Annotated in this window: 78 protein-coding genes; 41 read left to right on the top strand and 37 right to left on the bottom strand. The window is 66.6% G+C overall.

From position 1 onward, the window contains the following. The 6 genes from G5A07_RS09045 to ccmA all read right to left on the bottom strand — a co-directional run. The coding region (locus G5A07_RS09045; protein WP_191863184.1) for a heme lyase CcmF/NrfE family subunit at positions 1–1,885 on the bottom strand (1,885 nt) is incomplete at its 3' end. Then, on the bottom strand, positions 1,886–2,347 hold the full coding sequence (ccmE, locus tag G5A07_RS09040; RefSeq protein ID WP_019336396.1) for a cytochrome c maturation protein CcmE: 462 nt from the start codon (positions 2,345–2,347) through the stop codon (positions 1,886–1,888). Then, positions 2,344–2,532 (bottom strand): heme exporter protein CcmD, encoded by a 189-nt coding sequence (locus G5A07_RS09035; RefSeq protein ID WP_019336397.1) that lies wholly within the window; start codon positions 2,530–2,532, stop codon positions 2,344–2,346. Before G5A07_RS09035 ends, ccmE begins: the two co-directional genes overlap by 4 nt. Further along, positions 2,529–3,299, bottom strand: coding sequence for a heme ABC transporter permease CcmC (ccmC, locus tag G5A07_RS09030; protein ID WP_191863183.1), 771 nt, complete (start codon positions 3,297–3,299; stop codon positions 2,529–2,531). The genes G5A07_RS09035 and ccmC overlap by 4 nt, the downstream gene beginning before the upstream one ends. Positions 3,300–3,342: 43 nt before the next feature. Then, a complete protein-coding gene (gene ccmB / locus G5A07_RS09025) occupies positions 3,343–4,038 on the bottom strand; it encodes a heme exporter protein CcmB (protein WP_006456616.1) in 696 nt (231 codons plus the stop codon). Next, positions 4,035–4,664: a heme ABC exporter ATP-binding protein CcmA gene (ccmA, locus tag G5A07_RS09020; protein ID WP_019336398.1), complete on the bottom strand. Its 630-nt coding sequence runs from the start codon at positions 4,662–4,664 to the stop codon at positions 4,035–4,037. The genes ccmB and ccmA overlap by 4 nt, the downstream gene beginning before the upstream one ends. Before the next feature lie 196 nt (positions 4,665–4,860). Here ccmA and G5A07_RS09015 point away from each other — a divergent pair, with 196 nt between their 5' ends. The 3 genes from G5A07_RS09015 (at position 4,861) to G5A07_RS09005 (ending at position 7,368) form a co-directional block, all read left to right on the top strand. Continuing rightward, on the top strand, positions 4,861–6,009 hold the full coding sequence (locus G5A07_RS09015; protein ID WP_043401496.1) for a pyridoxal phosphate-dependent aminotransferase: 1,149 nt from the start codon (positions 4,861–4,863) through the stop codon (positions 6,007–6,009). A 14-nt stretch (positions 6,010–6,023) separates the two neighbouring features. After that, positions 6,024–6,830, top strand: a complete 807-nt coding sequence (locus tag G5A07_RS09010; protein ID WP_100446243.1) for an amidohydrolase — start codon at positions 6,024–6,026, stop codon at positions 6,828–6,830. A 103-nt stretch (positions 6,831–6,933) separates the two neighbouring features. Beyond that, positions 6,934–7,368: a hypothetical protein gene (locus tag G5A07_RS09005; RefSeq protein ID WP_010486698.1), complete on the top strand. Its 435-nt coding sequence runs from the start codon at positions 6,934–6,936 to the stop codon at positions 7,366–7,368. Here the strand turns inward: G5A07_RS09005 and G5A07_RS09000 are convergent. Continuing rightward, complete coding sequence (locus G5A07_RS09000) at positions 7,355–7,648, bottom strand: hypothetical protein (protein WP_125438027.1); 294 nt, start codon at positions 7,646–7,648, stop codon at positions 7,355–7,357. The two genes, G5A07_RS09005 and G5A07_RS09000, sit on opposite strands and share 14 nt — an antisense overlap. Before the next feature lie 95 nt (positions 7,649–7,743). After that, positions 7,744–8,871: an MFS transporter gene (locus tag G5A07_RS08995; protein WP_049453063.1), complete on the bottom strand. Its 1,128-nt coding sequence runs from the start codon at positions 8,869–8,871 to the stop codon at positions 7,744–7,746. Between the two features lie 90 nt (positions 8,872–8,961). Here G5A07_RS08995 and G5A07_RS08990 point away from each other — a divergent pair, with 90 nt between their 5' ends. Beyond that, complete coding sequence (locus tag G5A07_RS08990; RefSeq protein ID WP_049453065.1) at positions 8,962–9,750, top strand: helix-turn-helix transcriptional regulator; 789 nt, start codon at positions 8,962–8,964, stop codon at positions 9,748–9,750. Positions 9,751–9,866: 116 nt separating this feature from the next. Here the strand turns inward: G5A07_RS08990 and G5A07_RS08985 are convergent, their stop codons facing one another. From G5A07_RS08985 to G5A07_RS08975, 3 genes are read right to left on the bottom strand one after another with little or no spacing between them, the layout of a single operon-like run. Next, on the bottom strand, positions 9,867–11,501 hold the full coding sequence (locus G5A07_RS08985; RefSeq protein ID WP_071306023.1) for a pseudouridine synthase: 1,635 nt from the start codon (positions 11,499–11,501) through the stop codon (positions 9,867–9,869). Then, complete coding sequence (scpB, locus tag G5A07_RS08980) at positions 11,494–12,369, bottom strand: SMC-Scp complex subunit ScpB (protein WP_049453069.1); 876 nt, start codon at positions 12,367–12,369, stop codon at positions 11,494–11,496. Before scpB ends, G5A07_RS08985 begins: the two co-directional genes overlap by 8 nt. A 13-nt stretch (positions 12,370–12,382) precedes the next feature. Then, a complete protein-coding gene (locus G5A07_RS08975) occupies positions 12,383–13,288 on the bottom strand; it encodes a ScpA family protein (protein WP_010486714.1) in 906 nt (301 codons plus the stop codon). 375 nt (positions 13,289–13,663) lie between these two features. Here G5A07_RS08975 and G5A07_RS08970 point away from each other — a divergent pair, with 375 nt between their 5' ends. The 10 genes from G5A07_RS08970 to G5A07_RS08925 all read left to right on the top strand — a co-directional run bounded on the left by G5A07_RS08970 (position 13,664) and on the right by G5A07_RS08925 (position 27,518). After that, a complete protein-coding gene (locus tag G5A07_RS08970; protein WP_032129789.1) occupies positions 13,664–13,963 on the top strand; it encodes a YciI family protein in 300 nt (99 codons plus the stop codon). Positions 13,964–13,983: 20 nt separating this feature from the next. Next, a complete protein-coding gene (locus G5A07_RS08965) occupies positions 13,984–14,235 on the top strand; it encodes a BolA family protein (protein ID WP_010486717.1) in 252 nt (83 codons plus the stop codon). A gap of 149 nt (positions 14,236–14,384) precedes the next feature. Next, positions 14,385–15,422: a LacI family DNA-binding transcriptional regulator gene (locus G5A07_RS08960; RefSeq protein WP_019336632.1), complete on the top strand. Its 1,038-nt coding sequence runs from the start codon at positions 14,385–14,387 to the stop codon at positions 15,420–15,422. A gap of 76 nt (positions 15,423–15,498) precedes the next feature. Further along, the gene (locus G5A07_RS08955; protein ID WP_049408975.1) at positions 15,499–18,555 is read left to right on the top strand and encodes a TonB-dependent receptor; all 3,057 of its coding nucleotides are present in this window, start codon (positions 15,499–15,501) and stop codon (positions 18,553–18,555) included. Between the two features lie 248 nt (positions 18,556–18,803). Continuing rightward, positions 18,804–20,408, top strand: a complete 1,605-nt coding sequence (locus tag G5A07_RS08950; protein WP_010486724.1) for a glucoamylase family protein — start codon at positions 18,804–18,806, stop codon at positions 20,406–20,408. A gap of 4 nt (positions 20,409–20,412) precedes the next feature. Next, positions 20,413–21,753, top strand: coding sequence for a sugar ABC transporter substrate-binding protein (locus G5A07_RS08945; protein ID WP_019336630.1), 1,341 nt, complete (start codon positions 20,413–20,415; stop codon positions 21,751–21,753). Beyond that, positions 21,750–22,631, top strand: a complete 882-nt coding sequence (locus tag G5A07_RS08940) for a sugar ABC transporter permease (protein WP_005410323.1) — start codon at positions 21,750–21,752, stop codon at positions 22,629–22,631. Before G5A07_RS08945 ends, G5A07_RS08940 begins: the two co-directional genes overlap by 4 nt. Then, positions 22,628–23,464 carry a carbohydrate ABC transporter permease gene (locus G5A07_RS08935; RefSeq protein ID WP_006378064.1) on the top strand — a complete coding sequence of 279 codons (837 nt, stop codon included), beginning with the start codon at positions 22,628–22,630 and terminating at the stop codon, positions 23,462–23,464. The genes G5A07_RS08940 and G5A07_RS08935 overlap by 4 nt, the downstream gene beginning before the upstream one ends. Then, positions 23,461–26,628: a discoidin domain-containing protein gene (locus tag G5A07_RS08930; RefSeq protein ID WP_191863182.1), complete on the top strand. Its 3,168-nt coding sequence runs from the start codon at positions 23,461–23,463 to the stop codon at positions 26,626–26,628. Before G5A07_RS08935 ends, G5A07_RS08930 begins: the two co-directional genes overlap by 4 nt. A 2-nt stretch (positions 26,629–26,630) precedes the next feature. Next, positions 26,631–27,518, top strand: coding sequence for an endonuclease/exonuclease/phosphatase family protein (locus G5A07_RS08925; RefSeq protein ID WP_191863181.1), 888 nt, complete (start codon positions 26,631–26,633; stop codon positions 27,516–27,518). A 177-nt stretch (positions 27,519–27,695) separates the two neighbouring features. Here G5A07_RS08925 and rne read toward each other — a convergent pair whose 3' ends face one another. Continuing rightward, on the bottom strand, positions 27,696–30,950 hold the full coding sequence (gene rne / locus G5A07_RS08920) for a ribonuclease E (RefSeq protein ID WP_191863180.1): 3,255 nt from the start codon (positions 30,948–30,950) through the stop codon (positions 27,696–27,698). A gap of 407 nt (positions 30,951–31,357) precedes the next feature. Here rne and G5A07_RS08915 point away from each other — a divergent pair, with 407 nt between their 5' ends. Further along, positions 31,358–32,332 carry an RluA family pseudouridine synthase gene (locus tag G5A07_RS08915; RefSeq protein WP_191863179.1) on the top strand — a complete coding sequence of 325 codons (975 nt, stop codon included), beginning with the start codon at positions 31,358–31,360 and terminating at the stop codon, positions 32,330–32,332. Positions 32,333–32,434: 102 nt separating this feature from the next. On the opposite strand, the gene zupT is transcribed toward G5A07_RS08915, so the two are convergent. The 3 genes from zupT to G5A07_RS08900 form a co-directional block, all read right to left on the bottom strand. Next, positions 32,435–33,244: a zinc transporter ZupT gene (zupT, locus tag G5A07_RS08910; protein WP_010486740.1), complete on the bottom strand. Its 810-nt coding sequence runs from the start codon at positions 33,242–33,244 to the stop codon at positions 32,435–32,437. A 98-nt stretch (positions 33,245–33,342) separates the two neighbouring features. Beyond that, on the bottom strand, positions 33,343–33,759 hold the full coding sequence (locus G5A07_RS08905) for an energy transducer TonB (RefSeq protein WP_049453082.1): 417 nt from the start codon (positions 33,757–33,759) through the stop codon (positions 33,343–33,345). After that, on the bottom strand, positions 33,756–34,106 hold the full coding sequence (locus G5A07_RS08900) for a 4a-hydroxytetrahydrobiopterin dehydratase (RefSeq protein WP_005417612.1): 351 nt from the start codon (positions 34,104–34,106) through the stop codon (positions 33,756–33,758). The genes G5A07_RS08905 and G5A07_RS08900 overlap by 4 nt, the downstream gene beginning before the upstream one ends. A 90-nt stretch (positions 34,107–34,196) precedes the next feature. On the opposite strand from G5A07_RS08900, the gene G5A07_RS08895 reads away from it, so the two are divergent. Both G5A07_RS08895 and G5A07_RS08890 read left to right on the top strand, forming a co-directional pair. After that, positions 34,197–34,796, top strand: a complete 600-nt coding sequence (locus G5A07_RS08895) for an NfuA family Fe-S biogenesis protein (RefSeq protein WP_010486746.1) — start codon at positions 34,197–34,199, stop codon at positions 34,794–34,796. Positions 34,797–34,806: 10 nt separating this feature from the next. Then, positions 34,807–36,573, top strand: a complete 1,767-nt coding sequence (locus G5A07_RS08890; RefSeq protein WP_191863178.1) for a hypothetical protein — start codon at positions 34,807–34,809, stop codon at positions 36,571–36,573. Between the two features lie 142 nt (positions 36,574–36,715). Here the strand turns inward: G5A07_RS08890 and G5A07_RS08885 are convergent, their stop codons facing one another. Both G5A07_RS08885 and G5A07_RS08880 read right to left on the bottom strand, forming a co-directional pair. After that, positions 36,716–37,129: a barstar family protein gene (locus tag G5A07_RS08885; protein ID WP_049482374.1), complete on the bottom strand. Its 414-nt coding sequence runs from the start codon at positions 37,127–37,129 to the stop codon at positions 36,716–36,718. Beyond that, on the bottom strand, positions 37,129–37,581 hold the full coding sequence (locus G5A07_RS08880) for a ribonuclease domain-containing protein (RefSeq protein ID WP_191863177.1): 453 nt from the start codon (positions 37,579–37,581) through the stop codon (positions 37,129–37,131). The genes G5A07_RS08885 and G5A07_RS08880 overlap by 1 nt, the downstream gene beginning before the upstream one ends. Before the next feature lie 220 nt (positions 37,582–37,801). Between G5A07_RS08880 and G5A07_RS08875 the strand changes: the two genes are divergently transcribed. Beyond that, on the top strand, positions 37,802–38,413 hold the full coding sequence (locus tag G5A07_RS08875) for a superoxide dismutase (RefSeq protein ID WP_005410310.1): 612 nt from the start codon (positions 37,802–37,804) through the stop codon (positions 38,411–38,413). A gap of 60 nt (positions 38,414–38,473) precedes the next feature. On the opposite strand, the gene G5A07_RS08870 is transcribed toward G5A07_RS08875, so the two are convergent. Further along, positions 38,474–39,322: an endonuclease/exonuclease/phosphatase family protein gene (locus tag G5A07_RS08870; RefSeq protein ID WP_191863176.1), complete on the bottom strand. Its 849-nt coding sequence runs from the start codon at positions 39,320–39,322 to the stop codon at positions 38,474–38,476. Between the two features lie 162 nt (positions 39,323–39,484). On the opposite strand from G5A07_RS08870, the gene G5A07_RS08865 reads away from it, so the two are divergent. Then, the gene (locus tag G5A07_RS08865; protein WP_049409328.1) at positions 39,485–41,050 is read left to right on the top strand and encodes an oligopeptide:H+ symporter; all 1,566 of its coding nucleotides are present in this window, start codon (positions 39,485–39,487) and stop codon (positions 41,048–41,050) included. Positions 41,051–41,057: 7 nt separating this feature from the next. Further along, positions 41,058–41,684: a rhomboid family intramembrane serine protease gene (locus G5A07_RS08860; protein ID WP_010486760.1), complete on the top strand. Its 627-nt coding sequence runs from the start codon at positions 41,058–41,060 to the stop codon at positions 41,682–41,684. Positions 41,685–41,727: 43 nt separating this feature from the next. Here G5A07_RS08860 and G5A07_RS08855 read toward each other — a convergent pair whose 3' ends face one another. Then, complete coding sequence (locus G5A07_RS08855; protein ID WP_049453088.1) at positions 41,728–41,913, bottom strand: hypothetical protein; 186 nt, start codon at positions 41,911–41,913, stop codon at positions 41,728–41,730. 185 nt (positions 41,914–42,098) lie between these two features. Between G5A07_RS08855 and G5A07_RS08850 the strand changes: the two genes are divergently transcribed. From G5A07_RS08850 to cfa, 3 genes are read left to right on the top strand one after another with little or no spacing between them, the layout of a single operon-like run. Next, positions 42,099–42,401 carry a GNAT family N-acetyltransferase gene (locus tag G5A07_RS08850; RefSeq protein ID WP_006455911.1) on the top strand — a complete coding sequence of 101 codons (303 nt, stop codon included), beginning with the start codon at positions 42,099–42,101 and terminating at the stop codon, positions 42,399–42,401. Positions 42,402–42,438: 37 nt separating this feature from the next. Then, positions 42,439–43,320, top strand: a complete 882-nt coding sequence (locus tag G5A07_RS08845) for a DUF3298 and DUF4163 domain-containing protein (RefSeq protein WP_191863175.1) — start codon at positions 42,439–42,441, stop codon at positions 43,318–43,320. Positions 43,321–43,339: 19 nt separating this feature from the next. Continuing rightward, positions 43,340–44,455, top strand: a complete 1,116-nt coding sequence (gene cfa, locus G5A07_RS08840; protein WP_057503449.1) for a cyclopropane fatty acyl phospholipid synthase — start codon at positions 43,340–43,342, stop codon at positions 44,453–44,455. A gap of 92 nt (positions 44,456–44,547) precedes the next feature. Here cfa and G5A07_RS08835 read toward each other — a convergent pair whose 3' ends face one another. Beyond that, on the bottom strand, positions 44,548–46,716 hold the full coding sequence (locus G5A07_RS08835) for a M3 family metallopeptidase (RefSeq protein ID WP_126559431.1): 2,169 nt from the start codon (positions 46,714–46,716) through the stop codon (positions 44,548–44,550). Between the two features lie 130 nt (positions 46,717–46,846). Between G5A07_RS08835 and G5A07_RS08830 the strand changes: the two genes are divergently transcribed. Beyond that, positions 46,847–47,326 (top strand): glutathione peroxidase, encoded by a 480-nt coding sequence (locus G5A07_RS08830; protein WP_171954537.1) that lies wholly within the window; start codon positions 46,847–46,849, stop codon positions 47,324–47,326. Between the two features lie 35 nt (positions 47,327–47,361). On the opposite strand, the gene G5A07_RS08825 is transcribed toward G5A07_RS08830, so the two are convergent. The 5 genes from G5A07_RS08825 to G5A07_RS08805 form a co-directional block, all read right to left on the bottom strand. Next, entirely contained in the window at positions 47,362–47,919 is a 558-nt protein-coding gene (locus tag G5A07_RS08825; protein ID WP_248853721.1) for a TlpA disulfide reductase family protein, read from the bottom strand. 110 nt (positions 47,920–48,029) lie between these two features. Further along, positions 48,030–48,809, bottom strand: coding sequence for a ferredoxin--NADP reductase (locus G5A07_RS08820; RefSeq protein ID WP_010486777.1), 780 nt, complete (start codon positions 48,807–48,809; stop codon positions 48,030–48,032). A gap of 80 nt (positions 48,810–48,889) precedes the next feature. Further along, positions 48,890–50,761, bottom strand: a complete 1,872-nt coding sequence (locus tag G5A07_RS08815; protein WP_191863174.1) for an ABC transporter ATP-binding protein — start codon at positions 50,759–50,761, stop codon at positions 48,890–48,892. A 364-nt stretch (positions 50,762–51,125) separates the two neighbouring features. Then, the gene (locus G5A07_RS08810; protein ID WP_108765615.1) at positions 51,126–51,575 is read right to left on the bottom strand and encodes a carboxymuconolactone decarboxylase family protein; all 450 of its coding nucleotides are present in this window, start codon (positions 51,573–51,575) and stop codon (positions 51,126–51,128) included. Between the two features lie 36 nt (positions 51,576–51,611). After that, complete coding sequence (locus G5A07_RS08805) at positions 51,612–52,508, bottom strand: RNA polymerase sigma-70 factor (protein ID WP_191863173.1); 897 nt, start codon at positions 52,506–52,508, stop codon at positions 51,612–51,614. Between the two features lie 147 nt (positions 52,509–52,655). On the opposite strand from G5A07_RS08805, the gene G5A07_RS08800 reads away from it, so the two are divergent. The 4 genes from G5A07_RS08800 (at position 52,656) to G5A07_RS08785 (ending at position 55,791) form a co-directional block, all read left to right on the top strand. Beyond that, entirely contained in the window at positions 52,656–54,173 is a 1,518-nt protein-coding gene (locus G5A07_RS08800) for a fumarate hydratase (RefSeq protein ID WP_049409314.1), read from the top strand. A gap of 117 nt (positions 54,174–54,290) precedes the next feature. Further along, positions 54,291–54,686, top strand: a complete 396-nt coding sequence (locus G5A07_RS08795) for a hypothetical protein (RefSeq protein ID WP_191863172.1) — start codon at positions 54,291–54,293, stop codon at positions 54,684–54,686. 75 nt (positions 54,687–54,761) lie between these two features. Next, a complete protein-coding gene (locus tag G5A07_RS08790) occupies positions 54,762–55,097 on the top strand; it encodes a hypothetical protein (RefSeq protein ID WP_043401568.1) in 336 nt (111 codons plus the stop codon). A 58-nt stretch (positions 55,098–55,155) separates the two neighbouring features. Continuing rightward, on the top strand, positions 55,156–55,791 hold the full coding sequence (locus tag G5A07_RS08785) for a glutathione S-transferase family protein (RefSeq protein ID WP_191863171.1): 636 nt from the start codon (positions 55,156–55,158) through the stop codon (positions 55,789–55,791). 73 nt (positions 55,792–55,864) lie between these two features. Here the strand turns inward: G5A07_RS08785 and arsC are convergent, their stop codons facing one another. From arsC to G5A07_RS08770, 3 genes are all read right to left on the bottom strand, one after another. Next, positions 55,865–56,206 carry an arsenate reductase (glutaredoxin) gene (arsC, locus tag G5A07_RS08780; protein ID WP_191863170.1) on the bottom strand — a complete coding sequence of 114 codons (342 nt, stop codon included), beginning with the start codon at positions 56,204–56,206 and terminating at the stop codon, positions 55,865–55,867. Continuing rightward, positions 56,206–57,360 (bottom strand): phospholipase A, encoded by a 1,155-nt coding sequence (locus G5A07_RS08775; RefSeq protein WP_019337376.1) that lies wholly within the window; start codon positions 57,358–57,360, stop codon positions 56,206–56,208. Before G5A07_RS08775 ends, arsC begins: the two co-directional genes overlap by 1 nt. A 119-nt stretch (positions 57,361–57,479) precedes the next feature. After that, on the bottom strand, positions 57,480–57,965 hold the full coding sequence (locus G5A07_RS08770; protein WP_159360370.1) for a DUF456 domain-containing protein: 486 nt from the start codon (positions 57,963–57,965) through the stop codon (positions 57,480–57,482). 235 nt (positions 57,966–58,200) lie between these two features. Between G5A07_RS08770 and G5A07_RS08765 the strand changes: the two genes are divergently transcribed. Next, positions 58,201–58,410 (top strand): cold-shock protein, encoded by a 210-nt coding sequence (locus G5A07_RS08765; RefSeq protein ID WP_010486802.1) that lies wholly within the window; start codon positions 58,201–58,203, stop codon positions 58,408–58,410. A 72-nt stretch (positions 58,411–58,482) separates the two neighbouring features. On the opposite strand, the gene G5A07_RS08760 is transcribed toward G5A07_RS08765, so the two are convergent. Together G5A07_RS08760 and G5A07_RS08755 are read right to left on the bottom strand one after the other, a co-directional pair. Beyond that, positions 58,483–58,977 (bottom strand): glycine zipper 2TM domain-containing protein, encoded by a 495-nt coding sequence (locus G5A07_RS08760; protein WP_010486804.1) that lies wholly within the window; start codon positions 58,975–58,977, stop codon positions 58,483–58,485. A 136-nt stretch (positions 58,978–59,113) separates the two neighbouring features. Beyond that, positions 59,114–59,548 (bottom strand): cytochrome c, encoded by a 435-nt coding sequence (locus G5A07_RS08755; RefSeq protein WP_043401586.1) that lies wholly within the window; start codon positions 59,546–59,548, stop codon positions 59,114–59,116. 80 nt (positions 59,549–59,628) lie between these two features. On the opposite strand from G5A07_RS08755, the gene G5A07_RS08750 reads away from it, so the two are divergent. Further along, positions 59,629–60,453: a tRNA threonylcarbamoyladenosine dehydratase gene (locus tag G5A07_RS08750; RefSeq protein WP_010486808.1), complete on the top strand. Its 825-nt coding sequence runs from the start codon at positions 59,629–59,631 to the stop codon at positions 60,451–60,453. 33 nt (positions 60,454–60,486) lie between these two features. Here G5A07_RS08750 and G5A07_RS08745 read toward each other — a convergent pair whose 3' ends face one another. Then, complete coding sequence (locus G5A07_RS08745; protein WP_043401589.1) at positions 60,487–61,260, bottom strand: TatD family hydrolase; 774 nt, start codon at positions 61,258–61,260, stop codon at positions 60,487–60,489. Continuing rightward, entirely contained in the window at positions 61,257–61,475 is a 219-nt protein-coding gene (locus tag G5A07_RS08740) for a DUF6116 family protein (protein WP_010486812.1), read from the bottom strand. Before G5A07_RS08740 ends, G5A07_RS08745 begins: the two co-directional genes overlap by 4 nt. 163 nt (positions 61,476–61,638) lie before the next feature. On the opposite strand from G5A07_RS08740, the gene G5A07_RS08735 reads away from it, so the two are divergent. The 11 genes from G5A07_RS08735 (at position 61,639) to G5A07_RS08685 (ending at position 75,195) form a co-directional block, all read left to right on the top strand. Next, positions 61,639–62,484, top strand: coding sequence for a glycine zipper 2TM domain-containing protein (locus tag G5A07_RS08735; RefSeq protein WP_010486814.1), 846 nt, complete (start codon positions 61,639–61,641; stop codon positions 62,482–62,484). A gap of 126 nt (positions 62,485–62,610) precedes the next feature. Next, positions 62,611–63,150: a GNAT family N-acetyltransferase gene (locus tag G5A07_RS08730; protein WP_010486816.1), complete on the top strand. Its 540-nt coding sequence runs from the start codon at positions 62,611–62,613 to the stop codon at positions 63,148–63,150. A 164-nt stretch (positions 63,151–63,314) separates the two neighbouring features. Further along, complete coding sequence (locus G5A07_RS08725) at positions 63,315–63,971, top strand: glutathione S-transferase family protein (protein ID WP_043401620.1); 657 nt, start codon at positions 63,315–63,317, stop codon at positions 63,969–63,971. Positions 63,972–64,048: 77 nt separating this feature from the next. Continuing rightward, positions 64,049–66,328, top strand: a complete 2,280-nt coding sequence (locus G5A07_RS08720) for a transketolase C-terminal domain-containing protein (protein WP_191863169.1) — start codon at positions 64,049–64,051, stop codon at positions 66,326–66,328. A 3-nt stretch (positions 66,329–66,331) separates the two neighbouring features. After that, on the top strand, positions 66,332–68,275 hold the full coding sequence (gene asnB, locus G5A07_RS08715) for an asparagine synthase (glutamine-hydrolyzing) (protein ID WP_191863168.1): 1,944 nt from the start codon (positions 66,332–66,334) through the stop codon (positions 68,273–68,275). A gap of 66 nt (positions 68,276–68,341) precedes the next feature. Then, positions 68,342–68,902, top strand: coding sequence for an NAD(P)H-dependent oxidoreductase (locus tag G5A07_RS08710; RefSeq protein WP_043401598.1), 561 nt, complete (start codon positions 68,342–68,344; stop codon positions 68,900–68,902). A gap of 212 nt (positions 68,903–69,114) precedes the next feature. Then, positions 69,115–70,545: a replicative DNA helicase gene (locus G5A07_RS08705; protein ID WP_010486827.1), complete on the top strand. Its 1,431-nt coding sequence runs from the start codon at positions 69,115–69,117 to the stop codon at positions 70,543–70,545. A 173-nt stretch (positions 70,546–70,718) separates the two neighbouring features. Next, positions 70,719–72,962: a TonB-dependent receptor gene (locus G5A07_RS08700; protein WP_191863167.1), complete on the top strand. Its 2,244-nt coding sequence runs from the start codon at positions 70,719–70,721 to the stop codon at positions 72,960–72,962. Further along, positions 72,962–74,554, top strand: coding sequence for an alkaline phosphatase D family protein (locus tag G5A07_RS08695; protein ID WP_191863166.1), 1,593 nt, complete (start codon positions 72,962–72,964; stop codon positions 74,552–74,554). The genes G5A07_RS08700 and G5A07_RS08695 overlap by 1 nt, the downstream gene beginning before the upstream one ends. 174 nt (positions 74,555–74,728) lie before the next feature. Beyond that, positions 74,729–74,941 carry a hypothetical protein gene (locus G5A07_RS08690; protein ID WP_010486834.1) on the top strand — a complete coding sequence of 71 codons (213 nt, stop codon included), beginning with the start codon at positions 74,729–74,731 and terminating at the stop codon, positions 74,939–74,941. Continuing rightward, a complete protein-coding gene (locus G5A07_RS08685; RefSeq protein WP_032952780.1) occupies positions 74,938–75,195 on the top strand; it encodes a hypothetical protein in 258 nt (85 codons plus the stop codon). Before G5A07_RS08690 ends, G5A07_RS08685 begins: the two co-directional genes overlap by 4 nt. A 161-nt stretch (positions 75,196–75,356) precedes the next feature. Here the strand turns inward: G5A07_RS08685 and lpdA are convergent, their stop codons facing one another. The 5 genes from lpdA to G5A07_RS08660 all read right to left on the bottom strand — a co-directional run bounded on the left by lpdA (position 75,357) and on the right by G5A07_RS08660 (position 83,439). Continuing rightward, complete coding sequence (gene lpdA / locus G5A07_RS08680) at positions 75,357–76,793, bottom strand: dihydrolipoyl dehydrogenase (RefSeq protein WP_010486837.1); 1,437 nt, start codon at positions 76,791–76,793, stop codon at positions 75,357–75,359. Between the two features lie 63 nt (positions 76,794–76,856). Further along, positions 76,857–78,059, bottom strand: coding sequence for a dihydrolipoyllysine-residue succinyltransferase (gene sucB, locus G5A07_RS08675; RefSeq protein ID WP_049409293.1), 1,203 nt, complete (start codon positions 78,057–78,059; stop codon positions 76,857–76,859). Positions 78,060–78,099: 40 nt separating this feature from the next. Continuing rightward, positions 78,100–80,931 carry a 2-oxoglutarate dehydrogenase E1 component gene (locus tag G5A07_RS08670; RefSeq protein ID WP_010486842.1) on the bottom strand — a complete coding sequence of 944 codons (2,832 nt, stop codon included), beginning with the start codon at positions 80,929–80,931 and terminating at the stop codon, positions 78,100–78,102. Positions 80,932–81,117: 186 nt separating this feature from the next. Beyond that, complete coding sequence (locus G5A07_RS08665; RefSeq protein WP_191863165.1) at positions 81,118–82,014, bottom strand: GNAT family N-acetyltransferase; 897 nt, start codon at positions 82,012–82,014, stop codon at positions 81,118–81,120. A gap of 9 nt (positions 82,015–82,023) precedes the next feature. Then, positions 82,024–83,439: a cupin domain-containing protein gene (locus tag G5A07_RS08660; RefSeq protein WP_191863164.1), complete on the bottom strand. Its 1,416-nt coding sequence runs from the start codon at positions 83,437–83,439 to the stop codon at positions 82,024–82,026. Positions 83,440–83,677 lie beyond the last annotated feature (238 nt).

Genomic DNA, 83,677 nt, shown 5'->3' with positions numbered 1-83,677 from the left:
TCTGCGGCGCCTGCCACCAGGCCAGCGCGCCCAGCCAGATCCAGCGCACGAACGGCTTGATGTGGACCCGGACCGCCCATGCATTGTTGCCCAGCGGCTCGCCCAATGCCACGTAGACGTCGCCGTCGAAGCGTGCATCGATGCCGGCCTCGGTCATCACCTGACCACCACTGGCGTACTGGCGCTTCTCCGGATGCAGCAGGGCCAGTTCGCGGCCGTTGCGGAACACCCGCAGGTGACCGCGGTCGGCGATGAAATTGGGACCTTCGCGATGGTCCACGCCCTTGAAGCGCACTTCGTGGCGGCCGACCACCAGTTGCTGGCCAGGTGCCAGCGCCACTTCGCGCTGCACGTTCAGGGCTTCCACCAGCAACGCACCGGCCAGGAACACGGCGATGCCGGCGTGGGCGACGATCATGCCGAGCATCTCGGCGGTGAAGCGACCATTGCCACGCAGGCGCTGCCAGACGAAGCGTGCGGTACCGAATCCGACCCAGGCCGCGGCGGCGACACCGAGACCGGCCTTCCAGCCGTTCTGCGGCGCCTGCCACCAGGCCAGCGCGCCCAGCAGCACCGCCAGCCCCAGCCAGGGCGCCAGCAGGGCGAATGCACGCGAAGGTTGGTCGCGCTGCCACTTCACCAGCGGGCCGAACGGCAGCAGCAGGATCATCGGCGCCATCAGCAGCAGGAACAGGCTGCCGAAGTAGGGCGGGCCGACCGAGATCTTGCCCAGCGACAGTGCATCTGCCAGCAGCGGGTACAGCGTGCCGAGCAGGACCATCGCGCAGGCCGTGGCCAGCAGCAGGTTGTTGGCCAGCAGCAGGGTCTCGCGCGAGGTGGCGGTAAAGCCACGGCGTGGGTCGTCGGCGTCTACGCTGAGCTGGCTGGCGCGCAGCGCGTACAGCAGCAGGCTGCCGCCGATCAGCACCGACAGGAATACCAGGATGAACAGGCCGCGCGACGGATCGGCGGCAAACGAATGCACGCTGGTCAGCACGCCGGAGCGCACCAGGAACGTGCCCAGCAGCGACAGCGCAAAGGCGGCGATCGCCAGCAGCAGGGTCCAGCTGCCGAACGTGCCGCGCTTTTCAGTGACGGCCTGCGAATGGATCAATGCCGCACCGACCAGCCAGGGCATGAAGCTGGCATTCTCCACCGGGTCCCAGAACCACCAGCCGCCCCAGCCCAGCTCGTAGTAGGCCCACCAGCTGCCCAGTGCGATGCCCAGGGTCAGGAAGCCCCAGGCGACGTTGGTCCACGGCCGCGTCCAGCGCAGCCAGCGCGCATCGATGCGCCCCTCCAGCAGGGCCGCCACCGCGAATGCGAACGGAACGGCAAAGCCCACGTATCCGATGTACAGCATCGGCGGATGGATGATCAGCCCCGGGTCCTGCAGCAGCGGGTTGAGGTCGCGGCCTTCCAGCGGCGCCGGGTTCAGGCGCAGGAACGGATTGGAGGTGAAGATCAGGAAGGCGAGGAAGCCGACGCTGACCACGCCCATCACCGCCAGCACGCGCGCCTGTACCGGTGCAGGCAGGTGCCGCGAGAACAGCGCCACCGCGCCGGTCCACAGTGCCAGCACCAGCGCCCACATCAGCAGCGAGCCCTCGTGCGCACCCCAGACCGCGGAGTAGCGGTAGATCATCGGCAGCAACGAATTGGAGTTCTCGGCCACGTAGCGCACCGAGAAGTCCTGCTGCACGAACGCGGCGGTGAGCACCGCGAAGGCGCCGGCGAGCAGCAGCAGCTGTGCGAAGGCGGCCGGCCGTGCCACCGCCATCCATGCCGTGTTGCTGCGATGCGCGCCGACCAGCGGCAGGCCGGCCTGCAGCAGCGAGGCCAGCAACGCGCACAACAACAGGATCTGACCCAGTTCGGGCAGCACTCAGCGCACCTCGGGTGCCGTCACCGGCACGTCGTGCTTGCGATGGGCGTCGCCCATCTTGTCGGCCACTTCCTTCGGCACGTACTTCTCATCGTGCTTGGCCAGCACTTCGTCGGCGACGAAGACACCCTCCTGCAGGCGGCCACTGGCGACCACTGCGGTGCCTTCGGCGAACATGTCCGGCAGGATCCGCGACGTGGTCACCGCCAGCTGGGCATCGCCGTCGGTCACTTCGAAACGCGCTTCCAGCGAACCGACCGGGCGGTTGAAGGAGCCCTTCACCACCATGCCGCCCAGGCGGAACCGCGACTGTGCGTCGACATCCCCGCGCAGCACTTCCGAGGGCGTGTAGAGGTAGGCGATGTTGCGTTCCAGCGCCATCGCCACCAGTGCGGTGGCCAGCCCGGAGGCGAGCAGGGCCAGCAGTACCCAGGCCAGGCGGCGGCGTTGTACTGGCGTCATCGTTCCAGCTCCGTCGACAGCGGCGCCGCAGCATCCTGTTTGACGGCACGGGTCTGCTGCCGCTGCTGGCGTGCCAGCGCCAACCGGCGTGCCATGCGCAGGCGCAGCCACGAACCGATGGCATCGGCGCCGAGCACCAGCACGAACACGGCGTAGGCGCCGATCACATAGGGCAGGTGGGTCATGGCTGGGCCTCCCCGGCCGCGCGTGCGGCATCGACCCGGCCACCGACCCAGGCCTTGCCGGCCTCGCGGTCGAGGTTGTCGGCGCGGGCCTTGGCCAGCACCGAACCGGCGAACCAGAACTTGGTGCCGATGACCATCCACCACAGTGGCGCGATCATCGCGCTGCTGATTGCCGATTCACCGAACACGTTGATCGACTGGCGCTGATGCAGGCCGCCCCACCAGTCCACCGAATAGCGGATCACCGGCAGCAGGCTGACACCGACGATGGCCAGCAGGCCGGCCGCGCGCGCGGCGCTGCGGCGGTCCTCGATGGCGTGGTACAGGCCGATCACGCCCAGGTACAGGAACAGCAGCACCAGTTCACTGGTCATGCGCGGGTCCCAGTCCCACCAGGTACCCCAGGTACCCTTGCCCCAGATGCTGCCGGTCAGCAGGGTGATCAGGGTGAAGCCGGCGCCCATCGGCGCACAGGCCATGGCCAGGATCTCGCAGACCTTGATCCGCCAAATCAGGGCGATGGCGGCATACAGCGCCATCAGCGCGAACACGAACAGGCTCATCCAGGCACTGGGCACGTGGATGTAGAGGATGCGGAAGCTGTCCAGCTGCTTGGCTTCCGGCGGCATCACCAGCAGCGCCTGCCACATGCCGACCAGCAGCACCGGCACCGCCGCGAGGTAGAACACCCGCGACCAGCGGGCAGCGAATCGGTCGAACGTGGGGGGCGAACCGAGTTGGTGGAACCAGCGGACAATCGGATTCATGCGTGGCGGCTATCCAGCAGGGGTGGATTGGCTCTCAGCTCGGTCAACTCAGAGAAATACGTATTGCAGCGGCGGTGGCCAACGGCGCCAGCACCAGCGCGACCAGCAGGCCGGCGCCCAGCATCAGCAGCGCACCGACCGGATCCTGTCCGCGTCCGGCTGCCGCCAGACTGCCTGCGCCGAACACCAGCACCGGCACGTACAGCGGCAGCGACAGCAACGCCACGAGAATACCAGAGCGTCGGATGCCTACGGTCAGCGCGGCGACCACGCCACCAATCAGGCTCAGCAACGGCGTTCCCAGCAGCAACGATGCCAGCAACATCGGCAGCTGGTCATGCGGCAGATGCAGCATTTCGGCCAGCAGCGGACTGACCACGATCAACGGCAGGGCGGTGGTGGCCCAGTGCAGCAGCACGCGCACCAGCACCAGCCAGGCCAGCGGCACCGGCGCCAGCAGCCATTGTTCCAGCGAGCCGTCTTCGGCATCGGAGCGGAACAGTGAATCCAGCGACAGCTGCCCGGCCAGCAGCACCGCAAGCCACAGCACTGCGCCTGCGGTGGCGGCCAGCAGTTGCGGCTCGCGACCCTGCGCCAGCGCGAACAGCACCACCACCAGCACCGCGAACAGCAGCGGCTGCAGCGCATCGCCGCGGCGGCGCCAGAGCAGGCGCAGGTCGCGCTTGAGCAGGGCGCCCGCGGTCTGCCACAGGCCCGGTTCGGTGCCTGGCGCGATCATGCGGCACCGCCGAGGTCGAGCTGGCGGGTACGCACCGGCGGTGCGGCATAGGCGCCATGGGTGGTGACCAGTGCCGCGCCACCGGCGCGCAGGTGTGCGGAAATCATCCGGTTGACCAGGGTGATGCCCTCCAGGTCGAGGTTGGCATAGGGTTCGTCGAGCAGCCACAGCGGCGCCGGTGACAGCCAGATGCGTGCCAGTGCCAGCCGCCGCTTCTGCCCGGCGGACAGATGCCGAACAAGGGTGTCCTCATAACCGGCCAGGCCGACGATGGCCAGCGCGTTGCCGGGCATCTGCCGCGCACGGCGGCCGTGCAGGCCACACAGGAAGTGCAGGTTCTCCAGCGTGTCCAGATCGGGCTTCAATGCGGGCAGGTGGCTGAGGTAGGCGACATAGCGCGCGCGCTCGGCATTGCCGGCCGGTCGGCCATCGATCTGCACCTGCCCGGCACCGGGCCGGGCCAGGCCGGCCAGCACGCGCAACAGGGTGGTCTTGCCGGCGCCGTTGCCGCCCTGCACCAGCAGGGCTTCGCCGGCGTCCACATGGAAGTCCAGCGGGCCGAACACCGGCTCGTCATTGCGGGAGAAGCTCAGGCCGCTGGCGGCCAGCAATGCAGGGGTGTTCAAGGGGCAGGGGTCTTCATGCCGGAGTGCGGCGGCAATTGTAGCGGTGAATGCTGTCCCGGTAGCGCCGGGCGATGCCCGGCGGCCGCAAGGCATATGCAAAGAGCCGCCGGGCATGGCCCGGCGCTACCGGCTGAACCCACAGTCGCAGCGTGGATTTCGTACACTTCTGGGCCTCGTTCCCCCAGATTCCAGGCCGATGCAACCCAACACCAAGCTGCCCAAGGTCGGTACCACGATCTTCACCGTGATGTCCCAGCTCGCCGCCGAACACGGCGCGGTCAACCTGGGCCAGGGTTTCCCGGACTTTTCCGCGCCGCAGCGCCTGATCGATGAGACGGCCAAGGCGATGGCCGCCGGGCTGAACCAGTACCCGCCGATGACCGGCGTGGCGCCGCTGCGCCAGGCCATCGCGCAGAAGGCGCTGGACTGCTACGGCGCGCAGGTCGATGCGGACAGCGAGATCACCGTCACCAGTGGCGGTACCGAGGCCATCTTCAACGCCATCCACGCCGTGGTGCGTGCCGGCGAGGAAGTGATCGTGCTCGACCCGGCGTATGACTGCTATGAGCCGGCGATCGACCTGGCCGGCGCCAAGGCCGTGCATGTGTCGCTGGATCCGCAGACCTTTGCCGTCGACTGGGACCGCGTGCGTGCGGCGATCACCCCGCGCACCCGCATGCTGATCGTCAACACCCCGCACAACCCGTCCGGCGCGATGCTGTCGGCGCAGGACATGCAGGCGCTGGCCGAGCTGCTGCGCGGCACGCAGATCTACCTGATCTCCGATGAGGTGTATGAGCACATCATCTATGACGGCCGTCGCCATGAATCGGCGCTGCGCTACCCGGAGCTGCGCGAGCGCGCGTTCGTCATCTCCAGCTTCGGCAAGACTTACCACTGCACCGGCTGGAAGATCGGATACGCAATCGCGCCGCCGGCGCTGACCGCCGAGTTCCGCAAGGTGCACCAGTACAACACTTTCACCAGCTTCGGCCCGGCACAGTACGGCTTCGCTGCGATGATCCGCGATGAGCCCGAACACCACCTCGAGCTGGGCGCGTTCTACCAGGCCAAGCGCGACCGTTTCCGCGAGCAGCTGGCCAGCACCCGCCTGAAGGCGCTGCCGGTCCCCGGCGGCTACTTCCAGCTGGTCGATTACTCGGCCATCAGCGACCTGCCGGACCACGAGTTCGTGAAGTGGCTGACCATCGAGAAGGGCGTGACCGCCATCCCGCTGTCGCCGTTCTACGAGAATCCGCCGGCCGGCCAGCGACTGGTGCGCCTGTGCTTCGCCAAGAATGAAGCGACCATGGACGCGGCGATCGAACGCCTGCGCCTTCTTTGAGCGGAGCAGTGACCATGCAGGACCTGCGCATTTCCCTCGTCCAGGGCGACACCCGCTGGCATGATCCGGCGGGCAACCGTGAGTACTACGGCGCACTGCTGGCACCGCTGGCCGGCACCACCGACTTGGTGATCCTGCCGGAGACCTTCACCAGTGGCTTCTCCAACGACGCCATCGCCCAGGCCGAAGGCATGGACGGCCCGACCGTGGCCTGGGTGCGCGAGCAGGCCAGGGCCTTGAACGCGGCGGTGATCGGCAGCGTGCAGTTGCGTGATGGCGAAGGCGTCTACAACCGCCTGCTGTTCGCCACGCCCGATGGCAACCTGGAGTACTACGACAAGCGCCACCTGTTCCGTTACGGCGGCGAGCACGAGCGCTATGCTGCCGGTCGCGACCGCCTGAGCGTGGAATGGAAGGGCTGGCGGATCAATCCGCAGGTCTGCTACGACCTGCGTTTCCCGGTGTTCTGCCGCAACCGCTACAACGTGGAGCGTCCGCAGCAGCTGGATTTCGACCTGCAGATCTTCGTTGCCAACTGGCCGTCGGCACGCGCCTATGCGTGGAAGACACTGCTGCGTGCACGTGCGATCGAGAACCTGTGCTTCGTTGCTGCGGTGAACCGTGTCGGCGTCGATGGCAACCAGCTGCATTACACCGGCGACAGCGCGGTGCTGGATTTCCTCGGCCAACCGCAGGTGGAGATCCGTGAACGCGAACAGGTGGTCACCACCACCGTCTCGGCCGAGGCGCTGGCAGCACACCGCGCGCGCTTCCCGGCCATGCTTGATGCCGATGCCTTCCATCTGGACGAGCAGGCCTGAGCGACGGCCTGAACGCCGCCGCACCAGCGCGCGCGCCTGCATTCAACGTGCACGTGCGCGCTGTTAGATTCGCCGCCAGTCCGACCGAACTGGAAGTCCCGCCATGAACAAGCCCTTCGCCCTGCTGCTGGCGCTGTCCGCCGCAGCGTTGGCCCCCGCCGCGCACGCTGCCGGCAACCTCGATTGCGAGCTGCGCTACAACCTGTCCGGCTGGTCGTTGATCTACAAGACCGCATCCGGTAATGGCACGGTCACCTGCAGCAACGGCGCCAGCCTGCCGGTGCGCATCCAGATGAAGGGGGGCGGCCTGACCGTCGGCAAGTCGAAGATCACCAACGGGCGTGGCAGCTTCACCGGCGCGGTCAGCGTCAACGAGCTGCTGGGCACTTACGCCTCGGTCGGCGCGCATGCCGGTGCGGTGAAGTCCAGCAACGCGCAGGTGATGACCAAGGGCGACATCTCGCTGGCCCTGTCCGGTACCGGCAAGGGCTGGGACCTGGGCGTGGACGGCACCGCGTTCACCCTCAGTCGGCGCTGAGGCGCGACGGCGCGGCAGTTCCCCAGTTGATGCGGATGTAGTGCTGTTCGGAATCGCTCAACAACCGTTCAACACCGAAACCATTCTTCAGCAGCTGTGCGACCACGTCTTCGACGAGCTGCTCGCTGGCCATCACCTGGCTGAAGCCGAACACGACGTAGCGGCGGCCATTTTCCGAGCCGATCTGGATGGCGTTGTCGAGATCGCGGTAGAACAGTTCGATCGGGCGCTTGGCGGCATCGACGTTGGCGCGGGCCTGTTCGGCGGTGATGGTGATCATGAGCATCTGCCTTTTGTGGGAGAGCGCGCACGATAGCCAGGGAATCAAAGCCGTTCCCGGAAGGCGCGCACAGTGCGCTGCTTTTGCAGCAATTCCTAGGCTGCAGCGGGACGCTGCCGCTGCAGCCACAAGGCCAGCAGGCCGCACACGATGAGGGTCGGTGCCAGAAGCTGCACTGCACCGACCAGCGCCATTGCCGCACCGATCAGCAGGTAGTAGAGCAGGCCGAACAGCGCGCCTGCGCTGCCGAGACAGTGTGGATAGCCGCGCAAGGCCTGGCCGAGCACATTGGGAATGGCAAGGCCGAAGCCCGTCACCACCGGCACCATCGCCGCGACCAGGGCAGGGTGATCATGCAGCAGCGCGGCCAGCAGGCCTCCCGTCAGAACCAGTCCTGCGGCGATGCGGATGCGCGTGGTTGTGGCAACGCCTGCACGCAGCAGGCGGCCATTGCCCCACGCGCCCAGTGCCGAGCCCAGTGCCAGCACCGCGCCGCTGGCGCCGAACCAGGTGGCTGGCCAGTGCAGGCGCGCAAACACGAAGGGGCCGAGCACATACCAGCTGTACATCGCCACGTTGAAGGCCATCACCAGCAACGCGTGTGACCAGATCCAGCGATCGCGCAGCAGTTCCCGCAGCAGCGGCAGCATGGGCGTGTGCGGGATATGTGCAGGACGGCTTTCGCGCAGGCCAGCCAGGCATGCGACTGCCAGCAAGGCAGCAACCAGCAGCAGGCCGGACTGTACGCCGGCATAGCCATGGGCGGCGACCAGCAGCGTGCCCAGTGCAAGGCCGATGGCCGGGCTCAGGGCCAGGGCCATGCCGATCCAGGAGAATGCCTGCGCCAACGCTGGACCCTGCAGATGGTCGCGCAGCACGGTCTGGGTCACCACCGAAGCGGCGGCGGCGCCGACTGCGGCCAACGCCTGGGCCAGCAGCACCTGGCCGAAGCTGCCAGCCATCAGCCCGCCCAGTGCAGCTGCTCCGAAGACGCCGAGGCCACAGAGAAGGGCGGGGCGACGACCGATACGATCGGCCAGGCGCCCCCACAGCAGCACGCCTGCAGCGAAGCCGAACAGGTACAGGCTCATGGCCTGGCTGGCGGCACTCGGCGGCAGGGCGAAGCGTTCGGCCAGATCCGCCAGGGCCGGGCTGTACAGGGTCTGTGCCAGCTGCGGAAACATCAGCAGTGCAATGGCGAGCAACAACAGGCGGCGCGACATGCGGGCGCTCCAGGAACAGGGCCGCGCATTGTGGTCGCGCCCGCAATGGCGCACCCTGTCTGTCCTGTCATCAAATGTATAAAATAGGACATGGCCTGGTTGCAGCCGGACGCGCACTTCGATGCCGATGCCTGGAGCGCTCCGGTGCTGGGGATCGCGGCCTCACTGGCGGATCACGACTCGGGTTGGCACCAGCATGCACGCGCGCAGCTGCTGTACACCCGGCAGGGCTGTACGCGCCTGACCTACGGTGACCGCGTCAGCCTGTTGCCGCCCGCGCGCGCGGCGTGGATTCCGGGTGGGCTGCGCCATCGTGCGCAGATGCGCCAGGCAGTCGACTACCGTTCGTTGTACTTCGACGCCACCCTGTCGGCCCAGCTGCCCCGGCAGCCGGCGATCATCGGCGTCGGTCCGCTGCTGCAGGCCTTGCTGGAGCCGATCGCGCAGGCGCCGTTCGACCATGACTGGCAGTCGCCGCGCGCGCACCATCAACTGGCGTTGTGCGTGCTGGAAATCGCCGCTGCACCGGTGGCGCCGATGGACCTGCCTTTACCGCGTGATCCGCGGATCGCACGTTGCCTGCCGCTGGCCGAGCAGCTGCCGCCCGAACTGGGGGAGCTGGCCGCGCGCACGGGCCTGAGCGCGCGTACCGTCGGCCGGTTGATGCAGCGTGATACCGGCATGAGCTACCAGGCCTGGCGCCAGCAATGGCGACTGATGCGGGCCATGGAGTTGCTGCTGCTGGGTCATCGCGTCGCGCATGTGGCGCAGGACACCGGCTTCTCCGCCGAGAGCCCGTTCATCGCCTTCTTCCGCAGCATGACCGGCACCACGCCCGCCGCGTTCCAGCGCCACGCAAAAGGGAACGGAAGGGATTAAGTCGCTTTCGCCTCTTCGACACAGGCCGTGGCAAAAACGACTTAATCCCTTCCGTCCCCTTTTCAACGAAAAACCCCGGCCTGCGCCGGGGTTTTTCATTTCAGGCGTGCCGGTGATCAGCCGCCGCGCGGGCCGCTGCGGCGCGGGCCGCCCGGACCGCGGTTGCCGCCGGGGCCACCCGGGCCACGGTTGCTACCCGGACCACCCGGGCCGCGATTACCGCCCGGACCGCGGTTGCCGCCGCCCGGACCGCGGCCGCCCGGACGGGCGCCCTGTGCCGGCTTCGGGCTGCCATACGGGTTGAAGCCCGGCGTGGCGTGGTCGGACGGGAAGCTCGGGGCATTGCCCGGATGGCCGTACGGGTGCTTGTTGCCCTGGCCCTGCGAGCGGTTGCCCGCACCGGCCGGACGACCCTGGCCGCCTGCGCCGCCACGGCCTTCACCGCCGAAACCGCCACGGCCCTGGCCGCCACCGGCGCCTGCGCCCGGACCCTTCGGCTTGCCATACGGACGGCCCTGGCCGCCTGCACCCGGACCACGGGCACCGGGGCCACGTGCGCCCGGGCCGGCATTGCGATGGCCGCTCGGGCCGGTGCTCACGCCATCCGGCACGTACCAGGTGCGGAACGCGGCCGGGTTGCCTTCCGGCAGCGAACGGTCGTTCTTCTGGGCGCGCTGCTTGAACGGCTTCTGCGACTGCTTGGCTGCCGCTTCACCGCTGACCGTCAGGCCACCCTTGAAGCCGCCGCCCTTGCCGCCGCGACCACGGCCGCGGTCTTCGCGGACGTTATCGAAACGACGCAGCTCGCGGCCCTCGTCGGCGGTGTTGTGGCCGTTGACGTAGGCGTTGCCGCGGCCACCTTCGCGCACGCGCACGGTGGTCTTGGCGGCGCGGCGCTGGCCGATCACCGGCTGCAGCGTCAGTGCCGACGGCGCGCCTTCTTCCAGCTTCAGCTGCGCGCGCAGGGCTTCAACCTGCGTGGTGCCCAGTTCCACCGAATGGCCGCGGGCCAGTTCGCGCGGCAGGCTCACCTTGCCGTAGCGGGTGCGCTTCAGGCGGCTGACCTGGCAGCCCTGCGATTCCCACAGGCGGCGCACTTCGCGGTTGCGGCCTTCCTTCACCACGACGCGGAACCAGTCGTGCGAGTCGGTGCCGCCGATGCGTTCGATCTCGTCGAACTTGGCCGGGCCGTCTTCCAGTGCCACGCCACGGGTGAGGCGGTCGACGATGGCGTCGGAGACCTTTTCCTCGCCTTCCGGCGCACGCACGCGGACCACGTATTCGCGCTCGACCTCGAACGACGGGTGCATCATGGCGTTGGCCAGTTCACCGTCGGTGGTGGCCAGCAGCAGGCCGGTGGTGTTGATGTCCAAGCGGCCGATCGCGATCCAGCGCGCGCCCTTCAGCGGTGGCAGCGATTCGAATACGGTGGGGCGGCCTTCCGGATCATCGCGGGTGGTCACTTCGCCTTCCGGCTTGTTGTAGACCAGCACGCGCGACGGCTCGGCCAGGGCGGTGGCGACGAAGCCACGGCCATCCAGCTCGATCTTGTCGCCACTCTTGACCGACATGCCGGTCTGCGCGACTTCACCGTTGACCTTGACCAGGCCTTCGGCGATGCGCTGTTCCAGCGCGCGGCGCGAGCCGAGGCCGGCCTGGGCCAGCACCTTGTGCAGGCGCTCTTCCAGCTTGAACTGTTCGGAGGTGGCTTCGCGCTTCAGCGAGAGCTTGTTACGGGGGGTGTCACTCATCAGTTTTGCTCCGGCCGACGGTTTCGAGGTCGGCCTCTGGTTCGGAATCGGCTTGGTCAACAGCCACGGTCGTCATCGCGACGGCGTTGTCTTCGCGTTCGTTCACTGGCACCGCGCGCTCGCCCGGCGCGGAATCGGGGTGCCCATCATCGAGGGGCGAAGGTGCTTGCTCATCCATAGCCGCCGCAGGAGCTGCGTCGGCGGAATCGGGGGTGTCACTGCCGGCCAGGCCGGCATCATCGTTCGCGGCAGCGCCTTCGTCGCCGGCCGAGATGTCAGGACCGTCGGCGCTTGCTGCTGCTGGCGCATCGCGGTCCAGGGACAGCTGGGGTTCCAGCTCGCCCAGGTCCTTCAGTTCCGACAGAGGTGGCAGCTCATCCAATCGCTTCAGGCCGAAATAATCCAGAAAGCCCTTGGTGGTGCCGAACAGCGCAGGCTTGCCGGGCACATCGCGGTGGCCGACCACGCGGATCCACTCGCGTTCTTCCAGCGCCTGGATGATGTTGCTGCTGACCGCCACGCCGCGTACCTGCTCGATCTCGCCGCGGGTGATCGGTTGCCGGTAGGCGATCAGCGCCAGGGTTTCCAGGGTGGCGCGGGTGTAACGGGTCTTGCGTTCGGTCCACAGCCGGCTGATCCAGCCATGCACTTCGCCGGTCACCTGGTAGCGGAAGCCGGAGGCGACCTCGACCAGTTCCACGCCGCGGCCTTCGCAGGCTTCGCGCAGGCGTTCCAGCGCGCGTTCGATGCTGCCCGGCGGTGCCGGTTCCTCTTCCGGGAACAGGTCCTTCAGCTGGGCCAGGGTGAGCGGCTGACTGGAGGCCAGCAAGGCACCCTCGACAATGCGGTTGATCAGCAGTTGATCCATCGGCAGTCAGCGCTCACTCGTCTGCATTGGCGGCGTCGTTGTCGTCGAACTCGCTGCTGAACTGCAGCGGGGCATTGGTGTTGCCGGCGGCCAGCGATTTCACGTAGATCGGCGCCAGCGGTTCTTCCTGGACGATGTCCAGCAGCTGTTCCTTGGCCAGTTCCAGCACCGCCAGGAACGTGACCAGCACGCCCAGCTTGCCTTCTTCGGCCGTGAACAGCCCTTCAAAACGATAGAACTTGCCATCTTCCAGGCGTCCCAGCACTTCGCCCATGCGTTGCCGCACGCTCAGTGCCTCACGCTTGATGGCGTGACCGCTGAACAGCTCGGCGCGCTTGAGCACGTCGTGCAGGGCCAGCAGCATCTCCTTCAGGTCCACCGGCGGCGGCAGCTTCACCGTAGCGCGTTCGGGCATGAAGGCATGCGCCACCGTCGTGTCGCGATCCTGGCGGGGCAGGGCGTCGATGTCCTCGGCGGCCTGCTTGAAGCGTTCGTACTCCTGCAGCCGGCGCACCAGCTCGGCGCGCGGGTCGGCCTCATCGCCTTCCTCGCTGACCGGGCGTGGCAGCAGCATGCGCGACTTCACTTCGGCCAGGATCGCCGCCATCACCAGGTACTCGGCGGCCAGCTCGAAGCGCAGCTCGCGCATCACGGTGATGTATTCCACGTACTGCCGGGTGATCTCGGCAACGGGAATGTCCAGGACATCCAGGTTCTGGCGGCGGATCAGGTACAGCAGCAGGTCCAGCGGGCCTTCGAAGGCATCCAGGATGACTTCCAGCGCGTCCGGCGGAATGTACAGGTCCTGCGGAATCTGCAGGACCGGTTGCCCATGCACCACGGCCAGCGGCATTTCCTGCTGCTGTGGGGCGGGCGGCCGGGTTGGCGGGTTCGCGTCGAGCGCGAGTTCGGAAGTCATCTAATGGACATCAGGATTGCAACGGACCAGTCGCGGCACCGGGTTCGCCGGGCCAACGCCACGGAGCCCCAGGGCACCAGACACGCCGGGATCGGCGCGATTCCACACATATCAAACAGCAGGACGCGCCGCAGGAAACGGCGGCGACGGAACTACGGGGAGGTCGTCTACGTGGCCCGGCCAGGTGGACCGGTTTGAAGCAGCGGGACGGTCGTCGGGGGCTGCGTTGGCCGCAAAAACCGACGGGCTGCTGCATCCAGCCACGTGCAATGGAGTCTAGGGTAAGCCTTTGTCGCGCCAGTGTCCAGCCGGGCCGGGGCAGGGGCCGCATTGGCTAGAATCTGCGGACCCGACAACGCAAGCGAGGAAATGCCGGTGTGGTATGTGATCGAAGGGTATGACGGCCAGGATGTGCTGGCGCAGCGGCTGCAGGCGCGGCCGGAACACCTGGCGCGGTTGCACGCGCTGCGCGACGAGGGACGCCTGCTGCTGGCCGGCCCGTGCCCGGCGGTGGACAGTGAAGACCCGGGCCCGGCCGGTTTCAGCGGCTCGGTGGTGATCGCGCAGTTCGAGTCGCTGCTGCAGGCCCAGGCCTGGGCCGACGCCGACCCGTACGTGGCCGCCGGCGTCTACACCCGCGTGCAGGTGCGACCGTTTCGCAAGGTGTTGCCGTGAGCGCGGAACGGATCTCGCGAATGCGTGATGCGCTGCAGCATGCCCTGGCGCCGAGCGTGCTCGAGATCGAAGACGACAGCCATCGCCACGCAGGCCATGCCGGTGCGCGCGATGGCCGCGGCCATTTCAACGTGCATGTGGTGAGTGAACGCTTTGCCGGACTGGGCCCGCTGGCCCGGCATCGCGCGGTGTACGCCGCGCTGGGGGCGATGATGGAGACCGACATCCACGCGTTGTCCATCCGCGCGCAGACCCCGTCAGAACAGGGCTGAGCCTTTGTCCCACGCTGTCCTGGCGGGTCCCCGCGGGGGCTCGCTGCAGACAGATTTCCATGTCCATTTCGGGACATTCGCCTAACGGACTGTTTACAAGCCCAGATGGAAACGCTTACATTCCGCGCCAATGCTGGTAGGTCCAAGCCGTGGAGGGCGGCTTCGTGAACAAGGCAGCTATCACAATCAAAGACGTCGCACGCGAAGCCCGGGTCTCCGTGGCCACGGTTTCCCGCGCGCTCAACGGGCATGAAAATGTCGCCGAACCGGTCCGCCAGCTTGTGCTGGAGGTCGCCGCACGGCTGCGTTACACCCCGCACGCCGCCGCCCGCAGCCTGAGCAGCCGCCGCACCAATACGGTGGGCGTGGTGTTGCCGGACCTGTACGGCGAATTCTTCTCCGAGCTGATGCGTGGCATCGACAATGTCGCCCGTAGCCGCCGCCAGCACCTGCTGGTGTCCAGCTACCACGGTGACCAGGAGCAGCAGGGTGCGGCCCTGCGCGCCATGCGCGGCCGCGTCGACGGCCTGCTGGTGCTCTCGCCCTATGCCGAGAGCCCGGGCTTCCTGACCGACAACCTGCCGCAGTCGTTGCCGACGGTGTTGATCAACACCTATCTTCCCGGGCAGGACCACCCGGTGCTGAGCATCGACGACCACGCCGGTGCGATGGCGATGACCCGTCATCTGCTTGACGCTGGCCACCGTCGCATCGCTTTCATTTCTGGCCCGGATCTCAACTTCGACGCGCGCGAGCGCCTGCGCGGCTTCCGTGACGCGCTGGCGGCTTTTGGCGGTGGCGCCGAAGGCATCGAGCTGCCCGGTGATTTCGACGAAGCTTCCGGCCATCGCGCCGGTCAGGAGTTGCTGGCAGCCGGAGCGCTGCCTGATGCCGTGTTCGCCGCCAACGACATGATGGCGCTGGGCTGCCTGTATGCGTTCACGCAGGCAGGGGTCCGTGTCCCGGCCGATGTGGCCCTGGCGGGTTTCGATGATATTCCACTGGCGCGTTTCGTCCACCCGTCGCTGACCACCATGCAGGTCAGCATCGCCGAGCTCGGCGACCGGGCCATGACGCGCCTGCTGCAGTTGATGGACGGCACCTCCACGGACGGGACAGGGGACAAGCAGACCCTGGTTCCCCGCTTGATAGTTCGCGATTCCACCACTCCGCCATCGGGCCGTTGAAGCCAGAGGCGTTCCTTCTTTTTTGATTGATCGCAGGGACCGCGCGAGCGGTTACCGCCACCCGGAGATTGAGTTGATGATGCACACCACCTTCCGCACGCCGGCACGCCGGCTGCTGAGCACCGCACTGGTCAGCTGCCTGATGCTGGCCGCCGCTCCGAACGTCATGGCGCAGTCGGCCAATGCCAGCCTGCGCGGCCAGGTATCCGGCGCCCAGGCCGGCGCCGAAGTGACCGCCACCAACGTCGCCACCGGCACCGTCCGTCGCGGCACCGTCCGCGCCGACGGCAGCTACTCGCTGATGGGCCTGGACCCAGGCACCTACGACGTGGTCGCCAACGGCCAGTCGCAGAAGGTCACCGTCACCGTGGCCTCGACCGCGACGCTGAACTTTGCCGGCGCTGCCAGCAGCACCCCGGGTTCGACCGCGGCCACCAACCTGGACACCGTCAACGTCGTCGCGCCGACCCTGCTGCAGGAAGTGCGCACGTCCGAAGTCGGCAAGACCGTCAGCCTGCAGCAGATCCAGACCACCCCGCAGGTCTCGCGCAACTTCCTGGAGTTCGCCGACGCGGTGCCGGGCATGATCTTCACCCGCGATGCCAAGGGCAACACCTCGCTGCGCGGCGGTGCCACCAACTCCGACGGCACCAACGTCTACATCGACGGTGTGGGCCAGAAGAGCTACGTCAAGGGCGGCGGCGTGGCCGGTCAGTCCGGCAGTGCCGGTAACCCGTTCCCGCAGCTGGCCATCGGCGAGTACAAGGTCATCACCGGCAACTACAAGGCCGAGTACGGCCAGGTGTCCAGTGCAGCGGTCACGGCCGCGACCAAGTCGGGTACCAACGAGTTCAAGGGTGAAACCTTCTACCGTTATACCAACGACAGCATGCGCGCGATGACCCCGGCCGAGCGTCAGCCGGGCAAGGGCAAGGAGGATTCGGCCGAGAAGGAATACGGCTTCGCCCTGGGCGGCCCGATCGTCAAGGACAAGGCCCACTTCTTCGTGACCTATGAAGCAAAGCGCTTCGATCTGCCGGTGACCATCGCACCGCATGGTGCGGTGACCAACAAGGCCAACCGCGTCCCGGCTGATGCCCAGGCCGGCCTGGGCCCGGCCAGCCAGCCGTTCCAGCAGGACCTGATCTTCGCCAAGGTCGACTTCGAGCCGACCGACAACGATCGCCTGGAACTGACCTTCCAGGACCGTGATGAAACCCAGCAGCAGTTCTCGGACCAGACCGCGCCGATGCACGGCAAGGAAACCAAGAACACTGACCGTCGTTACGCGCTGCGCTGGAACCACAGCGGTGAGCGTTACTACAACGAGCTGATGGTTACCCACGAGGACTCGTTCAACAATCCCAAGCCGCTGAGCATGGGCAACGGTTTCAACTACACCGCGCCGGACGGCAAGAGCGAGGAGCGCGCCATCGTCTCGATCGGTGGTTCCTCGGCAATGTCGTCGCAGGTGAAGGGCCAGAAGGGCTGGTCGATCGAAGACAACCTGACCCTGGATGGCATCGAGTGGGCGGGCGACCACACCATCAAGATGGGTGCCAAGTACAAGCAGATCGACCTGTACGCCTCCGATGCGGCGCAGATCAATCCGCAGTTCTACTACACCATCGACAACCCGACCTTCCCGGACAGCATCCCGTACAAGGCACAGTTCGTGAAGCCGGTCACCGGCGTGTCCGGCGTGTCTGGCGAAGTGCGCTCGAAGGTGAAGCAGATCGGTCTGTTCATCCAGGATGACTGGCAGGTCAACGACCATCTGCAGCTGAACCTCGGCCTGCGCTGGGACTACGAGAAGAACCCGTCCTATCTGGACTTCGTGACCCCGCCGGAAGTGGTCAATGCGCTGTTCGCGCAGGATCCGCGTGCCGCCGCTGGCCAGAGCTACGCCGACACGCTGGCGCTGAGCGGCCTGAACATCAACGATTACATCAGCAACGGCCACAACCGCAAGGCATTCAAGAATGCCTGGCAGCCGCGTCTGGGTTTCTCGTATGACATCAATGCCGACGAGCAGCACGTGATCCACGGCGGTGCCGGTCGTTCCTACGACCGCGACCTGTTCGACTACCTGCAGCTGGAAACCACCAAGCTGGCCCTGCCGCAGCCGACGATCTACTTCCGCAATCCGGCAACCGGTCAGTGCTTCCAGGGCAACGCCGCGTGCTATGACTGGAACCCGAATCTGCTCAACGGTATCGGCAACCTCCAGAGCCTGGTCGGTTCGACCAGCAATGCCGGCCTGGAAGTCGACCTGCTGAACAACAATCTGAAGGTCCCCTACGCTGACCAGTTCAGCCTGGGCATGAGCAATCAGATCGGCGACTGGCTGACCGACGCCACCATCTCGCGCACGCTCACCTATGACGGCTTCGCCTTCACCCTGGGTAATCGCTACCCGACCGGCAACTTCTTCGACGATCCGCGTCTGTGCGGTGGCACCGAAGCCGGTCTGGGCCAGGCGTGGAGCTGCAACGTGCCGGGCTTCGGCAGCCTGATCATCGGCCAGCAGGGCATCAAGACCCGTGCTACCCAGATCCTGTTGTCGGCGCAGAAGCCGTTCACCCAAGAAAGCGGCTGGGGCACCTCCATCGCCTATACCTGGACCACCGCCCGCCACAACCGTGACATCAACGAGCACTACGCGTTCGACCGTGGCGTGATCGGTGATTATCCGACCATCCGCTCCAACGGCGCGCCGCGTCACCGCCTGGTGGTGACCGGTTCGTATGCGGGCTTCTGGGGCATCACCTTCGGTGGCAAGATCACCCTGGCCACCCCGACCGCGATCAACGACTGGTACGGCGTGCCGCAGGCCAATGGCTTCGACCTGCCGACCCCGATGGCGGCGGTTCCGGGTGGCAACGGCAAGTTCCTGCTGGGTGGCAAGATCTTCGGTTATCGCTCGGTCGACCTGCAGGCGACGAAGACGTTCAAGATGCCGGGCGATACCGAGCTGTATGCGCGTATCGACATCATCAACGTGTTCAACTTCGACAATTTCTCGAACTACAACTACTACAAGAATGGCAAGTTGACCGCGAGCTACAACGAGACCGGCGACATCGTCGGTACGCCGCGCCAGATCAAGGCCGAAGTGGGCTTCCGCTTCTAAGCCCGGATGTAGATGCACGACCCGATGCCGCCGTTCCGCCGGCGGCATCGGCTGCTTGAAAACGGCAATGGCCGGCCCCGCGCCGGTCCATTGCCCATGCCGCTGCCGGCCAGGGGGCAGCGGCATGGGCAATGATCGCGGTGTCAAACCACGTTTTTCGTGGTTTTTTCAGAACGCATCTTGTAAACGATTTCAGATCATTGGACGGTATGCTTTCCCATCGATCAGACCACCGGAGAAATCGCGCCATGCAGGCACGCCATCTGTTGTCCGCCGCAGCGTTGAGCCTGGCCGTGGCCGCCTGCCAGCCGGCCCAGCAGGAACCTGCCAAGCCGCGGCCGCCGGTGATCCTGATCGAGGCCGACGCACCGCCGCGGCCGATGAAGCCGGTGCTGCCGCCGTTGTTCGATGACATCGAGCGTCGTACCTTCCAGTTCTTCTGGGATACCACCAACGAGATCAATGGCCTGACCCCGGATCGCTATCCGTCGCGGCCGTTCGCCAGCATCGCCTCGGTCGGCTTCGCACTGACCGCGTACCCGATCGGCATCGAGAACGGCTGGGTCAGCCGCAACCAGGCGATCGACCGCACCCTGACCACGCTGAAGTTCTTCCGCGACGTGCCGATGGGCCCGCAGCGCACCGGCAAGGCCGGCTACAAGGGCTTCTACTACCACTTCCTGGACATGCAGGAAGGGCGTCGCTACGACAGCTGGGTTGAGCTGTCCTCGGTGGATACCGCGCTGCTGATGATGGGCGTGCTGTTCGCGCAGTCGTACTACGACGGCGACGATCCGCGTGAGAAGGAGATCCGCCAGATCGCCGACACGTTGTACAAGAAGGTCGACTGGCCGTGGCTGCAGCAGCGTGCACCGCTGATCTCGATGGGCTGGTTCCCCGAGAGCGGCTTCATCGACCACGACTGGATGGGCTACAACGAGGCGATGATGGTCTACATCCTTGCCCTGGGCTCGCCGACGCACCCGGTCAGCCCGGATGCGTGGACGGTGTGGACGCGTACCTATGACAACGACTGGGGCGTCTACCAGGGCCAGGAATACCTGTCCTTCGGCCCGCTGTTCGGCCACCAGTACAGCCACGTCTGGATCGACTTCCGCGATATCCAGGATGCGTACATGCGCGAGCGCGGCAGCACCTACTTCCTCAACAGCCGCTCGGCCGCACTGGCCCAGCGCGAGTACGCCATCGCCAACCCGATGCAGTGGAAGGAGTATGGCGAGAATGTGTGGGGCCTGACCGCCAGTGATGGACCACAGAACACCACCCAGGACTATCGCGGCGAGCAGCGCCAGTTCCGCCATTACTCCTCGCGCGGCGCCGGCCTGCGCGAGAACTTCGATGACGGCACCATCGCTCCCACCGCTGCGATCGCGTCGGTGGTGTTCGCGCCGGAGCAGGTGATTCCGGCCACGCTGGAGATGCACAAGCGCTTTGGCGATTACATCTACTCCAGCTACGGCTTCCTGGATTCATTCAACCCCAGCTTCAACTACGACATCCCGATCAAGACCGGCCGCCTGGTGCCGGATCGCGGCTGGGTCGCCAGCGATTACATCGCCATCGATCAGGGCCCGATCCTGACCATGATCGCCAACTACCGCGATGACTTCGTCTGGGAAGTCATGAAGAAGAACCCGTACATCCGCAAGGGCCTGGAACGGGCCGGGTTCAGTGGTGGCTGGCTGGCACCGGAAGGTTCGTTCCAGCCGCTGGAACTGCAGAAAGACGAAAAGGCCGCGGCGGCACGCGCGGTGGGTATCGCCGAATCACGCGCGGCTGCCGCGCAGGAACAGAAGAACAATGCCAACCGCACCACAGGCCAGGGCAAGTAACCCGATGCCGAACTGGATCGACCGCCTGCGCCGCTGGGCGCTGCCTGCCTTGGCCGCATTGGCCGTGGCCGGCTGTGCCCGTACCGATCCGGGCACCACCACCGTACGTTTCTGGGCGATGGGCCGCGAGGCGGAGGTGGTCAGCGAGCTGATCCATGAGTTCGAGGCCGAGAATCCGGGCATCAAGGTGGATGTGCAGAACATCCCGTGGACGGCCGCGCACGAGAAGCTGCTGACCGCGTTCGCCGCCGACGGCCTGCCGGACGTGTGCCAGCTGGGCAACACCTGGGTACCGGAGTTCGCCGAGCTTGATGCGCTGACGCCGCTGCAGCCGTTCGTGCAGCGCTCGGCCGTGGTCGACCCGAAGGACTACTTCCAAGGCATCTGGGATACCAATGTGATCCACGGCGAGCTGGTGGGCGTGCCGTGGTATGTCGATACGCGCCTGATCTTCTACCGCAAGGATCTGCTGGCCAAGGCCGGTTACGACCACCCGCCGCGCACGTGGCAGGAGTGGGACGAACAGATGGCGGCGATCAAGCGCATGCAGGGCCCGAACCGCTATGCGGTGCTGATGCCGATCAACGAGTTCGAGCAGCAGCTGTCGCTGGCGCTGCAGCAGCCCGATCCGCTGCTGCGCGACGATGACACGCGCGGCAATTTCGCCAGCCCGGGGTTCCGCCGCACGCTGGCCTTCTACGCCAACATGTTCGAGCAGGGCTGGGCGCCGAAGATGTCCGAGACGCAGATCTCCAACGTCTGGGACGAGTTTTTCCGTGGCTTCAATGTGTTCTACATCTCCGGCCCCTGGAACATCCGCGAGTTCAAGAAGCTGCAGCCCAAGGAGCTGGAAGGGCAGTGGGGCACGGCCGCGTTGCCGGGTCCGGACGGTCCGGGCGCCGGTATTGCCGGTGGCACCAGCCTGGTGATCTTCCGCAAGTCGCAGCAGAAGGAAGCCTCCTGGAGGCTGATCGAGTTCCTGTCGCGCCCGGAAATCCAGGCCCGCTTCCATTCCATCATCGGCGACCTGCCGCCGCGTCGCAGTACCTGGAACGCACCGTCGCTGGCCAATGATCCTCTGGCCGCTGCGTTCCGTGACCAGCTGGAGCGGGTCAAGCCGACGCCGAAGGTGCTTGAGTGGGAGCGCATCGTGCAGGAAATGCGCATCGTCACCGAGAAGGTGGTGCGTGGTGGCCTGGCGCAGGACAAGGCCGTGGAAGAGCTGGACCAGCGCGTGGACAAGGTGCTGACCAAGCGCCGCTGGATGCATGAACAACAACGCCTGCAGCAGCGCGTGCCGTCGCCGCAATCGAGCAGTGCCGTGGCCGCCGGGAGCGCGCAATGAAACGTACTTCGCTTGCCGGCTGGATTTTCGCCGGTCCCTCGCTGATCGTGCTGGGCGTGTTCTTCGGCCTGCCGGTGGCTTCGGCGCTGGCGCTGAGCGTGACCGACTTCGACCTGTATGCCCTGGCTGACAGCAGCAACCTGCGGTTTGTCGGCCTCGGCAACTACATCGACCTGCTGCAGACGCCGATGTTCTGGAAGTCGCTGTGGAACACCACCTACTTCGTGTTGATCGGCGTGCCGTTGTCGATTGGCGTGTCGCTGGGTGCGGCGATGCTGCTGAATGCACCGGCCGCACGCTTCAAGGCGCTGTTCCGCACCGCCCTGTTCGCGCCGGTGGTGACCACGCTGGTGGCGGTGGCGGTGATCTGGCGCTACCTGTTCCATACCAGCTACGGCCTGGTGAACTACGGCCTGGGCCATCTGGGCATCAGTCCGATCGACTGGCTGGGCGATCCCAACTGGGCGATGCCGACCATCATGCTGTTCGCGGTGTGGAAGAACTTCGGCTACAACATGGTGATCTTCCTGGCCGGCCTGCAGGCCATCCCGCATGACCTGTACGAGGCGGCCCGTATCGACGGTGCTTCGCGCTGGAAGCAGTTCCTGCACATCACCCTGCCGATGCTCGGCCCGGTGCTGCTGGTGGTCGGCGTGATCACCGTGTCGGGCTACTTCCAGCTGTTCGCCGAACCGTACGTGATGACCCGCGGCGACCCACTGCAGAGCACCGTCAGCGTGCTGTATTTCATGTTCGAGGAAGGCTTCAAGTGGTGGAACCTGGGGCGCGCCTCCGCAGTGGCGTTCCTGCTGTTCCTGATCATCCTGGCGGTGACCACCGTGATGCTGCGTTTCGGCCGCAAGAGGCAGTTGGTATGAGTCGTGAAATCGGCCAGTCGCGCTGGTACCCGTGGTTGATCAATGGTGCGTTGCTGGTGCTGGCCCTGGTCAGCCTGGCGCCGCTGCTGTGGATGCTCTCGGTCTCGTTCATGCCGCAGGGCGAGGCGACCCACTTCCCGCCGCCGCTGCTGCCATCGAGCATCACCACGCGCAACTACCATGAGTTGTTCGCGCGCACCGGCATGGGCGGCAACTTCGCCAACAGCCTGCTGGTGTCGGTCGGTATCACGCTGGGTTCGCTGCTGCTCAACACGATGGCCGGCTATGCCTTCGCCAAGCTGAACTTCGTCGGCCGCGAGCGCCTGTTCCAGGTGCTGATGGCGGCGCTGGTGATTCCGGCGCAGGTGGCGATGCTGCCGCTGTTCCTGCTGATGAAGCAGCTGGGCCTGGTCAACAGCTTCGGCGGCGTGATCGTGCCGGCGCTGGCCAGCGTGTTCGGCATCTTCCTGGTGCGGCAGTACGCGCGTTCGATTCCGGACGAGCTGCTGGAAGCGGCCCGCATCGACGGGGCAGGGGAGCTGCGCATCTTCTTCCAGATCGTGCTGCCGATGCTCAAGCCCGTGCTGGTGACCCTGGCGATCTTCACCTTCATGGGGGCATGGAACGATTTCATGTGGCCGTTGATCGTGTTGACCGATCAGGAGCACTACACTTTGCCGGTGGCGCTGGCCACCCTCTCGCGCGAGCACATCATGGACGTGGAAATGATGATGGCCGGCGCGGTGGTCACCGTGGTCCCGGTGCTGGCGCTGTTCCTGGTGCTGCAGCGGTACTACATCCAAGGTCTGTTGCTGGGGAGCGTCAAGGGATGAAGCGAGCGATCGCCGTTGGACTGGGCCTGTTGTGGACCTCCCTGGCGATCGCCGCACCCCCGGCGCTGCCGGCACCGAAGGTGCTGGACGACTTCGACGACATCGCGGCCTGGAAGCTGGTGCTGTCCGACCAGGTCAGCGGTTCGCTGCGGCCGGTCAGCGGCGCCGGTGGTGGCCGCGCGCTGTGCCTGGACTATGACTTCCACGATGTCTCCGGCTACGTCGGCATCCGTCGCGCGCTGAACATCGAATACCCGGTCAATTACCGCTTCGGTTTCCAGCTGCGCGGTGATTCGCCGGGCAACGACCTGCAGTTCAAGCTGATCGATACCAGTGGCGACAACGTCTGGTGGGTCAACCGGCCCGGCTACAGCTTCCCCAGGGCGTGGACGCCGGTCGAGTACCGCCGCCGCCAGATCGACAAGGCGTGGGGTCCCTCGCCCGAGAAGGAGATGGCACGCAGTGCTGCGGTCGAGTTCACGATCTACAGCAAGGTCGGCGGCCGCGGCACGGTGTGCTTCGACAAGCTGACCCTGCAGGGCCTGCCAGCTCAGGATGATTCGGCGCTGGTGCCATCGGTGATTGCCGATACCGCCACCGCGCTGCAGGACCGCATGATCGACGGCAAGAGCGATACGTTCTGGATCAGTGGTGGCGTCAAGCAGCAGACCATCAGCCTGGACCTGCACAAGAGCCGCGAGATCGGCGGTGCGGTGATCGACTGGCTGCCGAATCTGGAAGCCCGCCGCTATACCGTGCGCACTTCCGAGGATGGCCGTGACTGGCGTACCGTGCGTGAAGTGACCAGTGGTGCCGGTGGCCGCGACTGGCTGGCGCTGCCGGACACCGATGCGCGCTACGTGCGCTTCGATCTGCAGGACGGGCCGAACTGGCGCTATGGCATCCGTGACATCACGCTCAAGCCGCTGGCCTTTGCCGCCACCCCGAACGCTTTCCTCTCCTCGGTCGCCGCCGACCTGCCACGCGGCTCGCTGCCACGTGCCTATGTGGGTGAGCAGCCGTACTGGACCCTGCTCGGCCTCGATGGCGGCCAGGAACAGGCGCTGATCAGCGAGGACGGCGCACTGGAGCCGGCCAAGGGCAGCTTCAGCATCGAACCGTTCATCCGCCTCGATGGCAAGCTGCTGGACTGGTCGAAGGTGGCGATCACCCAGTCGCTGCAGGATCATTACCTGCCGATCGCCAACGTCGATTGGGTGCATGAAAAGGTTGGCCTGGCGGTGACCGGCTTCGTGCAGGGCACGCCGGAGCGCGCGCAGCTGATCGGCCGCTACCGGCTGAGCAATCCGGACAAGGTCGCACACGAATACACCCTGGCACTGGCGATCCGTCCGTGGCAGGTCAATCCGCCCACGCAGTTCCTCAACACCGTCGGTGGCTTCAGCCGCATCGATGCACTGGATGTGGGCGAGCAGCTGGTGCGGGTCAACGGTGAGCCGCGCATCTACCCGCTGCAGGTGCCGGACGCGCGCTTTGCCAGTACGTTCGATGGCAAGCTCGATGCGATGCATCTGGCGGACGGCAAGTACCCGGCTGAGACCGCGGTGAAGGACAGCACCGGCATGGCGTCGGGCGCGTTGATCTATACGATCAAGCTCGAGCCTGGCCAGAGCCGCGAGGTGGCGGTGGTGCTGCCACAGACCGGTGGCTGGGCGCCGCAGGCGCTGGACGTGGCCAAGGCGCAGGCGCAGGTGGCCGAACAATGGCGCAAGAAGCTGGGCGTGGTCTCGCTGCAGGTGCCCGCTGCAGGCCAACCGCTGGTCGACACCCTGCGCACGGCGGTCGCGCACATGCTGATCTCGCGGGTCGGGCCGCGGCTGCAGCCGGGCACGCGTTCGTATGCGCGCAGCTGGATCCGCGATGGCGCGATGATTTCCGAGGGCCTGCTGCGCATGGGCCGCAGCGATGCGGTGCGTGACTACATCAACTGGTATGCGCCGTACCAGTTCGAGAACGGCAAGGTGCCGTGCTGCGTCGATGCGCGCGGCAGTGATCCGGTGCCGGAGAACGACAGCCATGGCGAGCTGATCTACAGCATCGCCGAGTACGGGCGTTACACCGGCGACAGCACCTTCACCGAGCTGATGTGGCCGCACGTGCAGGGCGCTTTCACCTACATGGAGCAGCTGCGCGCCAGCGAGCGCACTGAAGAGAACCGCGCGCGCAACCCGGCGTTCTACGGGATGATGCCGGCCTCGATCAGCCACGAAGGCTATTCGGCCAAGCCGATGCACTCGTACTGGGACAACTTCTGGGCGTTGCGCGGCTACAAGGACGCGGCGCTGCTGGCGACCCAGCTGGGCAAGGTCGAGGCGATGCAGATTGCCGAATCGCGCGACCAGTTCAGGGATGACCTGCAGGCCTCGCTGTTGTCGGCGATGCAGCAGCACAGCATCGACTACCTGCCGGGCTCGGCCGAGCTGGGCGATTTCGATGCGACCTCGACCACGATCGCACTGGCGCCTGGCGGCGAGCAGGGCCGACTGCCGCAGCAGGCCCTGGAGGCGACCTTCGAACGCTACTGGAACGAGTTCGTCGCGCGGCGCGATGGCAAGCGCGAGTGGAAGGACTACACCCCGTACGAATGGCGCAACGTGGCCGCGTTCGTGCGCCTGGGCTGGCGCGACCGCGCCTGGCAGGCCACCGAGTTCTTCTTCAAGGACCGCGCACCGCAGGCCTGGAACCAGTGGGCCGAAGTGGTCTCGCGCACGCCGCGCAAGCCGTTCTTCGTCGGTGACCTGCCGCATGCCTGGGTGGCCTCGGACTTCGTGCGCTCGGCCTTGGACATGTTCGCCTACAACCGTGACATGGACGATGCGCTGGTGCTGGCCGCCGGCGTACCGAGCGCGTGGCTGCAGGGTGAGGGTGTCGCGGTGCAGGGCCTGCGTACGCCACAGGGCCAGCTCAATTACCGCCTGCAGCGCAGCGACAAGCAGCTGGTGCTGGAGGTGCAGCCGGGCCTGGTGCCGCCGGTGGGGGGCGTGGTGCTGCCATGGCCGTACGCGGGTGATCCGGGCGAGGTGACGGTCAACGGCGAAGCCGCCGAGTGGATCAACAAGGAACTGCACGTGCACCAGCTGCCGGCGCGGATCGAGATCGAAGTGCCGAGCGCGGTGCGCCGCGCCGAGCGCAAGGGACAGTAACGATGAAGCAGCAGGGGGCGAGGGTGCGCACATCGGTGCGTGCCCTGGGGCTGGCCATTGCATTGGCATTGCCGGGCGTGTTGATGGCGGCCGAACCGGCTGCCACGACCGCGGCGCCCGACGTTGCCAGCGCGCCGGGCATGAGCATGGTCACCTTCAACCTGCATCATGACCGCGAAGACTGGCCGGGCCGGCGCCGCACCATTCTGGCCGAACTCAAGCGCCTGCAGCCGGATGCGGTTGCCCTGCAGGAGGTGATCCAGCGCCGCAACGTGCGCAACCAGGCGCAATGGCTGGCCAGCCAACTCGGCTACAGGCACGTGTTCGTGTCCACCGATCCGGTTGGGGCGCCCAAGCGCTACGGCAATGCGCTGCTGACGCGGCGGCCGATCCTCGCCCAGGGGGATCATCTGCTGCAGCCGTTGGACGACTACCGCACGGTTGCTCACCTGCGCATCGACGTCGATGGCACGCCGGTGAACGTCTATGCCACGCACCTCAACGAGCGCAGTGACGAGAGCGGGCAGCGCATCCGCCGCAGCCAGGTCGAGGACCTGCTGCGCTTCATCACTGCAACGTCGGCCGGTGCTCCGGTGGTGATCGCCGGCGACTTCAATGCGCTGGTGGATGCTGGTGACCTGAGCGAGCTGCGCAGCCACTACGGCGACAGCTACGGCAGCGTGCACGTCAACACTGACCTGGCCGGGGTCAGTACATTGAACCGGCACTACTACCAGGCACCCTCGCGGATCGACCACATCTTCTTCCAGCAGGACGAGATGGTCGCGCGTGAGGCCAAGCTCCTGTTCGACCAGCCCGATGACAGCGGTCGCTGGGCCTCGGACCACTACGGCGTGTGGACCCGTCTGCAGTTCGCGCCGAAACCCTGACGGAGCACGCTTCGGTAGGTGCCAACCTTGGTTGGCACGGACGTGTCCGCGTCCGCTCCAACAACGGCGCCGACCAAGGTCGGCCTCTTCCAGAGCGCTGCACGCGCCCGAGGCACAAACAAAAACGGCGGGGATCATTGATCCCCGCCGTTTCGTTTTCATGCGATCAAAGAGCGATCAGTTCGCCGGCGGCGTGCGCTTGGCAGTCTCTTCGTCTTCTTCGTCGGCCTTGGCTTCTGCAGCCTGGGCTGCAGCGTCGGCATGGCCATCGGCGACCGGGTCGATCAACGGCGTCACCACCGCTTCGGCGACCGGGGCAGCGGCTTCGATCGGCGCGGCTTCCACCGCCACCGGAGCGACCGGCTGTTCGGCGGCTACGACGGGTTCGACGACCGGCTTGGCTTCAACCACCGGCGCAGCCTCAACGGCCTCCGGATTGGCTTCAACCATCGGAGTGGCTTCAACGATCTCCGGCTTGGCTTCAACCACCGGCGCAGCTTCGACCGCCGCCGGCTTCGCTTCGATCACCGGAGCGGCTTCAGCCACCGGGGCTGCTTCAACCGCGACCGGCTGTGCTTCGGTCACCGGCGCAATGACTTCGATCACCGGCGCGGCAGCGGCTACCGGCTGGGCCGGGGTCGCGGCGTCGATGGCATCGAGCATGCTGGTCTGCACCGGCGAGGACACCGCTTCGGTCTTCGCAGCAGCTTCGACCGGGGCCTGCACTTCAGCCACGACCGGGGCGGCGGCTTCGACCACGGCGCTGCTCACCACGGCAACCGGTGCGGCGGCGACGGCGGCGGCAGCACGGACCGGCTTCGCGGCGTCGGCAACGACCGGCTCGACTTCGTCATCGAAGTCGAACTCCGGCTGCGAACGGGCCGGCTGCGCAACAGCGACCGGCGCAGTGCCGGCAGTACTGTCGACGTTCGGCTCGGCGCCGTCGGCGTCATCACTGTCATCACCCTCGTCCTGGTCATCACCCAGAGCGTCGCTGCCAGCGGCGTTCTCGGCGCCACCGCGACGACGACGACGGCCACCACGACGGCCACGGCGACGGCGGGTCGCGCCTTCGCCTGCCTGCTCGCCATTGGCGTCGGTTGCGGCCTCGTCACCGGCAACCGCAACCACCTCGGCCTCGTTGGCACCGGTCTCGACCGCTACTGCGGCGTCCGCCGGAGCGGCGGACACCGGGGCGACCGGTGCAGTGGCTTCCTGTGCGGCCACCCCATTGGCGGCGGCGGCCGTGGCGGCCACAGCTGCTGCCGCGGTCACGGCGTCGACCGGTGCATCGGCGGCACCGCGCTGCGGCTTCTCGGCCGGCTTGTCACCGTCCTGCTGCTGCGGACGCGGCTGCTTGGGCTGCTTCAGCTTCGGCTGCTGCTGGTTCTGGTTCTGGCCCTGCTGCTCGTTGCGCGGCTTGTTCTGCTGCTGCGGCTGCTGCTGGCCATCCTTCTGCTGCGGCTCCTTCTGCTTGCCCTGCTGCGGCTGCGACTGGGCATTGCCGTTGTTGCCGTTGCGGCCATCCTTGCGCTGCTCACCGCGGTCCTTGCGGTTGCCGCCGTCCTTCTGCTGCTGCGCGTTGCCGTTGCCACGATTGTCATCGCGACGGTCCTTGCGGTCCTTGTTGCGATCCTTGTTGCGGTCCTTGCGGCCGCCGTCCTGCTGCTGGCGTGCAGCCGGGGCTGCCGGCGCCGGCGCCGGGGCCGGTTCGCCACCGAACACGCGCTTGAGCCAACCGATCACGCCGCCGCTCGGGACCGGCGCCACCGGCGCTGCCACGACCGGGGCCGGGGCAGTTGCGGCCGGCTCCACTTCCTCGCGCACCGGGGCGGGGGAGGTGTGCTTGACCTGGGTCACCGCCGGCGGCGGGATGTTCAGCTGGCCCTTGGTCAGCGCGTGCACCGGCAACTTGCGCGGGGTGCCGCGCTGGTAGCTGGGCTTGTTGCTCTCTTCACCCAGCTCGTTCTCGCGCAGGCGGGTGACGGTGTAGTGCGGGGTGTGCAGCTGCTCGTCGGCGACGATCACGATCGGCGCCTCGTGGCGCTGCTCGATCTCGCGCAGGGCGCTGCGCTTTTCGTTCAACAGGTAGTTGGCGATCTCCACCGGGGCCTGGACCAGCACCTGCCCGGTGTTTTCCTTCATCGCATGTTCTTCGGCGACGCGGATGATCGACAGCGACAGCGACTCGACGCTGCGCATGCGGCCGTGGCCGTCGCAACGCGGGCAGACGATCTGGCTGGACTCGCCCAGGCTCGGGCGCAGGCGCTGGCGGCTCATTTCCAGCAGGCCGAAGCGCGAGATGCGGCCGACCTGGACGCGCGCGCGGTCGTACTTCAGCGCGTTGGCGAGGCGGTTCTCGACTTCGCGCTGGTGCTTGTTGGAGGCCATGTCGATGAAGTCGATCACCACCAGGCCGCCCAGGTCACGCAGGCGCAGCTGGCGGGCCACTTCTTCGGCCGCTTCCAGGTTGGTCTGGAACGCGGTGTCCTCGATGTCGCTGCCCTTGGTGGCGCGCGAGGAGTTCACGTCGACGGCGGTCAACGCTTCGGTCTGGTCGACCACGATCGAGCCGCCCGACGGCAGGCGCACGTTGCGCTCGTAGGCGCCTTCGATCTGCGATTCGATCTGGAAGCGGTTGAACAGCGGGATGTCGTCCTTGTAATGCTTGAGCTTGCGCAGGGTCTGCGGCATCACCTGCTGCATGAACTCGCGGGCGTGCTCGTACATCTCCTCGGTGTCCACCAGGATCTCGCCGATGTCGGCGCGCAGGTAGTCACGCAGGGCGCGCACGATCAGGCGCGATTCCTGGTAGATCAGGAACGGGGCCGGCTTGCTCAGCGCGGCTTCGGCGATGGCACGCCAGACGTTGAGCAGGTAGTCCAGATCCCACTGCAGCTCTTCCGCATCGCGGCCGACGCCGGCGGTACGGATGATCACGCCCATGTCGTCGGGGATGTTCAGCTTGTCCAGGGCGTCCTTCAGGGCGGCACGGTCTTCGCCTTCGATGCGACGGGACACGCCGCCGGCGCTGGGCGAGTTCGGCATCAGCACCATGTAGCGGCCGGCCAGCGAGATGAACGTGGTCAGGGCAGCGCCCTTGTTGCCACGCTCTTCCTTGTCGACCTGGACGACGATCTCCTGGCCTTCCTTCAGCAGTTCGCGGATGCCGGCCTTGTTGTGGTCGACACCGGCCTGGAAGTAGTCGCGGGAGATTTCCTTCAGCGGCAGGAAGCCATGGCGGCCACCACCGTACTCGACGAAGGCCGCTTCCAGCGAGGGCTCGATGCGGAAGATCCGGCCCTTGTAGATGTTGGACTTCTTCTGTTCCTTCGACGGCTGTTCGATGTCGATGTCATACAACGACTGGCCATCCACGATGGCAACACGCAGCTCTTCAGCCTGCGTGGCGTTGATCAGCATTCGCTTCATTGTTGCGTTCCTCGCAAGCGGCTACCGCGCGGAACGCCATGGGGTTTCGCCTCTGGACACGGTTCGCCGCCCATTCGCGCAAGCGCGGGGAGGGCGGCTTGGGTTTCCAGCGCTACGACACCACGGCAGGCCGCGGGAGCGCTTCACTCTTATGGGTTTTGGGGTGTTACAGGCCGCAGGCAGCTGTCAGCCAGGCTGGAGCGCCACGCGGGACATGTTCAGCACGGTTGCGTGTCAGGCATCCGGCGATGGCCGGGAAGGCCGGTGAGCCGCTAACATGGCCGCCCCGCGGGCGGTGGTCGCGCACTGTGCCGGATTCGTCGGAAGCTGGGCTTCTGGCCCTGAGTAACTTCCAACGAAATCAATCCCTTATCTCGCCCCCCGAGTGTAACAGAATAAACAGCCTGATGACCGCCCAAGACCCGACCAAACCCGCTGGCGACAAGCCTTCCGTGCGCATGATCACCGTTCCCGCCGACCGCGCCGGCCAGCGCCTGGACAACTTCCTGCTTGGCCAGCTGAAGGGCGCCCCGCGCAGCCTGGTCTACAAGCTGGTGCGCAGCGGCCAGGTACGGGTGAATGGCGGCCGTGCCAAGGCCGAACGCAAGCTGGAGGCGGGTGACGAGGTGCGTGTGCCGCCGGTCCGTCTCAGTGAAGAGGGAGACAAGACCGGTCCTCCGGAGGCGTTCATGCGCCGCCTGGAGCAGGCCATCGTCTTCGAGGACGCCCGCCTGCTGGCCCTGAACAAGCCCACCGGCGTGGCCAGCCACGGCGGCAGCGGCATCAGCTTCGGCGCTATCGAGACCCTGCGCGCGCTGCGCCCGGGGCAGACCCTGGAACTGGTCCACCGGCTGGATCGCGACACCTCGGGCCTGCTGATCGTGGCCAAGAAGCGCTCGGCGCTGAGCGAACTGCAGGCCCTGTTGCGTGAAGACCACGGCGCTGGCATCCGCAAACGCTACCTGACGCTGCTGACCGGGCGCATGCCCGATGGCGTGATGACGGTCGACGCGCCGCTGCACGTGGGCCTGCGCCAGGGCGGCGAGCGCCATGTGCAGGTCAATGCGATCGGCAAGGAATCGATCAGCCACTTCCGGGTAGTGGAACGTCGTGGCGGCCATTCATACTGCGAGGTGCGTATCGAGACCGGCCGCACCCACCAGATCCGCGTGCATGCCCAGCATCTGGGGCATCCAGTGGCCGGTGACGACAAATACGGCGATCCGGCGGTCAACAAGCGGCTTCGTGAGCAGATCGGCCTGAAACGCCTGTTCCTGCACGCGGCTTCGCTGGAGTTCGCGCTGGACGACGGCAAGACCCCGTATGTGCTCAATGCGCCGCTGGCCGATGAGCTGGCCGAGGCGCTGGACCGCCTGAAGTAAGGAACCCTTGTAGAGTCGGGCCATGCTCGACTGGCGTTCCGCGCGAGCCGACCGGAGAGCAGTCGAGCGTGGCTCGACTCTACAGGGCGAGCCGGGAGTCCCTCACCACTTGAACAGCACCAGGCTGATCGCCAGGGTGCCCATGCCGGCCACCAGGCCATACACGGTTTCGTGGCCCTTGGCATAACGCTTGGCTGCCGGCAGCAACTCATCCAGCGCAAGGAACACCATCACGCCGGCGATCAGTCCGAACACCCAGCCAAACGTGGCGTGCGACAACGATCCTGACAGCAGCCAGTAGCCCAGCGCCGCGCCCACCGGTTCGGCCAGGCCGGACAGCAGGCTGGCACTGAACGCATAGAACTTGTTCTGGGTGGCGAAGTACACCGGCACCGCGATCGCGATGCCCTCGGGAATGTTGTGGATGGCGATGGCGAAGGCCAGTGGCATGCCCACCGATGGGCTTTCCAGCGTGGCAAAGAAGGTTGCCAGCCCTTCCGGGAAATTGTGCGCGGTGATCGCGACCGAGGTCAGCAGCGCGACCCGTTTCAGGTATTCGCGGCTGTTCTCGCGGAACGCGGGGTCCTGCTTGTCCAGGCTGTCGTGCGGGTTGGGAATGAAGTGGTCGATCAGCACGATCACGATCACGCCCAGCAGGAAGGCCAGGGTGCCGTAGGTGAAGCCGGTGCGCTCGCCATAGGCCAGTGCGAACGAAGCAATGGACTTGTTGAGGATCTCCGACAGCGACACATAGACCATCGCGCCGCCAGCGAAGGCCAGGCCGAACGCCAGCAGGCGCGGGTTGGGGCGCCGTGAGAACAGCACCAGCAGGCTGCCGATGGCGGTGGCGAGGCCGGCCGCAAGAGTGACCGCCAGTGCGATCCAGATGTTTTCGGGAGGAATCTGCAGCATGTACCGACGCGGTCCTGGTCAATAGACAACCGCCCCGGGCAAGGCCGGGGCGGCGAGGGCGAGGCGGGCGTCGGCTGGCCTCGTCGGGGCGCGGGCGATCAGCCGCCGCGGCGCAGGCGTTCTTCGATGGCGAAGCACTGGTCCGGCTTCGGCTGCGGCGGGTTGAAGCTGACCGGTACCTGGATGGTGGCCGGCACTGCAGCACCGTTGCGGGTGGCGGCCTTGAACTGCCAGCCCTGCACGGCGGTCCTGGCCAGTTCGTCCAGTTGCGGGTTGCCGGCCCCGGTCAACAGCGCGACCTCGCTCGGCTTGCCGTCGGCCCCGATGGTCACCTTGAAGGTGCTGGTGCCGCCCACGCCCATGCAGGCCAGCTCAAGCGGGTACTGCGGCGGCGGCGTCTTCACCGCGGCCACTTCGGTCGGCGGCGGCGGTGGTGGTGCCGGTGGTTCGGACGGGCCACAGCCGGCCAGGCCGGTCGCAGCGATCAGGAACAGGCTCAGCAAACGTACGTTCATGGCAGTTGCTCCGTCAGGGCCGAAGTCTTTGCCGCGCAGATGAAGTCGTTCTCGCTCAGGCCGCCCACATCGTGGGTGGAGAAGCGCACGACCGCGCGGTCGTAGTGCACGCCCAGGTCCGGATGGTGGTCCTCGTGATGGGCGATCCAGGCCAGCGCGTTCACGAAGGCCATGGTGGCGTAGTAATCCTTGAAGCGGAAGGTGCGCGTCAGGGCCTGCCCGCCCTCGCTCAGCTCCCAGCCGGGAACCTGCGGCAGCAGTTCGGCCAGGCGGGCCTCGCCAAGCTTGTGGTCGCTGCCTTTGCGCGGCACGCAACGGGCCTGGGCCAGTGGAATCAGGTCGGCCATGGGAATCTCCACCTCGTGTTGACTGAACAATGCGCCGGACGGTGTATAAACCGAATGAGCGGCTGACGCTTACTTGGCTAGAATAGCCTGATGATCCAGATCTCCGACACTGCCCAGACCCATTTCCGCAAGCTGATCGAACGCGAGGGCGTGCCCGGCATGGGCGTGCGCCTGAGCGCGGTCGACCCCGGTACCCCGCGCGCCGATGCCCGGCTGGAATTCGCCGAACCGACCGACCTGCTCGGTGACGAGTGGGCGGTGGACTGCGATGGCTTCACCCTCTACGTCGATGCGAGCAGCGTCGGCTGGCTCGACGGCGCCGAGATCGACATCGTCGCCGGCACCGCCGGTACCCAGCAGCTGACCATCAAGGCACCGCGCATCAAGGGCGAGGCCCCCGGCGATGCCGCGTCGCTGGTCGAGCGCGTGCACTGGGTGGTGGAGAACGAAGTCAATCCGCAGCTGGCCTCGCACGGCGGCAAGGTGGCCGTGCAGGAAGTTTCGGCCGACGGCGTGGTGCTGCTGCGCTTCGGTGGTGGCTGCCAGGGCTGTGGCATGGCCGACGTGACGCTCAAGCAGGGTATCGAGAAGACTCTGATGGGCCGCGTGCCGGGCGTGACCGCCGTGCGCGACGCGACCGACCACGACAGCGGCCACGCGCCGTACATCCCGCGCGGCAACGTCGCCTGACCGCTGACGCGTGCCTCTGACCCGGGCCGAGCAACTCATCGAACTGCTGCTGGCCCGCCAGCAGCCACGCGCCGTCCTCGAGAAGTCTACGCGCCTGCCCTATGGCTGGGCGCTGTGGCTGCGCTCGCTGGGCCCGCTGCCGCGGCCGTTCCACGCCCGCGAAGTGATTGCGGTATTGCTGCCGCGCCCGCTGCCTGGGCCGCCGGGTCAATCGCCCCGGCTGTCACCGTGGCAGTCGCTGCGACGGCTGTTCTGGCAGGACTGGGACGCTGCGCCGCGCGATCAGCGCTGGATGCGCTGGACCTCGGCGTTTGCCAGCGCGCTGCTGCACCTGCTGTTTTTCATGCTGCTGCTGTGGGTTGCGGTGATCCGCACCACGGCACCGGAAGCAGAGGGCGCCGAAGGCGAGCGTGTGCAGGTGGAATTCGTCGGTCGCGCCAGCCAGGAAGGTGGTGGCGATCAGCCGGGTGCCGAAGCGGCTGCGGCTGCACCGGCGGGTCAGGTTGCCGCCGGCCAGGAGGCAGGGGCAGCGACGGCACCTGAGCCACGTCCTGCGGCCGCGTCGGCGCCTGCACCCGCGCCGGCTCCAGCACCGACAGCCAGCGTGCCGTCGCCGCCGGCCGAAGCCGAGCCGGCCCCGCTTGCGGCCCCGCCACCCTCGCCGGTGCAGGCCACCGAAGTAGCGCAGGCCAGTACGGATTTCGTGGTACCGCCGGTCAGCGTGCCGCGCACCGAGGTCAGCATCGTGCCGCGTGACACCACGCCCACAGTGCGCGAGCGCAGCGTGCAGCCGGTGCAGGCGCCGCCAACCCCAACCGCACTGCGTGCGCCGGAGATCGCGGTGCGGACGCCGCAGCTGCGTGACATCCAGGTGCAGGAGCGCGAGGTCAGTACGGTCGATGCACCGGCGGTGTCGCAGCCGCTGCGCACGGCCGATGTGCAGGTGCGCGTGCCGCAGCGCGACGTGCAGGTGCGCGAGCGTGAAGTGCAGGCGGTGGTCGATCCGCAGGTGCGGATGGCAACCGTTGCCGGTCGTGATCCGGCGGTGCGTGCGCCGGCGGGTCGTGACGTACAGGTGCGCGAGCGCGAAGTAGCCTCGGCACCGGCCGCAGCCCCTTCGTCTTCCAGTGGCAATGCACCCGCGGCAACACCCGCGCCGGCAGCCAATGGCAGCGCGACGCAGGCGAGCAGCAGCACTACGCGGCCTGCTGCATCCAGCACGACCCCGGCTCAGGCAGGAGCGCGCCCGGCCCCCAATCCGGGCAACTGGGCCACGCCCGCCAAGGGTGATGACTGGGGTGCATCGAGCCGCAACCATGACGGCGCTGACAAGGGTGCCCGCCAGGCCAGCACCACCGGCGAGGGCAGTGGCCTGTTCAATGCCGATGGCAGCGTGCGTGTGCCGGGCCAGGAAGGCGAGGGTCGTGCCGAGCGCGGTGCGCCCGGTGGTGCCAACGATGGCTGGAGCAAGGAACGCATCGCGCAATCGGGCACCTGGTTGAAGCGACCGCCTTACGACTACACGCCCACTTCGTTCGACAAGTACTGGGTCCCGCAGGAATCGCTGCTGGCCGAGTGGGTGCGCAAGGGAGTCAAGGCAATGGAGATTCCATTGCCGGGTACCAGTACGAGGATCTCCTGCGTGATCTCGATCCTGCAGGCCGGTGGTGGCTGCGGCCTGACCAATCCGAACATGCAGGACCAGCCGGCCGTGGCGCGACCGCCGCCGGACATCCCGTTCAAGAAGGAACTGCAGGAAGACAACGGGAGCCGCTAGGCAAGGCGGGGCGCCACACAGTGGCCGGCTCGCGCTTGGGTAGGTGCCAACCTTGGTTGGCACAGAAGCGCCGACCAAGGTCGGCCTCTACCGAGGCATCAGCGCATGCCGACCAAGGTCGGCATCCACCAGGGCACTGACCTTACGCGCGCTGCGAGAGGAACACCCAGAACGGCACGTCGCGGCCGACCCAGTCGCGGCTGGCTTCGTCCATCACGTCCAGCAGGGTGTCAAAGTCCTTCTGCGTGGAGGCGCGCAACGTGTCCACATCGGCCAGGAACAGCGCGTAACCGTTGGCCGGCAGCCACTGCAGGTCGCGCAGGTTGTCCGACAGCGCATCCCAGTTGCCGCCGAAGCCGGTCGGGAAATCCAGTTGTGCGGCCAGCCGGGCGAGCAGGGTGCGCTTGTCGCCCACGCCTTCCAGATCGATGCGGATCACCTTCAGCCCGGCATCGCGCATCGCTGCGGCCAGTGCGCCGATGTCGTCGCTGTCGATGGCGTAGACGCCAGCATTGTTGATGTCGTGCAGGCCGAGGCCGAAATCATCGTGGCTCATCACTGCGCTCCCTGGGCCGGTACGGTGAAGCTGCGGAACGATTCGTAGTGGTCGTCGGTGTAGTACCACGCCTCCGGCGGATCGCCGCCGGTGACGATGCGGCGCGTGCCACGGGTGCGGGCGCCGGGGGTATCGACGGTGTATTCGCGGTAGTAGCCGCGCGGGCGCTGCGGCAGCTGCTGCTCGCGGTTGCCGAACGTGCTGCCGTCCTGGCGGTGCGGGAACGGGCCGCCATGCTGGATCAGGGCGATGGTCTGCCGGGCTTCAGCGGGCAGGAACGCGGGCAGGCTGTTGTCCTTGCTGGGCGTGATCATGGCCGGCGCGCGCGCGGCAGGCCCACCCTGCAGGTCCGGCGCGAACTGCGGCGCCGGCGGGCGCTGCATGAAGTGGTTGACGACCAGGCCGAGCAGCAGCAGGGCGATGGCGGTGATCAGCAGCCGGGGGTTGCGCATGGGCAAGGAGCGGGCGAGGGCGATGCAGGCACTGTAGCGCCTGCGCGCTGCACGGTGCATGAGGATGGCATCGCGTCACTGCTGCGTAACAATTGCCGTCGTGCTCACTGGCAGGACGCAATTTCCTTTACATCCCCCTTGGTAATCTGGCGGTCTGTCCCCATCATTCACCGCGCAACGCCCGACACCGTCGGGTGCCCTCGCAATCAGGAGATGCATCATGGCCTATACCCTGCCCAAGCTGTCCTACGCCTACGACGCGCTGGAACCGCACATCGATGCGGCGACGATGGAAATCCATCACACCAAGCATCACCAGACCTACATCAACAACGTCAACGCGGCGCTGGAAGGCACCGAGTACGCTGACCTGCCGGTCGAGGAACTGGTGAAGAAGCTCAAGTCGCTGCCGGAGAACCTGCAGGGTCCGGTGCGCAACAACGGTGGCGGCCATGCCAACCACTCGCTGTTCTGGACCGTGATGGCTCCGAATGCTGGCGGCAACCCGGTGGGCGACGTGGCCAAGGCCATCGACAAGGACCTGGGCGGCTTCGACAAGTTCAAGGACGCCTTCACCAAGGCTGCGCTGACCCGTTTCGGCAGCGGCTGGGCCTGGCTGAGCGTGACCCCGGACAAGAAGGTCGTGGTCGAGAGCACCGGTAACCAGGACAGCCCGCTGATGGAAGGCAACACCCCCATCCTCGGCCTGGACGTGTGGGAACACGCGTACTACCTGAAGTACCAGAACCGCCGTCCGGAATATATCGGCGCGTTCTTCAACGTCATCGACTGGAACGAGGTCGAGCGCCGTTACCAGGAAGCGATCGCCTGATCGCGGTGATGGGATGAACGGAGAAGGCCGGGGAAAACCCGGCCTTTTCTGTTGCAGGAGTCATTCGGTAGTGGCGGTATCACCCTGCAGGCGCAGGGTGGCCATCACGCCCAGGCGCAGGCCGGGCAGGTCGCCGTCGGCCGGCAGCAGGATCGGCTGCTGGCGGATGCCGCCGAAGTGCTTGACCTGGAACAGCACATCCAGGCCATGACCGCTGCTGCCGCCACCACTGGCCGCAGGCGCCTCGACGCGACCGCCGGGATTGCGCCGGGCGGGCTGGAACCCCGGGGTGCTGCGCACGAGCTCGACGGTGGTTGCCGAGAAATCGCCGGCGATCAGGCTGGGCATGCCCTCGGCGGTGGCGCCGATCCAGGTCATCAGGTCGCTGGTCTGATGCTGGCGGGCGGTGGCCTCGTCCGGGTCCGGGCGCAGCCGTGCCACATAGATGTTGACCAGTGCCTCGCCCAGCTTCAGCCGCATCATGCCGGCGGCGCTGAAGATGCCGGGTGGGTGCAGCAGGGTCACGCCATCCTCGCTGACCGGCAGCCGGGTCAGCATCGCGTTGCCATGCCGCAACGGCTGGCTGGGCGGATCGGCGGTAACGAAGTCGCAGCTGTAGCGCAGCCGGGTGGCGAGCCAGCAGGCCGGGTTGCGGCCCTGCTGCTGCAGCACCTGCTGCACCGAGATCACGTCCGGTTGCAGGTCGGTCAGCAACTGTGCGACCTGTTCGCGGCGCAACTTCCATTGCGCATCATCGCGGCTGGGCAGCTCCAGCGCGGCCACGGTCAGCTGGCGGGGCTCGCTTTCGCTGGCCGTTGTGGCCGGTGCCTGCGGCCGCGCCTGCGCCTGCAACGCCATCAGCAGCACCAGGCAACTGAGCAGGAGACGGGCGGGGGAGAGGGGGCGCATAACGATAAGTTTACGCTTTTGTCGTGCAGGTGCCGTGACTTCCGGCATGGCATGCGGTGTCTGCCATGGATTGGCACCGTTGTCATGCAGCCCTGCAGCGTGCTTCGCAAGCCCTGCTTCCGGTAATCTTGCGCCTTTCGCTTTGCAGGATTGCCTTACAGGATGAGCCACGACGCAGTTGCCCCCATCGCCGGCCAGGGAAAGATGCCGCGCCAGATCCCGTACATCATCGGCAATGAGGCCTGCGAGCGGTTCAGTTTCTACGGGATGCGCAACATCCTGGTGCAGTTCCTGATCACCTCGCTGCTGCTGCAGGAAATCACTGCGGAAGGCCGTGCCGGTGAAGCCAAGGACATCATGCACAGCTTCATGATCGGCGTGTATTTCTTCCCGCTGCTCGGAGGCTGGCTGGCCGACAGGTTCTTCGGCAAGTACCACACCATTCTCTGGTTCAGCCTGGTCTACTGCGCCGGCCACTTGTGCCTGGCGTTGTTCGAGAACAGCCGCGAGGGCTTCTTCCTCGGCCTGGGCCTGATCGCGCTCGGTGCCGGCGGCATCAAGCCACTGGTGGCCTCGTTCATGGGTGATCAGTTCGACCAGAGCAACAAGCACCTGGCCAAGATCGTCTTCGACGCCTTCTACTGGATCATCAACTTCGGCTCGCTGTTCGCCTCGCTGCTGATCCCGCTGGTGCTGAAGAACTGGGGCCCGCAGTGGGCGTTCGGTATCCCGGGCATCCTGATGTTCATCGCCACCTTCGTGTTCTGGCTGGGCCGCAAGCGCTACGTGCTGGTGCCGCTGCCGCCGAAGGATCCGCATTCGTTCGCCAACGTGGTGCGTACCGCACTGACCACGCGCGTGACCGGCCAGGGCCGTCCGGGCCTGGTGATCGCCGTGCTCGGCCTGGTGCTGGCAGCAGCCTCGTTCAGCCTGGTCGGCTCGCTGGGCATCGTCATCTGCCTGTGCCTGGCGCTGGTGTCGATCCTGGCGGGCATCGGCGGCGGCACCTGGCTGCAGCTGGAGCGTGCCCGTGGCCAGCATCCGGCCGAAGCCGTGGAAGGCGTGCGCTCGGTGCTGCGCGTGCTGGTGATCTTCGCGCTGACCACGCCGTTCTTCTCGCTGTTCGACCAGAAGGCCTCGACCTGGGTCCTGCAGGGCCAGCAGATGCAGATGCCGAGCTGGTTCACCGCCTCGCAGATGCAGGCGCTGAACCCGCTGCTGGTGATGATCCTGATCCCGTTCAACAACCTGGTGCTGTACCCGGCCCTGCGCCGCTTCGGCTTCGAGCCGACCGCGCTGCGCCGCATGACCGCCGGTATCGCCTTCAGCGGCCTGGCCTGGATCGTGGTCGGCGGCATCCAGGTGGTGATGGACGGGGGCAACGCCATGTCGATCTTCTGGCAGATGCTGCCGTACGCGCTGCTGACCTTCGGTGAGGTGCTGGTCTCGGCCACCGGCCTGGAGTTCGCCTACAGCCAGGCGCCGCAGGCCATGAAGGGTGTGGTCATGAGCTTCTGGAACCTGACCACCACCATCGGCAACCTGTGGGTGCTGCTGTCCAATGCAGCCGTGCGCAATGACGTGGTGACCCACAAGATCGCCAGTACCGGCCTGAGCGAGGCGGCATTCCTGATGTTCTTCTTCGCCGGTTTCGCCTTCGTCGCGGCGTTGGCCTTCGGTTGGTACGCAAAACGCTATCGTATGGTCGACAACTACCGTAGCGCCTGAGCCTGACATGACCCCCGTCAATCTGCTGTTGATCGCCATCACCGCCATCCTGTCGTGGATGGCGTTCAACAACCGCAAGCTGGCCGACCGCCTGATCCTGTGGCCGCCGGCCATCGACCGTCACCGCCAGTACGACCGGCTGGTGACCTATGGCTTCATCCATGCCGACTGGTCGCACCTGATCTTCAACATGATCACCCTGTTCTTCTTCGGGGGATTCATCGAGAGCGTGATGGTGCAGCTGACCGGCAGCTACCTGACCTACCCGGCGTTCTACATCGGTGCGCTGCTGGTCTCGATCCTGCCCAGCTACCTGAAGAACCAGAAGAACCCGAACTACCTCAGCCTGGGTGCGTCCGGGGCGGTGTCGGCGGTGCTGTTCGCCTTCATCCTGATCAAGCCGTGGTCGATCATCCTGGTGTTCTTCATCCCGGCGCCGGCCATCGTCTACGCCGCGTTCTACGTCGGCTACAGCATCTGGATGGACAAGCGCGGCGGTGACCGCATCAACCACAGCGCCCACCTGGCGGGCGCGGCGTTCGGCGTGATCTTCATGCTGGCCATGCAGCCGAGCATCTTCACCCACTTCCTGCGCGAGCTTTCCAACCCGACCTTCCGCCTCGGCGGCGGTTGATGGCGGGAGCGGGGCGGATCGGCAGCGATCCGCCCCGGCAGGCTCAGATCGCGGTCTGCTGGCCGTAGGTGTCCAGCAGGCGGGCGAACACTTCCTCGCCGATGCGCTGGAAATCCTGGTCTTCGGTCTGCCCTTCCACCGCCAGTTGCAGCAGGCCCTCCAGCAGGGCGCGGTCGGTATCGGAATGGGGATCGCTGGGGTGCATCGGTGCCTCCGCGGTGGTGCGCATGATCAACGGTCGCAAGGGCCGTGCCAGCCTGGCCGTACCCCTCCACAGGCGATAGCGGCCGCCGGCCCTCCAGCTTGAGGGTCGAAAACTGACGTGAACGGACTGGACTTGCCCCTGTTCAGGCTTCACGCGATCATGGCGCCCGGCTGCGCACCATCCACGCAGTCGCCGCAGGAGACAGTTCCATGGCTTCGGTCACGCCCCCCGGTCTGGCCTACGAGGTCGAACACGACCTGGCCAACCATCGCTTCACCGCCCGTGTGCGCGGACAGCTGGCGGTGCTCGATTACCAGATCAAGCGCAGACGCATGGTCATCACCCACACCGAGGTGCCCGAGCCGATTGCAGGCCGTGGTATCGCCGGCGAGCTGACCCGCGTGGCGCTGCGCTTTGCCCGCGAGCAGAAGTACAAGGTGGTGCCGGCGTGTTCCTACGCCGAGGCCTTCCTGCAGCGGCATGAGGAGTACCACGACCTGCTCGTTGGCTGAATGCCAGCGGGCCACGCTTCAGCCATGGCAGGCGATGATGTACAAACATGAACAGGGGATCCCGATGAAGATTGGAAACAACCGGCCATTGCACGGCAGCGTGCTGGCCGGCGTGGTGGGCGTGCTGTTGCTGGCCGGTTGCCAGCGTGAAAGCGAACCGGCACCGGTGGCCGACGGGGCACCTGCCGCCGAGACCACCGCCACAGGCGAAACGCCGGCCACGGAAGCGCCGCTGGACCTGCGCGACGTGATCGAGAACAACGAACGCGAAGTGGTGGGCATCAGCTACCCTGCCGGCATCGACCGCTACCCGGGCCTGGCACGCGCGCTGCAGGACTATGCCACCAGCGCTCGCAGCGACCTGCAGCAGGCACTGGACGGGCTGGGCAATGACAAGCCGACCATGCCCTACGAGCTGTCGCTGAGTTTCGAGAAGCTGCTGGAAACGCCACAGCTGGTGGTGGTCAGTGCCGATGGCAGCCGCTATACCGGTGGCGCCCACGGCGAGCCGCTGGTGGCGCGTTTCGTGTGGCTGCCGGCGCAGCAGCAGATGCTCAGCGCCGACAAGCTGGTGGCCGATGCCAAGGGCTGGAAGGCGATCAGTGATTTCGTTGCCGACCAGCTGCGCGAACGCGTGGCCACGCGGCTCAGCGGCGAGGACATGGACCCGGCCCAGCTGCAGGAATCGCTGCGCAACGCATCGCGCATGATCGCCGACGGTACCGGCCCGCAGGCCGACAATTTCAGCCAGTTCCAGCCGCTGACCGACGACAAGGGGCAGATCACGGCACTGCGCTTTGTTTTCCCGCCCTACCAGGTGGGTCCATACTCGGACGGCACCCAGACCGCCGATGTTCCGGCGGCGGTGCTGTTGCCGCACGTGGCCAAGGACTACGTGGAGCTGTTCGCACGCGGTTGACCGCAGTCGAGGAGGTGGTGTGGATACAGGGTTGCAGGAGCGGGTCGCCGGCCTGCTGCAGGAAGCCGGGGTCCGCATCGGCGGTACCCAGCCACAGGATATCCAGGTGCATGACCCGCGCTTCTTCGCGCGGGTCATGGGCCAAGGCTCGCTCGGCCTCGGCGAGAGCTACATGGAGGGTTGGTGGGATGCCAACGTCCTGGATGATTTCCTCGTCCACCTGATGCAGGCGCACCTGGACGAACGGGTGCACGGTTGGCGCGAAGTGGCCGATGCGCTGAAGGCGCGCCTGTTCAACCTGCAGGTGGGGCAGGGCAGCTACGAAGTCGGCCGCCGCCACTACGACCTCGGCAACGATCTCTACCAGGCCATGCTCGGCCAGCGCCTGGTCTACAGCTGTGGCTACTGGCGCAATGCCGACGATCTCGACACCGCGCAGGAAGCCAAGCTCGACCTGGTGTGCCGCAAGCTGGGGCTGCGCCCGGGTCAGCGTGTGCTGGACATCGGCTGTGGCTGGGGCGAAGCCCTGAAGTTCGCAGCCGAGCGCTACGGCGTCAGCGGCGTCGGCGTGACCATTTCGCAGGAACAGGCCGAGTTTGCCCGCGAGCTGTGCGCGGGGCTGCCGATTGAAATCCGCCTGCAGGACTACCGGGAACTGGACGAACCGTTCGATGCGATTTTCTCGATCGGCATGTTCGAGCACGTCGGTGACAAGAACTACGCCAGCTTCTTCGAGGTGGCCAAACGCTGCCTGTCGCCGCGTGGCCTGCTGCTGCTGCACAGCATCGGCACCAACATCTCCCGGCATCGCACCGATCCGTGGATCGCGCGCTACATCTTCCCCAACTCGATGCTGCCGTCGGCAGTGCAGATCACCCGGGCGTTCGAAGGCCGTTTCGTGCTGGAGGACTGGCACAACTTCGGTACCGATTACGACCTGACCCTGCAGGCCTGGCGACGCAACGTGGAAGCGGCGTGGCCGCAGCTGGACACGCGTTACGACGAGCATTTCCGCCGCATGTGGCGGTTCTACCTGGCCGGATCGATGGCCACCTTCCGCTGCCGGCATGCGCAGTTGTGGCAGCTGGTGCTGTCGCCGGAAGGCGTGCCGGGCGGGTACGTGGCGCCACGCTGATCTGCAAGAGCATCCACGCCATGCGTGGATGACCCAACAAAAAACCGCCCGGTTTCCCGGGCGGTTTTCGTTTCAGGCTGCCGCAGCGGCGATCAGTTGCCGGCGCCGGTCAGGCCACGCTTTTCCAGCAGCGGTTCGATCTGCGGCTCGTGGCCGGCGAAATCGCGGAACAGCTGCATGGCATCCACGCTGCCACCCTTGGACAGCAGCGTGGCGCGGAAGTGGTCGCCGTTCTTGCGGCTCAGGCCGCCGTTGTCCTTGAACCACTTCTGGGTGTTGGCGTCGAGCACTTCCGACCAGATGTAGGCGTAGTAGCCGGCCGAGTAGCCACCCATGATGTGGCTGAAGTACGGGGTCTTGTAGCGCGGCGGAACCGGCGCGTAGTAGATGCCGTCCTTCTCCAGCGCGGCGCGCTCGAAGGCCATCACGTCCTTGGCGGCCGGCACCTGGTCGGCGCCGATCTGGTGCCAGCGCTGATCAAGCATGGCTGCACCCAGGTACTCGGTGGTGGCAAAGCCCTGGTTGAACTTGGCCGCCGCCAGCACCTTGTCCAGCAGCGCCTGCGGCATCGCCGAACCGTTCTGGTAGTGCTTGGCGTAGTTCTTCAGGATGACCGGGTTGTCGGCCCACATCTCGTTGACCTGCGAGGGGAACTCGACGAAGTCACGCGGCACCGAGGTGCCCGAGAAGTACGGGTACTTCACGTTGGAGAACATGCCGTGCAGGGCATGGCCGAACTCGTGGAAGGTGGTGTTCACCTCATCCCAGGTCAGCAGGGTCGGCTGGCCGGCCGGCGGCTTCGGGATGTTCAGGTGGTTGGCGACCACCGGCTTGAAGCCGGTCAGCTTGGACTGCGAAACGTAGGAATTCATCCACGCACCACCGCGCTTTGAGGCGCGTGCATACGGGTCGAAGATGAAGATCGCCAGCTGGCTGCCGTCGGCGTCGAACACGTCGTAGACGGTGACGTCATCGTGGTAGACCGGCAGGTCGGTGCGCTGCTTGAAGGTCAGGCCGAATTCCAGGTTGGCGGCATGGAACACGCCGTTCTCCAGCACGTTCTTCATTTCGAAGTACGGCTTCAGCTGCGACTCGTCGAAGTTGTACTTGGCCTGGCGCACCTTCTCGCTGTAGAAGGCCCAGTCCCACGGTTCCAGCTTGAACGTCGGCTTGCCCGCGGCCTTCTGTTCCTGGTCGATCATCGCCTGCAGGTCGGCGGCTTCGCGCTTGGCGTTGGCCACGGCGGCCGGGGCCAGCTTGCCCAGCATCGCATTGACCGCTTCCGGGGTCTTGGCGGTCTGGTTGGTCAGGTTGTAGGCGGCGAAGTTCGGGAAGCCCATCAGCTTGGCCTTGTCGGCACGCAGCTGCATGATGCGCGAGACCAGCGCGGTGTTGTCGAACTCACCGCCACGGCTGCCACGGCTGACCGACGCTTCGTAGATCTTCTGGCGCAGGGCGCGGTTGGCCAGGTTGGTCAGCGGCGGCTGGCCGGTGGTGTTGAGCAGGGTGATCACGTACTTGCCGTCCTGGCCGCGGGCCTTGGCGGCTTCGGCAGCGGCGGCGATCTGCTCCTTGGACAGGCCGTCCAGCTCCTTGACGTCGTCGACGGTGATTGCCGAAGCGTTCACTTCCGACTGCACGTTCTGGCTGAACTTGGTGCCCAGGTTGGCCAGCTCGGCGTTCATTTCCTTCAGCTTGGCCTTGTCGGCGTCGGACAGCTTGGCGCCGGCGCGCACGTAGTTGTCGTAGTACTTCTCGACCAGGCGCACGCCTTCGGCGTCCAGGCCCAGCTGGCTGCGGGTGTCGTACAGTGCCTGGATGCGCGCGAACAGCTTGCCGTTCAGCGCGATCGCATCGCTGTGCGCGGCGAACTTCGCCGAGTAGTCGGCCTGCAGCTTCTTGCGGGTGTCGTTGGTATCGGCGCCCACCAGGCTGAAGAACACGGTGGTCGCGCGGTCGAGGATGTCACCGCTCTTTTCCAGCGCGATGATGGTGTTGTCGAAGGTCGGCTTGGCCTTGTTGTTGGCGATGGCCTCCACTTCCTTCAGCTGCTGCGCCATGCCGGCGTCGAAGGCCGGGGCGAAGTCGCTGTCCTTGATCTTGTCGAACTGCGGGAAGTGCAGCGGCAGCGGGCTTTCGGCGAAGAACGGATTGGCCTGCTGGGCATGGGTGCTGGCAGCCGGGGTGGCGGCGCCGGCGGAGAAGGCGGGCAGGGCAAGGCCGAGGGACATGGCCACGGCAAGGGCAAGGCGAGTGGTCAAGGTAGGAACTCCGGTAAGGCAGACAAGGGCCCGAGGTTAACCCGGCCGGCCGCGCCCGCACTTGTGTCAAAAGGCATGCTGGTGGGGCCGGGCGCGGGTACCATGCATTCACCGCCCACGGCCCGCCATCATGACCAGCGCCTACGATTTCAGCTTCCGTGACCTCGACGGCCAGCCGCAGGTGCTGGATCAGTACCGGGGCCGTCCCTTGTTGCTGGTGAACGTGGCCAGCCGCTGTGGTTTCACCCCGCAGTACACCGGGCTGGAGCAGCTGTGGCAGGACTACCGCGAGCGTGGCCTGGTGGTGATCGGCTTCCCCTGCAACCAGTTCGGCGCACAGGAGCCGGGGGACGCGGCGCAGATCCGCCAGTTCTGTTCGCTGGATTACCCGGTCAGCTTCCCGTTGTCGGAGAAGATCGAGGTCAACGGCGAGGGCGCGGATCCCTTGTGGGCCTGGCTGTCACGCGAGAAGCGCGGCCTGCTGGGCAGCACCCGCATCAAGTGGAATTTCAGCAAGTTCCTGGTCGATCGCCAGGGGCGGGTGGTGTCGCGGCATGCGCCCACCACCAAGCCGGAGCAGCTGCGCGACGAGATCGAAGCGCTGTTGTAACACGCCCTTGTTCGCGCTGGAGGCGATGTACGGCGTCAGTGCCCCAGCGGCGCCGCCCCTGCCTCGCGGTTGCGCACCTCTTCGGGCAGTGCATCGATCACCTGTTGCATGATCTGCGGCAGGCTGGCCTCGCTGTAGCCGCGGTGGGCATGGGCGATGGTGCCGTCGCGGCCGACGATGAACATGTGGGGTACTGCGACGATGCCGAATTGCTCGGCCAGCGCGCCGCCGGGATCATGCAGGTACTCCAGCTTCGGCCAGTCGCGCTGACGGATCAGACGGCTGACTTCCAGTCGGGGTTCGCCCCAGTTGACCGCGTAGACCTTCAACGCGTCCTCGCCGACCACCTGTTGCAGATGGGCCAGGATCGGAAGTTCCTTGCGGCAGGGGCCGCACCAGGAGGCCCAGAAGGTCACGATCACGACCTTGCCGCGCTGCTCGGCCAGATTGACCGGATTGCCCTTGCGGTCGTTGCCCAGTGCCTGCGGCGGCACGTCGCCACGGGCGGGCGGCGCAGCCCACGCCGGAGCCGCCGCCAGCAGAAGACCGGCAATCGCCCACGCCCGCATCCGGTGCGGGATCCATGTGTCCATCATCCGTGTATTCCCCAGGAGGGCCATCGGCCCGTGTGTGGCGGACCATGCCGGCAATGCGCAGGGCATGCAACAGGTCGGGTGCAGAGGCGGGGGCGGTGCCCCGCGCTTTACTTCTCGACGAACGCGCGCTCGAACACGTAGTGGCCCGGCTGGCCGATGCGCGGCGAGACCTGGAAGCCACGCGCGTCGAGCACGGTGCGCAGGTCGGCCAGCATCTGCGGGCTGCCGCAGATCATCGCGCGGTCGTTTTCCGGGCTCAGCTCCGGCAGGCCGAGGGTGCGCTGCATCTCGCCGCTCTCCATCAGCTGGGTCAGGCGGCCCTGGTTGGCGAACGGTTCACGGGTGACGGCCGGGTAGTACAGCAGCTTGTCGCCGATCATCTCGCCCAGGAACTCATGCTCACGCAGTTCCTTCTCGAAGTAATCGCGGTAGGCCAGGTCCTTTTCGTAGCGCACGCCGTGGCACAGGATCACCTTCTCGAAGCGCTCGTAGGTTTCCGGGTCCTTGATGACCGACAGCCACGGTGCCATGCCGGTGCCGGTGCCCAGCAGATACAGGTTCTTGCCCGGGTGCAGGTCGCTGATCAGCAGGGTGCCGGTGGGTTTCTTGCCAACCAGCACCTTGTCGCCCGGCTTGATGTGCTGCAGGCGCGAGGTCAGCGGTCCGTCCTGCACCTTGATGCTGAAGAACTCCAGATGCTCTTCCCAGTTGGCGCTGGCGATGGAATAGGCGCGCAGCAACGGCCGCGCCTCGGTTTCCAGGCCGATCATCACAAACTGGCCGTTCTCGAAGCGGAAGCCGCTGTCGCGGGTGGTGGTGAAGCTGAAGTAGGCGTCGGTCCAGTGACGGACCTCAAGCACCGTTTCGGCGCCGAAAGCGGAGGACATGGGCGTATCTATCGAAAGTCGTCGGGGGTGATTCTATCTCAAATGAGACGGGTTCTCATTAGGCGGAACGAGAGGCGTTCTCAGCGGTAACCCGCCGCCTGCAGCTCGAACAGCTCGGCGTACCGTCCTCCCTGGGCCATCAGCTGCTCATGGGTGCCGCTGGCCTCGATGCGGCCATCGGCCAGCACCAGGATGCGATCGGCCATGCGTACCGAGGAAAAACGGTGGGAAATCAATACTGCGGTGCGATTATCCGCCAGTTCCCTGAACCGCTGGAACACTTCAAACTCACTTCGGGCATCCAGCGCTGCGGTTGGCTCATCCAGGATCATCACCTGCGCATTGCGCATCCACGCGCGGGCAATGGCGATCTTCTGCCATTGGCCACCGGACAGGTCCACGCCCTGCTTGAAGCGGCGGCCGATCAGCTGGTCGTAACCGCCGGGCAGGTCGTCGATCACGTCCTCGGCCATGCCGCGCCGCGCGGCGTCGGCGATGCGTGCCTGGTCGTCCATCGCCTCGACCTGGCCGACGCCGATATTCTCGCCGGCGCTGAGGTTGTAGCGCACGAAGTCCTGGAAGATCACCCCGAGGTTGGCGCGCAGGTCGTCCAGGTCGTAGTCGCGCAGGTCACGGCCATCGAGCAGGATGCGGCCCTCGTCCGGCTCGTACAGCCGCGCCAGCAGCTTCACCAGCGTGGTCTTGCCCGCTCCGTTCTCGCCGACCAGGGCCAGCACTTCGCCGGCGTGCAGCTGGAAATCCAGATGGCGCACCGCCCACTGCTCGGCATCGGGATAGCGGAAGCCGACGTTCTCGAACACGAAGCCCTGGCGGATCGGCTGCGGCACGCGCACGGCGCCTTCACACGAGTGGATTTCCGGCTGGATCTGGAAGAACGAGAACAGGTCATCTAGATACAGCGCCTGGCTGGCCACCTGCGAGAACCCGATCAGCAGGCCTTCCAGCAGCTGGCGCAGGCGCAGGAAGCTGCCGGCGAGGAAGGTCAGGTCGCCGATCGAAAAGTCGCCGCGCACCGTGCGCCAGGCGATGTAGGCATAGGCGGTGTAGTAGCCCAGCGTGCCCAGCGCGGCCAGCAGCGTGCCCCAGAACGCGCGGCGCCGGGCCAGTGCACGGTTGGCCTGGAACAGCGCCACTGACAGCCGCCGGTAGCGCTCCACCAGGAAGCGGTGCAGGTTGTAGATCTTCACTTCCTTGGCCGTTTCCACGCTGGCGCCGAGCTGGCGCAGGTAGTCGAGCTGGCGGCGCTCGGGCGTCCACTGGAAGTTGAGGCTGTACCCGGCCGCGTTGAAGTGCGATTCGCCGATGAAGGCCGGCACCAGCGCCAGCGCCAGCAGCAGGATCAGCCACGGCGCGTAGACCAGCAGGCCGACGGCAAGGCTGGCCACGGTGATCGCGTCCTGCACCTGGCCGAACAGTTGGCTCATCAGGTTCATCCGGCCCATGGTCTGGCGCCGCGCACGGTCCAGCTTGTCCTGCAGGTCCGGATCCTCGAAGTCCTCCAGATCCAGCGTTGCCGCGTGTTCCATCAGCCGGATGCTGGTGACGTTGGCGAACAGTTCCGAGAGCAGGGCATCGGCGTAGCTGACCAGCCGGCCGAGCAGGTCCGAGGCGATGGCCAGGCCGAATTCCAGCGCCAGCAGGCCCAGCAACGGATTCAGCACGCCGCTGGACAGCGCTTCGCCCAGCGGCGGGAAGCCAGCGTCGTGCTGGCTCAGGTGCAGGGCGCTGTCGATGATCAGCTTGCCGACGTAGAGCATCGCCACCGGCAGCAGTGCACGGATCAGGCGCAGCCCGAGGCTGGCCAGGGTGAGCGCAGGGCTGGTCTGCCAGACCATGCGCAGGAAAGGCGGCAGGTTGCGCATCGCCCTGAAGCGCTGGCGCAGGCTGGGTTTCTTCGCGGCGGCAGCGCCAGCGGTGGGGGTAGCAGGCATGCGCGTATTGTGCGCGTCGGACGCGTGCAGATGGGGTCAGTGCAGCCGTGTGGCCGGCACCGGGATCAGATCCCTTTGCAAAGCGAAGGGATCCAGCCCCCCGTATCCACGCATGGCGTGGATCTACCGTGTCGACCAAGGTCGGCACCTACCAGCAGCAGGGAACTGTCGAAGGCGGGGTGGGCCCGGTTGCGGGGGTGTCCGCGGCATGGATGCCGCGGCCAAGCCCCCAGGGATGGGTCCACGGCGTCCCCCGCAATCGGGTTCACCTCGCCTACCCACAGGAAACCAGCTTTTGACGTTGCTGTTGTTTCGGCTGTTGCTTCTGCGGGTGCCGGGCGGCAGCCCGGCCAACAAAACCCTCTTACGGCAGCGGTGGCAGCAGGCCCGCGCCCAATCGGTTCCAGGCGTTGATCACGGCAATGCCCATGCTCAGGTCACTGATGCCCTTCTCATCGAAATGCGGCGCCAACGCATCGAACGCCGCCTGCGACGGCGCACCGTCGGTCAAACGGGTCAGCGCCTCGGCCCAGCCCAGTGCTGCGCGTTCGCGTGCATCGAAGAAGCGGCTTTCGTGCCACGCGGGCAGGGTGTCCAGCTTGCGCGGCTCGATGCCGCCCTTGCGCAGCGCGGTGCCGTGCATGTCCATGCAGTAGCCGCAGCCGTTGAGCTGCGACACGCGCAGGAACAGCAGTTCCATCAGGGTCGGATCGATCGAACTGTCATGCACCGCCTTGCTGGTGGCCAGCAGGCCCTTGAAAGCGTCGGCAGCCAGGCGGGTGTAGGGGACGCGGGGAGAGGCGTGGTCGGACATGTTCGGCTCCACGGCGGCCACGATGGCCACCTTTCACTACCAGGACGCCGCAGCACCCTCGCGCGTGACAACTGTCGGCAGCTTTTCCGGATTCAGCACGCTGTAGACGTTGGCGATGCGGCCATCGATCACCTCGATGGTGGTGACCGAGTGCAGCCGATCGCCGTGGAAGCGCAGGATCGCCGGTTCGCCGTTGACGTAGCCCAGCTGCGCCGGATGCACCGCGCCGCGACGTGCGATGGCCCAGAACAGGCGGCCGATGCGCTCGGCGCCCAGCAGCGGCCGCACCGCTGCGGTGACCACGCCGCCGCCGTCGGAGACCAGCAACGCATTGGTGTGCAGCAGGGCCTGGATCGCCTCGCTGTCGCCAACCTGGGAGGCTTCCATGAAACGCGCCAGCAGCTGCCGGTGCTGGCTGGCATCGGCGTTGAAGCGTGGCCGTCCGGACTGCAGGCGTTGCCGGGCGCGATGCACCAGCTGCCGGCAGTTGGCCTCGCTGTGGCCGATCAGGTCGGCGATCTCGCGATAGTCGTGGTCGAAGGCCTCCTTCAGCAGGAAAGCGGCGCGTTCTTCGGGGCCGAGTTGTTCGAGCAGGGTCAGGAAGGCGACCGAGACATCGTCGGCCAGCGCATGCAGCTGCGCCGGGCCCGGCGCCGGGTCGGGCTCCAGCGTGACCGCCAGTGGCTCGGCCAGCCACGGGCCGACGTAGTGCGCGCGCTCGCGCCTGGCCGCGCGTAGCCGGTCCAGGCCGAGCCGGGTGGTGGTGGTGACCAGCCAGGCTTCGGCATCGCGGACGCTGGCCGGATCGGCGCCGGACCAGCGCAGCCAGGCATCCTGGACGACGTCTTCGGCGTCGGCGCGGCTGCCGAGCAGGCGGTAGGCCAGGGCCATCAGGCGCGGGCGGTGGGTCTGGAAAGCGGTTTCAGCGTTCATGTGGGCAAGGACGCCGCAGTGGCGCATGGCGTGACAGAGGGCTTGCGCGGATAGTGCCGGCCGGCGGCCGGCACTACCACCCCGCGGCCGGGGGAGGGGGTAAAATGGGCGGATTACCCCCGCCAGCCTCGAGCAAGCGAGCAAGACGTGACATCGATCAAGCAGGAAGACCTCATCCAGTCCATCGCCGACGCGCTGCAGTACATCTCGTACTACCACCCGGTCGACTACATCAAGAATCTTGCCGCCGCCTACGAGCGCGAGGAGTCGCCGGCCGCGAAGGAGGCGATGGCGCAGATCCTGATCAATTCGCGCATGTGCGCCGAAGGCCACCGTCCGATCTGCCAGGACACCGGCATCGTCACCGTGTTCCTGGAAATCGGCATGGACGTGCGTTGGGATGACGCCACCATGGGCGTGGAAGACATGGCCAATGAAGGCGTGCGCCGCGCCTACATGCACCCGGACAACAAGCTGCGCGCCTCGGTGCTGGCTGATCCGGCCGGCAAGCGCATCAACACCAGGGACAACACCCCGGGCGTGGTCAACGTCAAGGTGGTGCCGGGCAACACGGTCGACGTGATCGTCGCCGCCAAGGGCGGTGGCTCGGAAGCCAAGACCAAGTTCGCCATGCTCAATCCGTCCGACTCGATCGTCGACTGGGTGCTGAAGACCGTGCCGACCATGGGCGCCGGCTGGTGTCCGCCGGGCATGCTCGGCATCGGCATCGGTGGCACCGCCGAAAAGGCGATGCTGCTGGCCAAGGAAGCGCTGATGGAGCCGATCGACATCACCGAGCTGCAGGCCCGTGGTGCGTCCAACCGCATCGAAGAGCTGCGCCTGGAGCTGTACGAGAAGGTCAATGCACTGGGTATCGGTGCGCAGGGCCTGGGTGGCCTGACCACCGTGCTCGACATCAAGATCAACGATTACCCGACCCACGCGGCCAACCTGCCGGTGGCGATGATCCCGAACTGCGCGGCCACCCGCCACGCGCACTTCACCCTGGACGGCAGCGGCCCGGTGATGCTGGACCCGCCGTCGCTGGAGGACTGGCCGAAGCTGACCTACGATTCGTCCAAGGGCACCCGCGTGGACCTGGACACGATCACGCCGGAGGACGTGGCCAGCTGGAAGCCGGGCCAGACCCTGCTGCTCAACGGCAAGCTGCTGACCGGCCGTGACGCCGCGCACAAGCGCATGGTCGACATGCTCAACAAGGGCGAGGAACTGCCGGTCGACCTGAAGGGGCGTTTCATCTACTACGTGGGCCCGGTTGATCCGGTGCGCGACGAAGTGGTGGGCCCGGCCGGCCCGACCACGGCGACCCGTATGGACAAGTTCACCGAGCAGGTGCTGGCGCAGACCGGCCTGCTGGGTATGGTCGGCAAGGCCGAGCGCGGCCCGGCCGCCATCGAGGCGATCAAGAAGCACAAGTCGGCCTACCTGATGGCGGTCGGCGGTTCGGCCTACCTCGTGTCCAAGGCGATCAAGGCGGCCAAGGTGGTCGGTTTCGCCGACCTGGGCATGGAAGCGATCTACGAGTTCACCGTGCAGGACATGCCGGTGACCGTGGCAGTGGATTCCACTGGCGAATCGGTACACAAGACCGGCCCGCGCGAATGGCAGGCCCGCATCGGCAAGATTCCGGTGGTGGTGGAGTAAGTCTTCCGCTTCCGTTTCAGGCAACGGCGCCCGCGTGGCGCCGTTGTTGTGTGCAGCCTGCCCGCGCGCGGCCTGCTCTGCCAACGTACTGGCCGGCGTACTGGAAGGGAGTCCATCGTGCTGCAGTGGTCGCGTGTTTTCGTGTTGCTGGTCGCTACGCTGGCGTGCAGCGCCTGCGGGCCACGTTATTTCGTCGAGCCACCCACCCACGAAGCGGGGAAGATCTGCGCGTCGGCCTGCGAGAGCCAGAAGGCGACGTGCGACTTCCACAACCGCGCCCGTGCCGAATCGGATCAGCGGAGCTGCGAAAGCGAGAAGAGCCGGATCATCAGCCGTTGCAGTGGTATCGCCGACGACAAGCAGCGGCACAACTGCGAAGGGGGCAACGGTGCCGGCAACTACTGCGGTCCCCCGGCGCTTCCTTCATGCAGTGCCCCGTACGCCCAGTGCCTGCTCTCCTGCGGCGGTACCGTGAATGACGTCCGCAGCGACACCGGTATTCCCGTGTACTGATCGCGGCACGCGTAGGTGCCTGCACGAGTAACCGTAGTCTGCTAGGGTCGGCACTCCCCTGCACTGGATGTGCCCATGCGCCTGCATCGATCCGTCGCGGCTGTGTTCCTGCTGGTCCTGGCCGGCTGCAGCACAACGTCATCCTATGAAGGTGCGGATTTCTCCGCCTCCTCGCAGTGCCGCATGCAGTGCCAGGCCGACTATCGCAGCTGCATGGCGCGGGGCAGCACCGGCAACAGTGCCTTCAGCTGCGAGCAGCAGGCGGTGCCTGCGCCGGACAAGCGCTGCAAGGACGTTGCCAACCCCGAACTGCGCCGTGCCTGCGAACTGAAGGCGCATGACTGCACGATGCGCGCGCCGATGATGTCCTGTGGCGAACGCCGGGATTCCTGCATGAGCAGCTGCGGCTGAGCAACGATCGCGCGCGCGGGCGCATAATCGGCGGATCCACCTGCACAGGATCTTCCGCATGAGCACCACGCTGTATGGTTCGACCAGTACTGCCGCCCTCGTGGTGCATTGGCTGTTGATCGAGCTGGGCATCGAGCACGAGTTGGTGCTGCTGGATTTCGACGCGCGCGAGCACAAGTCGGCGGAGTACCTGGCGCTGAATCCGGCCGGTGTGGTGCCGACGCTGCTGATCGATGGCTTGGTACTGACCGAAGCGGCGGCCATTGCGTTGTACCTGGCTGATCGCCATCCGGACGCCAACCTGCTGCCCCCGGTGGGTACGCCACAGCGTGCCGATGCCTACCGATGGATGTTCTGGTGTGCCAATACGCTGCAGCCCGCCTATCGCGCCTGGTTCTACCCGCATGAAATGGCGGGGGAGGCGAATATCGAGGCGAGCCGCGAGATGGCCCGTCAGCGCCTTGAAGCGGCCTGGCAGCATGTCGCCACGCACCTGCAGGTGCATGGTCCCTACCTGCTGGGCGTCATGCCCTGCGTGGTCGACTACATGCTGGTGATGCTGATGCGCTGGTCGCGCGGCATGCCGAAGCCCAGCGACACCTGGCCGGTGCTGAAGGCGCATGCCACGTCGATGAAGGCGCGCCCGGCGTTCGCCGAGGTGTATCGCCGCGAGGGCATCACCGACTGGCGATAACCAAAAAAGGGGACGGAGGGAATTAAGTCGTTTGTGCACAAACGACTTAATTCCCTCCGTCCCCTTTTTCGGGCTAGAGGATCTCCAGCACCGTTTCCGGCGGGCGGCACAGCCGTGTGCCCTTGGGCGTGCGCACCACGGGGCGGTTGATCAGGCGCGGGTGTTCGGCCATCGAGGCCAGCAGCGTGGCCTCGTCCGCATCTTCCAGGCCCAGTTCGGCGAACTGCGATTCCTTGCTGCGCACCAGATCACGCGCGCTCAATCCGGATTCGGCCAGCACCTGGCGCAGTGTGGCCACATCGGGGGGATTGCCGAGGTACTCGATCACCTCCGGATCGAAGCCCGCATCGCGGATCAGCTTCAGTGCGCCGCGCGAGTTGCTGCAGGCCGGGTTATGCCAGATCGTCACGTCCATCAGAACCACTCCAGCAGCGACACGCCCACACCCACGTAGGTGGCTTTGTGGTTGTAGTCGATCAGGCTTTCGCCGTAGCCGTCGAAGATCTGCACATGGCCGCGCAGCAGGTTGCTGATCGGGAAGCCGTAATCCAGCTGCAGGGCGCCGTGCGAGCGGCTGCCGGTGCGCAGCGAATGACGCGCCATCAGCGAGACTTCATGGCCGTTGCGGTTCCAGGTCAGGGTCGCGTCACCGCGGCCCATGTAGTCCTCGATGTCCGGATTGTTGTCGTCGCTGCGGGTCTCGGGAATGCGGTACCACGGACGCAGCACCAGTGCCCAGTTCTCACGGTCCAGGCCGATGTTGAGCATCACCCGGTTCCAGCTGCGCGACAGCGGATCAGCGCGGCCGTTGGACTGATGGTTCAGTGCGATGCCGGTCATGCGCCCGCGCCAGCCACCGATCGAGTAGCCGTTGCGGAATACCATCATCACTTCCGGCTCGTAATTGGTTTCGCGGAACGGGCGCGAATCCTCGCCGTTGTAGGCCTGCCAGCGCGAGCTCTGGGTGTAGCCGGCCCAGATATCGCCGTTGTCGCCGAACAGGTTCTCGGCGATCTTGGTCTTGAAGCTGATCTGGAACTTCAGTTCGGCACTGTCGAGCACCTGCGGGGTGGTGACCGTGTTGGCCGGGTTCGGCGAATGCGGCGTGGTGTTGCGGTCGCTGGTCCAGAACGCCGGCAGCAGGTATACCGGCTTGTAGGCACGCAGCTGGAACGGGCCCAGCTTGGAGTCCTCGGCCAGCTCCCAGCGGCTGTCCAGCAGCGAACCGCGTCCGGCGTTGGCCAGCGCGCTGTCCGGTGCTGCCGGACGGAACAGGTCGCTGACCCGTTCGCGCAGTTTCTCTTCGCCCTGGCTCACGCGTGCGGTCTGGCGCTCTTCGCGACGGGCCTGCGCGGCCGCCTCGGCAGCGGCGTCGGCAGCCGCCGTGGCCTGCGGGGTGTGCGCGAACAGGCGGTCATAGCAGGCCAGGCGCGCGGCGTCGGTGGTGATGGCGGCACACGCCGCCGGCGAAGTGTCGGTGCTGGGCACGAATTCCTGCGCGGCCAGCGGCGCACTGGCCAGGGCCAGCGCCAGCGGAGCGAGGCGGGGAAGCAGCGGGGGGAGGGTCATTCCAGCAGGCCCTTCGGTGAATACGGGAATCGCACAGTGTGGCGGCTGTACCGGATCGCGGCCAGCCCCTACGGTTTATGCACGGCCACTGCGTGCGTGTAGCGTGAAGGCTGCACCGGTCACAGGAACCAGGCGAAGGCGAACAGCCCCAGCATCGCGATCACCACCGCCAGCTTCAGCGCCAGGCCGAGCAGGATGCCGAGCCAGGTGGCCAGGCCGACCTTGGTCGAGCGGCCCAGCTCGCGGGTGTGCCAGTACTCGCCGAGCAGGGCGCCGATCAACGGGCCGGCGAACAGGCCGATCGGCATGAAGAACAGGCCGACGATGCTGCCGAGGAACGTGCCCCATAGCGCCTTCCGGCTGGCGCCCACCCGTTGTGCGCCCACCACTGTGGCCAGCACGTCCGCCAGCAGCGAGAGCACGGTCAGTACACCCAGTGCGACCAGGGTTGGCCAGCCCACATGGGCGAAGCCGTCGGCCCAGGCCGCCAGCAGCAGTCCGATGAATACCAGCGGGATGCCGGGGAGGGCTGGCAGGATGATCCCGGCGACGCCGACGAGGACAAAAATGACCGCTAGCAGATATAAGATGAATGAGAGTCCCATGCTGTCCCGTATGGTGGCCGTTTTGGGGTTGACAGTGAAAGATTTTGCCAGTTGCTTTTTCGTTTTGGGCGGGTTAAGTTGCAGTCGCTGAGCTTGGCAAGGTCACCGTGGATCGTGGCCTGATGAAGCAAGATCTTCCCGATCCGCTGCATCGATGCACCTCGCTTCCCCCTTGCTTGTCAGCCGCCCACCAGGCGTTTCCAACAACAAGAGAGAGTCAAAGGGAGTTAGTGAGATGGCTGATCGCGAGACCGGTACCGTAAAGTGGTTCAATGATGCGAAGGGCTTCGGCTTCATCAGCCGGCAGAATGGCGAGGACGTGTTCGTGCACTTCCGCGCCATCGAGACCCAGGGCTTCAAGAGCCTCAAGGAAGGCCAGACTGTGAGCTTCGAAGTCGTGCAGGGCCAGAAGGGTCTGCAGGCTGACAAGGTGCAGCCGGTGTAATGCCCGCCGCCTGTCGGCATGAAAAAGGCCCGCGCAAGCGGGCCTTTTTCGTTGCGCATGGCCCGGTGCGGGTCAGCGCAGGATGACCTTGCCGTTGACCACGCGCACGTAGGTGTTTTCGCGGATGCCGCCGAGGTCACGCTGGTTGACCACGATGGTGCGGCCATCGTCCATGCGCACGCTGATATCGTAGGTGTCGCTGGTCACGTTCTTCTGGATCTGGTTGCCGGCCAGCGCGCCACCGACTGCGCCCGCAGCGGCGGCGATGTTCTTGTTGCCACGGCTGCCACCGGTGTGGTCGGAGATCTCGTGGCCGGCCACGGCGCCGACGATGCCGCCCAGGATCGCGCCGGTCGCGCTGGGGGCGGTACGGCCGGACTGCACGGTATTGATGCGGGTGACGATGCCGCAGTCAGCGCAGCGGCCCTGGTTGTAACCGCCGTTGTTGCCGTAGCCGCCATTGTTGTAGCCGTTGTTGTAACCACCACCGCCGTAGCCAGGCGAGGTGGCACAGCCTGCCAGGGCGAGGGTAGCGATGGCGCTGGCGGCAATGAGCTGGATCTTCATGGGGCGTCTCCTGGCCGTGAAGGCGGGTGTCTGGGGTGGTACTGCGTCATGCAGCAGGGTGGACGAATCGTCTCCTTTCGAACGTGAACGACGCGCCAACCGTGCATGCCTTGCCCGGCTGCAGGATGAATGCGGCTCAGCGGAAGTCCTGGTGGCAGGCGCGGCAGTCGGCCTGCACGGTTTCCACCACTTGGGCCAGGGCCGTGCAGTCGCTGGGCGGCGCGGCCAGGGCGGCGTTGAGGTTGCCACGCAGCTGGCTGGCATGCTGCTGGAACTGCGCGTTGTCCTTCAGCCCGGGAAAGGCCAGATCGAGGTCGTTGGACAGCAGGCGCAGGGCCTGCAGGCGCGGCACGCTGTCGGCCAGGCTGCAGCGGTTCTGCTGCTGGGCCTGCTGCAGCAGCTGCGATTGCCGTTGCATCACCTGCATCAGGCTGTCCGGGAACGGGTCGCGGCGCGCCTGCAGGGCGCGGCCCACCATCACCGTGGCGATCAGGCCGATCAACAGTCCCAGGCCGAGCACGAACAGATAGCGGTAGGCGGTGGACGGGCGGCGGGGTGGGCTGGCGTTCATGGCGGGCTCTCCGGGCGTGCAACGGTGGGTTCGATGCCGGCGCGCTGCAGGCGCTGGCGCCTGCACGTTAAAATAGCGGGATGAATGAACAGGTCAAACAACGCTTCGCCGGCATCGAACGGCTGTATGGCGTGGGTGCGCTCGAGCGCCTGCAGGGCAGCCGCGTGGCGGTCGTGGGCATGGGCGGCGTCGGCTCATGGGTGGTGGAAGCGCTGGCCCGCTCGGCGGTCGGCCACCTGACCCTGATCGATGCCGATGACATCTGCGTCTCCAACACCAACCGGCAGCTGCCGGCGATGGAAGGCAACTACGGCCGCAACAAGGCCGAGGCGATGGCCGAGCGCTGCCGCGCGATCAACCCGGACATCGAGGTCGATGCCGTGCAGGCGTTCCTGACCGTGTCGAACATGGCGGAGCTGCTGGACCGGGGCTTCGATCTGGTGATCGATGCCTGCGACAGCTTCAGGGTCAAGGTCGAGACGATTGCCTGGTGCCGTCGCCGCAAGCTGCCGCTGCTGACCGTCGGTGCCGCCGGTGGCCGTACCGATCCGACTCTGGTGCGCATCCGCGACGTCTCGCGCACCGAGCACGACGCCATGCTGGCGCTGATCCGCAAGAAGCTGCGCAGCGAGTTCAATTTCCCGAAGAACGCCAAGCGCTACTTCGGTGTGCCGGCAGTGTATTCGCTGGAGAACGTGAAGTATCCGCAGGCTGATGGCAGCGTCTGTGGCATCCGCCCGAACCTTGGCGCCGATGCGGCGTTGAAGCTGGACTGCGGCGCCGGCCTGGGTGCGGCGACCCATATCACTGGCGCGTTCGCGTTCGCGGCGGTGGGCAAGGCGCTGGAAATGCTGCTGGAACCGAAGAAAGTGAAGGCCGAAGCGGTAGAGGCCAGCGAGGTGTGATGGATCGTGCCGGCCAGCGGCCGGCACCTGCCGTTACATTGCCGGCAGCGCGAACAGGCGTCGTGCATTCTCCGTCGTGGCCTGGGCCACTGCGTCCAGCTCCATCCCGCGCAGCGCGGCCACGTGGCGGGCGATGACCGCCAGCCGTGCCGGTTCGTTGCGCTGGCCGCGGATGCCGGCGTCAGGCTGGTCGGGCGCGTCGGTCTCCAGCAGAAGCTGTTCCAGCGGCATGTCGCGCACCAGCCGCTGCAGGCGCTGCGCGCGTTCGTAGGTCAACGGGCCGCCGAGCCCGAGCAGGAAGCCCTGCCGGTGCAGTTGTGCCGCCTGTTCCGGACTGCCGGAAAAGCTGTGCACCACGCCGCGCAGGCCGCCGATGCGACGGATCGCGGCGATCACCACGTCCACCGCGCGCCGTGCATGCACGATCACCGGCAGCTCGAACTCACGGGCCAGTTGCAGCTGGCCGAGGAAGTACGCCTGCTGCGTCTCGGCATCCAGGCCTTCGACAAAGAAGTCCAGGCCGCATTCGCCGATCGCGCAGGGGCGTTCGCGCTCGATCCACTCGCGCAGCAGCGGCAGGTGGCCGGGCCGGTGCTCGGACAGGAACATCGGGTGCAGGCCGTAGGCCGGGTACAGCCCAGGCGCCTGCTGGCAGACCTCCCTCAGCTTCGGCCAGCTGGCTGCGGTCACCGCCGGCACCACCTGCAGGCGCACGCCAGCGGCCTGCGCGCGTGCGATCACGGCGGCGCGGTCACTGTCGAACTCGCCGGCATCGAGATGGCAGTGGCTGTCGACCAGCAGGCTCAACGCTGTTCCAGCGACGGCGGCGCCGTGGCGGTGTTGCGGCTTTTCCAGTTGGCCAGCAGCAGGGTGCCGAAGCCGAGTACCAGTTCATCGACGAACGGGATCGGGTCGGGGATGAACAGGGTCAGCACGAACAGGCCTGCGGTGAGCTTGAACAGGGTGGGGTAGCGTAGCCGGCGCGCCCATTGCAGTACCGGCAGCAGCATCGGGTTGGCCATGGCGGGGGTCCTCCTGGGGAATATGCAAACGCTACCACGGGCCCAGCATTTCCCGATGCTGAATGGGTTACGGGAATGAGCAGGAAATGTGGAGATTCCGTTCAGGCAGCGCATGCTGCAATCTGGTCCGAGAACGTTGCGGATGGTCCGCAAGGAGCAGGTCATGAAAAGCACAACTACAACTGTCCTGGTCGCAGCGGGCGCGCTGCTGGTCGGTGGTATCGCCACCGCCGCCTTCATGAAGAGCGGCGACACGTCGCCTGATTCCATCAGCGCCGGAACCCCCAATGGCGAATCGCGCCTGGTCGATGGCAACGCCACTGACGATGGCGCGCGTGGTGACACGCTCGACCCGTCGGCACCGCGTGGGCTGGAATATGCCGATGTGCTGAAGGTCGACCCGATCACCGAGAAGCAGAAGGCCTACGCCACCGTGATCGGCACCGATGCGGTGCGCGAGACCTCCACCACCCAGACACCGCATGAAGTCTGCCAGGACGTGACGGTGCAGGAGCGCCTGCCGGAACGTGACGGCAACGTCGGCGGCACTGTGGTCGGTGCTGTGGTGGGTGGCCTGCTGGGCAACCAGGTCGGCGGTGGTAACGGCAAGAAGGCCGCGACCGCGGCCGGTGCCGTGGCCGGTGGCTTCATCGGCAACCAGATCGACAAGCGCCACGTGGGTGGCCGCGTGGTCAACCGTACCGAGCGCCAGTGCCACACCGAGACCGCGACCTCCGAGTCGAGCCGTGTTACCGGCTACAACGTGACCTACCGCAACGAGGACGGCACCACCGGCACCATGCGCATGGCCAGCAAGCCGGGTAACCGCATCGCCATGGGCACCAACGACGTGGTGAAGGGCTACAACGTGACCTATCGCTACGACGGCGCCGAGAAGACCGTGCGCATGGACAACAAGCCGGCCAGCGATCGCCTGCCGGTGGTCGATGGCCAGCTGGTCACGCAGACCGCTGCCGCCGGTGCCACTGCAGCCACCACGCGCCAGTAATCTGGAAGCAGCATGCAGTACCCCACGGGCCGGCTCATGCCGGCCCGTTTCGTTGCAGCCGGCGAAATTCATCCGTGCGGAGCGCGAATCCACCATCATGGACGCTTCCTTCGACATGGAGCCGGCATGAGCATTTTCGACCTGCGCATCGAAACAGAGCGCCTGATCCTGCGCCCACTGCTGCGCGAGGACTACGAACCTTACCTGGCGTTCTGCGCCGACGAGGAAACGATGCGCACCCTCGGTGGCGTGCAGCCGCCTTCGGTGGCCTGGCGTGGCTTCTGCAGCCTGGCCGGCGCCTGGCAGCTGTTCGGCTTCTCGATGTTCAGCGTGATCGAGAAATCCAGCGGCGACTGGATCGGGCGCATGGGTCCCTGGCAACCGCAGGACTGGCCCGGTACCGAGGTCGGCTGGGGCATCCGCCATGCCAGCTGGGGCAGGGGCTATGCGCCGGAAGCTGCGGTCGCCGCGATCGACTGGGCGTTCGACACGCTCGGGTGGGATGAGGTGATCCACACCATCGCCGAGAACAACGACAACTCGCGGGCGGTCGCGCGCAAGCTCGGCAGCACGATGCTGCGCATGGGGGAGTTGCCAGCGCCGTACAACGACAAGCCGATGCAGATCTGGGGCCAGTCGCGCGAGCAATGGCGGCAGCGCCGTTGACGGTTGTAGAGCCGAGCCCACGCTCGGCTGCCGTTCGCCAAATGCAGCCGAGCATGGGCTCGGCTCTACAGATTGTCCGCATGCTGCACCCGCGCTTGGCATTCACCGGCGTGCTTGCCAGACTGCACGCAACCGGCCGCCGGCCGGACGTGATGGAGCAGGCAATGGTGGAAGAGCGCGTCCCGCTGACGGTGCATGGCATGTCGGTCTCGGGCAATTGCCACAAGGTCCGCCTGCTGCTGGAGCAACTCGGCAGTCGTTACCGCTGGGTGGAAGTGGACAGTGCCCACGGCCAGACCCATACCCCTGAATTCCTGGCGCTCAACCCGAATGCCAAGGTGCCGCTGATCGTCCGCGACGATGGCCGCGTGCTGACCGAATCCAACGCGATCCTGTTCTGGCTGGCCGAAGGCACGCCGTACCTGCCCACTGATGGTTGGGAGCGCGCGCAGGCGTTGAGCTGGATGTTCTTCGAGCAGTACACGCACGAGCCGTGCGTGGCAGTGGCGCGCTTCATCCGCGGCTGGACCGCGCCCGAATCGCCGCGCCGCGCCGAACTGCCACGCCTGCACGAGCGCGCCGCCACCGCGCTGGCGGTGATGGAGCAGCACCTGCGCCAGGCGCAATGGTTCACCGGCAGCGGATACGGCATCGCCGATATCGCCCTATTTGCCTATACCGATGTGGCGGGCGAGGGCGGCATCAGCCTGGAACCATTCCCGGAAGTTCGCGCCTGGCTGCAGCGCGTGCGTGAGCAGCCGCGCTTCCTGCCGATGCCGGCGGTGACCGCCGAAGTGCGCTCGCGATTCGAGGCCGCGTGACTCTCGCCAAGGTGACCCCCACAGGGTAGCGCCGGGCCATGCCCGGCGGAATGCAACAACGACACGGAGGGTGTTCGATGTTCGCTGTGGTTCCAGATCCGATTCCCGCACGCATGCGCGTGCTCAACCGCGCCGAAGTGTGCGACGTCAACTTCCTCGATGCGGTGCGTGGCTGGCGCGGCACCCCGCGCCCGCGCCCGGCACCGGATGCGCCGATCCTGCCGGGCAGCACGCTCACCGCCGCTGCTTTCGGCGAACTGTTCGACTCGCAGCTGGCCAGCCGCCAGCTGGACCTGATGGCACGCGTGCTGCGCGTGCAGAACAAGGTCTTCTACACCATCGGTTCCTCCGGCCATGAAGGCAATGCGCTGCTGGCGCGGGCCTGCCGGCATACCGATCCCGCCTTCCTGCACTATCGCTCCGGTGCCTTCATGGCCGAGCGTTCACGCCAGGTGCCGGGTATCGACCCGCTGCGCGATGCCGCGCTGTCCTTCGCCGCCAGCGCGGATGATCCGGCCAGCGGTGGCCGCCACAAGGTGTGGGGCAGCAAGCCATTGTGGGTGCTGCCGCAGACCTCGACGATTGCTTCGCACCTGCCGAAGGCGCTGGGCACCGCGCTGGCCATCGAGAGCGGCAAGCGGTTGGGGCAGGCGCTGCCGGTTCCCACCGATAGCATCGTGCTGTGCTCGTTCGGGGATGCCTCGGCCAACCATGCCACCGCGCAGACCGCGTTCAATACCGCGATGTGGTCGGCCTACCAGAAGCTGCCGGCGCCGATCCTGTTCGTCTGCGAGGACAACGGGCTGGGCATTTCGGTGAAGACGCCGGACGGCTGGATTGCCGAGCGCTTCAGCCGGCAGCCGGGGCTCGACTATTTCTTCGCCGATGGCCTGGACCTGGCCACCGGGCATGCCCAGGTGCAGGCCGCGGTGGAACATTGCCGGCGCACGCGGCGGCCGACCTTCCTGCATCTGCGTACCACGCGCCTGATGGGCCATGCCGGCACCGACTTTGAAGTGGAATGGCGCGCGCTGCCGGAGCTGTGCGCGGCCGAGGCGCAGGATCCGCTGCTGCGCTCGGCGCAGATCGCGATGGAATCGGGCTGGATGGATGCAGCCGCCATCGAAGTGGCCTACGAAACGATGCGCGCGCGCTGCATGGCGGCGGCCGCCGACGCCGAAGGCCACCCGACGCTGCAGTCGCTGCAGGAAGTGATGGCGCCGCTGGCGCCGTACACACCGGCGGCGGTGCAGGCTGAAGCGCGGCGCGAGGTGCCCGCCGAGATGCGCGAAGCGCTGTATGGCGGTGCGGAGACCCTGCCTGAGCGGCAGGCGCCACGGCACCTCGCCATCCAGATCAACCACGGCCTGCAGGAACTGCTGGCGAAGTATCCGCAGAGCCTGTTGTTCGGCGAGGACGTCGCGCAGAAGGGCGGTGTCTACACCGTCACCAAGGATCTGCTGCGCCGCTTCGGCCCACGCCGGGTGTTCAACACCCTGCTGGACGAGACCATGATCCTGGGCATGGCGCAGGGCCTGGCCAACATGGGCATGCTGCCGATTCCGGAGATCCAGTACCTGGCCTACCTGCACAACGCCATCGACCAGGTGCGCGGCGAAGCGTGTTCGTTGCAGTTCTTCTCCAATGACCAGTACCGCAATCCGATGCTGGTGCGGGTGGCCGGGCTGGGCTACCAGAAGGGCTTCGGTGGCCACTTCCACAACGACAATTCAATCACGGCGCTGCGCGACATTCCCGGCCTGGTGGTCGGTTGCCCGTCGCGTGGCGACGATGCGGTGATGATGCTGCGCACGCTGGCGGCGCTGGCCCGGGTGGATGGACGTGTGGCGGTGTTCCTGGAGCCCATTGCACTGTACATGAGCAAGGACCTGCATGAGCCGGGCGATGGCCAGTGGCTGTTCGACTACCCGGACCAGGGCCAGGCGCTGGTACCGGGTGAAGGCCGGGTCTATGCGCCGGAGGCAGGCGACCTGGTGGTCTACACCTATGGCAACGGCGTGCCGATGGCGCTGCGCGCGGCGCGGGCGATCGAGCAGCAGCTGGGCTGGCAGGTGCGGGTGGTCGACCTGCGCTGGCTGGTGCCGCTGGATGCCAACTTCATCGCCAGCCAGGCCGCCAGTGCACGGCGGGTACTGGTGCTGGACGAGGGCCGCCACAGTGGCGGGGTGGGCGAGGGCGTGGTCACGGCACTGGTCGAGGCCGGTTTCGGCCACCTGCCGCTGCGCCGGGTCTGCGGTGCCGATACCTATACCCCGCTGGCGGGGGCAGCAATGTTCGGGCTTCCAAGCGACAATGCGGTGATTGGCGCCGCCCTTGAACTGGCGCAGGAACCTTGATGCATGTGTGGATTGGCGGGAATGTTGTTGCCGGCGCCTGTGGCGTCGGCCGAAGTGCTGCAGGCGCAGGTCCTGGCCATGGGCGAGGCGCTGCACCACCGCGGGCCGGATGATGGCGGCAGCTGGGCCGATGCCGGGGCAGGCATCGCGCTGGCGCACCGTCGGCTGAGCATTCTCGACCTGTCGCCGCTGGGCCACCAGCCGATGGCCTCGTCCGATGGTCGCTACGTGATGGCCTACAACGGCGAGGTCTACAACTTTGCCGCCCTGCGTGCCGAACTGGAGCCGCTGGGGCATGCCTTCCGTGGTCACTCCGACACCGAGGTGCTGCTGGCAGCGATCCTGCAATGGGGCATCGAGGACACCCTGCAGCGCTGCAACGGCATGTTCGCCATCGCGCTGTGGGACCGCCAGCAGCAGTGCCTGTGGCTGGCCCGCGATCGAGTTGGCAAGAAGCCGCTGTACTACGGCTGGGCCGGTGACACCCTGGTGTTCGGTTCCGAACTGAAGGCGCTGTGGCAGCACCCGGCGTTCGACAACGACATCGACCGCGACGCACTGACCCTGTTGCTGCGGTTGGACTACATTCCGGCCCCGCACAGCATCCACCAGCGCTGCTACAAGCTGATGCCGGGCCGCGTGCTGCGACTGGATGCCGAAGCCGTCGCGGCGGGTGCATCGGCGCACCGCCCGGAACAGGCGCAGCGCCCTTACTGGGATGCGCGGGCACGCATGCAGGCGGCGCTGGCCGCGCCGTTCCAGGGCCGCATCGAGGAGGCCGAGGAACAGCTGGACGGGCTGCTGCGCGACGCAGTGGCGCTGCGCATGGTGGCCGACGTGCCGGTGGGGGTGTTCCTGTCCGGCGGCACCGATTCATCGCTGGTGGCCGCGCTGATGCAGGCACAGAGCGGTCAGCCGGTGCACAGCTTCAGTATCGGCTTCACCGGTTCGGGCCACGACGAGGCGCCGCTGGCCAGGGAACTGGCCGCGCATCTGGGCTGTGACCACACCGAACTCTACGTCAGCGGTGCCGATGCACTGGCGGTGGTGCCGCAGTTGCCGGCAATGTTCGACGAACCCTTCGCTGATGCCTCGCAGGTGCCGACCGCGCTGGTCGCCCGCCTGGCGCGGCAGGGCGTAACCGTCGCGCTGTCCGGCGATGGTGGTGACGAGCTGTTCTTCGGCTATACCCGCTATGTGCGCGCGCTGCGCAACTGGCAGATGCTGGGCCGCGTGCCAGGGCCGCTGCGGCGTTGGATGGGCGCGCGCTCCCGGCAGCAGGGCGAGGCCTCGCGTACCGGCGGCCTGGCCGCGCTGTTGGCCGAGTCCGGCGCGCGTGGCATCGGTGACGTGTACCGCAACCGCATCTCGCGCTGGCGCGACCCGACGGCGGCAGTGCCGGGCGCGCAGGCTGCCGGCAGCTTCTACGACCTGGCCGACCCGTTGCACGGTGCCGGCACACCGGCCGACGCGATGATGCTGGCCGATTACGTGACCTACCTGCCGGATGACCTGTTGTGCAAGGTCGACCGCACCTCGATGGCGGTCAGCCTGGAAGCACGTGCGCCGCTGCTGGATTCACGCGTGGCCGAGTTCGCCTGGTCGCTGCCGCTGGGCTTCAAGCGCAGTGAAACCACCAGCAAGGTGCTGCTCAAGCGCGTGCTGGGTCGTTATGTGCCGCAGTCGATGGTGCACCGGCCCAAGCGTGGCTTTGGCGCGCCGGTCAGTGACTGGCTGAAGGGCGACCTGCGGCCATGGGCCGAAGACCTGCTGCAGCCGGCGCGGCTGGAGCGGGAGGGCGTGCTGTCAGCGGCCGCGGTACAGCCGCTGTGGCAGCAGTTCCTCGGCGGCCAGCGCAAGTGGCATACCCATCTGTGGAACGTGCTGATGTTCCAGGCCTGGCAGGCACATTGGCGGCAGGTGCGCGCGGGCGTCACGGGCGGCTGATCTTCACCGGTCTGCAAGGGCCCGGCGACTAGGCTGGGTCTCCCGCACCATGAGGAGTATGTCCCGATGTCCGTCCCCACCATCGCCGTGTTCGTCGGCAGCCTGCGCAAGGATTCCTGCAACCGCAAACTGGCCCATGCGCTGGAGAAGATTGCCGGTGACCGTGCGCGCTTCCAGTACGTGCAGATCGGTGATCTGCCGTTGTACGACCAGGACTTCGATGGGCACTATCCGGCGCAGGGTACCCGGCTGAAGGACCAGGTCCGTGCCGCCGACGCGGTGCTGTTCGTGACCCCCGAATACAACCGGTCGGTGCCGGGCGTGCTGAAGAACGCCATCGATATCGGCTCGCGCCCGTATGGCGACAGCGCGTTTGCCGGCAAGCCGGCGGCGGTGATCGGCGCCTCCATCGGCCAGATCGGCACCGCCGTGGCCCAGCAGCACCTGCGCAACAGCCTGGCCTTCCTGGACATGCACGTGCTCGGCCAGCCCGAGGCGTTCATTCATTTCAAGGACGGCCTGATCGATGCCGATGGCTCGATCCACAACGAAGGCACGCAGAAGTTCCTGCAAGGCTATGTGGACCGGTTCCTGGCGCTGATCGCGGTTCACGTCAAAGGCGATTGACGCCAGCGGTTGCCACCCCCATCTGCGATAATGCCCGCTCGGGTGCCGCAACGGCGCCCGTCGCAGGCAGTGCGACGCCCCCACGCCAATCTGGCCAGGCACCGGCGGATATCCCCCGTTTCTCCACGGCTTATCCACAGGCTTGTCCATGGCCGCCGGGGTCGGCGCATGCCTACACTCGTCCGGCCCACTTTTGCAGGAAACACCGCAGCATGTCCGCTCGCCCCGGCTTCCGTTCCAACCGCAGAGAGCGCGGTGATGGCTTCGATCGCGATCGCGACGAATCGCGCATCGACCAGTTGCGGGTACCGCCCCATTCGGTGGAAGCCGAGCAGGCGGTGCTGGGTGGCCTGATGCTGGCCCCGGAGGCCTATGACCGGGTCAATGACCAGCTGACCGAAGGCGATTTCTACCGCCGCGACCACCAGATGATCTACCGCGCGATCCGTGAGCTGTCCGAGCGCGAGCGGCCGTTCGATGCGGTGACCCTGGGGGAGTGGTTCGAATCGCAGGGCAAGATGGAACTGGTGGGCGATGGTGCCTATCTGATCGAGCTGGCCAGTACCACGCCGTCGGCAGCCAACATCGTGGCCTACGCCGAGATCGTGCGTGACAAGGCAGTGCTGCGGCAGCTGATCCAGGTTGGTACGGACATCGTCAACGATGGTTTCCAGCCCGAGGGCCGTGAGAGCAGCGAGCTGCTGGCATCGGCGGAAAAGAGCGTGTTCGCCATCGCCGAACAGGGCGCACGCGGCCGTACCGATTTTGTGGCGATGCCCGGTGCACTGAAGGATGCCTTCGAAGAGCTGCGCAGCCGCTTCGAGAACGGCGGCAACATCACCGGCCTGCCGACCGGCTACAACGATTTCGATGCGATGACCTCCGGCCTGCAGCCGACCGACCTGATCATCCTGGCTGCGCGCCCGGCCATGGGCAAGACCACCTTCGCGCTGAACATCGCCGAGTACGCGGCGATCAAGTCGAAGAAGGGCGTGGCGGTGTTCTCGATGGAAATGTCGGCATCGCAGCTGGCGATGCGCCTGATTTCCTCCAATGGCCGCATCAACGCGCAGCGCCTGCGTACCGGCCAGCTGGAGGACGAGGACTGGAGCCGCGTCACCAGCGCGATCAAGATGCTGAAGGAAACCAAGATCTTCATCGACGATACGCCGGGCGTGTCGCCGGAGGTGCTGCGTTCCAAGTGCCGCCGCCTCAAGCGCGAGCATGACCTGGGCCTGGTGGTGATCGACTACCTGCAGCTGATGAGCGTGCCGGGCAACAGTGAAAACCGCGCGACCGAAATCTCGGAGATCTCGCGTTCGCTGAAGGGCCTGGCCAAGGAACTGCACGTGCCGGTGATCGCGCTGTCGCAGCTCAACCGCTCGCTGGAAACACGCACCGACAAGCGCCCGGTGATGGCCGACCTTCGCGAATCGGGCGCAATCGAGCAGGATGCGGACATGATCGTCTTCATCTACCGCGACGATTACTACAACAAGGAAAATTCGCCGGACAAGGGCCTGGCCGAGATCATCATCGGCAAGCACCGTGGTGGCCCGACCGGTTCGTGCAAGCTGAAGTTCTTCGGCGAATACACCCGCTTCGACAACCTGGCCCACGATTCGGTCGGCTCGTTCGAGTAACAGGCGTGCCGGTCGCTGGCCGGCAATCTCCTCCTGGCCGGCAAACCATTCCAAACACCAAACGTCCGTATGTGGCGTGTAAATGACATGTAACGCGACGCTTCTACGATTCCGCCGCTGCTGCCCTTCGACGCCGCCCTTCGGCGTCCAGCGTGCCCAAGGAATCCGCCCCCATGCCGTCCCACGCTCCGCTCCGCCGCAATCTGCTGGCCCTGCTGGTCTGTGCTTCGCTGCCGTCGCTGGCTGTCGCTGAAACCGCCCCCACGACCGACGCGCCGTCGGCCACCACCCTCGATTCGATCTCGGTGATCGGCCGCGGCGAAGCCCGCCAGGTGCAGCGTGTGACCGCCGAGGACATGAAGATCCTGCCGCCGGGTGCCAACCCGCTGAAGCTGCTGGCCAGCAAGCCGGGCGTGCACTTCGAATCGGCCGATGCCACCGGCGCCTACGAATGGTCCACCAGCATCAGCCTGCGTGGTTTCAACCAGAACCGCCTGGGCTACACCCTTGATGGCATCCCGCTGGGCAACATGGCCTACGGCAACAGCAACGGCCTGCACATCAGCCGCGCGGTGATCAGCGAGAACCTGGGCGGCGCGGAGGTTTCCACCGGCATTGGCGCGCTGGGTACGCCGTCCACCAGCAACCTTGGCGGCGTGTTCCAGTTCTATTCGATCGACCCGTCCACCGAATACGGGGTAGTGCTGGCACAGAGCTTCGGCAGCGACAACGCGCGCCGCAGCTATGCGCGCCTGGAGACTGGTGAACATCAGGGCTTCGCGGCCTACCTGTCCGGCGCATACTCGGAAGGCGACAAGTGGAAGGGCAAGGGCTCGCAGGAGCTGAAGCAGTTCAACGGCAAGGCCACCTACAACTTCGGAACGGACAGCAGGATTACCGCGCTGTTCAACGCCTCGCGCCGCGTCGAGGCCGATTACCAGGACCTGTCGCTGGAGATGATCGATCGTCTCGGCTGGGACTGGGACAACTACGCGCCGGACTGGAACCGTGCCGTGGCCGCTGCACGCGGCACGTTCAGCGGCGGCGTCAACAGCCCGTGGGATGCGTACTACTCCGGCCACGGCCTGCGCAACGACGACCTGTCCAGCATCGCCGGCGATTTCGGCCTGAACGAGTCGATGCGGTTGAAGGTCAACGTCTACAACCACAGCAACCGCGGCCAGGGCCACTGGTTCAGCCCGTCCAATCCGTCCAACCCGGGTACCAGCCGCGAGATCCCGATCTCGATCCGCACCACCGAGTACGCGATCGACCGCACCGGTGTGACCTCGGCGTTCACCTGGAGCGTGGCGGGCCACGAGCTGGAAGCGGGCCTGTGGTACGAGGACAACGGCCACAGCGTGCAGCGCAACTTCTATTACATCGACGGCCCGATCACCGACGATTTCTTCCTGCGTAATCCGGACCAGCGCGTGTGGCACCAGCGCTACACCACCATCACCCGCCAGTTCTACGTGCAGGACCGTTTCCGCCTGTTCGATGACCGTCTGACCATCGACATCGGTGCGAAGTCGCCGCACACCCGCACCCGCGTGCGCACACCGCTGGGCAGCTATGCCAACAACAGCAGCCTGACCTCGAAGAAGGGCTTCCTGCCGCAGGCCGGCTTCAACTTCAAGCTCAACGAAGGCAACGAGATATTCGGTTCGTTCGCCAAGAACATCGCGGCCTATGCACTGGGCGTGGGCAGTCCGTTCAACGTGCCGCAGGCCGCGTTCGATGCCAGCGCGAAGAGCCTGAAGCCGGAACAGTCGCGCACCCTCGAACTGGGCTGGCGCGGCTACGGCCAGGGCTATGAAGCCTCGGTGGCGGTGTATGACGTGAAGTTCGACAACCGCCTGCTGGCCATCGCGCAGTGCGTGGGCATCCTCGGTTGCCCGGCGCTGTTCTCCAACGTCGGTTCGGTGACCAGCCGCGGTGCCGAGGCGACCCTGCAGTTGAAGCCGATGCAGGACCTGATCTGGTCCAATGCGCTGTCGTGGAATGACAGTACCTACGACAACGACTACGTGAACAACGGCGTGGTGCCGACCCGCGGCAAGACGACCGTCGACACACCGGAGTGGATGTTCGCCAGCACCCTGGCCTGGACCCCGGGCCCGTGGGATCTGCGACTGGCCGCCAACCATGTCGGCAAGCGTTACGTGACCTATACCAACGATGTGTCGGTGCCGAGCTACTGGCTGGTCAATGCGTCGGTGGCCTATGACTTCGGCACGCTCGGCCCGGCACAGAACCTGACCGTGGCGCTTAACCTGACCAACCTGACCGACAAGCGTTACCTGTCTTCGATCAACACCAACGGCACCTACGCCGCCGACCCGACCCGCAGCTTGGCGACCATGCAGGTCGGCGCGCCGCGGCAGGTGATGGCCACCGCCACCGTGCACTTCTGATGCGCGGGCCTGTCGATCCGGAAAGCCGTCGTCGCCTGCTGCGCATGGCGTGGCAGGGCGCGGGGGCGGCGATCGCACTGGCGGCGATGCCGGGGCTGGCCACGGCCGGCCCACGGCCGCGGCTGGGGCGTGATCCGTTCACCCTCGGTGTCGCCGCCGGTGATCCGGATCCGCAGGGTGCAGTGCTGTGGACGCGGCTCGCGCCGGACCCACTCAACGGCGGCGGCATGCCGTCGCGGGCGGTGCCCGTGCGCTGGTTCGTGGCCGAAGACCCCGGCATGCGCCGGCTGGTGCAGCGGGGCGTTGCTGCGGCTGTGCCGGAGCTGGCCCATTCGGTACATGTGGAGGTCAACGGCCTGCGTCCCGGCCGCGACTATTACTATCGTTTCGCCTGCGACGGCGATGAGGAAAGCGTGGTCGGCCACTTCCGCACCGCGCCGCTGCTGGACACGCTGTTGCAGCAGTTGCGGTTGGCGCTGTGTACCTGCCAGGCGTGGAACAGCGGCTACTACCCGGTGCTGCGTGACATCGCGCAGAGTGATGTCGACCTGGTGCTGCATGCCGGCGACTACCTGTATGAATACAGCCCGCTGCAGAACGCGCGTGGCAGCACGCTGGATGCGGCGCGGTTCAGTGGCGAGACGGTGAGCCTGGAACGTTACCGTGACCAGTACGCGCTGTACAAACTCGATCCCGATCTGCAGGCCGCGCACGCCGCACACGCGTTCGCGGTGATCTGGGATGACCACGAAGTGCAGAACGATTACTCCGGCATCCCCCCGGAGAAGCCCGGCGTCTCAATGGAGGATTTCATCATCCGCCGCGCGGCCGCGTATCGTGCGTTCTACGAGCACCTGCCGATGCGCAGCACGCCTGCGGGCAACGGTGGCCTGCGCGTGCATCGGCGCCTGCGTTACGGCGATCTTGCACAGCTGACGCTGCTCGACTGCCGCCAGTTCCGCCCGGCCAATCCCTGCGGTGTGGGCGAGTCACCGCGCTGCGAGGCGGCGCTGGATCCACGCATGAGCATGCTCGGCACGGGCCAGGAGGCGTGGTTCGCGCAGTCAATGGCCGTCGCGCGGGGCACGCGCTGGAACGTGGTGGTACAGCAGCTGCTGATGGCGCAGCTGCGGCTGGACGGTGGCACACCGCGCGAGCGCTTCTGGAACGACGCCTGGGATGGCTATCCCACCGCACGCAACCGCCTGCTGCAGGCCTTGCAGGCGGGCGGGCAGGGCAATGCCATCGTGCTGGGCGGTGACTGGCATTCCACCTTCGTCAACGACCTGAAACTGGATTTCGACGCGGCCAGTGCGCCGGTCGTGGCGACCGAATTCATCGCCCCGGCGATCAGCAGCGGCGGCGACGATACGCCGTATGGTCCGTATTACGGGCCATCGATACCGCAGAACCCGCACATCCGCTATTTCGATGGCGACCGCCGTGGCTGGTGGAAGCTGCAGCTGAACCGGCAGACCGTGGACGCCGAGCTGCGCTTCGCCGACAGCGTGCTGCGTGCGGATGCCGCAGTGCGCACTGCGGCGCGCTTCCAGGTGACCCACGGCCGCCCGGGCGCATCGCAGCTCCTGTAGAGCCGAGCCCACGCTCGGCTGCTTCTGGAAAGCCGAACGCAGGCTCGGCTCTACAACGGCGGTGGACCGGTTTCATCGCCCCCAGGCCGGTTTCGTCGCAAACCGTTTGTGCGTGGCAAGGGCAGGGCGCCAAGGTGTCCGCAGGCGGCAAGGTGCCGCCACAAGGAGACCGTGATGAAGACCCTGTTCGCGCTCGGTGTGTGGTGCCTGCTGTTCGTGCTGTGCTGGCCGCTGGCGATCCTCGCCCTGATCGCCTGGCCGTTCGTCTGGCTGCTGAGCCTGCCGTTCCGACTGGTCGGCATCACCTTCTCGGCGCTGTTTGCGTTCCTGCGTGCGCTGTTCATGTTGCCGGCACGGTTGCTCGGCGGCCGGGCGGTGGCGGCATGAGGGCCGTGTTGCTGATGGGCCTGGTCCTGTTGTCAGGCCCGGTGCTGGCCACACCGCCCGCGCCGCCATCGGCGTGGCTGGAGCGCCAGCAGGCAGCCGGTGCCGACGAGGCGAATGCTGCGGGGGCGACGGCTTCGAAGGTGCCGGAGGCCAAGGCGCACTGCCGGGTCACGAAGGAATGGAAGGTTGGCGAGACGGTGGTGCAGCACAGGGTCTGTGACGATCCGCCGAAGAAGCCAGCTGAAAAGGTGTAGCGCCGAGCCCATGCTCGGCTGGGCCTTCACGGACCGCCAAGTGCGCAGCCGAGCGTGGGCTCGGCTCTACACCAGGGCAGCCAACAAAAAACCCCGCCGAAGCGGGGTTTTTCTTCTGCAGGTGAGTGCCGACCAACGGTCGGCACCTACCATGATGCAGATCAGTTCGCCTTGTGGATGGCGCGCTTGCTGACCGCCATCGCCGCGTCGTGGATCACTTCCGACAGCGACGGGTGGGCGTGGCAGATGCGGGCCAGATCATCGGCCGAGCCGCTGAACTCCATGGTCAGCACGCCTTCGTGCACCAGCTCGGAGACGTTGGCGCCGACCAGGTGCATGCCGAGGATGCGATCGGTTTCGGCATGGGCCAGGATCTTGACGAAGCCTGCCGGCTCGATCATCGCCACGGCACGGCCGTTGGCGGCGAACGGGAAGCTGCCGGCCTTGTACGGAATGCCCTCGGCCTTCAACTGGGCCTCGGTCTTGCCGACCCACGCCAGTTCCGGCTCGGTGTAGATGACCCACGGGATGGTGTCGAAGTTGACGTGGCCCGGCAGGCCGGCGATCAGCTCAGCCACCGCGATGCCTTCCTCGAAGCCCTTGTGCGCCAGCATCGGGCCGCGCACGCAGTCGCCGACCGCCCACACGCCGTTGACGCCGGTGTGGCAGTGCGCGTCGACTTCAATCTGGCCGCGCTCGTTGATCTTGACGCCGGTGCCTTCAGCCAGCAGGCCCTTGGTGGCGGCGCGACGGCCGACGGCCACCAGCAGCTTGTCCACGGTCAGGGTCTTCTCGCCTTCGCTGTCGGTGTAGGTGACAACGACTTCCTTCTTCTTGCCCTTGCCGGTGATCTCGGTCTTGGAGACCTTGGCACCGAGGCGGATGTCCAGGCCCTGCTTCTTGAATTCCTTGGCAGCGGTCTTGGCCACTTCGGCGTCGGCCACGGCCAGGAACTCCGGCAGTGCTTCCAGGATGGTGACTTCAGCGCCCAGGCGCTTCCACACGCTGCCCAGTTCCAGGCCGATCACGCCGGCGCCGATCACCGCCAGGCGGTTCGGCACTTCGGTGAAGTCCAGGCCGCCGACGTTGTCGACGATGGTCTCGCCGTCGAACTTGGCGAACGGCAGTTCGATCGAATCCGAACCGGCCGCGATGATGACGTTGGTACCCTTCAGCTCGACGATGGAACCGTCATGCTGGGTGACCTTGACCACGTTGCCCGGCTGCAGCTCGCCGAAGCCATAATAGGCGGCGACCTTGTTGGCCTTGAACAGCATGCCGATGCCGCCGGTGAACTGCTTGACGATCTTGTCCTTGCGGCCAATCATCGCCTCGACGTCGATCTTGGCATCCTTGAAGCTGATGCCGTGGTCGCCAAAGATGTGGCCCATGTTCCAGAACTGGCGCGAGGAATCCAGCAGCGCCTTGGACGGGATGCAGCCCACGCGCAGGCAGGTGCCGCCGAGGGCCGGCTTGCCGTCCTTGCCCAGCGCTGCGTCGATGCAGGCGGTCTTCAGGCCCAGCTGGGCCGCGCGGATGGCAGCGTGGTAACCGGCCGGGCCGGCACCGATGACGACGACGTCGAATTGTTCAGCCATTGAATTATTCCTTGATGCATTACCAGAACCCCTCCGCGCAGGCGCGGAGGGGCGGGAGGTGTCTTACAGGCCGAACAGCATGCGGCCCGGGTTTTCCAGCTGGTTCTTGATGTCCACCAGGAACTGCACCGAATCCTTGCCGTCGATGATGCGGTGGTCGTACGACAGCGCCAGGTACATCATCGGCGCGATCACGACCTGGCCGTTCTGGGCGATCGGACGCTCCTTGATGGCGTGCATGCCCAGGATGGCGCTCTGCGGCGGGTTGATGATCGGGGTCGACAGCAGCGAACCGAAGGTGCCGCCGTTGGTCACGGTGAAGGTGCCGCCCTGCAGTTCTTCCAGGCTCAGCTTGCCGTCACGGGCCTTCTTGGCGTAGTCGGCGATGGTCTTCTCGATGTCGGCGAACGACATGCGCTCGACGTTGCGCAGCACCGGCGTGACCAGGCCCTTCTCGGTCGACACGGCGATCGAGATGTCCGAGTAGCCGTGATAGATGATGTCGTCGCCGTCGATCGAGGCGTTGACCAGCGGGAAGCGCTGCAGGGCATTGGCCGCGGCCTTCACGAAGAAGCTCATGAAGCCCAGCTTGATGCCGTGTGCCTTGACGAACTCGTCCTGCAGTTCCTTGCGCGCCGCCGAGACCTTAGACAGGTCGACTTCGTTGAAGGTGGTCAGCATGGCGGTGGAGTTCTTCGACTCCATCAGGCGCTCGGCGATGCGCTTGCGGATGCGGGTCATCGGCACGCGTTCTTCCGGACGTGCGCCACCGGCCTTGCCGGCGCCGCCGTTGCGGGCGAAGTTGACGATGTCTTCCTTGGTCACCGCGCCGCGACGGCCGGTGCCGTCGACGTCGGCCGGGTTCACGCCTTCGGTGATGGCGGTGAAGCGGGCGCCCGGCGGCAGGGCGTCGGCGGCCGACTTGGCAGCCGGGGCCGGAGCGGCGGCTGCGGCCGGAGCAGCGGCGGCCGGGGCAGCGGCAGCCGCCGGAGCGGCTTCAGCAGCCGGAGCCGGGGCAGCAGCCACGGCGCCTTCTTCGATGATCGCCACGACCTGGCTGGAGGTCACGGTATCGCCTTCCTTGAACTTGATTTCCTTGAGCACGCCGTCGACCGGCGACGGCACTTCCAGGACGACCTTGTCGGTTTCCAGGTCAAGCAGGTTTTCGTCGCGCTTGACGGCGTCGCCCACCTTCTTGTGCCAGGTGGCGATGGTGCCGTCGGCGACGGATTCGGGCAGTACCGGGGCTTTGACTTCGGTGGCCATTGCGGGAGCTTCCTGGTTTGTCTTCTAAATAGGGGGAGGATTATTCAGCGAACGTGTCGTTGAACGGGTTGACCAGTGCGTCGGCGACCAGCTGCTGCTGTTCGCGGACGTGGTCAGCCATGTGACCGGCAGCCGGCGAAGCCGAACGTGCGCGACCGGCGTAGTGCAGGTTCTGGCCATCGGCCAGGCAGAACTGCAGGTGGTGGCGGATCTGGTACCACGCACCTTGGTTCTGCGGTTCTTCCTGCGTCCACACCACGTCGGTGGCCTTGCCGTACTTCTTCAGTTCGGCAGCCAGCAGCGCACGCGGGAACGGGTACAGCTGCTCCACGCGGATGATTGCCACGTCGTCCTGGCCACGCTTGGTCTGGTCTTCCAGCAGGTCGTAGTAGACCTTGCCCGAGCACAGCACCACGCGCTTGACCTTCTTGGCGTCCGCATTGGCGTCGCCGATCAGGTGCTGGAACTCGCCGTTGGCCAGCTCGTCCAGGGTCGACACAGCCAGCTTGTGGCGTAGCAGTGACTTCGGCGACATCACCACCAGCGGCTTGCGGGTGGTCATGTGCAGCTGGCGACGCAGCATGTGGAAGGCCTGCGCCGGGGTCGACGGCACGACAACCAGCATGTTCTCCAGCGCGCACAGCTGCAGGAAGCGCTCCAGGCGCGCCGAGCTGTGTTCCGGGCCCTGCCCTTCATAGCCATGCGGCAGCAGCAGGGTCAGGCCGGAAATACGGCCCCACTTGGCTTCACCGGCGGCGATGAACTGGTCGATCACCACCTGGGCGCCGTTGGCGAAGTCGCCGAACTGACCTTCCCAGATGCACAGCGTGTTCGGATCGGTGGTGGAGAAGCCGTACTCGTAGGCCATCACCGCTTCTTCGCTCAGCAGCGAATCGATGACGGTGGCCTTCTCCGGCGAATCCACCAGCTGCCGCAGCGGCATGTAGTAGTTGTCGGTCTTCTGGTCGTGCAGGATCGCGTGGCGGTGCGTGAACGTACCGCGGCCCACGTCCTGGCCGACCAGGCGCAGTGCATGGCCTTCATCGAGCAGGGTGGCGTAGGCCAGGTTCTCGGCAAAGCCCCAGTCGCCCGGGATCTCGCCGGCGGCCATCTTGCGGCGGTCGTCGTAGACCTTGGCCACGCGCGAGTGCAGCTGCACGTCTTCGGGAATGGTGTTGATCAGCTTGGCCAGCTCGACCAGCTTGTTCTTCTCGACCTTGGTCGAGATCGGATCGGACAGCTTGCCTTCCAGCAGCTTCGGCCAATCGACGAACAGCGGGCTGGTCGGCGGGGTCTTCTCGACCTTGGCCAGCTCGGTGGTCACTTCACCGGCGTCCAGCTTCTCGCGGTAGGCATCGACCATCGCCTTGCCGGCGCCGGCGGCGATCACGCCCGCCTTTTCCAACTGCTCGGCGTACATCTCGCGGGTGGTGGCGTGCTTGCGGATCACCTGGTACATCAGCGGCTGGGTGATCGCCGGTTCGTCGGCCTCGTTGTGGCCCCAACGGCGGTAGCACATCAGGTCGATGACCACGTCCTTGGCAAACTTCTGGCGGAACTCGAAGGCCAGCTGCGCGGCGAACACCACCGCTTCCGGATCATCGCCGTTCACGTGCAGCACCGGGGCGGCGATCATCTTCGCCACGTCGGTGGCGTAGCGAGTGGAACGCGTATCCAGCGGGTTGGAGGTGGTGAAGCCGACCTGGTTGTTGACCACGATGTGCACGGTGCCGCCGACGGCGAAGCCGCGGGCCTGCGACATCTGGAACAGCTCCATGACCACGCCCTGGCCGGAGAAGGCCGCGTCGCCGTGGATCAGGATAGGCATGACCTGCTTGCGGGCGGTGTCCTTGCGGCGCTCCTGGCGCGAACGCACGGAACCGGCCACGACCGGGTCGGCGATTTCCAGGTGCGACGGGTTGAACGCCAGCGCCAGGTGCACCGGGCCGCCTTCGGTGGCGACGTCGGCCGAGAAGCCCATGTGGTACTTCACGTCACCGGCCGAGGCGTGCTCGTCGTGCTCGAACTTGCCTTCGAACTCGTCGAACAGCTTGCGCGGGTTCTTGCCCAGGGTGTTGACCAGCACGTTCAGGCGGCCGCGGTGGGCCATGCCGATCACCACGTCCTTGACGCCATCCTTGCCGGCGCTGCGGATGATGGTGTCCATCATCGGGATCAGCGAGTCGCCGCCTTCCAGCGAGAAGCGCTTCTGGCCGACGTACTTGGTGTGCAGGTAGCGCTCCAGGCCTTCAGCCGCGGTCAGGCGCTCCAGGGTGCGGCGCTGGGTGTCAGCGTCCAGCTGGTAGTTGCCACCGGCCGCTTCCAGCTTCTTGTAGATCCACTGGCGCTGCTCGACCTCGGAGATGTGCATGAACTCCGCACCGATCGAGCCGGTGTAGGTCGCCTTCAGGCGTGCAAGCAGGTCGCGCAGCTTCATGCGCGGCTGGCCGCCGACGCCGCCGGTGCTGAACTCGCTGTTGAGGTCGGCATCGGACAGGCTGTGGAACGGCAGGCCCAGGTCCGGGGTGTTGACCGGTGCGGCCAGCCCCAGCGGATCAAGGCGCGCGTCCAGGTGACCACGCGAGCGGTAGGCGGTGATCAGGCGACCGACATTGCGCTCACGCTCGTCGCCCGCACCGCTGCCGGTGCCGGCTTTCAGCGCATCCTTGGCCGCGTCCGCGATGTGGGAGATGACAGCCGAGTGCGGGATGTCACCTGCTTCGCGGCCCTTGAAGCCGTCGAAGTAGGTTTTCCATTTGGGATCGACACTATCCGGGGAGACCAGGTACTGCTCGTACAGGTCCTCGACATAGGAGGCGTTGCCGCCGGCGAGTTGCGAAGATTGCGCAAACTGCTTCAGTTGATTGTCCACGATGGAGGGTGCTGATTCGCTTTGTGGGGTATGGCTTCAGAAGGACCCGGCACGAAGATGAATAGCCATGCACGGGCGCGTTCAAACAGCCAAATTGTACCCCCAACCGGACACGAAGGGGCACCACCAGAGGCACCGCGCGTCCCCCGGTGCCGCTTCCAGACAGGTTGGCGCGGTGGCCCGCGCTCAGATGCCGAGCGCGCGCAGTTCGCTGCAATCGCGCGAACGGTCCCAGACACGCTGCAATTGCTGCTCGAACGGCTGCGAACGTGCCGGCAGCGCGATGCCGGCCTCGCCGTCGAGGCGATGCCCGATCAGACGAAAGTAGAAGTCGCCCGCATCGTTGAGCAGGCAGGCCGAGGCCAACGCACGGTCGACCGGGTCGGTGACCTCGCGGAACTGGATCACGCTTGGCAGGCGCTGGGCCAACGCCAGCAGCGGTGCCCCGGCAGAGGCAACGGCAGCCGCATCGTGCACGATCACCCGCAGCTGCTTGTCGTGGCGGGCGGTGACGAAGCGGCGCAGGGCGGCCTGCACCGGCGGTGTGTCAAGCAGGCCGGGGTCCAGCTGGCGGCTGTGCAGCCACAGCTGGCGGCGGGCGCGGTGGATGATGGCGGTGGTGATCGCCACCGCCTCGGCGCGGCCGTCGATGGCGCTGGCCGCGCCCAGCCGGCGACGCATCTGCTGGTGGCCGATGCCGGCCTCCTCGAACACCTCGCCCTCGGGCAGGAAGCCCTGGCGGGCATAGAAGTCACGGGCGGGCAGCTGGGCGTGCAGGTGCAGTTCGGCCAGGCCGAGGCGGCGCCCGGCCTCGACCAGTGCCTCCAGCAGGGCCTCGCCGACCCCCTGGCTGCGATGGCTGGCCAGCACCGACATGCGGCCGATGCGGCCGTCCGGGGCCAGTCGGCCGGTGCCGACCGGCTGGTTGTCACTGTCCAGCGCCAGCACATGGGCACTGACCGGGTCCAGCGCATCGCGTTCCAGTTCGGCGGCGATGCCCTGTTCCTGCACGAACACGCGTTGGCGCACGTCGTGGATGGCAACGTGGGCGTCGGCGTGGCTGACCTGCTGGACCCGGATCATGGCGGCGGCTCAGACGCGGCCGACGTCGCTGTCGTCTTCCTCGTCGTCCTCGAAGTTGACGATGACCTCGATGCCGTCGTCGTGCACGGTCACGGAGTGGACATCGTCGGACACCGCATCGGCGTCTATCGCATCCACGCGGTCACGGCCTTCGACCACTTCGCCGAGCACCACGGCGTCTTCGCCGTCGTCCTCGTCTTCGGCGTCATACACCTCGTTCGGATCGATCAACTGGAACACGCCACCGACCAGCAGCTGCTGGACCACCGCGCGGCCTTTGTCGGACAGGCCGCGATAGGCGGTGGCGTCGAGCTGCTCGGCACCGGCCAGGCGCTGTGCGTCCTTCACCGGCAACGCGAAGTCCTGGCCGCTGACATACAGGCTGGCGCCACGCTTGGCCCGGCGCCAGGCCAGTCGCGCCCACGGGTGGCGCTGCAGCAGCAGGCCCGAGGCCAGCGCCTGGGCCACTTCCTCCGCTGCCGGTGCGGCCTGGTGGGCCATCACTTCGCCCGCTGCACGGTAGGTGGTGATGAAGCGGCCGAACCAGTCGCCCAGCTTGTCCGGGTCGTTCATGCGGATGGCATTGAGCGCGGTGATCACCCGCGCCATCGCCACCGTGTCGATCTCGTTCGGGTCGGCCGGCACCTTCAGGTCGGCATCCTGGTAGCGGATGTTCTCGTCGGCATCGGCGATCAGGGTGTCCAGATAGTCGCTGATCAGCTCGGCAGAAGACGGCGCACGCATGCCGAACGAGAAGGTCAGGCAGGGGTCTTCGGCCACGCCGTGGTGCGGCACGTTCGGCGGCAGATACAGCATGTCGCCCGGCGCCAGCACCCAGTCGTGGGTGGGCTTGAACACCTTCAGCAGCTTCAGCTCCACGTCCGGGCGGAAGCCCAGCGGCGGCTGCCTGCCCTTGATCGATTCGCTGGCATCGATCTGCCAGCGGCGATGGCCGTGGGCCTGCAGCAGGAACACGTCGTACTGGTCGACATGGGCGCCGACCGAGCCGCCGGTGGCGGCGAAGCTGATCATCACGTCATCCATGCGCCAGCGCGGCAGGAAGCTGAAGTGCTCGATCAGGGCGCGCACGTCCGGGTCCCACTTGTCCACGTCCTGCACCAGCAGGGTCCAATCGTGGTCGGGCAGGGCGGGGAACACGTCTTCCTGGAACGGGCCGGTACGCACGCGCCAGCCGTCTTGGGTCTTGTCGTGCTCGATCAGGCGCGCCAGCACGCCTTCCTCGCAGGCCAGCCCGGCCAGGTCTTCCGGCTGCACCGGGGTCTGGAAATTGGGGAAGGCGTTGCGGATCAGCAGCGGGCGCTTCTGCCAGAAATCGCGCAGGAAGGTGGCCGGCGCCATGCCCAGCGGCTGGCCGGGACGGGCGGTGACTTCGATGAGGGGGGCGGAGGACTTGCGGGCGGCCATGGGGGAATCCTTGCAGCGGAAAGCGGGAGGGGCGGCGCGGCGGGCCGCCAAGGTCTCCATTGTCCGACGTTCGTTGGGATTGCGCACGTGCGGTGGTTTGTCGCGGGGTGTCCGGCCAACGGCTGAGCCCCTCGTGGCGACATCTTGGTAGGGTCGACTGTTAGTCGACCGGCTTCATGGGCTTGGCCGGGCGGGTGGGCTGCGCGGGGGACGCTGCAAGTACGTCCATGTAAGCTCG

It is taken from the genome of Stenotrophomonas sp. AS012628 (assembly GCF_010608305.1).
Classification (GTDB): Bacteria; Pseudomonadota; Gammaproteobacteria; order Xanthomonadales; family Xanthomonadaceae; genus Stenotrophomonas; species Stenotrophomonas geniculata.
The sequence above is the reverse complement of the archived record's forward strand: the minus strand, read 5'-3'. Positions and strand labels throughout refer to the sequence as shown.

Coding starts and splice junctions, on each gene's coding strand:
- ccmE (WP_019336396.1), bottom strand. CDS start 2,347: ATGACGCCAGTACAACGCCGCCGCCTGGCCTGGGTACTGCTGGCCCTG.
- G5A07_RS09035 (WP_019336397.1), bottom strand. CDS start 2,532: ATGACCCACCTGCCCTATGTGATCGGCGCCTACGCCGTGTTCGTGCTG.
- ccmC (WP_191863183.1), bottom strand. CDS start 3,299: ATGAATCCGATTGTCCGCTGGTTCCACCAACTCGGTTCGCCCCCCACG.
- ccmB (WP_006456616.1), bottom strand. CDS start 4,038: ATGATCGCGCCAGGCACCGAACCGGGCCTGTGGCAGACCGCGGGCGCC.
- G5A07_RS09015 (WP_043401496.1), top strand. CDS start 4,861: ATGCAACCCAACACCAAGCTGCCCAAGGTCGGTACCACGATCTTCACC.
- G5A07_RS09010 (WP_100446243.1), top strand. CDS start 6,024: ATGCAGGACCTGCGCATTTCCCTCGTCCAGGGCGACACCCGCTGGCAT.
- G5A07_RS09005 (WP_010486698.1), top strand. CDS start 6,934: ATGAACAAGCCCTTCGCCCTGCTGCTGGCGCTGTCCGCCGCAGCGTTG.
- G5A07_RS09000 (WP_125438027.1), bottom strand. CDS start 7,648: ATGATCACCATCACCGCCGAACAGGCCCGCGCCAACGTCGATGCCGCC.
- G5A07_RS08995 (WP_049453063.1), bottom strand. CDS start 8,871: ATGTCGCGCCGCCTGTTGTTGCTCGCCATTGCACTGCTGATGTTTCCG.
- G5A07_RS08990 (WP_049453065.1), top strand. CDS start 8,962: ATGGCCTGGTTGCAGCCGGACGCGCACTTCGATGCCGATGCCTGGAGC.
- G5A07_RS08985 (WP_071306023.1), bottom strand. CDS start 11,501: ATGAGTGACACCCCCCGTAACAAGCTCTCGCTGAAGCGCGAAGCCACC.
- scpB (WP_049453069.1), bottom strand. CDS start 12,369: ATGGATCAACTGCTGATCAACCGCATTGTCGAGGGTGCCTTGCTGGCC.
- G5A07_RS08975 (WP_010486714.1), bottom strand. CDS start 13,288: ATGACTTCCGAACTCGCGCTCGACGCGAACCCGCCAACCCGGCCGCCC.
- G5A07_RS08965 (WP_010486717.1), top strand. CDS start 13,984: ATGCGTGATGCGCTGCAGCATGCCCTGGCGCCGAGCGTGCTCGAGATC.
- G5A07_RS08955 (WP_049408975.1), top strand. CDS start 15,499: ATGATGCACACCACCTTCCGCACGCCGGCACGCCGGCTGCTGAGCACC.
- G5A07_RS08950 (WP_010486724.1), top strand. CDS start 18,804: ATGCAGGCACGCCATCTGTTGTCCGCCGCAGCGTTGAGCCTGGCCGTG.
- G5A07_RS08945 (WP_019336630.1), top strand. CDS start 20,413: ATGCCGAACTGGATCGACCGCCTGCGCCGCTGGGCGCTGCCTGCCTTG.
- G5A07_RS08940 (WP_005410323.1), top strand. CDS start 21,750: ATGAAACGTACTTCGCTTGCCGGCTGGATTTTCGCCGGTCCCTCGCTG.
- G5A07_RS08935 (WP_006378064.1), top strand. CDS start 22,628: ATGAGTCGTGAAATCGGCCAGTCGCGCTGGTACCCGTGGTTGATCAAT.
- G5A07_RS08930 (WP_191863182.1), top strand. CDS start 23,461: ATGAAGCGAGCGATCGCCGTTGGACTGGGCCTGTTGTGGACCTCCCTG.
- G5A07_RS08925 (WP_191863181.1), top strand. CDS start 26,631: ATGAAGCAGCAGGGGGCGAGGGTGCGCACATCGGTGCGTGCCCTGGGG.
- rne (WP_191863180.1), bottom strand. CDS start 30,950: ATGAAGCGAATGCTGATCAACGCCACGCAGGCTGAAGAGCTGCGTGTT.
- G5A07_RS08915 (WP_191863179.1), top strand. CDS start 31,358: ATGACCGCCCAAGACCCGACCAAACCCGCTGGCGACAAGCCTTCCGTG.
- zupT (WP_010486740.1), bottom strand. CDS start 33,244: ATGCTGCAGATTCCTCCCGAAAACATCTGGATCGCACTGGCGGTCACT.
- G5A07_RS08905 (WP_049453082.1), bottom strand. CDS start 33,759: ATGAACGTACGTTTGCTGAGCCTGTTCCTGATCGCTGCGACCGGCCTG.
- G5A07_RS08900 (WP_005417612.1), bottom strand. CDS start 34,106: ATGGCCGACCTGATTCCACTGGCCCAGGCCCGTTGCGTGCCGCGCAAA.
- G5A07_RS08895 (WP_010486746.1), top strand. CDS start 34,197: ATGATCCAGATCTCCGACACTGCCCAGACCCATTTCCGCAAGCTGATC.
- G5A07_RS08885 (WP_049482374.1), bottom strand. CDS start 37,129: ATGAGCCACGATGATTTCGGCCTCGGCCTGCACGACATCAACAATGCT.
- G5A07_RS08880 (WP_191863177.1), bottom strand. CDS start 37,581: ATGCGCAACCCCCGGCTGCTGATCACCGCCATCGCCCTGCTGCTGCTC.
- G5A07_RS08875 (WP_005410310.1), top strand. CDS start 37,802: ATGGCCTATACCCTGCCCAAGCTGTCCTACGCCTACGACGCGCTGGAA.
- G5A07_RS08870 (WP_191863176.1), bottom strand. CDS start 39,322: ATGCGCCCCCTCTCCCCCGCCCGTCTCCTGCTCAGTTGCCTGGTGCTG.
- G5A07_RS08865 (WP_049409328.1), top strand. CDS start 39,485: ATGAGCCACGACGCAGTTGCCCCCATCGCCGGCCAGGGAAAGATGCCG.
- G5A07_RS08860 (WP_010486760.1), top strand. CDS start 41,058: ATGACCCCCGTCAATCTGCTGTTGATCGCCATCACCGCCATCCTGTCG.
- G5A07_RS08855 (WP_049453088.1), bottom strand. CDS start 41,913: ATGCGCACCACCGCGGAGGCACCGATGCACCCCAGCGATCCCCATTCC.
- G5A07_RS08850 (WP_006455911.1), top strand. CDS start 42,099: ATGGCTTCGGTCACGCCCCCCGGTCTGGCCTACGAGGTCGAACACGAC.
- G5A07_RS08845 (WP_191863175.1), top strand. CDS start 42,439: ATGTACAAACATGAACAGGGGATCCCGATGAAGATTGGAAACAACCGG.
- G5A07_RS08830 (WP_171954537.1), top strand. CDS start 46,847: ATGACCAGCGCCTACGATTTCAGCTTCCGTGACCTCGACGGCCAGCCG.
- G5A07_RS08825 (WP_248853721.1), bottom strand. CDS start 47,919: ATGGACACATGGATCCCGCACCGGATGCGGGCGTGGGCGATTGCCGGT.
- G5A07_RS08820 (WP_010486777.1), bottom strand. CDS start 48,809: ATGTCCTCCGCTTTCGGCGCCGAAACGGTGCTTGAGGTCCGTCACTGG.
- G5A07_RS08815 (WP_191863174.1), bottom strand. CDS start 50,761: ATGCCTGCTACCCCCACCGCTGGCGCTGCCGCCGCGAAGAAACCCAGC.
- G5A07_RS08810 (WP_108765615.1), bottom strand. CDS start 51,575: ATGTCCGACCACGCCTCTCCCCGCGTCCCCTACACCCGCCTGGCTGCC.
- G5A07_RS08805 (WP_191863173.1), bottom strand. CDS start 52,508: ATGAACGCTGAAACCGCTTTCCAGACCCACCGCCCGCGCCTGATGGCC.
- G5A07_RS08790 (WP_043401568.1), top strand. CDS start 54,762: ATGCGCCTGCATCGATCCGTCGCGGCTGTGTTCCTGCTGGTCCTGGCC.
- G5A07_RS08785 (WP_191863171.1), top strand. CDS start 55,156: ATGAGCACCACGCTGTATGGTTCGACCAGTACTGCCGCCCTCGTGGTG.
- arsC (WP_191863170.1), bottom strand. CDS start 56,206: ATGGACGTGACGATCTGGCATAACCCGGCCTGCAGCAACTCGCGCGGC.
- G5A07_RS08775 (WP_019337376.1), bottom strand. CDS start 57,360: ATGACCCTCCCCCCGCTGCTTCCCCGCCTCGCTCCGCTGGCGCTGGCC.
- G5A07_RS08770 (WP_159360370.1), bottom strand. CDS start 57,965: ATGGGACTCTCATTCATCTTATATCTGCTAGCGGTCATTTTTGTCCTC.
- G5A07_RS08765 (WP_010486802.1), top strand. CDS start 58,201: ATGGCTGATCGCGAGACCGGTACCGTAAAGTGGTTCAATGATGCGAAG.
- G5A07_RS08760 (WP_010486804.1), bottom strand. CDS start 58,977: ATGAAGATCCAGCTCATTGCCGCCAGCGCCATCGCTACCCTCGCCCTG.
- G5A07_RS08755 (WP_043401586.1), bottom strand. CDS start 59,548: ATGAACGCCAGCCCACCCCGCCGCCCGTCCACCGCCTACCGCTATCTG.
- G5A07_RS08750 (WP_010486808.1), top strand. CDS start 59,629: ATGAATGAACAGGTCAAACAACGCTTCGCCGGCATCGAACGGCTGTAT.
- G5A07_RS08740 (WP_010486812.1), bottom strand. CDS start 61,475: ATGGCCAACCCGATGCTGCTGCCGGTACTGCAATGGGCGCGCCGGCTA.
- G5A07_RS08735 (WP_010486814.1), top strand. CDS start 61,639: ATGAAAAGCACAACTACAACTGTCCTGGTCGCAGCGGGCGCGCTGCTG.
- G5A07_RS08730 (WP_010486816.1), top strand. CDS start 62,611: ATGAGCATTTTCGACCTGCGCATCGAAACAGAGCGCCTGATCCTGCGC.
- G5A07_RS08725 (WP_043401620.1), top strand. CDS start 63,315: ATGGTGGAAGAGCGCGTCCCGCTGACGGTGCATGGCATGTCGGTCTCG.
- G5A07_RS08720 (WP_191863169.1), top strand. CDS start 64,049: ATGTTCGCTGTGGTTCCAGATCCGATTCCCGCACGCATGCGCGTGCTC.
- asnB (WP_191863168.1), top strand. CDS start 66,332: ATGTGTGGATTGGCGGGAATGTTGTTGCCGGCGCCTGTGGCGTCGGCC.
- G5A07_RS08710 (WP_043401598.1), top strand. CDS start 68,342: ATGTCCGTCCCCACCATCGCCGTGTTCGTCGGCAGCCTGCGCAAGGAT.
- G5A07_RS08705 (WP_010486827.1), top strand. CDS start 69,115: ATGTCCGCTCGCCCCGGCTTCCGTTCCAACCGCAGAGAGCGCGGTGAT.
- G5A07_RS08700 (WP_191863167.1), top strand. CDS start 70,719: ATGCCGTCCCACGCTCCGCTCCGCCGCAATCTGCTGGCCCTGCTGGTC.
- G5A07_RS08695 (WP_191863166.1), top strand. CDS start 72,962: ATGCGCGGGCCTGTCGATCCGGAAAGCCGTCGTCGCCTGCTGCGCATG.
- G5A07_RS08690 (WP_010486834.1), top strand. CDS start 74,729: ATGAAGACCCTGTTCGCGCTCGGTGTGTGGTGCCTGCTGTTCGTGCTG.
- G5A07_RS08685 (WP_032952780.1), top strand. CDS start 74,938: ATGAGGGCCGTGTTGCTGATGGGCCTGGTCCTGTTGTCAGGCCCGGTG.
- lpdA (WP_010486837.1), bottom strand. CDS start 76,793: ATGGCTGAACAATTCGACGTCGTCGTCATCGGTGCCGGCCCGGCCGGT.
- sucB (WP_049409293.1), bottom strand. CDS start 78,059: ATGGCCACCGAAGTCAAAGCCCCGGTACTGCCCGAATCCGTCGCCGAC.
- G5A07_RS08665 (WP_191863165.1), bottom strand. CDS start 82,014: ATGATCCGGGTCCAGCAGGTCAGCCACGCCGACGCCCACGTTGCCATC.
- G5A07_RS08660 (WP_191863164.1), bottom strand. CDS start 83,439: ATGGCCGCCCGCAAGTCCTCCGCCCCCCTCATCGAAGTCACCGCCCGT.